This window comes from Kineococcus xinjiangensis, assembly GCF_002934625.1.
GTDB classification, from domain to species: Bacteria; Actinomycetota; Actinomycetes; order Actinomycetales; family Kineococcaceae; genus Kineococcus_A; species Kineococcus_A xinjiangensis.
In genome coordinates this window covers 1-114,527 of the sequence record NZ_PTJD01000005.1, presented here as the reverse complement: position 1 = coordinate 114,527, position 114,527 = coordinate 1, and the positions used below count along the sequence as shown (strand labels likewise).

Genomic DNA, 114,527 nt, shown 5'->3' with positions numbered 1-114,527 from the left:
CAGCACCCACTGGTCGCGGTTGCCGTGGTTGGCGAGGAGGAAGGGGACCGCCACCGTCGTGCCGGTCGCACCAGGGACCGCGCCGGGCTGCCACGTCCAGCTCGCCGAGGTGCCGCGGTCGACGTCGGCGACGAGGGTGCTCGCCCAGCGCCGGTGCTCCTTGCCGCGCAGCTCCCACGTGACGAGGGCGCTGAAACGGCGGCAGGTGCAGTTCGCGGGCTGGGTGACGTAGCGGGAGACCCGGTAGGTGGTGTTCTCGTGGGCGTCGGTGCCACGGTGCGCCATCGCCGGGAGGGTGGCTGCCGCGGTCACGACCGGCTCGGCGACGCGTCCGCCGAGCGTGGCCTGCAGCGCACCGCCGCTGGAGCGGACGAGGGGGTCACCGGCCAGTTCCGCGGTCCGCAGCGCGAGCTGGGAGTACGGCAGGGCACGCGCCCCGGCGGTCTCCTCGCGCAGCAGGTCGGCGGCGTGGGCGTTCTGGTGCGTGAAGTCGGCCGCCCGCAGGGCGTCGATGACGGCGACGGAGCCGCCGGTCACGACGGCGAGGCCGAGCACCATCGCCATGAGGGCCTCGACGAGGGTGAACCCGGCGTCGGCCACGGAGGTGGGAGGGCGGTCGGGGTGGACCGCAGCGGCGGACTTCTCCCACGACGTCGGCGGCGTGAGGAGGGGCATGCTTGTGGTTCGTCCGATGCGGCGGGTGACTGGAGACGCCGCAACGCCTCCCCCACCCGGGGGAGTGTGATGTTCGACACACCACCGGTGTCCGCATCGCGCACGGGCCCCGCCCGCACCCCGAGGTGCGAGAGGGGCCCCGCGCGTCAGTTCCCGGTGAGCACGACCTCGGCGGTGAGGCGGGGTCGGGCGAAGCCGAACGGCGACGGGTGCGGCTTGTAGACGATCCCGCTGCCCTGCACGGAGTTGACGCCCCCGCAACGGTTCTGCGCGACCGCGTAGCCGTTGAGGATGCCGTTGGAGGAGCTGGTGCTGAGGACCACGCTCTCCTGCGCGGCGACGGCGCCGTTGGCGGCCTGCGCGTGGGCGTCCATGGTGAGGTTGCGCCCCGAGACCAGGGTGAGGCCCGGCAGGAAGGCCGCGACCGCCGCCTGCTTGATGACGAGGTTGCCGTCGGTGGCCCGCGGGCACGGCCCGAGGTTGTCGCTGGACTCGGTGATGATCGTCTGCTGGAAGGTGCCGCCGTTGGGGTTGTGGTTCACCTCGACACCGGCCCGGAAGACGTAGAACACGCCGCGGGTGCCGGCGGGGGGCTGGCCCTGCCGCCACTGCCGGGTGCCGGAGTTGTAGGACCAGTTGCCGGGGGTCGGCGAGACGATGGGCGTGCCGGGGGCGCACGGGGCCGCGCCCGGCAGGGGCCGGTGGGCTCTGCCGTCGGGGCAGAGGTCGTACCAGTTCGCGCTGTAGGGGGTCGCGTAGCGCTGGTGCAGGGCCCGCGGGTCGATGACGGGGACGGGCATCTCGGCCTGGCCGCCGACGGCCCCGGGCAGCTGCGTGGTGCCGACCGCGGTCACGGGACCGTCGACGCCGCCGGCGGTGCTGTTGCTGCTGCCGTTCTGGTTGGCGTTGCTGTGCGCTCCGGCACGGCGGGCGCCGGTGGTGTCGGTGGTGACGAAGCTGCCGGAGACGTCCAGGTCGGCGCCGGTGAGCAGGGCGGCCTGCGCCTGGAAGAGGGGCAGGGCGTACTCGGCCATGACGACCGTGCCCGACTCGGGCGTGGCCCCGGTTGGCCAGCCCAGCGAGTACACGGCGCGGCTGTTGGTGGCCTGCACCACCCGGTAGCTGCCGGTGGGCGTGACGTAGGTCTGCGCGGGCGTCTGGGCGAGCAGCGTGGCGCGCGCCCAGGCGTACTGCGCCTGCTCGTCCTGCCAGCCCGCCGTCTCGGAGAAGGCGGGGTGGCTGATGGCGACGCTGGGCAGCGTCGACGACGCGATCGGCGCGGCCGGGTTCAGGGCGATCTGGGCGGCGACGGCCTGCACGCCCGCTCGTGCCGCCCGGTCCCCGGCGTCCCCGGCGAGGTGGCGCCGGGCCTCGGTGAGGTCCTGGACGGCGACCAGGAAGAACACGGGCAGCAGCATCGCCAGGACGCCGAGGATGCCGAGCGTGGCCAGGAGGGCGTAGCCGTCCTCGCCGGCTGGCGCACTGCGCCCCTGCGGGTCCGTGATGGCGCGGGAGGCGGTGGCGTCAGTGCTCATGGGAGTTCTCCAGGGCGACGGACCAGGTCCGGGGGGTGGGGTCGTCGGTACCGTGGGCGAGGGTGACCCCGACCTGGCTGATCCGCAGGGTGGAGGGGACACGCCCGAAAGTGAAGGCGAGGGTGGCCCGCTCGCGGGAGAGGCCCACGCAGTGCGCGGCGGCAGAGCCGGCCGTGCGGCAGAGGCGGCCCTGGCCGTCGACGTTCCAGGTGATGAGCTCGCCGGGCTGGCGCATGTAGTCGGCGTTGTCGTCGAGCCAGAGGGTGACGGCCGTGGCGGTCGTGGCGGTGGCGGGGACGCCGACGACCGCGCGGGCGTCCTCCAGGTCGGCGCCGAGCCGCTCGGTGCCGACCATCCCGGCGTCGAACTGAGCGCTGCTGGCGATGATGCCGTCGCCGGCGCGCATGGTGGAGAAGAGGGCGGTGAACGCCATCCCGGCCATCAGCAGTCCGATGAGCGCGGCGACCTGCACCTCGACGAGGGTGATCCCCCGGTCGTCGGGGCGGCCCAACCCGGCGATGCGGGCGCGGGCCGCGTGGCGGTGGGATCGGCGGGTCACGGGACGACCACCTCTACGACGGTGTGGCGCTGAGCGGAGGGGTTGACGGTGGAGGTGCTCGTCGCGGTGACCGTGTACGTCCCCGGGCCCGGCAGGGGGATGCTCAGGACCGTCTGCAGGCGCTGGCCGCTCTCCTGGGTTCCGCTCGCTCCCCGCCCGGCGGCGGTGGCGAGGCTGCGCTCCCCCACCAGGTCGCCGTCGGCATCGGTGTGCCACTGCGCAACCACGGGAACGGCGGTGCCGCTGCGCTGGACCGCGACGCTGAGGGACCACTGGTCGCGGTTGCCGTGGTTGGCGAGGAGCAGCGGCACCTTGACCGTGCTGCCGGACAGGACCGGCGCCTTCGCGTCCACGAGCTCCCAGCTCCAGCTCGCCGAGGCGCCGCGGTAGACGTCGGCGACGAGGGTGCTGGCCCAGCGCCGGTGCTCCTTGCCGCGCGACTCCCACGTCACGAGGGCACTGAAGCGACGGCAGGTGCAGTTCGCGGGCTGGGTGACGTACCGGGCGACGCGATAGGCGGTGTTCTCGTGGGCGTCGGTACCACGGTGGGCCATCGCGGGGAGGGTGGCGGCCGCGAGGACGACGGGCTCGTCGGTGCCCGCTCCGACCGTGGCCCTGAGCACTCCGGCGGCGGAGCGAACGAGGGGGTCACCGGCCAGTTCCGTGGAGCGCAGGGTGAGCTGGGAGTACGGCAGGGCACGCGCCCCGGCGGTCTCCTCGCGCAGCAGGTCGGCGGCGTGGGCGTTCTGGTGGGTGAAGTTCGAGGTGCGCAGGACGTCGATGACGGCGACGGAGCCGCCGGTGACGACGGCGAGGCCGAGCACCATCGCCATGAGGGCCTCGACGAGGGTGAACCCGGCGTCGGCCACGGAGGTGGGAGGGCGGTCGAGGGCAACCGCTGGGGAGGACTTCTCCCACGACGTCGGTGGCGTGAGGAGGGGCATGCTTGTGGTTCGTCCGATGCGGCTGGTCACTGGAGGCGCCGCCGAGGCGTCAGCCGTTCGGGTTGAGTGTGACGTTGAACACCTGACCATCCGTGCGCCGCCACGACGCGAGGGGCCCCGCCCGCACCGGAGGTGCTGGACGGGGCCCGTCGCGCGGGGCGGAGGTCAGCGGCGGACGGCGGTGACCTTCCCGGTGCCGGCAGAGAACACCAGTGCGCCGCCCTGGAAGTCCTGCCGCACACCACCCGCGACGGGGTACTCGCCGCTGACGGGGTACCCGAGGAGCCCGTTCTCCCAGCCGGTGGAGCCCCAGCTGTCCCGGATCGCACCGAGGACGACGTGGCTGCCGGTGCGGGGGCTCCAGTAGACCGACCCGCCCTGGAACGCCGCGAAGGCGCCCTTGGGCAGCAGCACCTCGCTGGTCACGGGGTAGCCGAGGCGGCCGCTCTCGTGGCCGCTGCGGCCGTACTGCTCCAGGATCGCGCCGCGCAGGGCCTGCGCACCGGTGGCCGGGGACCAGTAGACGAGCCCGCCCTGGAAGTGCTGGACGACGCCGCCGCGCACGGCGACCTCCTCCGACGTCGGGTAGCCGAGGTAGACGTCGGCGCGCTTCGCCGGGTGCAGGACGCTGGCGGTGGTCTGCTCCTGGATCATGGCGCGGACCTTCGAGGAGATGGCCCCCTTGAGCACGCGGGCGCCGGTCGCGGGGCTCCAGATGATGGAGCCGCGCTCGAAGTGGCTGATGACGCCGCCGCCGGCGGGCAGCTCGCCCGGCGCGGACAGCTCGTTGCTCAGCGGCCAGCCGAGCGCACCCTTCTCGGCGCCGAGGGCGTCGTAGCGGGCGAGGATGGCGCCCTTCACGGTGACCGTGACGTCGTTGCGGCGGAACTCCGCACCGGACGCGGTCCGGGTGACCGTGTCGCGGGCGGCAACGGCTGCGACGGCGGCGTCGACGTCGACGAGGCCGGCGCCACGGCCGGATCCCACGTAGGAGTGGCCGGCCAGCGGCCAGCTCGTCCGTGCGGTCTGCCGCAGGACCTGCTCGACGCGGGCGGGGGTGAGGGTGGGGTCGGCGGCGCGCATGAGGGCGACCGCTCCGGAGACCTGGGCCGCGGAGAGGGAGCTGCCGCTGAGGAGGGCGGCGCTCTGCGCGGACGCCGCGATGCCGGCGCGGACCTTGTGGCCGGGCGCGCTGAGGTCGACCTGCGGGCCGGTGGTCTCCTCGCCGAAGCGCAGCCCCTGCGGCGAGCTGATGCGGGTGCTGGTCACCGTCAGGGCCTCCTCGTACCCTCCGGGGTAGTTCACGGCGTTGCCGCAGTTGTTCTCCTCGGGCTCCTGCCCGGTGTCGCAGGCGATGGCGCTGTTGCCGGCGGCCGCCACGACGACGGCGCCCTGGCGGACGGCCCAGCGGAGGGCGTACTGCTCGACGGCGCTCGGCTTTGCGCCACCGACGGAGATGTTGAGGACGTCGGCGCCCGCCTCGACGGCCTCCACGATGCCGGTCGCGATGGCGGACGTGGGGCAGGCCCCGTCGTCCTGGCAGACGCGCACGGACAGCAGCGATGCATCGGGCGCGACACCGGCGGCGGCGACGCCGTTGTTGAGGCGGCCCGCGATGAGGGCGGCGATGTCCGTGCCGTGGGTGCCGGGTGCGGCGCCCTCGGCGAAGTCGAGGGCGTCCACGACGGCACCGCGGAGCTCGGGGTGGGTGGTGTCGACGCCGGTGTCGAGGACGGCGACGAGCTGCCCCCGTCCGGTGGTGCGCTCCCAGGCGGGCAGGGTGTGCGTCAGGATGTGGTGCTCGGCGGCGCGCAGCAGCGGATCCGTGGTCGCGGGCAGCGGCTTGTGGTGGGCGGGCCTGCGCACCTGCGGCTTGGAGAACACCTTCACGCTCGCGTCCGCCTGGAGCAGGTCGAGCAGCTTGGCGTTCTGCTGCGCCTGCGTCACCGCCTCGATGTTCTTCTCGGGCACCGCGGCGACGGGCAGCTCGGCCTGCTGGACGGAGACGACCGGCACTCCGCCCGCCTCGCGCAGCACGTCGTAGACGGCTCGCTCCTCCGGTGGTGCCGGCGGCGGCGTCGGGCTGGGCGTCGGGCTGGGCGTCACCGTGGCGGCCGGGGCGGCCGCCACGGCCGGTCCGGTCGCGGCGAGGTGACCCGCGAGGACACTCGCGCCGATGGCGACGATCGTCGCGGTTCTGGCGTACGTCTTCCTTGTGCTCACTGCCGCTCCGCGGGAGTCGTCGTGCAGCCTCTCGGCGGCACGGCCTGGGTGGGTTGCTCCGCCCGGGAGGGGCGGGTGGTGCCGGTCAGCGGACGGCCGCGTCCCCGAGGTAGATGACGTTGTCGGTGCTGTGCAGCGCGGTGCGGTCCGAGGACGTCGACACGACCTTCAGGTTCTCCACGCCCGTGATGGGGACGTCGAACGTGGCGGCCGCGCCCGCGGCGACCGTGCGGGAGGCCAGCAGCTTCTCGTCGCCGTAGACCTCGACGGTGCTGCGCAGGCCCGAGGTGTTGCCGTCCAGCACGCCGACGGTCGCGGTGAAGCGGCTGTACTCGCCCTTGAGGTTCCAGGTGCGGTACTCGGAGTTGCGCGGGTCGGTGTCGAAGGACGCCGAGCGCGGGTAGAACACGCCGTCGATGGTGGCGTGGTCCGAGAGGAACCGCGCGTTGCCCGTCGGCCAGGGGAGCTGGTCGAGGTAGGTCTTGGGGCCGGCCTCGCAGGAGGTGCGCAGGCGGGCGTCCTCGCCGAGGACGCGCGGGCCGCCGACGGCCCGGAGGGCGAAGGGGTCGAGTGCCTCGATCGTCAGGTTCACCGACTGCGGCACGCAGGTCGGCGGAGTGAGGAGCAGCGGCGCCCGGCGCCGGCCCGCGTAGGCTCCGGCGGTGATGGCGTCGGCCCAGTTGTGCCCGGACACCAGGACCGCGAGGTTGGTGTCCTCCGCGGTGAAGAAGGCGCGGGCGGCGGCGGCAGCGGTCTCGTAGCGGTCGGCTCCGTGGACGCGCTGCACCGTGGCCGGGGCGATCGCCGTGAGCTGCTCCAGGACCGCGGCGGAGACGGCGCTCTCGGCGCCGAGGACGGTGATGCGCTCGGGCGCCAGCGCCTTCAGCGCGAGGGCCGTGGGCGCGGGGATGCCGTCGCGGGTGACCAGCAGCATGGGGGCGCCGAGCTTGGAACCCACCGCCGAGCCGGCCAGGGCGTCGGGGTAGTTGCTGCCGGTGGCGAGGATGACGTGCTTCGCGCCGCCCGGGTAGCGCCCCGTCTCGTTGGCCCACAGCGCGAGGTTCGCGGCGGTCGCGAACCGGTCGCCGCCCTCGATGCGGTGCAGGTTCGCGCGGGTGTTCTGTCGCAGCCACGTCATGATGTCGGGGCCCAGCACGCCCTCGCTGCCGACCAGCACGATGTTGCGGTGGTACGCGAGGCGGTCGCGCACCTCCTGCGTGAGCTGGCCCTTCGGGGAGAGGTAGATGTTGCCCTGGAGCCAGCCCGCGAGCGCACCGGCCGCGAGGCCGTCAGGGAAGTCCTGCCCCGTCACGACGAAGGCCGTCTCCATCACGGGGCCGTCGGGAACCGTGGCCACCGCGTCCTCGAGGACCACGGAGGTGAGGTAGCGGTCCGCACCGAACAGGGAGTGCGCACGGATGGGGCTGGCGTCCGCGGGCACCGCGAGGGCGGTCACGGCCGCCGCGGCGACGACGGCCGCGGCGGCCGCGCGCCGGCCGGGTCGGGTGGTGGGGCGGGACATCGGGTGCCTCCGGGAAGAGCAGGTGGGTGGCGGGCGCCAGGATCAGAGCGGTGGGCGGGCTCCGCCCCGATGGGGGCGGAGCCGTGCGTCAGAAGGTGACGCCGTCGGTCTCGCCGGCTCCGACAGGGCCGTAGTAGGTGACTCCGTCGGCGTCCGTGAACCGGACGGTGTCGAGAGCCGTTCCGACGCTCTCGAGGGTGAGGGGGGTGCCCTCGATCTTCTGGGTGAGCTCGTAGAGCTTCGAGGGCCCCCGGTCCACCTGGACGTAGTAGGCTTTCTCGTTGCGCTTGCCGACGAGCCGCACAGTTCCGCTGGTCTTCCCCATGGCGGTGGCGGGCACCTTCTTCTTCGCCGGCACGATCCAGCCCTGCGCCACCCCGCGGTCGGAGGTGATCCACGCGGATCCGTCCTTCTCCTCCTGGAAGGTGACGGCAGCCGGGTAGAGCCTGTCGCCGGGTGCGATGTAGACGTAGTAGCCCAGGTTCTTGGCGTAGCCGTCGTCGACCTCGTGCGGGGCCACGGTGAAGTTCGACCTGTCACCTCCCTCGCCGTCCTCCTCGTCCCGCGGCCCGAGGTAGGTGTAGGAGGAGACCTCCCAGGCCGGTGCCGTCGACTTGGACGGCACCGGGATGGGCGCCCCGGGGGTCGACGGCTTCGGCGCGGGAGCCTGGGTGCCGGTCGGGGCGGGCTTCGCGGTCTTGGCCGGGTCGGGGTCCACCGGGGCCGGGCTGGTGGGCTGCGGCGCGAGCGTGGGGAGCAGGATCCCCGGCACGGGAGCCAGCGGTCCAGCGCCCGAGGACGTCGGGGACGTCGACGACGTCACCGCCGCCGGGGTGGCGAGGGGCTTGAAGACGTCGCGCTTGCTCACCGACCAGCCGAGACCCTCGGCGGTGGGCGTCCCCGTCGACTGCGCCACCGGCGGGACGATGCGGGTGCCCGCGGTGCCGCCGGTGACGGTCTCGACGGTGGGCGGGGTGCTCAGCCAGAAGAACCCGAGCGCACCGCCGCCGAGGACGGTGATGGCGGCCGCGCCGGCGAGGATGGCGCGCAGGGCGCGGCCGTCACCGGCCTTGACCTCCTCGCCGGGGGCGAGGGTCGTGTCGGGGGCCGGGTGCGCGTCGGGCGCGCCGAACCCGGAGAACTGCTGGTCCATCAGCTCACCGTCTCTGCGTCTGTGGTGGTGTCGGCGACCTCCGGGGTGGCGGGCGCGGTGGCGGGCTTGGCGCCCGTGTCGGTGCGCAGCACGTAGATCCTCCCCGTGATGGTCGCGCTGATCCCGGGAGCGGAGGCACCCGTGGCCGTCGTGTCAGCCTGCTCGTCGAACGACAGCGCCAGGTTTTCCACGAGGAAGAAGCGCTTCATGTCCGCCTGGAGGTTCTTGAGGTAGAGCTCCGTCTCCGCGAAGGACCCGGCGGTCGTGACCGTCAGCGGCAGGCTGTACACGGCGGCCGTGGACCCCGCAGCGGGGGCCGGCGCCGGTGCGGCGCCGGGAGCAGCGGCGGGAGCGGCGCCGGGCGCGGCCGGGGCCGCCTCGGCGACGGGCGCGCCGGGGGTGATGCTCAGCAGCACCACCCCGGTGGACTTGGAGTAGCCCTCGAGCTGGCGCAGGAGGGCCGGCACCTCGGTCTCGGCGGGCAGCGTCTCCCGGATCAGGGCGAGCTTGGCCCGCTGCCCGTCGAGGGTCTCGAACTGGGCCTTGAGGGTCGCCGTCCGGTTGGCGAACGTGTCGTTGGTGCTCTGCAGCACAGCGCGCTGTTCCGCCAGCGCGGCAGCCTCGGCCCGCTTGGGCGAGACGAGCAGGAACCACGTCGCGACGAGGACGAGGACTGCGAGGACGCCCGTTCCGGCGACCCACATCCTGGGCTTGGAGTTGGTCATGAGGTTGGCCCCATCGTCTCTCGGGTCACTGCTTGCGCAGCAGCGCGTCGTCGGTCACGGTGGCGGAGGTGACGAAGGTGACGAGCCCGGTCTCCTTCGCGAAGGCGGAGCTGGACAGCGCCGGCTGGGAGAACCCGGGGATGGCGCCGAGACTGTCCATCCACGCGGCGACGGTCTCCTGCGACGTCGTCTCGCCGGTGATGTCGACCGTGCCCACGCCGGGAACGGCGAGCGGGTTCGCGGCAGCGGCGTCCGGCGGATTCGTGAGGGACGGCGGGGTGACTGTGAACGTCAGCGACTTGAGCGCGACCTTCTCCGGGGCGCTGCCGGCGATGGAGTCGAGGTAGCCGTACCAGGCGATGTCGTAGGCGGTGGCATCCGCATGGAGCCGCTCGACCGCCTCGATCTCGCTGAGGATCTTCGGGACCTCGGCGTACTTGGCCTGCTCGGCCTGCAGGGTGGAGGTGCGCGCCTGCTCCGCCGCCAGGGCCTCCCCGGCGCGGTCGACGTGCCCGAGGGTGATGGCGTAGGCGGCACCGGCGATGCCGAGGACGCCGACCAGCCCGAGGGCCAGCCCGGCGCGGAGGCGGTTGAAGCGGCGCCCCTCCTCGATCTCCGGCGGGAGGAGGTCGACCCTGGCGACGCGGGTGTGCGTCGTCAGCGTCTCGAGGGTCTGCATGCTCATGCGATCACTCCGAGGGCGAGGCCGACCGGCACGGCGGCCAGGGGCTGCACGTGGCGCAGCTGGTCCTCGTCCAGACCGGTGCGGCCGATGTGCAGCGGGGAGATGGGGTCACCTGCGACGACCTCCAGACGGGTCACCTCGGCGAGGCGGTCCGCGACACCGTCGAGGAGGGAGCCACCGCCGGTGAGGACGATGCGCTCTGCGGGGAACATGGGGTTCGACGCGGAGTAGTAGGCGATGGAGCTGCGGATCTCGTCCACGAGCACGTCGATCGAGACGTCGATGGAGTGCCACGCGAGTTCGAGGTCGCGCTGCTCGACGTCCTCGACGGCCTGGCGCTTGATGCCCTCCGCGAGGGCGCCCGGCATGCCGAGGCGCTCGGCGATGGCGTCGGTGACGTCCTGCCCCCCCATGAGGAGGACGCGGACGAAGCGCGGCACGCCGGCGGCGTGGACGACGAGGTTGCTGACGCGGGCGCCGATGTCGATGAGCGCCTCGACGGCGACGTCGGAGTGGGGGCGGCCCACGGAGCGGAGCACCGCGAAGGGCGTGAGGTCGACGGACTTCGGCCGCAGCCTGGCCGCCTGGACGGCCCGCACGTTGGACATCACCATCGCCCGGGACGCCGCGACGAGGAGGCCGCGCAGCGTGCGCTGGCCGCCCTCGTTCAGCTCCTCGGTGGCGTGGAAGTCCAGGACGCTGTCGGCCACGGGCATGGGCAGCAGGCCCTGCACCTGCAGCGGCAGGGCGGCCTTGAACTCAGCTGGCGGCAGCCACGGCAGGTCGACCTGGCGGACGACGACGCGCTGGTTGGACACGCCGAGAGCGACGTCCTTGCCCTTGAACCCGCTGCCCTTCCACAGGGTCTTGAGCGCGTCCACGACCAGGGGGACGTCGATGACCTCGCCGTCCTGGACGGCGCCCTCCGCGAGGGCGACCTGCCCGAACTTCTCCAGCGTGATGCCGTGCTTGCCGTAGGAGAGCTCGGCAGCGCGCACGCCCGACGTCCCGATGTCGAGGCCGATGGCGGTGCGTCCGGGCACGTCGCCTCCTAGTCCTGGGAATGTGGTTCCGGTGGTCCGGCGGACACCTGCTGGTGTCCCTCAGGAAAGGGATCGGGCGGTTCCGGACCCCACTTGAGGTCTGGAACCGCCCGAAGTTGACGTGCGGGTGGGTACGTGCCTACGCCGGCGGCGCGAGGCCGACGACGCCCAGGTACCAGGACGCGACGGGTGCCGCGGCGAACAGTGCGAGCAGCGCACCCGCGAGCATGGACGGGCCGAACGGGACCTTCGTGCGGCGCCGGGCGCGGCCGAGGAGCATGAGGGCGACACCCACGGCGCCGCCGAGGACGAACGCCGCGAACCCGCCGACGACGAGCGCCTCCCAGCTCCACCAGCCCAGGTACAGGCCGAGGACACCGGCGAGCTTGACGTCGCCGCGACCCATCCCCCCGAACAGCCACAGCGGGGCGTAGAGGGCGAGGAGGGCGGCGCAGCCGATGCCGGCGCGCAGCATCGCGCCCCAGTCCCCCGTCGCCGCGCTGGCCGCTGCGAGCAGGACGGCCGCCACGACGTAGGACGGCTTGACGATGGCGTCGGGCAGCCGCTGCACGTCCAGGTCGATCATCGTCAGCGCCACGGCGATCGCGGCGAGGTACAGGTACGCCGGCAGCGCCCAGGACGGGCCGACGAGCCACGCGACGGCACCGAACAGCAGGCCGGTGCCGAACTCGACGAGCGGGTACCGGACGCTGATCGGTGCCGCGCAGTCCCGGCAGCGCCCGCGCAGGAGCAGCCACGACACGACGGGCACGTTGTCCCGACTGCGTACGGCGTGGCCGCAGCCGGGGCAGCGGCTGGCCGGGCGGACCACCGACTCCCCCCTCGGCACGCGGTGGATCACCACGTTGAGGAAGGAGCCGATGAGCAGTCCGACGAGTGCGGCGACGACGGGAGTCGCGGCAGTCACGGCGCCCGCATCAGCCACCGTAGATCTCCTGGGTGCCCTGGAGCGCTGCGGGGACGGCGCCCGGCGGGGCGTTCCACTTCTGCCCCGGGTCGCCGGGGACGCACGCCTCGACGACGGGCGCGGGGTAGGGGGAGTGGCTCGCGACGGCGCCGTTGCCCAGGCACCGCCCCGCGCGGTCCACGATGGTGAAGCTGTCGCTGATCCGACCCGTCTCTCGCTTCACCGTCCACTGCTGCGTCGTCGATCCCGTGACGCAGGACGAGAGCCACACGAAGCCTCCCGAGGACCCGGGCGAAGTGAGGCAAACCCTGCTGCCGCCACCGTCTCGAGCCTGCTTGAACGTCCCCTTGAACCCCTGGTTGATGTGCCATGTGTAGATGGTGCTCGACGCCGAATCCAGCATGAGCGTCTGGTTCCACTGGGGGTCGCCCTCCGCGTCGATCTTCGCGCGGGGGTCCTGCTTGCACGGGTAGAGGATCAGCTCCGGCTGCGCAGACGGACTGTTGATGTTGCGGTTCGGCACGTCGATGCAGCGCCCGAACTCGAGGTAGTTGACCCACTGGAGTTCCTTGTCGGCGACGTCCGCGAGGGTCGGGCCGTTGTCCCCGACTCCTCCGGAGCCGGTGATCGCTTCGGGGGACCACTTCCTCCGCTGCTCCCCGTTGACGCACTGGCCCACGGTGGGTGACACGGACATAGAAGTCAGGGTCACCTGCGCTCCTACGACCCCAGCCGCATCCATGCATCGCGCGTCGCTTGCGTCCTTCACACTCAGGGAGTAGCGGGGGAGCGCGTAGAAGTGCCTGTGGTTGCTGAAGCCCCACTTCTGCTTGAAGGTGCCGTCGCACTTGGCGAGATGGGCGTAGGCACCGACCGGACCGCTCGGGTCGGCCGTGACGCAGAGCTCCGGACGCGAGGGGTCACCCTGCGTGGAGGTCAGCACGATGGAGTAGTCCTTCTGCCAGGCGAACTTCTGCTGCGCGGCACCGACGACGCAGCTCTGCACCGTCAGGATGGTGCTGAGCGCCGGCGCCGCAGATCCCGCGTCGAGGCATCGCACCGGATTGAGGGCGTTCCCGTCCCCGTGGTGGATGGGACCACCACTCGTGTTCCGGTTCTCGAGCTGGAACTCGTAGACCGTCTCGACCTTCCGGTCCCCCGCCGTGGCCGGGCCGGGACCCATGCCGTCGGACTCCAACAGCGCGTAGTGCGGAACCCGCACCGGCCCGCCGACCGGGTCGCACTCGAGCCTGTTCGCGTCGCGCCACGCTTCCGACTGGTGAGCGGGATCCTGGATGAAGTACCGGACGTCCACCTCGTAGCGCGGCGCGCTGGCCGAGCCGCTCACCTGGCCCGTGATCGTCGCGCTGTGGGTGGACGGGTCGCACGGCAGCAGCTCCCGATCCCCCTCGATGACCCCCGGGGCGGTGACGCTCGTCGCGGTGCGGAGCTGGCTCAGCGCGGCGCTGAAGCCGGCCTCCGCGGCACTCGCCGCGCTGACGTTCTTGCGGGCGAAGGCGGTGGGGCGCGCCTGCGCCAGCACGACGCCGAGGATGAGGATGCCCAAGGAGGTCGCGACGAGCATCGCCATCACGACGACGAGCAGGGCGCCGCCTTCGTCGTCTCGCCCGCGGCTCCCCGCGGTTCCGGTCGGAGTTCTCATGCGCGCGGGACCTCCGTGCAGACGGCCGCACTCGGGGCCGGGTCGTTCGTGCGGGTCATGGGCGTCGTGTTGCGGGCGACGAACGTGGAGTGCAGCCTCGTACCCGGCTGGCCCGACTTGCGGGAGACCGACAGGTCCACCGTGAGCCGCTGGTGCTGGTGCTCGGCGCTGGTCACCTCGAGCTTGAAGGGTGCCGTGCCCGCCGGAGGGAGGCCGACCCAGGAGGCGGCGGTGGACCACGGGGGTGCCGTGACCGTGGGTGCGACCTTCCAGGCGCGCCGCTCCAGCGTCCTCTCCGCGGTGTTGAGCCGGAACTGGACGCACTCGCTGGGGGCGCCGGCGACGGTGGCGCGGGTCCTGAAGTCGACGTACCAGTATCCGTCGGCGGCCTGGTTGGGCCAGTTGACGGCGTCCGCGTAGCGGAGTTGGTGGTCGAAGGTCTGGAAGATCTTCCGCGCCTGCGCCGACTCGTCGCTGGTGTTCTGCGCCTTGACCGTGGACTTGGTCATGGAGACGACGCCGGCCATGAAGATCGCCAAAATCACTGTGAAGATGCTCATGGCGACCACCAGCTCGACGACGGTGAAGCCGCCGTCACGCCGCTCGGGGAGCGGCTTCATCACCCTCATTCCTTCGTCACCTCCATGTACACGATCCCCCGCGCACGGCGGCCGGTGTCGTCCTCGACCTCGTACGTGAAGACGTCGATCCCGTTCCAGCCGGGGTTCTTCGTCGTGTAGGTCAAGGTGCCGTCGCTGTTGACCGTGACGAAGCCCTCCGGGGGCTGGTTGACGACGACGAGCTTCACCCGGAGGCCGGCCCAGGTGTCGTTGCGGAGGACGTCGATGGTGATCGAGTTCCTGTTGTGCTTGCGGACCAGGCTGAAGTAGTCGTCGGCCACCTTGAACGGGGGCAGGAAGTACGTGATGACACCAGTGGCCTCAGGTGAGCGGAAGCCGTCGTAGACCAGCCTGTACTTGAAGGTGGCTGTTCCGACGAAGTCGTACGCGGGGGTGAACGTCACGGTCCCGCCCGCCACCGATGCGCTGCCGCTCTGCGCCGACACGATTTCGACGGTCGTGCCGGTTCCCGGCGGAAGCCCGTCGATCGTGTCGTTGGCGAGGACGTCGAAGGACACCGGCTGGTTGCGCGCGACGGTTGCCGACTCGCCGCCGACGACGAAGACGGGCTGGGCCACCGCGACCGTCACCAGTGCGGGCGCGGAGACCCGAGTCTCCAGGTGGAGGCGGTAGGTGAAGACCGCATCACCGGCGAAGCCCGCCTTGGGCGTGAAGAGGACCCGGTTGTCGGCGGTGACCGTCGCGGTGCCGTTGCCGTCCGTCGTCAGGACCTCGACCGAGGCGAGCGCGGCGTGCCGGTCGTTGCTGCGGACCGCGATGTTCGTCGCCGTCTTGTACGCGATGGAGACGCTGTCCGGGTTGGCGACGGGCGTCGGGGGCCCGGTGTTGAAGACCGGGTCCTTCGTGGGGTCGATCAGGGTGGTGAGGACGTGCTCGCAGTTGCCGGCGGCGCACGTCGTCTCGCCCTTCTCCGTCCAGGTGACGACGACCGCGACACGGTAGAGCCAGGGCGCGACGGGCGTCGCTCCGGCAGGCGCGCTGCACCGGTCGGGGGTCGCGGCCTGGCGCTCGCACGTGCCGATGTAGGTCCGCGCCGTGTAGTTGGTGCCGTCCAGCGTGACAGGCGTCTCGAACGGAACGACGGGCGTTGCCCCCGCGAGGGCCGCGGGATCGCTGGCCTTGCCCGTCGCCCTCTGGAAGTCTGTGGGAGCCGCGTTCCAGCTCGCGTCGACCGCGGCCGCCGTCCGCCCGCGGACCAGGGCGCTCACGGAACCCTCGGTGCGGGGCAGGACGCTGCGGACGAGCTCCATCTGCTGGCCGGCGACGGTCACGGCCATCTGGCGGCGGTCGAGGTTGGTGGTGGTGCGCATGCCGCTCAGGAACAGCGTCGCGACCCCGGCGAGCACGGCCCCGAGCAGCGCCAGGGCCACGATGACCTCGACGAGGGAGAACCCGTCGTCGCGCCTCGTCCGACACGTGTCGTGCACGGCTCCCCCTCCATCGTCCGCCCCCTACCGGTGAGGGTGCGCCTGCTCTTCGATGATCGGTCGGTCGACCCGACTGCTTGAGCACTCAGCGTTGTGTCGACACCCGGGAGGGTGACGGGCTCGCCCGAACAGCGGAACGGCCCGCGAGCCGGAGCTCGCGGGCCGTTCGGTGTGGCGTAGATCAGCAGGTGGTGACGGCCATCGGCTGCAGGCCGCCCGCGGCGCTCTTGTAGACCCACTCCTGCGAAGAGGCGGGGGCGCCGGGCTGGCGCTTGGCCAGGACGCAGTAGGAGTTGCCACCCGGGTACAGCGTGTAGGTGAACTCGTTGCCCTGCGACGTCTTCACGACCTCGTTGACAACGGGCGTGGTGGTCCAGCCCACGGTCGTGTCGCTGCCCGTCGTGGAGATGGACGCCGGGTACTGCTGGAGGTCCGTGAAGTTCGTCTCGATGGTCGTGGCGATGGTCTTCAGGTCCGACTTCATGCTGGAGTCGACGGCCTTCTTGCGCTGGTTCAGGAAGACCGGGATCGCGATGGCCGACAGGATGCCGATGATGATCATGACGACGAGGAGCTCGATCAGGGTGAAGCCCTGGTCCTTGTCCTCCATCGACTTGCGGATGCGAGCGAGCATTCGATGCTCCCCTTCAGGTAGTCCCGGAGCCGCTCGCGGGTCGCGCACCGGTGTCGGTGTGGCGGCTCATGTACTCAATGCATCGGCCCCCTCCCGCGGAACCTTGACTCCCTGGAGGCGGATCACCCGGTCGGCGCAGCGCCGGTAGCGCCGACCCGGACGCACGACAGCGCCCCACGGTCCCGTGGGGCGCTGTCGCAGGGCGCTGCTGTGCAGGCTGCACACCGGTCACTCGATGAGCTCGAACACCCCGAAGATCGGCATGTACATGGCGACGATCATCGCGCCGATGATGCCGCCCAGGAAGGCGATCATCAGGGGTTCGATGAGGCTCGTCAGGGCCTCCGTCGTCGCCTCGACCTCCTGGTCGTAGAAGTCGGAGATCTTGTGCAGCATCGAGTCCAGCGCGCCGGTGTCCTCACCGACGGACATCATCTGCACCACCATCGGCGGGAAGATCTTGTGCTCGGCGAGGGGGCCGGCGAGGCTGTTGCCCGACCGCACGCTCTCCATGACCGCGAGGGTCGCCCGCTCCACGACCACGTTGCCTGCCGCGTTGCCGACGATCTCGAGGCTCTGCAGGATCGGCACGCCGGAGCGCAGCATCGTCCCCAGGTTGCGGGTGAAGCGGCTCAGCGCGATCTTCTGCGCCAGCAAGCCGAAGATCGGCATCTTCAGCTTCAGCGGGTCGACGACCTCCCGCACCTTCCGCTTGTCCTTGATCTTGTTCCAGACGATCGGGACGACGATGGCCGTCACGACGATGAACGGCCCGCTATAGCGCAGGGCCGTCGACAGCCACATGAGGATCTGCGTCGGCAGCGGCAGCGTGCCGCCCATGTCGCTGAACATCTTCGCGAAGATCGGCACGATGAACAGCAGCATCGCCGCCACCGAGACGATCGCGATGACGAACACGACGACCGGGTAGGTCATCGCCGACTTCACCTTCGCGCGCAGCTTGACCTCGGCCTCGAAGTTCTCCGCGATCTGCACGAGCACCCGGTCCAGGAAACCGCCGACCTCGCCCGCCTTGATCATGTTGATCATCAGGGGCGGGAAGACGTCCGTGTGCTTCAACAGCGCGGTCGACAGCGACGTGCCCGTCTCGACCTCGGCCCGGACCTCCGCCAGGACCTGCGCCAGCCGCTTGCTCTCCGTCTGCTCCGACAGGATCGACAGCGCCTTCAGCAGCGTCAGGCCCGAGGACACCATCGTCGCGAACTGCCGCGACATCAGCGCCAGGTCCTTCAGCTTCACGCGGTTGCTGCCCGGCAGGTTGATCTCCATCTGGAGACCCGTGCTCGCCTTGACCGCCGTCACCGAGACCGGCGTCACGCCCGTCCCGACGAGGCGCTGCACCGCGGCGTCCTGCGAGGGCGCCTCCAGGGTGCCCTTCACCATCTTGCCGCTGCGGTCGCGCGCGGTGTACGCGAACGTCCCGCCGAGCGACTTCGGGGTAGCCGGCTTAGCGCCCGGCTTCGTCGCGGTTGCCATCAGGTGGTCCCTCTCACATCCGGCCGGTCAGCCGGCGGAACTCGTCAGCGGCGTGGGCCTTCTCCAGGCCCGCCTCGAAGGTGATCTGCCGGGTGCGCACCAGCTCGGCCAGGTGCTGGTCGAGCGTGTGCATCCCGAACTGCGCCCCGGCCTGCATGGCCGAGCCGATCTGGTGCGTCTTGCCCTCGCGGATCAGGTTCCGGATCGCCGGCGTGGCGACCAGCACCTCGGTCGCGACCGCCCGGCCTCGACCGTCAGCGCGCTTCACCAGCGTCTGGCAGACGATGCCCTGCAGGGCGCTCGCCAGCTGCACGCGGATCTGCTGCTGCTGGTTGGCCGGGAAGACGTCGATGATGCGGTCGATCGTCTGCGCGGCGTCCTGCGTGTGCAGGGTGCCGAAGACCAGGTGACCGGTCTCGGCGGCCGTCAGCGCCACGGAGATCGTCTCCAGGTCGCGCATCTCGCCGACGAGGATGATGTCGGGGTCCTGGCGCAGGACGTGCTTCAGCGCGTTGGCGAAGGACTTCGTGTCCTCCCCCACCTCGCGCTGGTTCACCAGGCAGCTCTTGTGCTTGTGGAGGAACTCGATCGGGTCCTCCACCGTCATGATGTGGTCGCGGCGGGTGCGGTTGGCCATGTCGACCACCGCGGCCAGCGTCGTCGACTTGCCCGAACCGGTGGGGCCCGTCACCAGCACGAAGCCGCGCTGCAGCTGCGAGAAGCTGCCCACCACCGGCGGGACGCCGAGGTCCTCCAGCGGCTTGATGTCGAACGGGATGCGCCGCAGCGCCGCGCCGAGGGACTCGCGCTGGCGGTAGATGTTCACGCGGAAGCGGGACTTGCTGGCGAGGGCGTAGGCGAAGTCCAGCTCCAGGTTCGCCTCGAACGTCTCCCGCTGCTTCTGCGTCATGATCGCGTAGAGCATCGTCTGCAGGTCCTCGGGCCGCAGCTCCGGGAAGTTCTCCAGCGGGTGCAGCTCACCGGAGAGGCGGACCATCGGCGCGCTGCCGGTGGTCAGGTGGATGTCGGAGGCACCCAGCTCCAGCGCCGCCTCCAGCACGTCGTCGACGCGCAGCGACACCACGTCCTCGGCCCCGGTGGAGTGGCGCGGCGCCTCGTGCGCGGTCGCGGCGGGCGCGGCGGCAGCGGCGGGCGCGGCCAGCGGTGAGGGCGCCAGCGTCGGCACCGGAGCGGGCGCCAGACCCGGCACCGGCGCGGGCGCGGGCTGTGCGTAGGCGGGCTGGGCGTAGGCGGGCTGCCCGTACGCCTGCGGCTGCGGGGCGTGCGCCTGCTGCGGGACGCCGTTGCGGCGCACGCGCTCCAGCAGCTGCGACACGTCGCGCTCCGGGCGCGGCAGGGGCTGCGGGACGTCGCTCACTTCGGCCTCCTCGACACGGCCCCAGCGGACGATCGCGACCCGGTGGCGGACGCCGGCGTGGTGCCGCAGCGACTCGTCATCAACGCGTTCCCCCTCACGGAGCGGCGCCGCACCTCGGCGCCTACGGGAAGGCATCGGCCCGCTCGCGCACCACCTTGAGGGCGCCTGCACCCCGGAAGGAGCGGTGACCCGTCCGGCTCAGCCGGCCCGCCCCTCGGCCCGCTCGGTCAGCGCCGACGCCCCGGCCCGGCGCATCGCCTCGACGGGCGGCTCCAGGCCCGTCATCAGCCGCACCTGCGCCGCGGCCTGGTGCAGCAGCATCTCGAAGCCGCCCACCACCTCACCCGGCCACGCGCTAGCCAACGGCGTCGGCCACGGCGCGTACACGACGTCCACCAGCAACGGCCAGCGCGCGGGGTCCCCCGCCGTCGACCGTCCCGCCAGCACCTGCTCCGCGACCGCCGCGGAACCCCCGGCCGGCACCGTGGAGATCACGACGTCGGCCGCCGCGGCCACCGCCACCTCGCTCCACGGCAGGACCCGCACCCGGCCGTCCAGCCGTGGAGCGACCGCCCGCAGCTCCCCCGCCCGGTGCTCGCTCCGCACCAGCACCACCGGCTCCGGGCAGCCCAGCCGCAGCAGCGCCACCAGCGCCGAGCGCGCCGTCGCACCGCCCCCGAGGACGACACCGCGCTGCACCCCGCCGGCCGGCAGGCCGGGCGCCGCCTCCTGCACCGCCACCACGAGGCCCTCGACGTCGGTGTTCTCGGCCAGCAGCCGCACCCCCGCCCGCCCCGCCACGCCGCCCGCACGGGGCCGGACCACCACCGTGTTCACCGACCCCACCGCCCGGGCGAAGTCGCTCACCTCGTCGACGAGGGGGACGATCGCCTCCTTCAGCGGCATCGTCAGCGACAGCCCCGCCCAGGAGGCGTCGAGCGCGCCCACCACCTCGGGCAGGCGCTGCTCGTCGACCTCCAGCAGCCCGTAGGACCAGTCCGCCAGCCCCAGCGCCTCGTAGGCGGCGGTGTGCAGGACGGGTGAGAGCGAGTGCCGGATCGGCGATCCGCAGACCGCCGCCCTCACCGGCGCCCCGCCCCGCCCGTCACGACTCCTGCGCCCGCAGCCACCTGCGGAACTCCTCCACGTTGCGCAGGTGCTCGTCGTAGGAGTCCGTGAAGCGGGTCTCGCCCGTGTCCGGGTTGACCGTCACGAAGAACAACCACGGTCCCGGCTCCGGCTGCAGCACCGCACGCAGCGCCGCCTCCCCCGGGTTCGCGATCGGCCCCGCCGGCAGCCCCGTGATCTTGTACGTGTTGTACGGGGAGTCGGAGTCGCGCTGCTCCTGCGTCGTGGTGATCTTCTCCCCGCCGCTGGCGTAGTTGACGGTGGAGTCCAGCTCCAGGCGCATGCCGCGCGCCAGCCGGTTCTCCAGCACCGTCGCCACCCGCGCCATGTCCTCCGGCGAGCGGGCCTCCTTCTCCACCAGGCTCGCCCGGATGACGACCTCGCGGACGCGCTCCGGCGGCACCTGCAGCTGCGCCAGCACCGCCGTGGACTGCTGCACCATCTTCTGCAGCACCTCCAGGCCGGTGGAGTCCGGCTCCACCTCGTACGTCGAGGGGAAGAGGAAGCCCTCCGCCTGCCCGTTCGCCGCCGGCGGCAGGCCCAGCGCCGGGTCCTGCAGCGCCGCCTCCAGCTCCTCGCGCGGGATGGGCGTCTGCTTCGACACCACGTCGAGCACCTGCGCCACGGTCAGGCCCTCCGGCACCGTCAGGCGCGTCGTCTGGCGGGACCCGGGGTCCAGCAGCAGCGCCACGGCCGACGCCGCCGACATCTGGTGGCGCAGCCGGTACGTGCCCGGCTGGATGCCCGACGAGCGCGGCTCCTCCGCCGCCGCCCGCACGAACGCCGCGGCGGACTTCACCACGTCCGCCTCCTGCAGCCGCTCGCCGATGGCCCGGCCGGTGTCGCCCTGCACGATGCGCACGTCCACCGTGCCGGTGCCCGTGCCGTCGTAGTCGTCGCTGGCCGTCAGCCGCGCCACGACCGGTCCCAGCGTGCTCCAGGCCAGCACGGCCCCCAGCACCGCCACCGCCAGCGCAACCGTCAGGACGAGCACGGTCCGCCCGCGCCGAGGCGGGCGGCGCCGCTGCGACGCCTCGACCGCCCCGGGCAGGTCCGTCAGATCCATCACGTGCTCGTTCCCTCCCCTGCGCCGGGCACGCCACCGTCATCGGTGCGGGTGGCATCCGTGCCACCTGGACGTGCTCCCCGGTCAGCGTCGTCGTCGGGCACCGCCGTGTCGAGCACCCGACCGGGTGCGCGACCGGAGGTGCGCTCGGCGTCCAGCGCGCCCTGCAGGAACCACACCGCCGCCACCTGGTCCACGACGGACCGGTGCTTGCGGCCCTTGCGGCCCGACTCGTGCAGGGAGCGGTGGGCACCCACCGTGCTGAGGCGCTCGTCGACCAAGCGCACCGGCACGGGCGCGACCATAGCGGCAAGCTGCTCCGCATAGGTACGCACGAGCGCCGCGGCACGCCCCTCCGAGCCGTTCATCGACAGCGGCAGGCCCACCAGCACCTCGACCGCGGCCCGCTCCGAGACCTCCCGGGCGAGCTCGCGCAGGTCGCTGCGGGACTTCTCGTCCCGCGCCAGCGTGCCCACCGGCGAGGCGACGTAGCCGTCCGGGTCGCAGGCGGCCACCCCGACCCGGACGCTGCCGACGTCGACCGCGACCCGCACGCCCCGCCTCACGCGCGGCGCCCCGGGCACCGCGACCCACGGCCGGCGCGTGCGCTCACCCGCCGCGCCTCAGGCCGCACCGGTCACGCGCTGGCCGACGGCGTGCTCCACCGCCGCGAGCGCCTCGGGCACCTTGGTGGCGTCCTGGCCGCCGCCCTGCGCCACGTCGTCCTTGCCGCCGCCGCCCCCACCGAGGACCTTCGCGGCCGCCCGCACCAGCTCGCCGGCCTTCACGCCCCAGCGGCGGGCCTCCTCGTTCGTGGCGATGACCACCACCGGGCGCTCCTTCGCCACGCCCGTGACCGCCACCACCGCGGGCCGGTCCGCGGGCATCCGCCCGCGCACGTCCAGCACCAGCGTGCGGACGTCGTCGGCCGAGGCGTCCCCGGCGTCGTGACCGACGTAGGCCACGCCGAACACGTCGCGCGCCGACGACGCCAGCGACGACGACGCCGCGAGCACCTGCCCCGCGCGCAGCTTCGCGATCTCCCGCTCCACGTCGCGCAGCCGGGCGACCATCGCCTCCACCCGGCCCACCACGTCCTCCCGCGGCGTCTTCAGCACGTCCGCGAGCTGGCGCACCAGGTCCCGCTCCCGGGCCAGGTACTGGTAGCCCTCCAGGCCGACGATGGCCTCCACGCGGCGCACCGACGCACCCACCGAGGACTCCCCCGACAGCACCAGCGGCCCGATCTGCGAGCTGTGCGCCACGTGGGTGCCACCGCACAGCTCCCGCGACCACGGGCCGCCGACCTCCACGACGCGCACCTGCTCGCCGTACGTCTCGCCGAACAGCGCCAGCGCACCGAACTCCTGCGCCTGCGGCAGCGTCATGTAGCGGGCGCTCACCGGCAGGTCGTTGCGCACCGCCTCGTTGGAGACCCGCTCCACGTCCGCGCGCTGCTCCGGCGTCAGCGCCTGCGTCCACGAGAAGTCCAGGCGCAGGTAGCCGGGCCGGTTGTAGGAGCCCGACTGCAGCGCCGACGGCCCCAGCACGTCGCGCAGCGCGGCGTGCACGACGTGGGTGCCCGAGTGGGCCTGGCAGGCCCCCAGCCGCCACTCCGCGTCCACGGCCGCGTCCACCGCGGTGTCCACCGCCAGCTCCCCGTCGAGGACGCGCACCTGGTGCACCACGAGGCTCTTCACCGGGCGCTGCACGTCCAGCACCTCGGCGCGGCCCCCGTCCCACACCAGGTGACCGGCGTCGGCGTTCTGGCCACCGGACTCCGCGTAGAAGGGGGTGCGGTCCAGGATCGCGTGCACGATCTCGCCCGGGCCGGCCGCCGCCACGCCCTCGCCGCCGCTGACCAGGCCCAGCACCCGCGACTCCGTGCGCAGGTGCGTGTACGCCAGCCAGTCCGTCGGACCGTGCTTCGCCAGCGCGTCGCGGAAGACGGTGACGTCCACCCCGCCGGAGCGCTTCGCGCGGGCGTCGGCCTTCGCGCGGTCCCGCTGCTCCGCCATCAGCCGGCGGAAGCCGTCCTCGTCGACCCCGACCCCGGCCTCCGAGGCCATCTCCAGCGTCAGGTCGATCGGGAAGCCGTAGGTGTCGTGCAGGGCGAAGGCCCGCTCCCCCGACAGCGCCGAGCCGCCCGACGCCTTCAGCTCCCGCACCGTCGAGTCGAAGATCTGCGTGCCCTGCACCAGGGTGCGGCGGAACGCCTCCTCCTCCGCGTAGGCGACGGAGGAGATGCGCGCGAACTCCGCCGCCAGCTCCGGGTAGGACAGCTTCATGACGTCCCGGGAGACCGGCAGCAGCTGCGGCAGGCACGGGTCCTCCACGCCCAGCAGGCGCATCGCCCGCACCGCGCGGCGGATCAGGCGGCGCAGCACGTAGCCCGGGCCCTCGTTCGACGGGGTGATGCCGTCACCGATGAGCATCAGGGCGCTGCGCACGTGGTCGGCCACCACCCGCAGGCGCACGTCGTCGGCGTGCACCGCCCCGTAGCGGCGCCCCGACAGCTGCGCCGCCCGGTCCAGCACCGGCCGGACCTCGTCGATCTCGTACATGTTGTCGACGCCCTGCAGCACGCACGCCAGGCGCTCCAGGCCCATGCCGGTGTCGATGTTCTTCGCCGGCAGGTCACCGAGGACGTCGAAGTCGACCTTGGAGCGGACCTCGCCGAGCATCTCCTGCATGAAGACGAGGTTCCAGATCTCGATGTAGCGGTCCTCGTCGGCGATCGGGCCGCCCTCGCGCCCGTACGCCGGGCCCCGGTCGTAGTAGATCTCCGAGCAGGGCCCACCCGGCCCGGGCTGCCCGGTGTGCCAGTAGTTGTCCTTCTTGTCCCGGCGCTGGATGCGCTCCTCGGGCAGGCCCGCCAGGCGCTTCCACAGCCCGGCGGACTCGTCGTCGTCGAGGTAGACGGTCACCCAGAGCTTCTCCGGGTCGAGGCCGTAGCCGCCGGCCTCCACGGAGGAGGTCAGCAGCTCCCACGCGAAGCCGATCGCCCCCTCCTTGAAGTAGTCGCCGAAGGAGAAGTTGCCGTTCATCTGGAAGAACGTGCCGTGCCGGCTGGTCTTGCCGACCTCCTCGATGTCGAGGGTGCGCAGGCACTTCTGCACGCTGGTGGCGCGCGGGTACGGCGCGGGCTCGCGGGCCGTGAGGTACGGGATGAAGGGGACCATCCCCGCCACGGTGAACATCAGGCTGGGGTCGTTGGAGACCAGCGAGGCGCTGGGCACGACCGTGTGCCCGTTGCGCTCGAAGAACTCCAGCCAGCGCCGACGGATCTCGGCGGTCTGCATCCTCGTCGTCCTCCTCAGGCGGCGTGCTGCCCCGGCGGCGCGGGCACGACCTGCGACCCTACCCCGCCCCCGGGCGCCCGGTCGGCGGGGACGCGGCGCCGGCGACGCGGGGACGTTGCGCAGGCGACACGCCGGCGTCGCGCGGCCGAACGTCCCCGCCCGGGTGACGGCGCGAGGTGCGCGGGGACGTTGCGCAGGCAACACACCGGCGTCGCGCGGCCGAACGTCCCCGCCCGCGGCTGGGGGTCCACAGCGGGCTCCGGGCGTGGCCCCGTCCACATCCGCGGGCGCACGCCCCGCTCCCGGCGACGACCCGCCCGAGGGTGCGCAGGTGGACGACACCTACAACCGGCCGCACCGCACCGCGGCGCTCCTCGACCGCCACCTCACCCGCCACGACCTGCGCTCGCCGCTGTGGCGACGGCCCCACCGCGGGGTGCGCACCTGGGCGGGCGTGCCGCTCGACGCGGCGCAGCGGGTGCGCGAGGCCGCCGCGCTGCTGCCGCCGCACGGGGCGGTCGGGGGCTGGGCCGCGGCACTCCTGCACGGGGCAGCCGGCGTCGACGGGGAGGACGCCCAGGGGTGCCCGCTGCCGGTGCCGCTGTGCGTCGGGCACGGCCACGCGCTGCGCCGCCGCCCCGGGATCCGCCTCTCGGCCAGCCACCTGCCGCCGCACGAGGTGCAGCAGCGGGCCGGGGTGCGGGTCACCACCCCGGCCCGGACCGCCTTCGACGTGCTGCGCTGGGCGGGCTCCGTGCGGGAGGCGACCGCGGCGGCGGACCTGCTGCTGCGCCACGAGCTGCTGCCGCGGGCCGACGTGCTGGGCCTGGCCTCGGAGCGCCGCCGCTGGGAGGGGGCCGCCCAGGTGCGGCGCGCCCTGGAGCTGTCGCGCGAGGGCGTGCTGTCGCCGGGTGAGACGCGGCTGCGGCTGCTGTGGACGCTGGACGCGGGGTTGCCGGAGCCCCTCGTCAACCAGCGGATCGAGGACCGGCGAGGGCGGCTGCTGGGGGTCGCCGACCTGCTGGACCCGGGCAGTGGGCTGGTCGCGGAGTACGACGGCGCGCACCACCGCGAGCTCGGGCAGCACGGGCGCGACAACGTGCGGGAGGAGCTGTTCGAGGCGCACGGTCTGGTGGTGGTGCGGGCGGTGAGCACCGACCTCGGCCCGGACCGCGCCCGCGCCGTGGCGCGGCTGCAGGCGGGGCACCGGCGCGCCCTCGCGCTGCCGCCCGGCGGACGCGGATGGGTCGCGGGTGGGGCGTGGCGACCGTGACACGGTGCGCGCGGGGACGTTGCGCACACGACACGCCGCCGACACGCGGCGAAACGTCCCCACCAAGGCCGGGCCACCCGCGCGCGGGGACGTTGCGCCGACGACACGCCGGTGGCGCCCGGCCGAACGTCCCCGCCACGCTCGCACGACGCGTGCGGCCCGGGTCAGCTCCCCCGCACCAGCCGCCGCAGACGCTCCACGCGCTCGCGCAGGTCCCGCTCGTGGCCGCGGTCGGTGGGCAGGTAGTAGTCGCGCCCCACCAGCTCGTCCGGCGGGTACTGCTGGCTGGCCACCCCGCGCGGGGCGTCGTGGGCGTAGACGTAGCCCCGCCCGTGCCCGAGCCGGGTGGCGCCGGAGTAGTGCGCGTCACGCAGGTGCGCCGGCACCGCCCCGCCCCGTCCCGCCCGCACGTCGGCGATGGCGGCGTCGACGGCCAGGTAGGCGGCGTTCGACTTCGGCGCCGTGGCGAGGTGCACGACCGCCTGCGCGAGCACGATGCGCCCCTCCGGCATCCCGATCGAGGCCACGGCCGTCATGGCCGCCACCGCCGTCTGCAGCGCCGTGGGGTCCGCCATCCCCACGTCCTCCGACGCGGAGATGACCAGCCGGCGTGCGATGAAGCGCGGGTCCTCCCCCGCCTCCACCATCCGCGCCAGGTAGTGCAGAGCGGCGTCCACGTCGGAGCCGCGGATGGACTTGATGAGCGCGCTGGCGACGTCGTAGTGCTGGTCCCCGGCGCGGTCGTAGCGCACCGCGGCCCGGTCCAGGGCCTGCTCGGCGTGGGCGAGGGTGACGCGCAGGGGCTCCCCCTCGGGTGCGGGCTCCGCGAACGCCGCCCCGGCCGCGGCCTCCAGGCAGGTCAGTGCGCGCCGGGCGTCGCCGCCGGCCAGGCGCACCAGGTGCTCCAGGGCCTCCTCGCTCAGCTCCACCTCCCCGTCGAGGCCGCGCGGGTCGGTGACCGCCCGCACGAGCAGGCCGCGCACGTCGTCGTCGGTGAGCGGGCGCAGCGTCAGCAGCAGCGAGCGCGAGAGCAGCGGCGAGACGACGGAGAAGGAGGGGTTCTCGGTGGTGGCCGCCACCAGCACGACCCAGCGGTTCTCCACGCCCGGCAGCAGGGCGTCCTGCTGGGCCTTGGTGAAGCGGTGGATCTCGTCGAGGAACAGCACGGTCTGGCGCCGGTGCAGGTCGCGGGCGTCGCGGGCGTCCTCCATGACGCGGCGGACGTCCTTCACGCCGGCGGTGACGGCCGACAGCTCAGCGAAGCGCCGGCCGCCGGAGCGGGCCAGGACGTGGGCCAGGGTCGTCTTGCCGGTGCCGGGCGGCCCCCACAGCACGACGGAGGCGGGTCCGGCCCGGCCGAGGTCCGTGCCGGCGGCGAGACGGCGCAGCGGGGACCCCTCGGTGAGCAGGTGCTGCTGGCCGACGACCTCGTCGACGGTGCGCGGGCGCATCCGCACCGCCAGGGGAGCCCCGGACAGCACGGCCGGCGGGACCGCGCCGTCGGGTCCGGCGCCCAGGTCGTCGCCCGCGTCCTCGGAGCTGAACAGGTCCGCCACGCCGGTCACGGTAACCGCCTGGTTGGCTGCTGGAGTGCACCGATCCCGTCCTGCCGTCGGGGGCAGGGTCCGCCCCGTCAGCGACCGCGCCGCCCTGCTCGCCGCCAGCGGCCACGACCCGTTCGTGCGCTTCGAGCTGGACCCGGGCGCGGGCGGCGGCGCACCGGTGCGGGGCTGGGCCGGCCGGGGCGCGTGGGCGTTCCTGCGCCCGCGTCCCCCGGGGCTGGGCGGGCACACGCTGACGGCCCTCGGCGCACCGGAGGCGGTGGGGCCGCTGGTGGCGGAGGTCGTGCCGCTGCTGGGCGCAGACGTGGGCTGGGTGACGATGACGCGGGGCGCGGCCCTGCCGCCGCAGGCCGGTGACGGCGACGACTGGGACTGGTTCTGGACGCGGCAGCAGCCGCAGCCGCAGCCGGGCGAGGGCCGCGTGGTGGCGCTGCCCGACGACGCGGCCGTCCGGGCGGAGGTCGCGGCGCTGCTGCAGCGGGCCAGCCCCCGCCACAGCGCGCGGCCGGGGCGGCCCGGGGTGCTGGGCTGGGCGGGGATCCGCGACGGCGCGGGACGGCTGGTCGCGTGCGCGGCGCACACCGAGAACGTGCCCGGGGTGCCGCACCTGGCGTCCGTGGCGACGGACCCGGTGCAGCGCGGCCGGGGCCTGGGGGCGGCGGTGACCGCGGCGCTGACGAGGCGGCTGCTGGCGGCGGGCGCCCCCGCGGTGACGCTGGGCATGTACGCCGACAACGACGTGGCCCGCCGCCTCTACGCCCGCCTCGGCTTCGTCCGCGAGCACGCCCTCAGCAGCCGGCGCCTCTCCCGGCCGCCGCACGGCGAGCGCCGCGACGGCTGACGGCGCGGGGGCGGAACGGCACCCGGGCGGCCCGGCGCTCCGCCCCTCGCGCCCGTCACACTCCCGGCGCAGGGCTGCTCCCCGACTGGGCCGGACGGGCGGAGCCGGTCGGGTGAGCCGTGACGGATTGCGACGATCCGGCCGCCCCAGCGTGGCGAGACTCCTCGGGAACCGTTCCCGAACCGAGGAGTTCCGACTCGTGCGCCGCCCCTCCCGCATCCTGGCCGCCGTCCTGGCGAGCGCCGGGACCCTCGCCCTGCCGGTGCCGGCAGCGCCCGCCGCGACCGGCGACCTCGTCCGCGGCACCGTCGTGCGGGCGGTGGCCGAGGCCCCCGCCGAGGCCGCCTCCGGGGCTCGGGCCGGCGACCACGGCGACCACGCGCACGGCGACGGGCAGGTCGTCGACGGCACGGCCACCTACCTGTCCACCGGCGAGCGGGTGCGGCGCCTCACCGGCCCCGGTGTCGACGCCCTGCCCCCCGGTTCGCAGGTCGCGCTGCACGTCGAGGACTCCGGCTCCGACGTGCTCCGGGTCCGCTCGGTCGCCGCCGCGGAGGCACTGCCCGCGGAGGTGGCGGCGACCCCGGCGCAGGGGCCCCGCAGCGTCCGCATCGTGATGGCCGTCCCCGCCGGGGTGCCGCAGGACGCGCAGCCGAAGACGGAGGCACAGGCCCGGGGCATGGTGGCGGAGGCGAGCGAGTACTGGAGCCAGCAGACCGGCGGCCGGATCACCTTCGCCGTGACCGGCGTCGTGCCCTGGTACCAGTCCGCGCACGACTGCAACGGGTTCGAGCTGCTGCAGGAAGCCGGCCAGCGGGCGGGCGCCCCCGGGCTGCAGGGCAGCGGCCACTACGTCGTCATCGTCGCGCCCGACCGGTCGACGGAGACGTGCAGCGCGGGGTTCTCCATCGTCGGCCGCGACGTGAACTCGGGAGCGGTGTCCTTCATGGGGGTGCTGGAGCCCCGGGGCTTCGCCCACGAGCTCGGGCACGGGATGGGCCTGCTGCACGCCAACACCGCCGACTGCGCGCGCAGCCAGGACGTCGTCCCCACCGGCGCCGGCCGCGGCAGGTACGGCTGCGCGGGCACCGGGGAGGCGGCCCGCTTCGAGGAGTACGGCGACGAACTGGACCTGATGGGCACGACGTGGGAGGCCATCGGCAGCGCCGGCGCGCTCGCCGTGGACCGCCTCGGCCTCAACCCCGGCGCCGTCCGGCCGGTCACCGCCTCCGGCACCTACGACGTCGCGGCGCTGCCGGTGGCCGGGGACGGGCGCACCTACGGCCTGCGCGTCCTCGACCCGGGCTCCCGCGCCACCTACTTCGTGGAGCTGCGCGGGCACGCCGACGCCGGGAGCGTCCCGGCGCTCTGGTGGCCGCTGGGCGTGCGCGTCACCCGCCTGGGCGTGGACGGCGAGTCCGTGCTGCTCGACCCGACGCCGGGCAGCGTGCGCGACCCCCGCGCCGAGTTCGTCGGGCCCCGCACCATCGACTACGACCGCGTCCTGGCACCCGGCGCCACGCTGACCACCGCGGGCGGGCGCGTGCGGATCACCACGATCTCCGCCGACCGCGGCTCCGCCCGCGTCGAGGTGCGCGTCGACGGCGGCGGGGCGCCGGGGGCGCGCCCCGACGGCTCCGTGGACGTGCCCGTGGGCGGCGCCACCTACAACGTGCGTGGGGCGATCCTGGACCGCTACCGCGCCGCCGGCCTGACCGCGGGGCCGCTCGGGGCCCCGCGCAGCAACGAGGTCGCGCTCGCCGGTGGTGCCGTCTCGCACTTCGACGGCGGCTCGATCTACTGGAGCCCCGCCGGCGGTGCGCGCATCGTGACCGGCGCGATCCGGGACACCTGGTGGGCGCAGCGGGCGGAGCGCTCCCCGCTCGGCTTCCCCGTGGGTGAGGAGGTGCCGCTGCGCGGCGGCGTCGTGCAGGCGTTCCGCGGCGGGCTCGTCTACTGGAGCCCCGCGACCGGGGCGCACGAGGTCCGCGGCGCGGTCCTGGACCGCTACGGCTCGACCGGCTGGGAGAACGGCGTGCTCGGCTACCCCGTCACCGGGGAGCGGGCCGTGCGCGGCGGCGCCTTCACGGCCTTCCAGGGCGGCTCGATCTACTGGTCGCCCACGACCGGCGCGCACGTCGTCAGGGGCGCTCTCCGTGGTGCCTGGGGTTCCCTCGGCTGGGAGGGCGGCCGTCTCGGCTTCCCCCGCTCCGGGGAGTACCCGGTGCCGGGTGGCGTCCGGCAGGACTTCCAGGGCGGGACGCTGACGTTCGTGTGGAGCACCGGTCAGGTGCTGCTGACCCGCTGACCCGCAGCCGGGCCGCGGTCACCGCGAGCAGCGCGCACCCGAGGGAGACCGAGCCGACGGTGTCGCTGAGCCAGTGGGCGCCGACGAGGAGCCGGTCGAAGGCGACGACGAGCACGAGGCACGCCCACGCCGACCACAGCAGGGCGCGCGGCGGGCCGGGCCGGAGCAGGCGGGCGCCCACGAGGCAGCCGCAGCCGCCGACCACCACCGCCGCGAGCACGTGCCCGGAGGGGTAGGCGCCGCCGGAGGCGGTGGTGACGGCGCCCTCCAGCGCGGGGCGGGCCCGGCCGACGAGCGACTTGGCGGTCGGCGAGGCGAGGCCGGCCACCAGGACGGTGACGGTGACGACCCGCACGTGGTGCGCGGAACCGCGCAGCACCGCGCGCAGCGCCACCAGCGACGCCACCGCCCACCAGACGGCCGGCTCCGTGACGTGCTCGACGAGCAGGCCGGCCCGGGCCAGCTCGGGGTTCGCCACCGCGAGGCCCACCGCCCAGCCGGTCACCGCCCGCTCGAGCGCCAGCAGCGGCGGCCAGGCCAGTGCCACGAGCGCGGCCAGCACCACCGACGGCAGGGCGAGCAGGCCGGGCAGGACCCACCCCGGGTCCCGCCCTCGCCCCGCCGTCGGTGCCGGCGTCACGACGCCGGGGGTGCCACCACGGGCTTCGCGTCCACCCCCGCCTCCTTGCGCTGCTGCGCGGTGATGGGCGCGGGCGCCGCGGTGAGGGGGTCGAAGCCGTTGCCGGACTTCGGGAACGCGATGACCTCGCGGATGGACTCGCTGCGCGAGAGCAGCGCCACGATGCGGTCCCAGCCGAACGCGATGCCGCCGTGCGGGGGCGCGCCGAAGGAGAAGGCGTCCAGCAGGAAGCCGAACTTCTCCCGCGCCTGCTCCTCGTCGATGCCCATCACCGCGAAGACGCGCTCCTGCACGTCGCGGCGGTGGATACGGATCGAGCCGCCGCCGATCTCGTTGCCGTTGCAGACGATGTCGTAGGCGTAGGCCAGCGCGCTCTCGGGGTCGGTGTCGAAGGTGCCCAGGTGCTCCGGCTTCGGGGACGTGAAGGCGTGGTGCACCGCCGTCCACGCGCCGGTGCCGACCGCGACGTCGTCGGACTCGTCGGCGCGCTCGAACATCGGCGCGTCGACGACCCAGGTGAAGGCCCACGCGTCCTCGTCGACGAGGCCGCAGCGGCGGGCGATCTCACCGCGGGCCGCGCCCAGCAGGGCGCGGGAGGAGGTGCGGGCACCGGCGGCGAAGAAGATGCAGTCGCCGGGCTGCGCGCCGACGTGGGCGGCGATCCCGGCGCGCTCGGCGTCGCTGAGGTTCTTCGCGACCGGACCGCCGAGCTCCCCGTCCGCGCCCACGAGGACGTAGGCCAGGCCGCGGGCGCCCCGCTGCTTGGCCCACTCCTGCCAGGCGTCGAGCTGCTTGCGGGGCTGCGAGGCGCCCCCGGGCATGACGACCGCGCCGACGTACGGCGACTGGAAGACCCGGAAGGTGGTGTCGGAGAAGTACTCCGTGCAGTCGACGAGCTCCACGCCGAAGCGCAGGTCCGGCTTGTCGGAGCCGTAGCGGTCCATCGCCTCGGCGTAGGTGATGCGCGGCAGCGGCCGGGGCAGCTCGTAGCCGATGAGCCCCCACAGCGCGGCCAGCACCTCCTCGGCGAGGGCGATGACGTCGTCCTGCTCGACGAAGCTCATCTCGATGTCGAGCTGGGTGAACTCCGGCTGCCGGTCGGCGCGGAAGTCCTCGTCGCGGTAGCAGCGGGCGATCTGGTAATAGCGCTCCAGGCCGGCGACCATGAGCAGCTGCTTGAACAGCTGCGGGCTCTGCGGCAGCGCGTACCAGGAACCGGGCTGCAGCCGGGCGGGGACGAGGAAGTCCCGCGCACCTTCAGGCGTGGAGCGGGTCAGGGTGGGCGTCTCCACCTCGGTGAAGCGGTGGGCGTGCAGCACGTCGCGGGCGACGCGGTTGGCCTCGCTGCGCAGGCGCATCGCGGCGGCCGGGGCGGGGCGGCGCAGGTCGAGGTAGCGGTAGCGCAGCCGCGCCTCCTCACCGACCTGCACGTGCTCGTCGACCTGGAAGGGCAGCGGCGCGGCCTCGGAGAGCACCTCGAGGTCCTCGGCATTGACCTCGATGGCGCCGGTGGGGATGGCGGGGTTCTCGTTGCCCTCGGGGCGGGCGCCGACGGTGCCGGTGACGCGGATGCAGTACTCGTTGCGCAGCTCGTGGGCGCCGCGGCGCTCGAGGACCTCGTCGCGCACGACCACCTGCACGACCCCGGAGGCGTCGCGCAGGTCGAGGAAGGCGACCCCGCCGTGATCGCGGCGGCGGGCCACCCACCCGGTCAGGGTGACGGTGGTGCCTGCGGCGTCGGCGCGCAGGGTGCCGGCCTCGTGGGTGCGGAGCACGGGTGCTGTCCTTCCGTCGGTCCTCCTGCGCGGTGCGCAGGACTGTCGGGCCCGCGCACGGGCGGGGCCCGGCCGGAGGCGGCGACGCTCCCGGCCGCGTCGATCCTACGGATCGCGGCGGGCAGGCGCCGGGGCCCGGCGGCTGCGGCGGCGGAGCCTGCCTTCGGCGACGCCGTCCCGCGGCCCGGTGGCAGCACTGCGTCAGCGGGTGATGGCGCTGCGCTGCACCGCTGCATCCATCTCGTGGTTCCTGCGGCGGAACCGCCCCTGCACGGGCGCAGGGCGTCCGGGGACTGGCATGCTGCGCCGCGCCAGGGACCCGCCGGCGAGACCGTCCGGTGCGCCCTCCCCCACCCCACTGCCACCGCAGCAGCCAGGAGGATCATGGGCCGCCACTCACACCCGGTCGCCCGCGCGCAACGACGGGCCCTCCCGCCGCTGCCGGTGCCCGCCCCGGCGCGGGACGGCGCCATCCCGGTGCCCCGCGCGCCGGGCACCCTCTACCTCGTCGGCCGGGTCACCACGCACGGCGCGGACGGCGAACCGCTGCGCAGCGACGTCGACGGCCGGCCGGTCTGCATCGTCGAGCAGGGCGACGACGCGGTGGAGTTCGACGCCGCCGAGGCGGACGAGCTGCGGCGCCTGGCGCGCGGCGTGGCGGTGTCCGAGGTCCGCGCGGAGCTGGGCGGGGAGGCCGAGCACTTCCTGGACTGGCTCACCGGCTCCGGGCTCGCGGTGCTGGACCCCGCCGGCGACGTCGCGGCCCTGGAGGGCCTGCACCTCGTCCTCGACCTGCACGACCTCGAGCCCCACGAGGAGGATGCGACGCTGCGCTGGGTGCGCACCGGCGTCGGCGCCGAGATCGCGGTGTCCGTGCCGACGCTGCTGGTCCTCGACCACAACCAGGACGAGCCGCTCGGCGCCGCCGTCCGCACGGTGGTGCGCGAGTACGGCCTGCAGGAGCTGATGGTGCGGCACTTCCTCCACCAGGACTGGCCGTTGCTGCTGGGCGAGGGCGGCGGATGGCTGGTGCGGACTGCTGCGGTGCCGGCCCGCACCTGAGGCCGCGCGCGGGCCTTCGCCGACGGCGCTCGACTGCGGACGAGGAGAGCTCACAGACTGTCACGTTCTGCACCGCTCCGTACTCGATCCGCTGCAGCAGAGCGAATCTGCGGGCGAACCGGTGCGACTTCCTGCGCCTGGCCCGGTCACGCACGTACGCTCGGGCGAAGATCCGCGGCAGGCGTCGCCTTCCAGGATCGACGCCGAGCGGTGAGCGCCGGGCCACGTGACGCCCGGACCGCACGCAGGCCGTGGACTGCGGGGAGACCCGCGGACGCCGATGCAGCCACCCGCTCGAGATGGAGGGGCAGCACATGCCGAGACCAGCCACGGGGCGCCACCGCGCAGCCCCCTCCCTCACGGTGACGTTGAGGACGCTGACGCGTCGGCGCGGCGGCAAGGTCGGGTCGTCGCGTCACCGTTCCCTCGACAACGACGAGCACGCGCGGTGGCTGGCGCAGCTGGCGACGGACATGCCCAGCCCCTTCGAGGAGGGCTTCCTCGAGAGAGCTGAGGTCCTGGCGGGATCGCCCTCGACGGTCGACGCGACACCCCGGGCCGCGGCAGCCCCTCGCGCGACGACGCCGACGATCGAGGAGCCGGGAGCAGCGGAGGCCACACCGGCACCGCCGAGGCTCGTGCGCCCCGCCGGGCGCCAACGACGCCTCGTGACGGAGGTGCCCGTGGTGCTGACCGGGCTCCGCAACGGCAACCTGCCTGCCGTCGAACTGGCCGGCATCGCCCAGGGCCCGCACCGCCTGCACGTGATGGCGGCGCAGGCCTTCGTCCGCATGCGCGCCGCCGCCGCGCGGCAGGGCGCTCTCCTGAGCGTGGACGACTCCTACCGGAGCTACCAGGCGCAGCAGGTCGTGGCCCGCCGACGTGGCTCGAGCTGCGACGGCGGTCCCGCAGCCACCCCCGGGACCAGCGAGCACGGCTGGGGCCTCAGCGTGGACCTGCGTCCCACCGCGCGCGCCCTGCAGTGGATGGTGGAGAACGGCTGGCGCTACGGTTTCGCCGCGACGTGCGTGGACGAGCCGTCGCACTGGACGTACACCCGGGCCTGGGACCTCGATGCCCCCGGCACGCCGTCGCGGGAGCAGCGCGGCTGCTGACTCCAACCGGGCCCAGGCAGTCCCGTCCTGCGACGGCTCACCCCATCACGCGCGCGTACGCGTCTTCCAGCGTCGTGTGCAGCAGCTTGAGCTCCTCCACGCGGTCGCCGTTGACCAAGTAGGAGGATCCACCTCTCTGATTTCGAACCGTGCGGAGAAGGACGTCGAGGTACGGGCGGCACGTCCAGTCCATCTCTCCGGCACGGTGCGACTCCCCGTGGCGCCTTTCGAACCAGCGTGTGAGACCACTCAGCGCCTCCTGCTCTGCGCGCACAACTCCCCCTTCCCAACTGCCTCCCGGGCGCCTCACGACGGCATCGATCCTCCAGATTCCGATGTCGTACCCCGGAGGCCAGTTCGAACGGCTTCCGGTTTGCCCGTCGGCCCACTCGAGCACCGGCGCCCCCGATCACCCCGTGGGCGCCCCGCCCAGCCGCCGCACGAACTCCGCCGTCGCCGAGGCCGGGTCGTCGGCCTCCGTGATGGCCCGCACGACCACGACCCGCCGCGCGCCCGCGTCGAGCACCTCGTCGAGGGTGGCGAGGTCGATGCCGCCGATCGCGAACCACGGCTTCGCCGTGCCGGTGGCCGCCGCCGCGCGCACCAGGTCCAGGCCCACCGCCGCACGGCCGGGCTTGGTCGGGGTCGCCCACACCGGACCGGTGCAGAAGTAGCCGGCCTCCTCCTCCGCCACCGCCGCGGCCGCCTGCTCCGGCGCGTGCGTGGAGCGCCCGATCACCACGTCCGGCCCGACGATGCGGCGCGCCGCCGCCGGCGGCAGGTCGTTCTGGCCGAGGTGCAGGACGTCGGCGCCGGCGGCGACGGCGATGTCGGCACGGTCGTTGACGGCCAGCAGGCGGCCGTGGCGGCGGGCGGCGGCGGCGAAGACCTCCAGCAGCTCCAGCTCCGCGCGAGCCTCCAGCCCCTTCTCCCGCAGCTGCACGATGTCGACGCCCGCGGCGAGGACCGCGTCGAGGAACGGCTCGAGGTCGCCCTGCCTGCTGCGGGAGTCGGTGCAGAGGTACAGCCGGGCGCCGGCGAGGCGCTCGACGACCGTGCGGGCGGACGGCTGGGCGGGGAGCACGGGCTCGGGCACGATCGGGGAGTCTGCCAGCCGCCGGTGGCCGCGGGCGCGCGCGGCGGTGCGGGTTAGAGTTGCCGCACCACGGGAGCCCGTCGAAGCGGGCTGAGAGGGCGAGCGGACTCGCCGACCGTCGAACCTGCTCCGGGTCGTGCCGGCGAAGGGAGTGGCAGTGGAACCGTCGCGCACCGGCCAGCCCACCGATCAGCGCACCGGCTACGACGTCGTCGTCCTCGGCGGCGGCGTCATCGGGTGGAGCTGCGCGTGGCGCGCCGCCCAGCGCGGCCTGAGCGTCGCCGTCTGCGACCCCTCCCCCGGCACCGGCGCCTCGCACGTCGCCGCGGGCATGCTGGCCCCCGTCACGGAGCTGCACCCGGGCGAGGAGGACCTGCTGCGCCTCAACCTGGCGGCCGCCCGGGGCTACGAGGCGTTCGCCGCGGAGGTGGAGGCCGCCTCCGGTCTCGGCGTCGGCTACCGCCGCTGCGGCACGCTGGCCCTCGCGCTCGACGCGGGCGACCGCGCGGTGCTCGCCGAGGCGCAGGACCTGCAGCGCAGCCTGGGCCTGGACTCGCACCGGCTCACCGCGCGGGAGTGCCGCCGGCTGGAGCCGATGCTGTCCACGGAGGTCACCGGCGGCCTGCTCGTCGAGGGCGACCACCAGGTGGACAACCGCCGCCTCCTCGCGGCCCTGCGCGCCGCGGCCGGGCGGGCCGGGGTGGACCTGCTGCCCGAGCGGGCCGCGGTGCGGACGGCGGACGGGCGGGCCGTCGGGGTGGAGCTGGCCGGCGGGCGCCGCGTCGACGCCGGGCAGGTGCTGCTCACCGCCGGGGCCGCCGCCGCGGACGTGGCGGGGGTGCCGGAGGCGGCCCGCCCGCCGGTGCGCCCGGTCAAGGGCCAGATCCTGCGGCTGCGGGTGCCTGCGCCCCTGCGGCCGGTGCTCTCCCGCACCGTGCGCGGCGTGGTGCGCGGCGCCGCCGTGTACCTGGTGCCCCGCGAGGACGGCGAGCTGGTCGTCGGCGCGACGTCGGAGGACCGCGGTTTCGACGAGACCGTCACCGCCGGCGGCGTCTACGAGCTGCTGCGCGACGCGCAGGCCCTGCTGCCGGCCGTCACGGAGCTGGAGCTGGTCGAGACGGCCGCGCGCTGCCGGCCGGGTTCGCCGGACAACGCCCCCCTCGTGGGTGCCACCGTCGTGCCCGGCCTCCTGCTGGCCACCGGTCACCACCGCAACGGCATGCTGCTGGCCGGGGTGACCGGTGAGGCGGTGGCCGCCCTGCTGGGCGGCGACGGGCTGCCCGAGCACTTCGCGCCCTTCACGCCCGGGCGCTTCCGCACCCCCGAACCGGCCGGCGCCCCCCGCTGAGGAACCGGCGAGCAGGATCCACGACGAACGTGCGAGCGGAGAGGACGACATGGCCGAGACCACCGGAACGGCTGCCGCGGTGAGGTTCCACCTGAACGGGGAACCGCGCGACGCGGGCGCGGGCACCACCGTGGCCGACGTCGTCACGGACCTGCTGCGCGTGGCCGCGGACGGCGAGCGGACCCAGGGCATCGCGGTGGCGGTCGACGACGAGGTCGTCCCGCGCGGGCGGTGGAGCGAGCGCAGGATCGGCGACGGCGAGCGCGTCGAAGTTCTCGGCGCGGTGGCGGGGGGCTGACGTGACCGCTCAGCTCGACCCGGCGCGGCCGTCCGCGGCCGCCACCCCCGACCCGCTCGTCATCGCGGGGCGCGGCTTCGGCTCCCGCCTCATCACCGGCGCCGGCGGCGCGGCCAACCTCGACATCCTCGAGCGCGCCCTCGCCGAGTCCGGCACGCAGCTCACGACCGTCGCGATGCGGCGCGTCGACCCGGCCGCCAAGGGCTCCCTGCTGGACGTGCTGCGCCGCCTGGGCATCGAGGTGCTGCCCAACACCGCCGGCTGCCGCACCGCCGGGGAGGCGCTGCTGACCGCCCGGCTGGCCCGCGAGGCCCTCGGCACCGACTGGGTGAAGCTCGAGGTCGTCGCCGACGAGACGACCCTGCTGCCCGACCCGGTGGAGCTGCTGGACGCCGCCGAGCAGCTCGTCGACGACGGCTTCACCGTGCTGCCCTACACCAACGACGACCCGGTGCTGGCGCGGCGGTTGGAGCAGGTGGGCTGCGCCGCGGTGATGCCGCTGGGGGCGCCGATCGGGACGGGCCTGGGCATCCTCAACCCGCACAACATCGAGCTGATCGTGGACCGGGCGGGGGTCCCCGTCATCCTCGACGCGGGCATCGGCACGGCCTCCGACGCGGCGCGGGCGATGGAGCTGGGCTGCGACGCGGTGCTGCTGGCCTCGGCGGTGACGCGGGCGCGCTCCCCCGAGGGCATGGCGCGGGCGATGCGCCTGGCGGTGGAGGCGGGCCGCGCGGCGCGGCTGGCCGGGCGCATCCCGAGGCGGCACCACGCGCAGAGCGCCTCGCCGCTGGAGGGCATGGCCGAGGTCGACCTGTGAGCGGGCAGCGGCCGGGTCCCCTCGTCGAGCCCGGCCCGGACCTCACGGCCGAGGAGGTGCGTCGCTACGCCCGTCACCTGCTGCTGCCGGAGATCGGGCGCGAGGGACAGCGCCGGCTGAAGAACGCCCGGGTGCTGGTGGTCGGCGCCGGCGGGCTCGGCTCGCCCGTGCTGCTGTACCTGGCGGCGGCCGGGGTCGGCACCCTCGGCGTGGTCGACGACGACGTGGTGGACGAGTCGAACCTGCAGCGGCAGGTCGTGCACGCCACCGCCGACGTGGGCCGCGCCAAGGCCGACAGCGCGCGGGAGACCGTCTCCGGCGTCAACCCGCTCGTCGACGTGGTGCTGCACCGGGAGCGCCTCACCCCGGGCAACGCCGCGGGGATCGTCGCCGGCTACGACCTCGTCCTCGACGGCAGCGACAACTTCCCCACCCGCTACCTCGTCAACGACATCTGCACCGCCGCGGGCGTGCCGTGCGTGTGGGGGGCGGTGCTGCGCTTCGGCGGGCAGGTGAGCATCTCCTGGGAGGCGCACGGGCCGCAGTACCGCGACCTCTACCCCGCGCCCCCGGCGCCGGAGGACGCCCCCTCCTGCGAGGAGGCCGGGGTGCTCGGCGCGATCTGCGGCGCCGTGGGCTCCGTGATGGCGGCGGAGGCGGTGAAGCTCATCACCGGAGCCGGCCGGCCGCTGCTGGGGCGCCTGCTGGTCCTGGACGCCCTGGCGATGACCTGGCGGACGCTCACGGTGGCGAAGGACCCGACCCGCGCCCCGGCCCCCGTCCCGTCCCCGGTGGAGGCGACCGGCGGCCCGGCGTGCGCGGTGCCGGTCGCCGAGGCGCTGCCGGAGGTGGGGGCCGTGGAGCTGGCGGGGATGCTGCGCGCGCGGGAGGCGGGCGGGCCGGGGTTCGTCCTCGTCGACGTCCGCCCGCCCCACGAGCGCGACATCGTCGCCATCCCGGGCGCGGTCAACGTCCCCCTGGCCCGCATCGCCTCCGGGGAGGCCCTGGCCGAGCTGCCCGCCGACGCCGACGTGGTGCTGCACTGCAAGAGCGGCGGCCGCTCCGCGCAGGCGCTGACGGCGCTGCGGGCCGCGGGCCGCACCCGCGTGCGGCACCTGCGCGGCGGCGTGCTCGCCTGGATCGACGAGGTCGACCCGGACCTGCCGCGCTACTGAGACCGGCGCGCTGCCGGGAGTCGCCCCGCACGGCGCGGACGCTCCGGGGGACGGCGACGACGGCAATCGCGCATCGGATGCGCACAGCGGGGTAGTGGCGCTGCGAGCGCCGGGGTCCAGCTCGGCGACCGATGAGGAGGAGGAACCTGTGGCGAACGTCCCGCAGCCCGTCAACGACAACACCATCAAGGTCCGCCAGCTCAGCCACTACCAGTTCAGCTGGGTCGCCGGGGAGCCCGGCCAGAACGGCGTCTACACCCTGCAGCTCGTCCTCGACGAGGGTGCGTGGGAGGAGGTCCTGACGCTGACCGCGGACGACGCGGACGCCCTGCAGGACCTGCTCGTCAACACCAAGGACGTGCACTACGACATCGAGCGCCGGACCCTGATGTTCGGCGTGACGCGCACCGGCGACTGACCCGCCGGACGACGGCCGCCGCCGGGAACCCCGTCCCGCGCGGCGGCCGTCGTGCGTCGGCGCCCGGGGCGGGAGCCGGTGTTCAGCGCTCCTCGAGCAGCGCCCGGAGGAAGGGGTTGCCGGCGCGCTCGGCACCGATGGTGGTGGCGGGGCCGTGACCGGGAAGGACGTCCACGGCGTCGTCCAGCGGCAGGACCCGCTCGCGCAGGCTGCGCAGCATCGCCGCGTGGTCGCCGCCGGGCAGGTCCGTGCGGCCGATGGAGCCGGCGAAGAGGACGTCCCCGGACAGGCACAGGTCGGCCTCGCCGTCGCGGGCGAGGGTGAACATGACCGAGCCCTCCGTGTGGCCGGGGGCGTGGACGACGCCCACGTCGAGGCCCGCCACCTGCAGCCGCTCCCCGTCCGCGACGGTCACCACGTCGTCGGGCTCCTGCCAGCGCAGCGACCCGAACTCCGCGGCCAGCGCGCCCGCGAGCTGCGGGGAGAGGGTGCCGAACGGGTCGCGCAGCCGATAGCGGTCGTCGGAGTGGATCGTGGCGGCCACGCCGAACGTGCCGCACACGGGGGTGACGGCGAACACGTGGTCGAGGTGGCCGTGGGTGAGCAGCACCGCCGCCGGGCGCAGCCGGTGCCTGCGCAGGACGTCGAGGAGTTCGCCCTCGACGCCGATGCCGGGGTCGACGACGACGCACTCCTCCCCCTCGCCGGGGGCCAGGACGTAGCAGTTGGTGCCGAAGGCGGCGGCGGGGAACCCGTGGACGAGCACCCGGGCACCCTAGCGACGCCGTCGGCGCCGGGTCCGCGCCGCCGGTGGTGGCGACCCGCCGCGATCAGGAGCGCACCGAACGCAGTGCGCTGGGCCGATCGGGTGTCCGGGCACCTAGACTCCCCCCCGTGAGCCAGCCATCCCAGGAGCCGGCGTCCACCGAGGACGTGCAGGACACCCCCGCGACCATCGACGTCACTGCGGACAGCGAGGTCCCCGCGCCCTCCGGGGCGCCGGAGGGCGGCGAGACCGCGGACGAGCCGCAGGCGAGCGGCGACGACGACGCCGCCGCCGCCGAACAGTCCACCGAGCAGTCCGGCGAGGACACCCCGGCGGAGGCGGCACCCGTGGACGCGGCACCGGTGGACCCCGACGCGGAGGACCCCACGCCCGCGGACGTGCCCGCCGAGGTGGAGGTCGCCGGTGACGGCGGGGACGAGGCGGCCCAGCTCGACCCCGCCCAGGTCGAGGCGGTGCAGGTCGAGGCGGTGCAGGTCGAGGCGGCGCAGGTCGAGCCGGCGATGACGCAGGCGGCGGAGGCACCGCCCGCTCCGAGCCCGACTCCCAGACCCACCCCCACGCCCGCCCCCACCCCCACGCCGACCCCCGGACCCACACCGACCCCGGGGTCGCTGCCCCGGCCCGGTCACGTCCCGGCGCCCGGCCCCGCCCCCGAGGCCGCCCACGCCCCGGTCGTCACCAGCCACGTGCCGAGCGAGGTCTCCGCCTCCTTCGGGCGCGTCGACGAGAACGGCACCGTGTGGGTGCGGCGCAAGGACGGCGAGCACGAGGTCGGCCAGTACCCCGACGCCTCCCCCGAGGAGGCGCTGGCCTACTTCGTCCGCAAGTTCGAGGAGGTCGTCGCCCAGGTCGACCTCTTCGAGCAGCGCCTGCGCAGCACCGAGCTGTCCGGCAAGGACATCGTCGCCGGCGTCGCCGCGCTGCGCGCCGCCGTCGAGGAGACCCGTTCCGTCGGCGACATCGACGCCCTCACCGCCCGTGTGGAGGCGCTCGCCACCATCGCCGAGGAGGCCCGCGCCGCCGCGGACCGGGCCCGCCAGGAGAACCGGGAGCGCTTGCGCGCCGCCCGCCTCGCCATCGTCGAGGAGGCGGAGACGATCGCCGCCCAGGACCCCGAGCGCATGCAGTGGAAGAGCGCCGGCGAGCGGCTGCGGGACCTGTTCACCGACTGGCAGGCCGCCCAGCGCGAGGGGCGCCTCGACAAGCGCAGCGAGGAGGACCTCTGGAAGAGGTTCAGCCACGCCCGCAGCGCGTTCGACAAGGCCCGCCGCCACCACTTCGCCGCTCTCAACGAGCAGCGCGGCGGGATCCGGGCCGAGAAGGAGAAGCTGGTCGCCGAGGCCGAGGAGCTGTCCACGTCCACCGACTGGCGCGGCACCTCCACCGCCTACCGCCAGCTCATGGACCGCTGGAAGGCCGCCGGCCGGCTGGGACGCAAGGACGACGACGCCCTGTGGGCGCGCTTCCGGGCGGCCCAGGACGCCTTCTTCGCCGCGCGCACCGCCGCGAACGAGCAGGTCGACGAGGAGTTCAAGGAGAACCTCAAGGTCAAGGAGGCCCTGCTCACCGAGGCCGAGGCGCTGCTGCCCGTGAAGGACCTCAACGCCGCGAAGAACGCGCTCCGCGACATCCAGGACCGCTGGGAGGCCGCCGGCAAGGTGCCGCGCGCCGACCTCGGCCGCGTGGAGGGACGGATGCGCGCGGTGGAGACCGCCATCCGCGACGCCGACCAGGACCGCTGGAAGCGCAGCAACCCGGAGGCCCGGGCCCGCGCCCAGGGGGTCGTCGCCCAGCTCGAGGCGGGCATCCGCGACCTGCAGGCCGATGTGGAGGCCGCCCGCGCCCGCGGCGACGCCCGCCGGCTCAAGCGCGCCGAGGAGGCGTTGCGGGCACGGCAGGAGTGGCTGGAGCAGGCCCGCGGCACGCTGCGCGACGTCAGCGGCTGACGTGCTGCGCTGACGTCAGGCGCGGGCAGGGCCCGGACCTTCGCGGTCCGGGCCCTGCTGCGTCCACAGGCCCCCAGCGCGGCCGGGGCCTCGTGCGCTGGGGTGGGCCTGTGGTTCCGCACGAGCTGAGCAGCCGCCTGTCCGCCTACGCCGCGCCGGACGTGGCGCTTCCCTGGCTGCCGCCGGCGGCGGAGGCCGCGGAGGCCCACCGCTGGGTGCAGCTCGGCCTCCTGCAGGTCGTCGTCGGGCGCGTCGTGGTGGCCGCGGACGTGGAGGTGGACCTGCCGGTGCGGGCCCGCGCGCTGCGGCTGCTGGTACCTCCCGGGTGCGTGGTGCTGGGGTCGGCCGCGGCGTGGCTGCACGTCGGCGGCCGTGCCGTGCTGCCGCTGCCCCTGGCCCGGCCGGGCGGGCCGGCGCGCATCCCCCGGCGCGGTCGCGGCGGCACCGTCTCCATGAGTGCGGCCGTCCCCCCGCCGGAGGACGTGCTGGACGTGCACGGGGTGCAGGTCACGACCCCGGCCCGGACTGCTGTGGACGTCGCCCGCAGCTGCGAGGCGGGGCCCGCGACCGCCCTGGTGCGCCGGCTGCTGGACCTGGGGCTGGAGGCCGCGGCCGTGGAGGAGCAGTTGCAGGCGATGCGCGGCAGCCGCAACGTGCGCTCGGCACGGGCCGTGCTCGACGCCGCGGGGGCGCTGCGCTGAGCCGGCCCCCGGCACGGGTGGGCACCGCCGCTGGGGCTGCCGCCGTCCACGTGCGCTGCGAGCCGAGGGCCCCGCGCTCAGCGGTGGTCGAGCAGGACCAGATGGCCGCTGGAGGTCGTGACCAGGACACCGCCGGGGACCCCGACCGGAGGGAGTTCGTCGACCATCGGTTCGTCCACGGTGATCGACCAGGCGACGGACCCGCGCTCGTCGCGCGCCACGATCCGCTCGAGGTCCAGCTCGAAACCGAACCGCTCCGGCTGCGACTCGGGGAACGGCTGCAGCTGCGGTGGGCGGCCGCCGACCGGGGAGCGGCTGAAGCGGACGACGGATCCGGTGCTCCGCTCGACGGTGAGGTCGAACTCGTGCGGAGCCCACGCCCCGACGCGATCGGCTCCCCGGGCACCGATCACCACGCTCCCGCTGCCGGCGAGGCCGTGCCCGTCCGGCGGGGCCGCGCTCCACAGCTGCGCGCCGTCGGACACGGCGAAGGCCTGGAAGCTGCCCGCGGCGACGTAGACGACACCGTCGGCCACGGCCACCGCTTCCGGGTAGGCCTCCGGCACGACGACCCATCGCAGCGAGACCGGCAACACCCCGCCGGGGCCCGCCGCCAACCGCACACCCGGCGCGATCTCGATGCGGTCCGGAGCCGGCGACCGCCCAGCGAGCGGGGAGGATCCGCTCGGCGAGGTGCCGGACGTGGCGGAGGACCCACCGCCCGCGGGGGACGCGCCGCCCGGTCCACCACAGCCTGCGGTCACGACCGTGCACAACAGCAGCGCCGCGCCCGTCATGCCCCGGGGCGACGCGACCACCACCCGGACCGGGAGGCCGCGCCCCGCTGCGTCCATCACGCGCCCTGCGGAATCCCCCGCGTCCCGGCTCAGCCGCGGGGCTTGCCGGCCGTGACCCGGTAGGCGTCGAAGACCCCGTCGACCCGTCGCACCGCGTTGAGGACGTGCCCGAGGTGCTTCGGGTCGGCCATCTCGAACTGGAACTTCGAGATGGCCACCCGGTCCCTGCTCGTGCTCACCGTGGCGGACAGGATGTTGACGTGGTTGTCCGAGAGGACCCGGGTGACGTCGGAGAGCAGCCTGGCCCGGTCCAGCGCCTCCACCTGGATCTGCACCAGGAAGCACGTCGCCGACGTCGGCGCCCACTCCACCGGCACCAGCCGCTCCGGCTGCTGCCGCAGCACCTCGACGTTGTCGCAGTCCTCCCGGTGCACCGACACCCCGGCCCCGCGGGTGACGAAGCCGACGACCGGGTCACCCGGCACGGGCGTGCAGCACTTGGCGAGCTTCACCCACACGTCGGTCGCGCCGTTGACGAGGATGCCCGCGTCGCCGGTGCGGGTGCGCCGCGCCTGGCCCGGGGTGGTGGCCTCCGCCAGGTCCTCCTCGGCACCGGCCTCGCCACCGACGGCCGCGACCAGCTTCTCCACGACGCTCGCCGCCGAGACGTGGCCCTCGCCCACCGCCGCGTACAGCGACGAGACGTCCTGGTAGCGCATGTCCCGGGCCATGGTGAGCAGCGACTCGTGCGACATGAGCCGCTGCAGGGGCAGGTGCTGCTTGCGCATCGCCTTGGCGATGGAGTCCTTGCCCAGCTCGATGGCCTCCTCGCGGCGCTCCTTGGAGAACCACTGGCGGATCTTGTTGCGGGCGCGGGGGCTCTTGACGAAGGACAGCCAGTCCCGGCTCGGACCGGCGCCGTCGGCCTTGGACGTGAAGACCTCGACGAGGTCGCCGTTGTCGAGGGTGGACTCCAGCGGCACCAGGCGGCCGTTGACGCGGGCGCCCATCGTGCGGTGGCCGACCTCGGTGTGCACCGCGTAGGCGAAGTCCACCGGCGTCGACCCGGTCGGCAGCGCCACCACGTCGCCCTTGGGCGTGAAGACGAACACCTCGGCGGCGTTGATCTCGAAGCGCAGGGAGTCCAGGAACTCCCCCGGGTCGGACGTCTCCCGCTGCCAGTCGAGCACCTGGCGCAGCCACGACAGGTCGGTGGTGGAGTCGCCCTTGGGGCCCGCCACCTCGCCGGAGACGTTCGGGGCGTCCTTGTACTTCCAGTGCGCCGCGACGCCGTACTCCGCGCGCCGGTGCATCAGGTGGGTGCGGATCTGGATCTCCACGGGCTTGCCCTGCGGCCCGATCACCGTGGTGTGCAGCGACTGGTACATGTTGAACTTGGGCATCGCGATGTAGTCCTTGAACCGCCCCGGCACGGGGTTCCACCTCGCGTGCAGGGCGCCCAGGACCGCGTAGCAGTCGCGGACGGTGTCGACGAGGACGCGGACGCCGACGAGGTCGTAGATCTCCGCGAAGTCCCGGCCGCGGACGATCATCTTCTGGTAGATCGAGTAGTAGTGCTTCGGGCGCCCCGTCACGGTCGCCCGGATGCGGGCGGCGCGCAGGTCGGCGCTGACCTGGTCCCGCACGCCGGCGAGGTACTCCTCCCGGGCGGGGGCGCGCTCGGCCACCAGCCGGACGATCTCGTCGAAGCGCTTGGGGTAGACCGTCGCGAACGACAGGTCCTCCAGCTCCCACTTGATCGTGTTCATGCCCAGGCGGTGCGCGAGCGGGGCGTAGATCTCCAGCGTCTCGCGCGCCTTCTTCTCCGCCGAGGACGCGGAGACGTAGCGCCAGGTGCGGGCGTTGTGCAGGCGGTCGGCGAGCTTGATGACGAGGACGCGGATGTCCTTGGCCATCGCGACGACCATCTTGCGCACCGTCTCGGCCTGCGCGGCGTCGCCGTAGGTGACCTTGTCCAGCTTCGTGACGCCGTCGACGAGCATCGCGATCTCGTCGCCGAACTCCGACCGGAGCTGGTCGATGGTGTAGTCGGTGTCCTCGACGGTGTCGTGGAGGAGGGCCGCAGCCAGGGTGGGCGGGGTCATGCCGAGCTCGGCGAGGATCGTCGCCACGGCCACGGGGTGGGTGATGTACGGGTCGCCGCTCTTGCGCCGCTGCCCCTCGTGGGCCTTCTCCGCCCGCAGGTAGGCGCGCTCCACGACGCTGACGTCGGCCTTGGGGTGGGTGCTGCGCAGCGTGCGCAGCAGCGGCTCCAGCACAGGCGAGACCGTCGTCTGCCGCTGCTGGCCGAAGCGGGCGAGGCGGGAGAGCATCCGGCTCGCCGTCACGGGCCCCGCACCGGCGACCTCCGCGGCGCGCGCGGACTCGCGGCGGGCGGGTGGGGCGGGCACCACGGCGGGGTCGGACTGCGTGGCCTGCCCGAGGGCGGTGGCAGCGGAGGCGTGCGCGGACGCCCCGTCCTCGCTGCGGAACTCATCGGTCATGGACGCCCTCCTCGCACTTTCATCCAGTCTAGGTGGCGAGGAGCGATCACGAGGTCCGGACGCCGCCGGCGTGCCCCGGGTGGGTGCCGGGCCGCGTGCCCCGGACCGATGCCGGGCGGCCGGTGCCGGTCAGTGGGTTCAGGCGACAGCCGAGGTGGTGACGGGGACCACCCCCAGGCGTCCGCGGCCCCCGAGGAACGACAGCTCCAGCAGGACGTGCAGGCCCACGAGCTGCGCGCCGGCCTCGGTGAGCAGCTCGCACGCGGCCTGCGCCGTCCCGCCGGTGGCGAGCACGTCGTCGACCAGCAGCACCCGCTGCCCCGGCCGCACCACCTCCGGCTGCAGCTCCACGGATGCCGTGCCGTACTCCAGCGCGTAGTCGCGGCGCAGGGTCCGCCCCGGCAGCTTGCCCGCCTTGCGGACCGGCAGGAACCCGGCCCCCGCCGCCACCGCCGCCGGGGCCGCCAGGACGAAGCCGCGCGCCTCGATGCCGGCGACGAGGGTGGCCCCCGCCTCGCGGGCACGGCGGGCGACGTCCGTGACGACGGCTGCGAACGCGGCGGCGTCGGCCAGCAGCGGCGAGATGTCCTTGAACACCACCCCCGGCGTCGGCCAGTCGGGCACGTCCCGCACGAGGCGGGTGACCAGCTCGGCGATGTGCCCGTCCGGCCCGTCGGCCCCCGCCGGTCCTGCCAGCGCGCTCACGCCGGGGCGGGGGCGTCGCCGATGGGGGCTCCGGAGCGCTGGGCGGTGAGGCGCTCGGCGTGCTCGCGGATCGCGGGGTCGCGCCGGCGCAGGTCCACCAGCAGCGGCGTGGCGATGAAGATCGACGAGTACGTGCCGACGAGCATGCCGACGAAGAGGGCCAGCGCGATGTCGCGCAGGGTCCCCGCCCCCAGGATCAACGCACCGATGAAGAGGATCGCCGCGACCGGCAGCAGCGCCACCACCGAGGTGTTCACGGACCGCACCACCGTCTGGTTGACCGCCAGGTTGGCGGCCTCCCCGTACGTGTAGCGGTCGGACTTCGTGACGTTCTGCGTGTTCTCCCGGACCTTGTCGAACACGACGACCGTGTCGTAGAGGGAGTAGCCGAGGATCGTCAGGAAGCCGATCACGGAGGCCGGGGTGACCTCGAAGCCGACGAGGGCGTAGATGCCCGCGGTGATCAGGAGGTCGTGGACGAGGGCCACCATCGCCGCCACCGCCATCGCCCAGGTGCGGAAGTACAGCGCCAGCACGACGGCGACGAGCGCGAAGAACACCACCAGCGCGAGGAGCGCCTTGCTGGTGATGTCGGCACCCCAGCTCGGGCCGATGCTGGAGGAGGTCACGTCCTCCGGCTGCACGCTGTAGGCCTCCGCAAGGCTCGCCTTGACGGCGTCGAGCTCCTCGCTCGGCAGCTGCTCCAGCTGCACGCGCACGCTGCTGTCGTTCCCGCTGCCAACCTGGGTGATGAGCGGCACCTGGTCCACGACCTCGCCGACGGCCTCGCGGGCCTTGCCCGTGTCCTGGACGCCGCTGACCCGGAACTCCGAGCCCCCGGTGAACTCCAGCCCCGGGTGCAGCCCCGGGGTGATGAGGGCGATGAGGGAGCCGAGCATGAGGGCCGCGGCGATCAGGTACCAGGTGCGGCGGCGCCCGACGAAGTCGACGGACGTCTCACCGGTGAAGAGCCGGTTGCCGAGGTTCGCCATGCCCATCAGGCGTCGCTCCCTGCGTCGGTGCTGCTTTGAGCGCGCGCGGCGGCCCGGCGCGCGGCGATGGTCGTCTCCTGGGGCGGGCCGGCGCGGAGCGCGTGCCGGGCGACGACCGAGCCGAGGTGGACGGGGTCGAAGCCGGAGAGCTTGTGCCCGCCGCCGAAGAACTTCGTGCGCGCCATGAGCGCCACGATCGGGTGGGTGAAGAGGAAGACGACGACGACGTCGATGAGGGTCGTCACGCCGAGGGTGAAGGCGAAGCCCTGCACGTTGCCGACCGCGAGGACGAAGAGCACCACCGCGGAGAGCAGGTTGACGGCACCGGAGATCAGGATGGTGCGCCGTGCCCGGTGCCAGGCGACCTCGACGGCGGAGGTCAGCCCGCGGCCGCCGCGGATCTCGTCGCGGACGCGCTCGAAGAAGACGATGAACGAGTCGGCCGTGATGCCGATGGCGACGATGAGGCCGACGACGCCGGCGAGGCTCAGGCGGTAGCCCTGCAGCCAGCTCAGCAGCGCGATGACGCCGTAGGTCAGCAGCCCGGCGATGAGGAGGCTGCCGACGGTCACCAGGCCCAGGGCGCGGTACTGGATCAGCGAGTAGACGACGACCAGCGCGAGGCCGATGAGGCCGGCGATGAGGCCGTTGCGCAGCTGGTCCTGCCCGAGGGTCGCCGAGACCTGCTCCTCCGACTCCACCTCGAAGGACAGCGGCAGCGCGCCGAAGCGGAGCTGGCTGGCGAGGGTCTCGGTCTCCTCCTGCGTGAAGTCGCCCTCGATGCTCGCCAGGCCGCCGGGGATGGGGCCGGACAGGCGCGGGGCGGTGATCACGAGGCCGTCGAGGACGATGCCGAACTGGTTCTGCGGCGGGGGCAGCACGGAGAGGCGCTTGGTGATCTCCTCGAACGTCCGGCCGCCCTCGCCGGTGAAGTTCATCCGGACCTCCCAGCCACCGGTGGCCAGGCCCTGCTCGTTCTGCGCCTGGGCGGAGGACGCGCTGGAGATGGCGGTGCCGTCCAGCTCGACCGGGCCGAGGACGTACTTGGCGGTGCCCTCCTGGTTGCAGGTGACGAGCACCCGCTCCCGGTCGTCGAGGAAGCCGGGCTCGGGGTTCGAGCAGTCCAGGTCGGTGAGGATCTGCTGGACCTCGGGGGTCACCCACGCGAGGTCGCTGTTGTCCGTGGGCGGCGGGGTGGGCGTGGCCGTGGGCTGCGCCGGGCCCCCGGTGGGGCTGGGCGCGGGGGCCGGGGCCTCCGGCGCCGGCGCCTCGGTGGTGGGGACCTCGGTGGTGGGGCCCTCGGTGGGTTCGGTGACCGGGGCCTCCGGGGCCGGGGAGGGGGTCGCCGCGAGCAGGGCGCTCGGCACGACCGCGCCGTTGCCGCTCTGGGTCGGCGACGGGGTGGGCTCGGGTGCCGGCTCGGCGGGCACGGGCTCACCCGGCACGGGCTCCCCCGGCGCGGGCTCGGCGGGCGCGGGCTCCCCCGGCGCGGGCTCACCGGGTGCGGGCTCCCCCGGGGCCGGCTGCTCCAGCGACGGCTGCTCCGCCCCCGGCTCCTGCGGCAGCTCGATCGGCGCCTCGGTGGGAACCTCCAGGATCACCGGGCGGAACCGCAGCTGCGCGGACTGCTTGATGAGGTTGAGGGTCTCCCGGCTGGGCGTGCCCGGGATCGCCACGACGATGTTGCGCCCGCCCTGGACCTGGACCTGGGCCTCGCTCACACCGGTGGAGTTCACGCGGCGGCTGATGATGGCGACCGCGCGCTGCAGGTTCTCCTCCGTGACCTCCGCGCCGTTGGTGGCGCGCGGGGTCAGGATCACCTGGGTGCCGCCCTGGAGGTCGAGGGCGAGACCGGGCTTCCAGTCGGCCTCTCCCCAGCGGACCCCCGCGGCGAGCGACCCGAAGAGGATCGCGAGAAGGAGGCCCAGCACGACGAGCATGCGGCCGGGTCGGGAACGTCGGGGAGCTCTGCTGGGGGGCACGCCGTACCTCAGATCAGGGTGCGTCGCGGCCGGTGCGGCCGCTGCACGTCAGGAGTGACTGCTCGTCATCGATGCTGCCACATCTGCGACGGGCACCGGTCGAGCAGCCGGGACGGAACGGGGGTCAGGAGTGGGTGCTGCCGTCGCCGGAGCCGGCGGCCGGACCGCGCTTGCCCAGGTCCAGCCCTGCGGGGGTGGCACCGCCGAGCTGCGCGTCGGAGGTGGTGACGCGGGCGACGGCGCGGCGGTTCCAGCGGGTGCGGACGCCGGGGGCGATCTCGAGGACCATCTCCTCGCCCTCGATCGCGACGATGCGCCCGATGAGCCCGGAGGTCGTCATGACCTCGGCGCCGGGTCCGAGGCTGTTCTGCATCTCCAGCTGCGCCCGCTGCTGCTTGCGCGTGCGGGAGAACATGAAGAACAGCAGACCCATCATGAGCAGCAGGAAGATCAGCTGAGGGTCCACCAGGCACGTCCTTTCCTGCCGGTGACGACGATCACCCACCGGCGCGGCGCCGGCATCGGACCGGCTCGCTGGAGAACGGAGGGCACCGGGGTGCGGTTCCCTCCGCTCAGAGCTAGCGCCGCGCGCAGCGCAGCGGGGACGCAGTCTAGACAGGCCACCCGTTCGGCCCTTGCACCCGGCGACCAGCGTGTCTCCTCGGGCCGGCGGCGGACAGCAGCCGGCGGCCGGTCACCGACCTCAGGCCGGGTCGGCACCCCCGGCGCCGCGCCCCTCGTCGTCCGGCTGCAGGGCGAGCTGCCACGCACTGCCCCGCGGCGGGGTCAGGCCCAGGTGCGCCCACGTCTCCGGCAGCGCGACCCGCCCCCGCGGGGTGCGGCCCAGCAGGCCCTCCCGCACCAGGAAGGGCTCGGCGACCGTCTCCACGGTCTCCGCCTCCTCCCCCACGACGACGGCCAGCGTCGACAGCCCCACGGGGCCCCCGCCGAAGCGCCGGCACAGCGCCTCCAGCACCGCCCGGTCCAGGCGGTCCAGGCCGCGCTCGTCGACCTCGTAGACCTCCAGCGCGGCACGGGCGGCGCGGCGGTCGACGATGCCGCTGCCGCGGACCTGCGCCCAGTCCCGCACCCGCCGCAGGAGCCGGTTGGCGATGCGGGGCGTGCCCCGGGAGCGGCGCCCGATCTCCTCCGCCCCCTCCACCGTCAGCTGCACGCCCAGCAGCAGCGCCGAGCGCCGCAGCACCTGCACCAGCTCCGCCGGGGTGTAGAAGTCGAGGAAGCCGGTGAAGCCGAACCGGTCCCGCAGCGGCGCGGGCAGCAGACCGGCGCGGGTGGTGGCGCCGACGAGCGTGAAGCGCGGCAGCTCCAGGGGGATGGCGGTGGCGCCGGGGCCCTTGCCGACGATCACGTCGACGCGGAAGTCCTCCATCGCCATGTAGAGCAACTCCTCCGCCGGCCGGGCCATGCGGTGGACCTCGTCGATGAAGAGCACCTCACCCTCGTCGAGGGAGGACAGCACCGCGGCGAGGTCCCCGGCGTGCTGGATGGCCGGCCCGCTGGACTGGCGCAGCGGGGCGCCCATCTCCGCGGCCACGATCATCGCCAGCGTGGTCTTGCCGAGCCCGGGCGGGCCGGAGAAGAGGACGTGGTCGGCCGGCGCCCCGCGCTTCCTCGCAGCCGCCAGCACGAGCTGCAGCTGCTCGCGGACCACGGTCTGACCGACGAACTCGGTCAGGTCGTGCGGCCGCAGCGCCGACTCCGCGGCACGCTCCACGGCGTCCGCGCCGACGCCGACCACCCGCGGGCCGGCGCCCGGCGTCTCCCCGCTCACGTCAGGTCCTGCTCAGGTGGCGAAGGGCGGCGCGCAGAGCGGCAGGCACGTCGCCGCCACCGGGCACGGGGCCGTCGGGAGCGGTCACGGCGTCGACGGCGTCGCCGGCCTGCTTCGCGGCCCAACCGAGCCCCACGAGCGCCTCCACGACGTCGTCGCGCCAGGTCTCCTGCGCCCGCGGCGCGGGCACCGTCCCCGCGAGGTCCCCGAGGGGCGGGCCGAGCCGGTCACCGAGCTCGAGCACGATGCGCTGCGCTCCCTTGCGCCCGATGCCGGGAACCTTCACGAGGGCCGCGAGGTCCTCCTTCAGCACCGCGGCGCGCAGCCCGTCGGGGCGGTGCACGGCGAGCATCGCGAGCGCGAGCCGGGGCCCGACGCCCGAGACGCTCTGCAGCGTCTCGAACACCTCCCGCTCGTCGGCGTCCGTGAAGCCGTAGAGGGTGAGGGAGTCCTCGCGGACGACGAGGCTGGTGGCCAGCACGGCCTCCTCCCCCACCCGCAGGGGCGCCAGCGTCGCCGGTGCGGCGTGCATGAGCATGCCGACCCCGCCGACCTCGACCACCGCGGAGTCCAGCCGCACCGCGAGCACCCGCCCGCGCACCGACGCGATCACCCGTGCATCCTCCGCTCCCGACGACCCGCACCCCGGGCCGGCGGCCGCCGTCCCGAACAGGTGTACGACCACCGTAGCGACCGTCGCCGACACCGACGCCCGCGGACGCGCCGGGACGGCCCCGTCCGCGGCGGCTCGGAGAGGACGACGTCAGGAGCGGCGGCCCCGGGCCGCGCGCACCGCCTCGGCGTAGCCGTTGCGCCGGCCGGTGACGAGCGCGGCGTGCGCCGCCGCCTCCAGGCGCGTCGAGGCACCGCCGCGCCACAGGTGGCACAGCGCCAGGGCGAGGGCGTCGGTGGCGTCGGCGGGGCGCGGCGCCTCGGCGAGCCCGAGGATGCGCGTCACCATCGCCGCGACCTGGGCCTTCTCCGCACGGCCGTTGCCGCTGACGGCCGCCTTCACCTCGCTGGGGGTGTGCGTCGCCACGGGCAGCCCCCGCCGCGCGGCCGCCACGAGGACGAGGCCCGCGGCCTGGGCCGTGCCCATCACCGAGCGGACGTTGGCCTGGGCGAAGACGCGCTCGACGGCGACGACGTCGGGAGCGTGCTCGTCCAGCCACTCCTCCAGTCCCTCGCTGACGGCCAGCAGCCGCTGGGCGACCGGGTCGGCGGCGGGGGTGCGGACCACCCCGACGGCCACCATCGTCGCCCGGCTCCCGCCGGTGCCGTCGACGACCGCCAGTCCGCACCGGGTCAGGCCCGGGTCCACCGCCAGAACGCGCACGGCCCCACCCTCGCACGGGGCGAGGACGGGGCCGGGCGGACGGCTGCGCCTCAGGCGTCCTCGAGGGCCGCCATGACCTCGTCGGAGACGTCATAGTTGGCGTAGATGTTCTGCACGTCGTCGCAGTCGTCGAGGGCGTCGATCAGCCGGAACACCTTCGCCGCGCCGTCCGCGTCCAGCGGGACCTGCACGCTGGGCACGAAGCTGGCGTCGGCGGAGTCGTAGTCGATGCCGACGGCCTGCAGGGCCTCGCGGACCGCGACGAGGTCGGTCGCCTCGGAGACGACCTCGAAGGTGTCGCCCTGGTCGGTGACCTCCTCGGCGCCGGCGTCCAGCACCGCCATGAGGATGTCGTCCTCGGTGAGGTCGCTGCCCGCCTTGCCGATCACGACGACGCCCTTGCGGGAGAACATGTAGGCCACGCTGCCGGGGTCGGCGAGGCTGCCGCCGTTGCGCGACATCCGGGTGCGCACCTCCATGGCGGCGCGGTTCTTGTTGTCGGTGAGGCATTCCACGAGCATCGCGACGCCGCTGGGGCCGTAGCCCTCGTACATGATCGTCTGCCAGTCGGCGCCGCCGGCCTCGGCACCGGAGCCGCGCTTGACGGCGTTGTTGATGTTGTCGGCGGGGACGGAGGACTTCTTCGCCTTCTGGATGGCGTCGAAGAGGGTGGGATTGCCGGCCGGGTCGCCTCCGCCGGTGCGCGCGGCGACCTCGATGTTCTTGATGAGGCGGGCGAACATCTTGCCGCGCTTGGCGTCGATGACGGCCTTCTTGTGCTTGGTCGTCGCCCACTTGGAGTGGCCGGACATGGTCTTCCCCTCAGCTCGCGTGCGTCGCCTGGGCCCCTGCGGGGGATCCGTCCCCGCCCCGCGCCGCCACCAGGCGGACGAACGCCCGGTGCACGCGCGTGTCGCCCGTGATCTCCGGGTGGAAGGACGTGGCCATGAGGTTCCCCTGCCGAACGGCGACGATCCTACCCGCGGCGGGCCCGGACCCCACCCGGGCGAGCACGTCGACGCCCTCGCCGGCCTCCTCGACCCACGGTGCGCGGATGAACACCGCCCGCACGGGCCCGTCCTCCACGCCGCTCATCGGCAGGTCCTCCTCCCAGGAGTCGACCTGCCGGCCGAAGGCGTTGCGCCGGACGACGACGTCGAGGCCGCCCAGGGTGCGCTGCCCGGGCGCCGCCTCCACGAGCCGGTCGGCCAGCAGGATCATGCCCGCGCAGGAGCCGTAGGCGGGCAGCCCCGCGGCGATCGCCTCCCGCAGCGGTTCCCGCAGCCCGAACGTGGTCAGGAGGCGGTCCATCGTCGTGGACTCCCCGCCGGGCAGCACGATGCCGTCCACGGCGGCCAGCTCCTCCACCCGCCGCACCAGCACGGCCTCGGCGCCGCCGGCCTCCAGGGCGGCGAGGTGCTCGCGCACGTCGCCCTGCATCGCGAGCACGCCCACCACGGGGCGCGGGCGACGGGATCCGTCGTCGGCGGGGACGGGCTGGACGGTTCCGGTGGTGGACGGCGCGCTCACCCTGCTGAGGGTACGTCCGGCGAGCACGGGCCCGTCCCGCCCCGGCCCGGGGTTAGGGTCCGGACATGACCACCGCCGCCGCTGCCGGTGCCACCTCCCACGGATCCCCGGACCTCGGGGCCCGGGCCGCCGCCCTCGACGCGGGCTCCCTCGCCGGGCGCACCCGCGAGCGCTTCGACCTGCCCGCGGGCGTGACCTACCTGGACGGCAACTCCCTGGGCGCGCTGCCCCGGGCGGTGCCCGCCGCGGTCGCCGACGTGGTGGCGCGGCAGTGGGGCCGCGACCTCATCGCCTCGTGGAACGTCAACGGCTGGTGGGAGGCGCCCCTGCGGGTGGGCGACGCGGTGGGGGCCCTCGTGGGCGCCGCGCCGGGGCAGGTGGCGGTCACCGACTCCACGTCCGTGAACCTCTTCAAGTGCTACGTCGCCGCTGCCCGGCTGCGGCCCGGGCGCCGCGTCGTCGTGACGGACCCCGACTCCTTCCCCACCGACCTGCACGTCCTGCAGGGCGCCGCCCGCCTCGCGGAGCTCGAGGTCGTGCAGGTCCGGGTGCCGCAGGTGCCGCAGGTCCTCGCCGAGCGCGGCGCGGAGGTGGCGCTGGTGGCGGTGTCGGAGCTCGACTACCGCACGGGCGAGCGGTGGGACCTGCCCGCGCTCACGCGCGCCGCCCACGACGCCGGGGCGCTGGTGCTGTGGGACCTGTGCCACTCCGCGGGCGCGCTCGACGTCGCCCTCGACGCGGGCGGCGCGGACCTGGCCGTGGGCTGCGGCTACAAGTACCTCAACGGCGGGCCGGGCGCCCCGGCCTTCTGCTACGTCGCGCAGCGGCACCAGGCGGCGTTCGACTCCCCGCTGACCGGGTGGCAGGGGTCCGCGACGCCGTTCGCGATGGTAGGCGAGCACACGCCGGTCGAGGGGATCGGGCGGGTGCGGGTGGGCACGCCGCCGCTGCTGTCGATGCTGGCCATGGAGGCGGCGCTGACGGCCTTCGACGGCGTCTCCCCCGCGCAGCTGCGGGCGGCGGCGCTGTCGGTGACGGGCTTCTTCCTCGAGTGCGTGGAGTCGCTGCTGCCCGAGGTCGAGATCGCGACCCCGGCGGAGGACTCCCGCCGGGGGGCGCAGGTGTCGCTGCGGCACCCGCAGGCGTACGCGGTCGTGCAGGCCCTCATCGCGCGGGGCGTGGTCGGGGACTTCCGGGAACCGGACATCGTGCGGCTCGGGTTCGCGCCGCTGTACGTGACCCACGCCGACGCCCTGCGCGCGGCGCAGCAGCTGCGGGGGGTGCTGGACGCCGGGGAGCAGCACGAGCCCCGGTTCGCGGTGCGCGGCACGGTCACCTGACCGTCCCGGGACCGGGCGTGCCGCGACCGGGCACCCGTCGGGGTGGACGCGCTCAGTCGACCTGGAGCAGCCGCCCGTCCCAGCCGCGGCCGAGGCGCTCCACGTGCTCCGCCAGCGACGGCGGGTACACGTCGTCCGCGGTGACCGCGAGTTCGCCCGCGGCCCACCACCGGACGTCGTCGAGGGTGGCGCGCTCCAGGGCGGTCCAGCCGGCGCGGGACAGCCGCGGCGGGCTCGGCAGTCGCGCCAGGTAGAACAGCTCCTCCTGCCGGCAGCTGCGGCCGAGCCACTCGAAGACGGGCGCCCGCCGCAGCACGGGCCCGGTGAGCGCGGCGGGGGCCACGGCGATGCCGGTCTCCTCGGCCAGTTCCCGCGCGGCCGCCTCCGCCGGCGACTCCCCCGCGGCGATGCCGCCGCCGGGGGTGAACCACCAGCGCGAGCCGGGGACCGCGGGGTCACCGCCGCGGACCAGCAGCACGCGGCTCGCGCCGTCGAGGACGACGACGCGGGCCGCGCTGCGGGTGCGGGTGCCGTCGGCGGCCGTCGCCCACTCCGGACCGAGCGGGTCCTCCTCCGGAGCGGGCGCCGACGGCGTCACGGGCGGACGGGCGTGCTCACCAGCCGCGCTGGGCGAGGCGGTGCGGCTCGGGGATGGCGTCGACGTTGATGCCGACCATGGCCTCCCCGAGGCCGCGGGAGACCTTCGCCAGCACGTCGGGGTCGTCGTGGAAGGTGGTGGCCTTCACGATCGCCTCGGCGCGCTGGGCGGGGTTGCCGGACTTGAAGATGCCCGAGCCGACGAAGACGCCCTCGGCGCCGAGCTGCATCATCATCGCGGCGTCGGCCGGGGTGGCGATGCCGCCCGCGGTGAAGAGGACGACGGGCAGCGACCCGCGCTCCGCGACCTCCTTGACCAGCTCGTAGGGGGCCTGCAGCTCCTTGGCAGCGACGAACAGCTCGTCCGTGCTCATGGAGCGCAGGCGGTTGATCTCCGCGCGGATGGTGCGCATGTGCGTGGTGGCGTTGGACACGTCGCCGGTGCCCGCCTCGCCCTTGGAGCGGATCATCGCCGCGCCCTCGGTGATGCGCCGCAGCGCCTCGCCGAGGCCGGTGGCGCCGCACACGAACGGCACCGTGAAGCGGGCCTTGTCGATGTGGTGGGTGTAGTCGGCGGGGGTGAGGACCTCGGACTCGTCGATGTAGTCCACGCCGAGGGACTGCAGGATCTGCGCCTCGACGAAGTGCCCGATGCGGGCCTTGGCCATGACGGGGATCGAGACCGCCGCGATGATGCTCTCGATCATGTCGGGGTCGCTCATGCGGGCCACGCCGCCCTGGGCGCGGATGTCGGCGGGGACGCGCTCGAGGGCCATGACGGCCACCGCGCCGGCGTCCTCGGCGATGCGGGCCTGCTCGGCGGTGACCACGTCCATGATCACGCCGCCGCGCAGCTGCTGCGCCATGCCGCGCTTCACCAGGTCGGTGCCGACGACGGGGGCGCCGTGGCCCACCGTCCCCGGAGCGGGCGTCCCGTTGCTGGTCTCGGTGCTCACGTCGAACCTCACGCGTCTCGTCGGCTTCCCCGGTGATGAGCCCGGAGGAGTTCCAGTCTAGGAGCCCGGTCCGGCGTCCGGGTGCCGGTCGGACGGGCTCGTGCCCGGAGGGACCACGGTGGAGCCCGGGGCCGGGTCCGGGGCCGGGTCCGGGGCGGTGTCCCGGCGCCCGAGCGCCGCCGCGTCGTCGAAGTCGGCCGTGCGGGGCAGGCGGGCGTGCCCGGCCAGGTGCGCCCACCGGACGAGGCGCTTGGCGCGCAGCCGCCGGGCCTGCATGACCGCGTCGTTGTGGAAGCGGCGGGCCAGCTCGACCCGGCGCACGGCGCCGCGCGCGCGCCCGACGACGTCGGCCGCGTCCGGGCGCCCGCGGGCGTCGACCATCCCCGGTGCCAGCGCCGCGGTCAGCGCCTGGCTCAGGGCGGTCTCCACCCACCACCGCTCCTCGTCGCAGCGCTCCTGCTCCTCCCGGGTGCCCGGCCCCGGGTCCAGGGGGCCGGGACCGCGGGGGGCGTCGAGGGAGGCGGTGGCGGCGTCGGCGAGGAGCAGCGCCGTGGCCGGGTCGAGGAGGCCCGAGGTCGCCAGCTCCACCGCGGCGGAGGCGCGCCGGGCCAGCTCCGCGTCCAGGGAGGCTCGGCTGGTCTCCACCCGGTGGTGCAGCCGGTCCAGCCTGGCGGCGGTGGCGGTGAGGTACCAGGCGAGGAGGCAGCAGACCAGCAGGAGCAGCAGCGTCCACAGCAGCGGGGTCACGCCCGCCGCCCGGCGGTCACCGTCTCGTAGACGCGGAGGACGTCGGTCGCGACGGCCGCCCAGTCGTAGGTGCGGGCGGCGAGCTGCCCCGCGCGGGCGAGCCCGGCCCGGGCGGCGGGGTCGGCCAGCAGCTCCAGGACCGCCCCCGCGAGCGCGGCCGGGTCGCCGGGGGTGAACAGCCGGCCGTGCTCGCCGTCGCCGAGGACGCGGCGGAAGGCGCCCAGGTCGGAGGCGGCGACGGCGGTGCCGGCGCTCATCGCCTCCACCAGCACGATGCCGAAGCTCTCCGCGCCGGTGTGCGGTGCGACGTAGACGTCCGCGGAGCGCAGCAGCGCGGCCTTGGCGGGCTCGTCGAGCGGGCCGAGCAGCTCCACGGCGGCCGCGTCGGCGGGCGCGAGGGCGCGCACCGGTTCCGCGGCGCCGTGCCCGGCGACGAGGACGCGCACGCCCGGCACCGCCGCCCGCAGCCGCGGAAGGGCGGCGCACAGCACGTGCAGGCCCTTGCGCGGCTCGTCCAGGCGGCCGAGCAGCGCCAGCACCGGGGCCCCGGGGGTTCCCGTCCACTCCGGCCGGGGCGCGGCGGTCGCGAAGCGGCGCGTGTCGACGCCGTTGGGCACGACGACGGCGTCGCCGCCGATGTGCTCCACCACCGTGCGGCGGGCGTCCTCGCTGACCGCGATCCGGGCGGCGATCTTCTCCAGGCTCGGCCGCAGCAGCGGGTACGCCGCCTGCATGGCCCGCGAGCGCAGGTTGGCGGTGTGGAACGTGGCGACGACGGGGCAGGTCGCCGCCCACAGCGCGAGGAGGGACGTGCTCGGCGCGAGCGGCTCGTGGAGGTGGCAGACGTCGAAGCCGCCGTCGTCGAGCCAGCGCGCCACCCGGGCCGCGGCGACGGGCCCGAAGCGCAGGCGGGAGACGGAGCCGTTGTAGGGGACGGGCACGGCGCGCCCGGCGGAGACGACGAACGGGGGCAGCTCCGCCCCGTCCTCCGCGGGGGCGAGCACGCTGACGTGGTGGCCCGCGGCCCCGAGGTGCGCGGCGAGGTCCCGCACGTGCGCCTGCACGCCACCGGGCACGTCGAAGGAGTACGGGCAGACCAGCCCGACCCTCACCGGCGCCGGCCCACGTCGGCGCTGAAGACGGGCTGGAGCATGTGCCAGTCCTGCGGGTGCTCCGCGATGGTGGCCGCGAGGGCGTCTGCGCACGCCTGCGTCATCCGCCGCACGGCCTCCTCGCGCCCGGCCCGGCCGGGGACGGCGGGGGGCGGGACGACCTCGGCACCGAAGGTGATGACGATGCCGTGGCGGGCGCCGGTGCGGCGTCCCGCGGAGCCGGGGGGCAGCTCCTCGTAGTGGACGCCGATGGGCACGAGCGCCGCCCCGGTGACCAGCGCCAGGGCGGCGGGTCCGGCCGCCATCCGCGCCGGTTCGCCGAGCAGCGTGACCTCCACGCCGGTGGCACTGAGGTCGCGGTCCGCCAGCAGGGGCACGAAGGCCCCGGCGCGCAGGCGGCGCACGAGGATCCCGAACGTGGCCGGGTCCCCGTGCGGGAGCACCTCCATGCCGAGGCCGCGCCGGTAGGCGAGGAACTGCTCGTGCACCGCGACGGGCCTGAGGCGCTCCGCGACCGTGACGACCGGCGCGAGGCGCGCCTGCGACCAGGCGCCGGCGTGGTCCCAGTTGCCGAGGTGGCCGAGCACCCCGACGACCCCGCGACCGGAGGCGAGGGCGGCGCGCACCGGTTCCTCCCCCACCGTTCGCACCGTCTCCGCCACCCGCGCCGCGCTCCAGGAGGGCAGGCGGAAGGCGTCGCACCAGTAGCGGGCGTAGGAGCGCATGCCCGCCGCGACGAGAGCGTCGAGCGCGGCACCGTTCGCGGCGGGCGCGGCGCGGGACAGGTTGGCCCGCAATTGCGCCACGCCCGCACCCCCGCGCCGGGTCGCGGCGTCGGCGGCGACCCGGAAGAGCGCCTGCGCGCCGCGCTCCGGCAGCAGGCGGGTGAGGCGCCAGCCGGTGCGGAAGCCGGCCACCACGAGCGCCTCCCGCGCGGCGCGGGCGTCGGGGAGGTGGCGCGTGCCCGCGCGCGGCATCAGGTCCCGGCCGGACGCCCGGCCGCCGCGTGGGCCTGCCTGTGGACCATCGCGATCCGCTGCCCCACCGTGATCGCGCTGGCCGCGGCGAGCAGCGCCAGGACGACGCTCAGGACGGTCGCGGGCAGGTCGAGCAGTCCGGTGAACCCGGCGGTGACGAGCACGACCACGAGCCGCTCGGCGCGCTCGGCGATGCCCACGTCGGCGCGCAGGCCCAGTCCCTCGGCGCGGGCGCGGGCGTAGGAGACCAGGTTGCCCAGGACGAGGCACAGCACGGCCAGGGCCGCCGTCGTCACCGAGTCGCCGCCGCGCGCGTACCAGGCCGCGAGACCGGCGAAGATCGCCGCGTCCCCGACGCGGTCGAGGGTGGAGTCCAGGAACGCGCCCCACGTCCCGCCGCGTCCCGACAGCCGCGCCATGATGCCGTCGACGTTGTCGGAGAAGACGAACGCGGTGATGAAGAGGGTGCCCCACAGCAGCTCACCGCGCGGGTAGAAGAGCAGCGCTCCCGCGACCACCCCCAGGGTCCCGGCGACGGTGACCGCGTCGGGGCTGACGCCCAGCCGCAGCAGGAACCGGGCGACCGGCTCGAGGATGCGGGTGACCGTGGCGCGGGCGAAGCGGTTGAGCATCAGGTCGTCCCGTTCCCGTCGGTGTCCCCCGGCCAGGCCTGCGCGAGCCGGCGCCGGGTGTCCTCCAGCAGCTCCGGCAGCGCCTTCGTGCGCCCCACGACCGGCAGGAAGTTCGCATCCCCCTGCCAGCGCGGCACGACGTGCTGGTGCAGGTGCGCGGCGATGCCCGCCCCCGCCACGGCGCCCTGGTTCATGCCCACGTTGAACCCGGCGGGGGCGGAGGCGGCGGTGAGCGTCCGGAGCGCGGCCAGCGTCAGCTGCGTGAACTCGGCCAGCTCCTCGGCGGTGAGGTCGACGTAGAGGGAGACGTGCCGGTAGGGACAGATCAGCAGGTGGCCGGGGTTGTAGGGGAAGAGGTTCATCACGACGAAGCACGTCTCGCCGCGGTGGACGACCAGCCCCTCGGCGTCGTCGATCGTGCGGGCGCGGCAGAAGGGGCACTGCTGCGCGTCGTCGGGGTCGCTGGGCTTGCTCTCGCCCTTGATGTAGGCCAGGCGGTGCGGCGTCCACAGCCGCTCGAAGCCGTCGGCCTCCCCTGCCAGCGCGCCCGCCGGCTCCACGTGCGGGCCGGCGGGCCCCTGGTGCTCTGGAACGACGGGCATCAGACCTGCGCGTGGGTCTCGACGGCCTCGACGATGCGGCGCACGGCCTCGTCGACCCCGATGCCGTTGTCCTGGCTACCGTCGCGGAAGCGGAACGACACCGCGCCGTTGGCGACGTCCTCCTCCCCGGCGATGAGCAGGAAGGGCACCTTCTGCTTGGTCCAGGTGCGGATCTTCTTGGGCATGCGGTCGTCGGAGGCGTCGACCTCCACGCGGATGCGGTGTTCGCGCAGCTTGGCGGCCACCTGCTGCAGGTGCTCGACGTGGGCGTCGGAGACGGGGATCCCGACGACCTGGACGGGCGCCAGCCACGGCGGGAACACCCCGGCGTAGTGCTCGGTGAGGACGCCGAAGAACCGCTCGATCGAGCCGAACAGCGCCCGGTGGATCATGACCGGCCGCTGCTTGGTGCCGTCGGGGGCGGTGTACTCCAGGTCGAAGCGCTCGGGGAGGTTGAAGTCGAGCTGGATGGTGGACATCTGCCAGGTGCGCCCGATGGCGTCGCGGGCCTGGACGGAGATCTTCGGCCCGTAGAACGCGGCGCCGCCCGGGTCGGGGACCAGCTCCAGCCCGGAGGCGGCGGCGACCTCCTCCAGGGTGCGGGTGGCCTCCTCCCACACCTCGTCCGAGCCGACGTACTTCTCGGGGTCCTTGGTGGACAGCTCGAGGTAGAAGTCCTGCAGGCCGTAGTCGCGCAGCAGGCCGAGCACGAACTCCAGGACCCCGGTGAGCTCGGCGTGCATCTGCTCGCGGGTGCAGTAGATGTGTGCGTCGTCCTGGGTCATGCCGCGCACACGGGTCAGGCCGTGCACCACGCCGCTCTTCTCGTAGCGGTAGACCGTCCCGAACTCGAAGAGCCGCAGCGGCAGCTCCCGGTAGGAGCGCCCGCGGGAGCGGAAGATCAGGTTGTGCATGGGGCAGTTCATCGGCTTGAGGTAGTAGTCCTGCCCGGGCTTGCGGACCTCCCCGTCGGCGCCGAGCTCTGCGTCGAGGTGCATCGCCGGGAACATGCCCTCGCGGTACCAGTCGAGGTGGCCGGAGACCTGGAACAGGTTCCCCTTGGTGATGTGCGGGGAGTACACGAACTCGTAGCCGCCGCGCTCGTGGCGCTCACGGGAGTAGTCCTCCATCGCCTTGCGGATGACGCCGCCGCGGGGGTGGAAGACCGCCAGGCCGGAGCCGATCTCGTCCGGGAACGAGAACAGGTCCAGCTCGCTGCCGAGGCGGCGGTGGTCGCGGCGCTCGGCCTCGGCGAGGCGCTCCTGGTAGGCCTTCAGCTCGTCCTTGCTCGGCCAGGCCGTGCCGTAGAGCCGCTGCAGCTGGGGGTTCTTCTCGCTGCCCCGCCAGTAGGCGGCGGCGCTGCGGGTGAGGGCGAAGCCGTTGCCGAGGAGGCGGGTGGTCGGCACGTGCGGGCCGCGGCAGAGGTCCTTCCACGCCACGGAGCCGTCGCGGCGCAGGTTGTCGTAGATCGTCAGCTCGCCGGCGCCGACCTCGACGGAGGCGCCCTCGGCGGCGTCGGCCGCACCGGAGCCCTTCAGGCCGATGAGCTCCAGCTTGTAGGGCTCACCGGCGAGCTCCTCGCGGGCCTCGTCGTCGCTGACGGCGCGACGGCGGAAGCCCTGCCCCTCCTTCACGATGCGCTGCATCGTCTTCTCGAGGGTCTTGAGGTCCTCGGGGGTGAAGGGGCGCTCGACGTCGAAGTCGTAGTAGAAGCCGTCGCGCACGGGCGGGCCGATGCCGAGCTTGGCCTCGGGGAAGTGCTGCTGGACGGCCTGGGCGAGCACGTGCGCCGCGGAGTGGCGCAGGACGGAGAGCCCGTCGGGATCTCCGACGCGGACGGGCTCGACCTCGTCGCCGTCGGCGAGGACGTGGTCGAGGTCGCGCAGCTCGCCGTTGACGCGGGCGACGACGATGTCGCGGTCCTCGGGGTGCTGCCCCGCGAGGAGGGCGCCCGCCGTCGTGCCGTCCTCGACCTGGTGCTCGGAGCCGGACGCGGTGACGGTGAGGTGCGCGGGCACGGGAGAGCCTCCGGGGCCTGGAACGGGAAGCGGGCGGGCCGCTCGGTGCCCGCGGAGGCGGGCACTTCCGGCGATGCTATCGAGCGCCGCAGCGGTCGGGCCCGGGTGCGGGCCAGGTGCGGGTCCGGAGGAGGCGGGCGGGGCTCAGGCGCCGGGCAGGTCCAGCTCGACCGCCTGCCCGGCGCGCACCCGCCCGGGCCGCAGCACGGCGGCGTAGATCCCGGCGCAGTGGCGCGGGGCGTCCCCGAGGAGGAGCGCCGCGTCGCCCAGGCGCAGGACGGCGCCGCGCAGGCCCTCCGGGGCCGGGGCTCCCGGCACGGAGGCGACGAGGTTGGCGCGGGGGTCGTCGCTGCCGCAGGCGGCGTCCGCGGCGGGGTCGAGGAGGACGTGCACGGCGGCGACCTCCCTGGCCCCACCGGGCTGGGGGGCAACGCGCAGCGGACCGGCCGCGGGGCCGAGGATCCCGGCGAGCGCGGGGCCGGCCTCGGTGACCGGCAGCGGGGGGCTCCCCGGCAGCAGGATCTCGGGGCAGGTGTCGCCGGCGCGGGCGACGAGCGCGCGCAGCAGGGGGTGCTCCTTGGCCCGCAGGGCCCGGCCGGAGGTGTCGACGACCGCCCAGCCGCGGTCGCCGTGCAGGCCGTCGGGGCCGATGTCGGCCTCGTCGACGGGGGCGCCGTCCAGGGACTTCACGGGGAAGGTGCGGATCTGCAGGAGGGTCCCGGAGAGGGGCATGCGCGCTCCTGGTGTCGTGCTGGTGGGCGATACTGGGATCGAACCAGTGACCCCCTCGGTGTGAACGAGGTGCTCTCCCGCTGAGCTAATCGCCCGGTGCGACGCGTCCGACGAGCGTCGGCCGCAACCGGCAGGAGCAACCATACCCGGTCCCCCGGGGTGCTCACGACCGGGTTCCGCTTCCGTCCCCGGAAGGGGCGTCAGTCCAGGCCGGGCAGGAGCACGAGGGAGGCCGAGACGTCCTCGGGGACCCAGGTGGGCACCCCCTGCCAGGCGAGCCAGCCCCATGCGAGCGAGAGCAGGAGGGTCGCCGTGGTGGCCCCGAGCGCGATCCGGATCGACCAGGAGCGCTCGGCGACCCAGCTCGCCCAGGCGTGCACGTGGCGGCGGACCCACAGGTGCGTGCGCCGGGCCCAGTGGAACTCCGAGCCGAGGACCGCCAGGCCGATGAGGACGACGAGCCACCCGGGCCCCGGCAGGGGCACGAGGACGAGCCCGAGGGCGGTGATGCAGGTGCCGATGAGCGCCACCGCCACGCGCCAGAGGTGGTTCATGCGGGCGTCGGCGCGGATCTGCTCGCGCCGGGCGTGCAGCGCAGCGCGCCAGCGGCGCGGTCGGGGCGCGACGCGCGCGACCGCGCGCTGCGGAGCCGAGCGCGGTGCGGGCCGCTCCGCGGCCGGACCGGCGGCGCCCCCCTGCGGCGCGAGCGGCGGCACCTCCGGAGCCGGCACGACGCCGCCCGTCCCGGCGGCCTCCGCGCACCGGCGCGGGGCGGAGGTGCCGCCGGCATGGTCCATGTCCCCAGGGTAGGTCAGCGATCGGCCCCGATCAGGTCGGACGCATGCCAGGATGCGCGGATCAGGTGATGTTTCACCGCCCCTTGCGGGGGGAATCTGGTCGGCACGGTCGCCGCAGCCCGTCGGCGCCCACGGATCATGGGAGGCCGACGTGCCCTCGTTGCCCCACAGGAAGACAGAGGTCGACGTCGACGTGTCGCTGCGGCTGCGGACCGCCGGCGGGGCCGCCGTGCCCGTACCGGCGAGCCTGCACTACGGCGCCGACGACCCCTATGCCATCCACGCGGTCTTCCACGGCGGCGACGCCGACGTGGAATGGGTGTTCGCCCGCGACCTGCTGCGCGAGGGCATGGTCCGCCCCACCGGCTCCGGGGACGTGCAGGTGCAGCCGTGCGCGGACTCGCTCGAGGGCTTCCCCCGCGTGCTGCTGCGGCTGTCCTCGCCGGACGGCAACGCCGAGCTCGAGGCCGACGAGGCGGACGTGCGCCGCTTCCTGCGCCGCGCCGACGCCCTCGTGCCCCCGGGCAGCGAGACCCGCCACCTCGACCTCGACGAGCTGGTGGCGCGACTCGTCTCCTGATCGCGCGGCCCGGGTCAGCGCCGCGGCGCTGACCCGGGCGGGTGATCCCAGGACGGACCCCGGTCCCCGGTGCGGCGCTCGCCGCCCCGGGGACCTTCCGCATCTGGTAGTCCATCAGGCATGACGGAAACCCCCGCCGCGCGCGTCGAGCCCATCCCCGATCCGGCCCTGAACGTCAAGGAGCTGCGCCAGCACGCCCTCGGGCGCCTGCGCGCCGGCGCGTTCGGGCAGGAGATGTGGGACTACCTCGAGGGCGGCAGCGGCGACGAGCGCAGCCTCGCCTGGAACGAGGAGGCGTGGGCCGCGATGCGGCTGGCCCCGCACTGCCTGATGGGCGTCGACGGCATCGACACCACCACCGAGGTGCTCGGGCAGCGGCTGAGCACGCCGATCGGGCTGTCGCCCGCGGCCAGCCACCGGATCTGGCACCCGGACGGGGAGCTGGGCGTGGTCGGCGCCGCGGGCGAGGCTGGTGCGCTGTACGTGCAGAGCACCCTGGGGACGACCTCGATGGAGGACGTGGCCGCCGCGGCGACCGCGCCGGTGTGGTTCCAGCTCTACGTGCGCCGGGACCGGGAGCTGACGGCAAGCCTGGCCCGCCGGGCGGCGGCGTCGGGCTACACGGCCCTGGTGGTCACGGTCGACACCCCCGTCCTGGGTGCGCGCGACACCGACCGCCGTCGCAGCGTGCGACTGCCGAAGGGCATGACCTTCGCCAACCTGCCGGCTCTGACGCCCCGCAAGGAGGACGACCTCCCCGCCCACCGCCGCGTCTACGTCGAGCGCCTGGACCCGACGCTGACCTGGAAGGACATCACCTGGCTGGCGGGGCTGACGGACCTGCCGGTCGTGGTCAAGGGCGTCATGCGCCCCGACGACGCCTCGCGCGCGGTCGACCACGGGGCGGCGGCGGTGTGGGTCTCCAACCACGGTGCGCGCAACCTCGACACGGTGGTCCCGACGGCGGTGGCGCTGCCCGCGGTGGCCGCCGAGGTGGGCGGGCGCGTCCCGGTGCTCGTGGACTCCGGCATCCGGCGCGGCACCGACGTGCTCAAGGCGCTGTGCCTGGGGGCGGACGCAGTCTTCGTGGGGCGGCCCTACCTGTGGGGCCTCGCCGCCGCGGGCCGCGAGGGCGCCCTGGCCGCGATCCACATGCTCGACACGGAGCTGCGGATGGCGATGGGGCTCTGCGGTGCGCGAGAGCTCTCGGCGCTGACCCCGGACCTCATCTGGCGCTGAGCGCACGGGCCGGGGCCCCTCGTGCGGCCGGCGATCGGGCGGCGCGAGGGCCCCGGCAGGGGGGCGGTTGGACCGCACCCCTGCACGTCGGCTAATGTTCTTCTCGCCCCCGGGGGAACGGAACGAAAGATCCGGTCCACCGAGTGCATGCGGACGTAGCGCAGTTGGTAGCGCATCACCTTGCCAAGGTGAGGGTCGCGGGTTCGAGTCCCGTCGTCCGCTCGGAGGCACGAGCTTCTGAGGCAACAGCCTCGATACGGTGGAGTGGCCGAGAGGCGAGGCAACGGCCTGCAAAGCCGTGTACACGGGTTCGAATCCCGTCTCCACCTCGGCCGGCACCCCGTAGCAGGTGCCTCCCCGGGAACCCGGGCGATTGGCGCAGCGGTAGCGCGCTTCCCTGACACGGAAGAGGTCACTGGTTCGATCCCAGTATCGCCCACGCACGTCACAGCAGATCAGAGGCCCGCTCCCCCACCGGGGAGCGGGCCTCTTGCATTGCTTCGTGAGACCCGGCGCCGGCTCCTCGGGGCTCCGTCGCCACCGGGCGCTGCGCCCTGCCCCGAGGACCCGGCTCCCCGCGGCATCCTCCCGGGCCGGCGGGACCGCGGAGGCGAGTTCGGCCCGCTCGCCGTCCACGAGGCCACGCCCGCCCCAGCGGTCCCTGCCCGCTGCGCCGACGCTTGGAGGGAACAGCGGACCGGGCGAGGCGGCAGCGACGGGCTGGTGAGCGCTTCTTCTTGCCCGGCTCTGCTTGCTGCGACTAAGTTGCAAAAACGTAGCCGTCGGTCGAGGGCGACCCCAGGTCCGTGGTGGCCGCCCTTCTCCGCTCACCACGAGGACGCCTGAGAGCCCATGACCTCTGACACCTCAGCAAGAACCGGGGCGCCCCTCGCCCGAGGACGGCATCGGGCGGCGTTCACCGCAGGCGAGTGGCGCTCGATCGCCGGCATGGCCGGGTTCATCCTCCTCCTGCACGTCGTCGGGTGGGGGGTCCTGCTCCTCGCCGTGGCGCCCCGCAACTACGCACTGGGGACCACGGGCGTCCTGGGCGCGGGCGTCGGCCTGACCGCCTACATGCTCGGTGTGCGGCACGCCTTCGACGCCGACCACATCGCCTCGATCGACAACACGACCCGCAAGCTGGTCGGTGAGGGCAAGCCGTCGGTGAGTGCCGGCTTCTGGTTCTCCCTCGGTCATTCCTCGGTCGTCTTCGGCGCGAGCCTGCTCCTGGCGCTCGGGGTCCGCTCGGTCGCCGGGGTCGTCCAGGACGAGGGCTCGCAGGTCGGGCAGCTCCTCGGTTTGATCGGCACGTTCGTCGCCGGCGCCTTCCTCGTGATCATCGGGCTCGTGAACCTCGTCGCGGTCTTCGGCATCGCCCGGGTGTTCCGCCGGATGCGCACCGGGGAGTACGACGAGGTGCAACTGGAGCAGCACCTCAACAACCGCGGCTTCCTGGCACGGCTCCTGGGGCGCGTGACGAAGCGCGTCAGCCGCGCCTGGCACCTCTACCCGGTCGGTCTGCTGATGGGGCTGGGCTTCGACACCGCGAGCCAGGTCGCGCTGCTGGTGCTCGCCGCGGGCTCCGCGGCCTTCGTCCTGCCGTGGTACGCCATCCTCGTCCTGCCCGTGCTCTTCGCGGCGGGCATGAGCCTGTTCGACGCCGCCGACGGCGTCTTCATGTCGCGTGCCTACGGGTGGGCCTTCCTGCACCCGGTGCGGAAGGTCTTCTACAGCCTCACCGTGACCGTCCTGTCCGTCGTCGTCGCCCTGGTCGTCGGGGTCGTGGTCCTCGTCGGGCTCCTCACCGAACGTCTCGGCATCGAGACCGGACCGCTGCCGTGGCTCGCGTCGCTGGACCTCGCGTTCGTCGGGTTCGGTGTCGTCGGGCTGTTCGTCCTCATCTGGGGCGCGGCCCTGGCGGTGTGGCGGTTCGGCCGCATCGAGGAGAAGTGGTCGGGCGTCAGCCGGCGCGACGACGCCGCACCCGCCACGGAGTAGTCCGCCCAGGTCACCGGAGCGCGGCGCCGATTCGGCGCCGGGGACGACGGCCGGCGCCCGGCCGGGGCGGCGGGAGAACTGCGGCTCGACAGCCCGCGACACGCACGTGACACGAGTGATATACACGGAGTCGCGGCGTGCGGTTGACCGGACCGTGGCGCCGCGTCGGTGTCCCGCTGGGAGAAGCCATCAAGGGGGATGGCGCGCATCCGTCCGTCGTCCGGTGCGTGGAACAGGGGTGAGATGTCGCACACGGCCCCCGACCGGGCCCATTCCTGATCGCGGCGTCGCCGGGAAGGCGACGACCCACTCGCTTCACGAGGAGACCCATGGAACGACCATCAGGGACGCCGCGGCGGCACCGCGCCGCCAAGGGAGCCGGCGCCGTGCTCACCGGACTCGCCGCGATGACCGTCGCCACGCTGGGGGCCAACCCCAGTTCCGCGTCGAGCCACCGCGAGGCACCATACATCGCGGGTGACCCGCGAGCCGACAACACCGACGTCTACGCGTTCGTCAGTCCGGACGCACCGGACACGGTGACGCTGATCGCGAACTGGTGGCCGATGGAGGAGCCCGACGGCGGGCCCAACTTCTACCGCTTCGCCGACGGCGTGGCCTACGACATCGAGATCGACAACAACGGTGACGCCCAGCCGGACGTGACCTACCGGTGGGTGTTCACCAGCACCTACCGCAATCCGAACACCTTCCTCTACAACTTCGGCCCCGTGACCACCGTCCGCGACGCCGACCTGAACTTCCTCCAGACCTACGACCTCCAGGTCCGGCAGGGCAACGGCGCCTTCACCACCATCGCGGACGACCAGCCGGTCGCACCGTCGAACGTGGGCAAGGCCTCGATGCCGGACTACGCGGCGGTGAGGGCCGGTGCGGTCGTCGGCGTCGCCGGCGGCCTGACGTCGTTCGCCGGGCAGGCCGACGATCCCTTCTTCCTGGACCTTCGGGTCTTCGACCTCCTCTACGGCGGCGACCTGTCGAAGACCGGCCACGACACCCTGGACGGCTACAACGTCCAGACCATCGCGCTGAAGGTTCCCAAGTCGACGCTGGCGCTCGCCGGCGACCCCACGGCCAACCCGGTCATCGGCGTCGTCAGCACCACCTCCCGTCAGAGTCAGCGCGTCTTCCCCGCCACCGGGAGCCGTCAGGCCCCGACGGACAGCGGCGCCTACGTCCAGGTGTCACGACTCGGCAACCCGCTGGTCAACGAGGTCATCGTGCCCGTCCGCCTCAAGGACGCGTTCAACGCCTCCCGGCCCCCCGGTGATGCGACGTTCCTCTCCCTGGTGCAGAACCCGGAGGTGCCACGGCTCATCGAGACGATCTACGACGTCCCGGCACCGGCGACACCGCGCAACGACCTGGTCGAGGTCTTCCTGACGGGGATCTCGAGGGACGGCAACGGCCCGGCGGCCATCGAGGCGGACCTGAACGCCCACACGCTGAACGCCGGCGTGACCACGGCGGTTCCCTCGGAGCAGCTGCGGCTGAACATGGCGGTCCCGCCGACCGCCGACCCCAAGCGGCTGGGCGTCCTGGCGGGCGACCTCGCAGGCTTCCCCAACGGGCGGCGACTCGTCGACGACGTGGTGGACATCGAGCTGAAGGTCCTCCAGGGGGCCCTGTTCGGAACGAACACCGACGCGTTCACCGATGGCGTGGACGCCAACGACGTGCCGTTCGCGAGCACGTTCCCCTACGTCGCGCTCCCGCACGGCATCGCTGTGAACCGCAGCTGACCGGCTCCACCCCCGTCACCGGGTGGGCCGCACGGCGCACCCTTCCTGCTCGTGAGGGAGACCCATGCAACGACCAAGAACCGCGAGCCGCCGACGGCAGCTCGTGGCCGGGGTGGCGGCAGCCGCCACCGGCTTCGCCACACTTGCGGCGCTGGGGCCGGCACCGGGCTGGGCCTCCAGCCACCGCGAGGCGCCGTACATCGCCGGCGATCCTCGTGCCGACAACACCGACGTCTACGCGTTCGTCAGCCCGGACGCACCCGACAGCGTCACGTTCATCGCCAACTGGTGGCCGATGGAGGAGCCCGACGGCGGGCCCAACTTCTACCGCTTCGCCGACGGCGCCGCCTACGACATCGAGATCGACAACAACGCCGACGCCGTGGTGGACATCATCTACCGCTGGGTCTTCGAGAGCAGTTACCGCAACGGCAACACGTTCCTCTACAACACCGGCGTGGTGAGTTCGTTCGACGACCCGGACCTCAACTTCCGGCAGACGTACGACCTGCTCGTCAGCCGCGACGGCGGTGCGACGTTCACCACGGCCGCAGCCGACCAGCCGGTCGCGCCGTCCAACGTCGGACCGGCGTCGATGCCGAACTACGCGCAGCTCCGCCAGGAAGCCGTCAGGGAGCTTCCCGGCGGCGCGGGCAGATCCTTCGCCGGCCAGGCGGACGACCCGTTCTTCCTGGACCTGCGGATCTTCGACCTGCTGTACGGCGGTGACCTGTCGCTGCGCGGGAACGACACCCTCAACGGCTACAACGTGCAGAGCATCGCGCTGCAGGTGCCCAAGAGCGCCCTCGCCGCGCAGGGCAACCCGACGGCGAACCCGGTCATCGGGATCTTCAGCACCACCTCGCGGCCCGGGCTGCGGACGCTCAACCCGGACGGCACGGTCACGGAGTCCGGAGCCTTCGCCCAGGTCTCCCGGCTGGGCAACCCCCTGGTCAACGAGGTCGTGGTCCCCGTCGGCCTCAAGGACGCCTTCAACAACTCCCGGCCCTCCGGGGACGGCGACTTCCTCGGCCTCGTCCAGGACCCTGAGGTGCCTCGCCTCATCGAGAGCATCTACGACATCCCGGCGCCGGCGACGCCGCGCACCGACCTGGTGCAGGTCTTCCTCACCGGCGTCCCCGAGCTCACGGATCCCGCGATCAACGAGGTGGTCACGAACCCCACCCCCTCGGAGATGCTGCGGCTCAACATGAGCATCGCACCGACCCGCACCCCGGCCCGTCTCGGCGTGCTCGGCGGCGACCTCGCAGGCTTCCCCAACGGTCGCCGCCTCACCGATGACGTGGTCGACATCGGCTTGAAGGCCCTGCAGGGAGCCCTGCTCGGTGCCGACACGGCTGCCTTCACGGACCAGGTGGACGCCAACGACGTGCCCTTCGCGAACTCCTTCCCCTATGTGGCGCTGCCGCACAACAGCGCCGTCAACCTCTCGGAGTTCTCGGGGTTCAACCGGCTGGCCGGGGACGACCGGTTCGCCACGGCGGCGACCATCGCCCGCGAGACCTTCCGCGGCGCGCAGACCGCGGTCCTGGTCAACGGCGCAGACGAAGCCTTCCCCGATGCGCTCACCGCGAACTACGTCGCCGGCGACCGCAACGGCCCCCTCCTGCTGACCACCAGGGACAGCACCCCGGAGGCCACCATGCGGGCACTCACCGATCTGGGGGTCCGCAACGTGGTGCTCGTCGGTGGCACCGCGCGCATCTCACAGGCACAGCAGGACGCCCTCGCCCGGCAGTTCGTGGTGACGCGGATCGCGGGCGGGGACCGCTTCGCCACCGCCCGTGCCGCGGCGCTGGAGCCCGGTGCGGCCAACGTCGGCCAAGCCACGGCGGTCATCGCCAACGGGTTCCGCTGGCCGGACGCCCTCGTCGCCGGACCGCTCGCGTACGCGGGGCAGTTCCCGATCCTGCTCACGGCCGGTGAGTCCCTCTCCCCGGACGCGCGTGCGACCATCAGGGATCTGGGGATCAAGCGCGTCATCATCGCCGGCGGACCGGTCGCCGTCTCTCCCGAGACGGAGGCGACCCTCGTCAAGGACCTGGGGGTCGAGGTGGTCCGGCTCGGTGGCGCCGATCGCGGCGCCACGTCGATCGCGATCGCGCAGTTCGCGGTCGGTGAGCTCGGCTTCAACCCCACGCACGTCAACCTGGCGCGAGGTGACGTGCCGGCCGACACCCTGGCCGGCGGCCCGCACGCGGGTGTGGAGAGGTCGGCCATCGTGATGACCGTCAGCCCCACCGTCCTGGGCAACGCGGTGACCGAGTACCTCGCGCGGTCGTCGATCGCCCTGGAGCGCGGTCATGTGTACGGCGGTCCGAACGCCGTCACCGAGCCGGTCGTGGCGGCGGCGAGGGACGCGGCCAACAGCAACGACTGACTCTCCGTCCGCACGACAGCGCCCCCGCCGGCAGGTTCCGGCGGGGGCGCTGTCGTGCAGGCGGTCCGCCGTCCTCGGCCCGCCGCCGAGGTGAGCGGGCCGCGCCGCGGCGGTTCAAGAGAGGTCGACGCCGCAGGCCTGCAGGACCTCGTCGAGGGCCAGGCGCACGGCCTCGCCCTGATCGGTGGTGGACGTGCCGGCGTCCGCTCCCACCCGGAAGTGGCCCATGGCGGTCCGCAGTTCCCGCGTCGCCTCCGCGACCGCGGGTTCTGCCGCGGAGGTCTGCTCGCGCAGCTGTGCCTGCGCCCGTGCGTAGCCCTCGGCGGCGGCCGTGGCCTCGACGTCACCGGCTGCCATTCCCCGCTGCACGCGCTCGACGTCGAGCAGGGCGGTGCCCATGTCCCGGCAGGGCCCCGCGCGCAGGTCCTCGGCCTCGAACCGGGGTGCCGAGGCATCGGTGCAGGCGGTCGCCGTCCCGGTGAGCGCCGCTGCCATCAGCGCCGCGGCACCCAGCCGCCCCAGACGCCCGTCACGCCGCCGCGCGGTCCCATCCATCCCACAGCCCTCCGGTCCGCCCGGGAGGTCCGCTGACGCGGACGGCGGCTCCCGACCTCACCGGCGACTCTAGTGCGGGTGCAAGGCCGGAACCGGGACCTGTCAGCCCAGCAGGGCTGCGGTGAGGACCCCCCGCAGCACGAGGACCGCCCCGACGGTGACGATGATCCCGGCCGTGACCAGCGGCAGCGCGGCGAGGATCCTCGCGGCGCGCCCGCTCCGGAGCCACCCGAAGCGCTCCCCGCCGACGGAGCGTTCGAGCAGTCGGCGGGCGCGCAGCAGCAGCAGACCCGCCGCGGTCAGGGTCAGGGCCATGCCGAGGCCGTAGGCCACGACGAGCAGGACCCCGAAGGCCGCCCGCCCCGCGGCGTTGGCGGCGAGGAGCACCACGAGCGCAGAAGGGCTCGGCACCAGGCCCCCGGCCACCCCCATGACCGCCAGGGAGCGCATCCCGAGCGGCTTGGTCGGGTCGGGGAGCACATGGGTGTGGGCTCCGAAGCCGTGGTCGTGGGAGACCGTGATCACTCGTTCCGCGGGAGCGGCGACCGCCACCACCGCGGTCTCGTCCCGAGCCGGCGCATCACGCTCGTCCTGGTCGACGAGCCCCGTGGACGTGCCGGTCCCGACCGACTGCAGAGCCGGGGAGACGCGACCGTGGTCGTGCGCGTGATCGTGATCGTGGTCGTGCCCGTGGTCGTCGTCGTGGTCATGCCCGTGGCCGTGGTCGTCGCCGTGGCCATGGCCATGGCCGTGCCCGTGGCCGTGGTCGTCGTCGTGGCCGTGCCCGTGGTCGTGCCCGTGGCCGTGCCCGTGGCCGTGCCCGTGCCCGTGGCCCTGGCCGTGGCCATGGCCGTGCGCGTGGCCGTGGCCGTGGCCCTGGCCGTGGTCGTGTCGGGACGCCGCCAGCACGGCGCGGCGTCGGCGGACGGCACGCACCGCGAGGTAGACCCCCACTGCCGCGAGCAGCAGCCCGCTGACCACCTGCATCCCTGCGAGCAGGTGCTCGGAGGCCAGCGCCCGGTACACGAGGAGCAGCACGCCGAGCAGGAGGACACCGGCGGTGTGGGTGAAGGTCACGATGCCCCCGAGCAGCAGCGCCTGCCGCCGCGTCCCCTCCTGCCCGACGAGGTAGGCGGCCATGACGGTCTTGCCGTGGCCGGGGGCCAGCGCGTGCCCGGCACCGAGCACCACCGCGAGCGCGACGACCCCCAGGGCCAGCAGCAACCTGAGGTCCTCCTGCGCCAGGAGACCAGCGAACGCCTCGGTCAGCCGGTCGGTGCCGGGCAGCACACCAGGGGCCGCCGGGGCGGCGTCGCTCCTGTCGTCCAGGAGGCGGGCCCCGCCGGGGCGCACCTGGAGCTGCGCGGACCGCACGTCGGCGACGTCTCCCGCCTCCGCTTCGTCGGGGTACTCGCGCAGGCCGTCGGTCGGGCTCTGCGTGGGGACGTCGGAGGCGATCGCCGTCGTCCCGTCGAAGACCGCCGTCACCTCGCGCCAGCCGTAGCGGCCCGGGTAGGACTCGTCCCGGTAGGTGATGTCGGTGGGGCCGTCGACCTCGACGGGCGCACTGAGGCGGCACTCCAGCCGGGTGACCTGCAATCCGCCCTGACCGGGGAAGAGCTGCATCGACGACTCACCCGCGGACAACGCGCGAGCGGTGCCGTCCACGACGAGGCTGAGGGTGCGCGCCGTGTCGGAGCATGCCGACGCGGCATACGCCGACGCTTCCGAGGAGACGATCTCACCGTCCCCGTCCCCGTCGACGGACGGCAGGAGCTGCACTGTCCGGATCTCGGCGAGATCGGTGGTGTGGTCGACGACGACCCGGTCCGGCTCGATCCGCAGCTGGCTGGCCACGTTCGTCGAGGCGTTGCCCAGCGGGTGCGCCGCGGCGGAACCGGCCGGCCCCACGACGAGGACCGCCCCGATCAGCAGACCGGCGAGGGCACCTGCCGTACGTCGCTCGGCGGCGAGCCGCCTCACCCGGGTACGCCCAGCCGGGCGAGCTCGGCGCGCGCGGTGGGCGCCTGCAGGAGCGAGAAGTGGGGATTGATCGCGAGCGCCGTCCGCAGGCTCTCGCGTGCCCGGTCGTCGAGGTGGAGCGCCGCCTCGATCATGCCCTTGTGGAAGTGGAACGATGCGCTGCGGGTACCCAGCCGGAGAGCGTTCTCGGCGTGGGGCAGAGCCTCCGCGTGGCGGCCGTTGAGGTGCAGGGCCCACGCGAGGGCGTCCTCGGTGTGGATGGTCTGCCGGACCCGGTGCTCGGCCTGGGCCAGCTCCAGCGCCTTCGCGGGGTCCCCGTGGTCCGCGGCGAACAGGGCGGCCTCGAGATCGGCGCGGCCGCCGTTCGCCTCGATCAGCTGGATCTGCGCCTCCACCACCGCGTACTGCTCCTGCGCGTCCTCGGTGCGGCCCGTCGCGGCGAGCAGGTCGCCGAACTCGCTCGCGTACTGCGGGAGCGGCAGAGCTTCGAGGACACGCCGGTAGTCCGCCTCGGCGCGCTCCACGTCTCCGCGGGCCGCGGCGACCTTGGCGGATCCGGCGACGGGCGGCAGCCAGCCCGGGTCGAGCGCAGCGGCCTCCCCGTACCGGGCCTCCGCCGTGTCGAGGTCACCGGAGTTGAAGGCCAGTTCGCCCAGGTAGAAGGCCGCGAACGCCGCACCGGCGGGCGAGTGGGCCATGTCGCGAGCCTGCTCGAGCGCTGCGCGGGCACCTGCGCCGTCACCGCGCAGTTCACGCAGGTAGGAGACGCGCGTCAGGACCGAACCGTCCGGATTGAGGTCCGCCATCCGCTGCAGCGCCACCTCGGCCTCTTCGTAGCGCCCCAGCTCCACCAGTCCGTCGGTCAGCACACCGTAGGCGGAGGCGTCGTACGCGTTGATCTCGAGGGATCGACGGGCGAGGTCCACGGCGGCGGTGAAGTCGTGCCGCGCCGCGGCGAGCCCCGCCTGGCCGGTCAGCGCCTTGGCGTTGTCCTCGGGTTGCACGCGCAGCGACTCCGCGAACGCCTTCTCCGCCTGCAGGTAGAGACCTGCGTCACCGCTCACCCGGGCCTGCTCGACGTACGCGGAGCCGAGCGCGGCCCAGGCCACCCAGTCGCCGGGGAGCCGCTCGACCCGGCTCTGCAGGGCCTGGAGGGGCCCGGGTCGTGCGGTGCTCACCCGCGCCACCTCGCCGCCGCCCCCCGGAGCGCGGGCCGGCTCGTCATCGCCGAGGGCGACGCTGCCCACCGTGAACAGCGCCAGGCCCAGCCCGAGCGTGCCACCGGCAAGAGCCAGACGCCGTACCAGTGTGTTCATCCCTGCGGACCTCCGACGTGTCTCCCCGCACCGGCATCGCTGACGGTGCGTGCCCTAACCTTCGCACACGGTCCACACGGGGGTAAGGGCTCGCACGTTCCGCCCCGCGCGAGGCGCGTCCGGCGCCGAGGAGCTCCGCTGAGGCGGCGCTGCGTGCCCGCCCCCGGCGCCTTCGGGTTCCGCCCTGCGCTCAGGGTCGCCACAACCGCTGCTGCGTGGCGGAGCCGCGGGCCTCCTCGCGGGCGCGGGCGCGCTCCTCGTCGGGCCAGAGCCGGTCCAGGGTGGAGTTGAACGCCGCACCGACGAGCACCGCGATGGCGAGGACGTAGAGCCAGAACAGGACGACGATCGGCGAGGCCAGCGGCCCGTACACCGACGAGCCGCCGATCGAGGCCGCGATCACCCCGCGCAGCAGCGTGGAGGTGGCCACCCACAGCAGCAGCGCGACCACCGCCCCGGGCAGGTCGCGCCGCCAGCGGCTCCGCACCGGCGTGGCGATGTGGTAGAGCGTGCCGAGACCGGCCACGGTGAGGACGACGACGACCGGCCAGTACAGGGCGATGAGGAAGTCCACCTGCGACGGCAGCCACCCGCCGAGCAGGCGGGGGCCGATCAGCACGAGCGGCAGCACCACCACGCCGAGCAGCAGGCACAGCACGTACAGGCCCAGCGACAGCAGCCGGTTGCGCACGATGCCGCGCACCCCGCCCAGCCCGTACATGATCGAGATGGTGTCCACGTAGACGTTGAGGGCGCGCGAGCCGGACCAGACGGAGAACGCGAAGGCCACGAGGGTGACGTCGGCCCGGCCGGTGGTGGTCACCGCGTCGAAGGTGGGGAGGACGACGGAGGCGACGACGTCGGAGGTCAGGACCGGCTCGGTCAGGGCCACGATCTCCGAGCGCACCGCTGCGACGTCGTCGAGGCCGATCCAGCGCCCCAGGTAGCCCAGGCAGGCGACGAGGCCCAGCACCAGCGGCGGCAGGGACAGCAGCGCGAAGAAGCCCCCCTCGGCGGCGAGCCCGGTCACCCGGTACTGCATGCACACGGAGACGGTGCCCACGAGGAGGTCGCGGGCACCGCGGGCGAGGCCGCGCAGCCGGCCGGCGGCGGCGCGCACGAACCGGCCCGGGAGAGCGCTCAGCCGCCCGGGGGCGCCCGCCCACCGGGCACGGGCCTCCCCCGCAACCCGGCGCACGACATGCGGCTGCACGGCCGACACGTTATCGGCGCGGAGCCCGGCGCCGGGGCGGGCACCTCCAGTCGTGCGCCGGGCCCGCACCCGACAGAATGACCGGGATCGACGGACGCCCGGGAGCGGGACCGGAGGCCCCGCCCGGGCGCCGGTGCTGCCCCGGGTCCGCAACGAGCACGGAGGAGCACGACCGATGCAGATCTGGCCAGGACGGCCCTACCCGCTGGGCGCGACCTACGACGGCGCTGGCACCAACTTCGCGCTGTTCTCCGAGGTCGCGCACCGGGTCGAGCTCTGCCTCGTCGGCGAGGACGGCACCGAGACCCGGATCGACATGCCCGAGGTCGACGGCTTCGTGTGGCACGCCTACCTGCCCTCGGTGCTGCCCGGGCAGCGCTACGGCTTCCGCGTGCACGGGCCCTTCGACCCGGCCAACGGCCACCGCTGCCAGCCCGAGAAGCTGCTGCTGGACCCCTACGCCAAGGCGATCGACGGCCAGGTCGACGGGGACGAGTCGCTCTTCTCGTACCACTTCCTGGACAACGGCAAGATCAACAACGCGGACAGCGCGGGTCACACCATGCTCTCCGTGGTGGTCAACCCGTTCTTCGACTGGGGCAACGACCGCCGCCCGGGGCACGAGTACCACGAGAGCGTGATCTACGAGGCCCACGTCAAGGGCCTGACGATGACCCATCCCGGCATCCCGGACGAGATCCGGGGCACCTACGCGGGCCTCGCCCACCCGGCGATGATCGAGCACCTGAAGGAGCTCGGCATCACCGCCGTGGAGCTGATGCCGGTGCACCAGTTCGTGCAGGACACCCACCTGGTGGAGAAGGAGCTGTCCAACTACTGGGGCTACAACACCATCGGCTTCTTCGCCCCCCACAACTCCTACTCCTCCACCGGCCAGCGCGGCCAGCAGGTGCAGGAGTTCAAGTCCATGGTGCGGGCGCTGCACGAGGCCGACATCGAGGTCATCCTCGACGTCGTCTACAACCACACCGCCGAGGGCAACCACATGGGCCCGACCCTGTGCTTCCGCGGCATCGACAACGCCAACTACTACCGGCTCGTCGACGGCGACCAGGCGCACTACTTCGACACCACCGGCACGGGCAACAGCCTGCTCATGCGCTCCCCGCACGTGCTCCAGCTGATCATGGACTCACTGCGGTACTGGGTGACGGACATGCACGTCGACGGCTTCCGCTTCGACCTCGCCGCCACCCTGGCCCGCCAGTTCCACGAGGTCGACCGCCTCTCCGCGTTCTTCGACATCGTCCAGCAGGACCCGGTCATCTCCCAGGTGAAGCTCATCGCCGAGCCGTGGGACGTCGGCGACGGCGGCTACCAGGTCGGAGGGTTCCCGCCCCTGTGGACGGAGTGGAACGGGAAGTACCGCGACACCGTCCGCGACTTCTGGCGCGGCGAGCCGCAGACGCTGGGCGAGTTCGCGAGCCGGCTGTCCGGCTCCAGCGACCTCTACGAGCACACCGGCCGCAAGCCCATCGCGAGCATCAACTTCGTCACCGCCCACGACGGCTTCACGCTGCGCGACCTCGTCTCGTACAACGACAAGCACAACGACGCCAACGGCGAGGGCAACGCCGACGGGGAGAGCCACAACCGCTCCTGGAACTGCGGCGTCGAGGGCCCCACCGACGACCCGGACATCATCGCGCTGCGCGCGCGGCAGCAGCGGAACCTGCTCACCACGCTGCTGCTGAGCCAAGGCGTGCCGATGATCCTGCACGGCGACGAGATGGGCCGCACCCAGGCCGGCAACAACAACGTCTACTGCCAGGACAACGAGACCGCCTGGGTGGACTGGAGCCTCGACGGGACGCAGCAGGAGCTGCTGGAGTACGCCAAGCGGGTGGTGGCGCTGCGCCGCACCGAGCCCGTGTTCCAGCGCCGCCGGTTCTTCTCGGGGGACTCCCGCCACGGCGACTCCGAGATCGGCGACATCCAGTGGTTCACGCCCGCGGGCGAGGAGATGCGCGACACCAACTGGTCCGACCCCTCGCGCGGATGCGTCATGGTCTTCCTCAACGGGGAGGCCATCCCCGAGCCCGACCGAAGGGGCCAGCGCATCGTCGGGGACTCGTTCCTCATCCTGTTCAACCCCTGGCACGAGGACGTCACGTTCACGCTGCCGGACGCCGCCTACGGTGACGACTGGCACCTGCGCCTCGACACCGCCGACGACCAGGTGGGAGTGGTCAACATCTTCACCGACGAGACGGCCTTCGGGCCGGGGACGAAGCTCCCCGTGGCGTCGCGTTCCATCACCGTCCTCGCCCGCCCGCCGGCGGAGTCGGCATGACGGCGGAGCCGGGCGCGCAGCGCCGCGAGCGGGTCGTGCCGACCGGCACCTACCGCTTCCAGATCCAGGGTGCCTTCACCTTCGACGACGCCGCCGCGCAGGTGGCCTACGTCGACTCCCTCGGGGTCTCGCACGCCTACCTCTCCCCCGTGCTGGCGGCCACGAAGGGCTCCACCCACGGCTACGACGTCGTCGACCACTCCCGGCTGAACCCGGAGGCGGGCGGCCGGGAGGGCTTCGACCGGCTCACGGACGCGCTCGCGGAGCGCGGCCTGGCCGCGGTCGCCGACGTGGTCCCCAACCACATGGCCGTCCCGACGCCCGCGTCGGCGAACCGGCAGCTGTGGTCGGTGATGCGGGAGGGTCCGGCGTCGCCGTTCGCGAAGTGGTTCGACGTGGACTGGTCGGTTCCCGACCGCGCCCTGCTGGTGCCGGTGCTGGGGCAGCGGATCGGGCAGGTGCTGGCCGCCGGCGAGATCTCGCTGGACAGCAGCGGCGCCGAGCCGGTGCTGCGCTACTACGAGCACGTCTTCCCCGTCCGGCCCGGCACGGAGCACCTGCCGCTGCCGAAGCTGGTGGACCGGCAGTGGTACCGCCTGGCGCACTGGCGGGTCGCCGACGAGGAGCTGAACTACCGGCGCTTCTTCGACGTGGACACCCTCGCCGCGATCCGGGTGGAGGACGAGGAGGTCTTCGCCGCCTCCCACGAGCTCCTGCTGGACCTGCTGCACAACGGCCGCCTCGACGGCCTGCGCATCGACCACCCCGACGGGCTGGCGGACCCGGCCGGCTACCTGCGCCGGCTGCGCGCGGCGACCGACCGCGGCGACGGCGGCGCCTGGGTGGTCGTGGAGAAGATCCTCGAGGGCGACGAGGCGCTCGTCTCGGACTGGGCCTGCGACGGCACCACCGGCTACGACGCGCTGCACGTGGTCGGCGGGCTGTTCCTCGACCCCGCCGGCGCGGCTCCCCTGCTCGCGCACTACACCACCCTCACCGGCGACACCGCCGACTTCCACGAGGTCGTCGACCGCGCCAAGCGCGAGGTCGTGGAGCACGGGCTGTACGCCGAGGTGCACCGCCTCGTCGACCTGCTCGTCGAGATCTGCCACGCCGACGTCGACCTGCGCGACCACACCCGCCGCGGCCTGCACGAGTCCGTCGTGGAGCTGCTGGTGGCGATGGACCGCTACCGCGCCTACGTCGTGCCGGGCGAGCCCGCGCCGGAGGAGTCGGTGCGGGTCGTCACGGCGGCGACGGAGCGGGCGCGCCACCACCTGCCCGCCGAGCGCCACGACACCCTGCAGGTGGTGGCGGACCTCGCGCTGGGCCGCGGTGCCACCGACTCCGTCGGCGACGGCGTCGGCTCGGCGGCCAAGCAGGCCGAGTTCGTCATCCGGTTCCAGCAGACGTGCGGGCCCGTGATGGCCAAGGGCGTGGAGGACACCGCCTTCTACCGCTGGTTCCGGCTCTCCTCGCTCAACGAGGTCGGCGGGGACCCGGCGCGCTTCGGCGTGGCCCCGGAGGAGTTCCACGCCTACTCCTCCCGCATGGCCCGGGACTGGCCCGCGACCATGACGACGCTGTCCACCCACGACACCAAGCGCAGCGAGGACGTCCGGGCGCAGCTGTCCGGGCTGTCGGAGCGGCACGAGGAGTGGCACCAGGCGCTGACGTCCTGGCGGGAGGCCGCCGGCGCCCACCGCGAGGCGGAGCTCGACGCGCGCACCGAGGTCCTGATCTGGCAGAGCATCGTGGGCACGTGGGGCACGCAGGGGCCGATCAGCAGCGACCGCCTCGTCGCCTACCTGGAGAAGGCCACCCGGGAGGCGAAGGACCACACCACGTGGACCTCCCCGGACGAGGCCTACGAGACGGCGGTGCGCCGCTTCGTCGAGGGCGTCCTGGGCGACGAGACGCTGATGGCGGGCGTCGGGGAGTTCGTGGCGGCGCTGGCCACCTCGACCCGCACGGCGGTGCTGGGGCAGAAGCTGCTGCAGCTCGTCATGCCCGGCGTTCCGGACGTCTACCAGGGCAGCGAACTGGTGGACCTCTCCCTCGTCGACCCCGACAACCGCCGGCCGGTGGACTACGCGGAGCGCCGGCGGCGCCTGGAGGCGCTCGACGGCGGCGGGAAGCCCTCCGACCTCGACGACGAGAAGCTGCTGGTGACCTCGCGCGTGCTGCGGCTGCGCCGGGAGCACCGGGAGTGGTTCCTCGGCCCGGACGCGACGTACGCGCCGGTGCCGACGACGACGGGTCACGCGGTCGCGCTGGCGCGGGGCGACGCCGCGGGCGCGCGGGTCATCGCCGTCGCCACCCGGCTGCCGGTCGCGCTGGAGCGCAACGGCGGCTGGGGGGAGCACACCCTGACCCTGCCGGAGGGGCGGTGGCGGTGCGCGCTCAGCGGCGTGACGGCCACCGACAGCAGCGTGCGCCTCGCCGACCTGCTGCAGCGCCTGCCGGTGGCGCTGCTGGTGCGCGAGGACTGACGCCTCCGGCCACGGAACGGCGCGCGAGACGGCGGCCCACCCCTGAGGGGGTGGGCCGCCGTCGGCGTCAGCACCGGGTGGGCCGGCTCAGTTCACGGGCGCACGTCCTGGCGGGGGACGCCGGAGCGGGAGCGCGCCTTGTGGGCGCCGTCGCAGTAGGGCGCGATGCCGGTCTTCCCGCAGCGGCACAGCGCCACGGTCGCCCGCCGCCGTTCGACGGGACGTCCCTCGGTGTCCACGATCCGTGCGGGGCCGCGCACCAGCAGCGGGCCGTCGGGACAGACGACGACCGTCACCTCGTCGGTGTCGCGGGGACCGTGCGCGAGGTCACGGTCCAGGTCGTCACGTCCGGTTGCCTCGGCGCAGAACTCGTCCATGCTCTGACCATGCCGTACCCGCCGCGCCCGCGCAGAAGGAGAGCTCCGTCCCGATGACCGCAACCCTGCCCGTGCCCAGCACGACCGGTGACCTCGCCCCTTCCGCCCCGCTCCGCGCCGCCGCGGCCACGGACGGGCGGCTGCCCCTGCCGGGGGCGCGCGGACCGCTCAGCGCCGCCCTCCTCGAGGTCCTCACGTCCGCCCGCGACGGCTCGGCGCCGCTCGTGCGGGAACTGCCGGAACTGGCACGCGCCGCGGCGGCCGGTGACGTCGTCCGCGACGAGGACGTCCAGCTCAGCCTCGCGCTGCTCTACGAACTGCACTACCGGGGCCTGCGCGGCGTGGACGACTCCTGGGAGTGGGACACCGGCCTCCTCGGGGTGCGGGCGACGCTGGAGACCGCGTTCGAGGCCGCGATCCGGGAACTGGTCGAGGTGCCGGACGTGGCGCCGGAGGACGTGGCCGAGACCCTGTTCACGATGGCCGCGGAGGACGACGGTCCGCCGCTGTCGCGCTACCTGTGCCGCAACGCCACGCTGGAGCAGTTCCGCGAGTTCCTGGTGCACCGCTCCGCGTACCACCTGAAGGAGGCGGACCCGCACACGTGGGCCATCCCTCGGCTGGGCGGGGTGCCGAAGGCCGCGCTGGTGGAGGTGCAGGCCGACGAGTACGGCGGTGGGCGCCCGGAGCGCATGCACGCGGCCCTCTTCGCCCGCACGATGCGCGCGGCCGGCCTCGACGACTCCTACGGCGCCCACCTCGACCGGATTCCCGCGACGACGCTCGCGGGGACCAACGCGATGTCGATGTTCGGCCTCAACCGCCGCCTCGTCGGCGCGATCGTCGGGCACCTCGCTGTCTTCGAGATGACCTCCTCCATCCCCAACCGGCTGTACGGCAACGGGATGCGCCGGCTCGGCTTCGACCGCGACGCGACGTGGTTCTTCGACGAGCACGTCGAGGCCGACGCCGTGCACGAGCAGATCGCCGGCCGCGACCTCGCCGGCGGCCTGGCCGTGCAGCAGCCGGAGCGGGCGGGCGACGTGCTGTTCGGGGCGGCGGCCTGCCTGGCCCTCGACGCGGTCGCGGGGCGCCACCTGCTGGACAGCTGGGAGGCCGGGCGCAGCTCCCTGCGCGGCGTCGCCGCCCGCACGGGGAACGTCGCCTGAGGTGGCCCGGCGGCTGCCCCTGGAGATCGTCGTCCCGCTGCGCTGGGAGCCCGGCGCCGACCTCAGGGAGATGACGCACTACCTGCGCGAGCTGGCGCGGACGGCGGACGTCACGGTGGTCGACGGTTCCCCCGCGGAGGCCTTCGGCCTGCACGCCGCGGCGTGGGCGGGCACGGTCCGCCACCTGCGCCCGCTGCCGTGGCCGGGGCGCAACGGCAAGGTCGCGGGCGTGGTGACCGGAGTGCGCGCGGCCCGGCACGAGCACGTCGTGGTCGCCGACGACGACGTCCGTTGGGACGAGGCGGGGCTGCGGCGGATGGCCGCGCTGCTGGAGCGCGCCGACGTGGTGCGCCCGCAGAACGTGTTCTCCCCGCAGCCCTGGCACGCCCGCTGGGACACCGGCCGCACCCTCCTCAACCGCGCCCTGGGGGCGGACTACCCGGGGACGTTCGGCCTGCGCCGCAGCACCTTCTGCCGGATGGGCGGCTACGACGGCGACGTGCTCTTCGAGAACCTGCAGATGCTGCGCACGGTGCGCGCCGCGGGGGGCGTGGAACTGCGCGCCCCGGACCTGTTCGTGCTGAGGCGCCCGCCCACCGCCCGGCACTTCCTCGGCCAGCGCGTGCGGCAGGCCTACGACGACTTCGCCCAGCCCGCCCGGCTCGTCTGGGAGGCGAGCTGGCTGCCGGGCCTGCTCCTGGCGGGGCGCCGCCCCCGCCGCGGCGCGAGGGCCGCACTGGCCGCGGCGGCGACGGCCGTGGTGGTCGCCGAGGCCGGCCGCCGCCGTCACGGCGGGCGCGCGGCGTTCGGCCCGGGTGCCGCGCTGTGGGCGCCCGCGTGGGCCGCCGAGCGGACGGTGTGCGTGTGGCTGGCGATCCTCGCCCGGGCGCGCGGCGGGGTGCGCTACAGCGGCTCCCGGGTGCGCGACGCGGCGGTCCCGCCGGTGCTGCGGCCACCGCTGCAGCCCCTGCCGGAAAGGGCCCCGGAACCGCCGTCGCAACGCGCCGGCGACCGTGTCGCGGCCCGCTCCGGCGAGGGTCACGGGCCGGGTCGCGAGCGGGTGGCATCTCCGACAGGGTGACGCCATGGCTTTCTCGCTCATGGGGTCTCCCGCGCCCGCCTTCTCCGTGTGGGCGCCCGACGCGCAGCGCGTCGACCTGGACGTCGACCACGGCCAGGGGTTCCGCACCGTGCCGATGCAGCGCAGCGACGACCCGCGCCCCGGCTGGTGGACGGTGGACGCGGAGACGGCCGGCGGCGTGCCCGCCGAGGGGGTCCGCTACGCCTTCCGCGTCGACGGCGGCGACCCCACGCCGGACCCGCGCACGCCCTGGCAGCCGGACGGGGTGCACGCCCCCAGCGCCGTGCTGGACACCGGCGCGTTCGAGTGGACCGACGACACCTGGGCGGGCCGCGACGCGCGCGGAGCGGTGTTCTACGAGATGCACGTCGGGACGTTCACCCCCGAGGGGACGTTCGACGCCGCGCTCGAGCGGCTGGACCACCTCGTGGACCTCGGGGTCGACGTCGTCGAGGTGATGCCCGTCTCGGCCTTCGACGGCCGCTGGGGATGGGGCTACGACGGTGTGGCGCCGTACGCCGTGCACGAGCCCTACGGCGGCCCGCACGCCTTCGCGCGCTTCGTCGACGCCTGCCACGCCCGCGGTCTCGCGGTGGCGCTGGACTGCGTCTACAACCACCTCGGTCCCAGCGGGAACTACCTCAGCCGCTTCGGGCCGTACTTCACCGACAAGCACGACACCCCGTGGGGGTCGGCCGTCAACCTCGACGACACCGGCTCGGAGGAGGTGCGCCGCTGGATCGTCGACAACGCGCTGCGCTGGTTCCGCGAGTTCCACGTCGACGCCCTGCGCCTGGACGCCGTGCACGCCCTCGTCGACGACTCCGAGGTGCACGTCCTCACTCAGCTCGCCGACGAGACCGCGGCCCTGGCCCAGGAACTGGGGCGTCCGCTGTCCCTGGTGGCGGAGAGCGACCTCAACGACCCGGTCATGGTGACGCCCACCGCCTCGGGCGGCTTCGGCATGACGGCGCAGTGGGACGACGACGTCCACCACGCCATCCACGCCCTGCTCACCGGGGAACGTCAGGGCTACTACGCCGACTTCGGTTCGCTGGAGGTGATGGCGACCGCGCTGCAGGAGGCGTTCTGGCACGCGGAGCGACACTCCAGCTTCCGCGGCGAGGTGTGGGGCAGGCGGGTCGACCGCAAGGCCACGTCGGGGCACCGCTTCCTCGGCTACCTGCAGACCCACGACCAGGTCGGCAACCGGGCCGTCGGCGACCGCGTCGGGACGGGGCTCACGCTGGGGCGCAAGGCAGCCGGGGCCGCCCTCTACCTGACGGGCCCCTTCACCCCCATGATCTTCATGGGCGAGGAGTGGGCGGCGAGCACGCCGTGGCAGTTCTTCACCGACTTCCCCGACCCGGAGCTCGGTGCGGCCGTCAGCAAGGGGCGCCGCTCGGAGTTCGGCGAGCACGGCTGGAGCGCCGAGGACGTGCCCGACCCGCAGGACCCCGCCACCCGCGAGCGCTCCGTGCTGGACTGGAGCGAGCCGGGGCGCGAGGCGCACGAGCGGATCCTGCGCTGGTACCGCGACCTCATCGCGCTGCGCCGCGCCGAGGCGGACCTGCGCGACGCCGGCCTCAGCACGGTGGCGGTCGACACGGGCGCGGGGTCCGGCGAGGGCGACGACGGCTGGCTGGTGGTCCACCGCGGCCGCTTCCGCGTCGTCGTGAACCTGGGCCCGGCGCGGGAGGTCCCGCTGGACGCACCGGCGGGTCGCGTCGTGCTCGCGCTCGTCGCGGACGGCGACGAGGAGGTCACGTCGGCCTGCGAGGTCACGGGTGCGGGCGTGCGGATGGCGGGCGAGGGCTGCGCCGTGGTCGAACTGCGGTGACGCCTCCGGAGGACGTCCGGCCGGAGCCGGCGCAGCAGCTCGCCGCGGAGGAGCTCCCGGCCGCCGAGCGCATCCGGCGGGCGGCGGTGCTGCTGGCCGGGCTGGCCCAGTCCGGCCTCGCCTTCACGGCCGGGGACCCCGCCAAGGACTACGACACGTCGCGGTACTCGCTGATGCGGGAGTTGGCCGCGGAGATCCTCAGCGCGCAGTCCGGGTCCGACCGCGACGAGCTGCTGGTCCAGCTCGGCCGCGACAGCGGCTACGCCACCCCGAAGGTCGACGTGCGCGCGGCGGTCCTCGACGAGCAGGAGCGGTTCCTGCTCATGCGGGAGCGCAGCGACGGGCGCTGGTCCCTGCCCGGCGGCTGGGCGGACCCCGGCGACCGCCCCGGGCAGGCGGCGGAGCGGGAGGTCCTGGAGGAGACCGGCTACCCGGTGGAGGCCGTGAAGCTGGTCGCCGTCTGGGACCGCGACGCCCGCGGCCACGTGCCGCCGCTGCCCGTGGCGGTGCACAAGCTCTTCTTCCTGTGCCGGCAGGTCGGCGAACCGGTGGCCCCGCAGGCGCTGGAGACCCTGGAGGTCGGCTGGTTCGGGCTGCACGAGCTGCCGCCGCTGTCGCTGGGCCGGGTGCTGCCCTCGGAGCTGGAGACGGTGCTGGCCCACCACCGCGACCCGGGCCTGCCCACGGAGTGGGACTAGCACATCACCATGATCGATTGACTATGCTGTCGCGGTGCTCACCCGGCTGGAAGTGCGGGGGTTCAAGAACCTCCTTGACGTGGACGTCGACTTCGGTCCTTTCACGTGCATCGCCGGCGAGAACGGAATCGGCAAGTCGAACGTCTTCGACGTGATCGAGTTCTTGTCGTTCTTGGCCTCTGAGACCCTCGCGGAGGCCGCCCAGCGGGTCAGGGCGGCCTCCGGCACTCGCTCCGGAGACCCCCGTGACCTGTTCTGGGACGGATACCGGAATCACCACCGGGTGATCCATCTCGCCGCCGAGATGTTGGTGCCTCGGCATGTCGAGGACGATCTCGGCGCAGAGGCGGAAGCCAGCACGACGTTCCTCCGGTATGAACTGTCGCTGGGGTACGAACCACCGGCCGGCGAGGGTAGCGTCGGCCGGATCGCCCTGCTGCGCGAGCACCTGAGCCACATCACCAAGGGCCAGGCCGCCCTGCACCTCAAGTTCCCGCACGTGGCGAAGTCGTTCAGGTCCGCCGTGGTGACCGGTGAGCGACGCGGAGGCCCGTTCATCTCCACGGAGGAGCGGGAGTCCGGAACGGTGATCAACGTCCACGGAGATGGCGGAAGCTTCGGACGGCCGCAGCCGAGGGGCGCTGCGCGGGCCGGCCGAACGGTGCTCAGCAGCGTGACCACGAACGACTACCCGACGATCCTCGCCGCTCGCCGCGAGATGCAGAGCTGGCGCCGCCTCGCTCTGGAACCGTCAGCGCTCCGCGCCCCCGACGGGTTCGACGCCCCGAGGTCGATGGCTCCAGACGGTCGCCACTTGGCAGCCACTCTCCACCGCATCGCTCACCAGGTCGGGTCTGACGGCAGCCAACGGCCGGAGGCGGTCTTCGCCCGGGTGGCCGGTCGGCTCTCCGACCTCGCGGGCGTGAGCGTGGACGGGGTGACGGTGGACTTGGACCCGGTGCGGGAGGTCTTCACGCTCTTCCTCAACGAGAACAAGTCCATGCGCCTGCCTGCACGCGCGTTGTCGGAGGGGACGCTGCGCTTCCTGGCTCTCTGCGTACTGCTCGAAGATGCCCAGGCGACCGGGCTCATCTGCATGGAAGAACCGGAGAACGGCATCCATCCCGTGAACCTCCCGGCCATGTTGGAACTGGTGCGTGACCTGGCCGTCGATCCCCGGCTGGCCCCTGACGAGGACAACCCCTTCCGGCAGGTCATCGTCAACACCCACTCGCCTGGAGTCGTGCAGCTGTGCGAGCCCGCTGACCTGTTGCGGGCGGAGACCGTGCTCGTGCCGCTCGATGACGGTGGCGCTGCTCGCGCCCTGGCCCTGCGACCGTACAAGGGGTCATGGCGCCTGCGGGGGGAGAGCGAGGCCGACAGCGCCGTGAAGAGCTTCACGGAGGCCGATGTGATTCCCTACCTCGTCGCGCCTCCCGGAGCGCAGCTCACGCTGCCCGTCGACGTATGAGCGATCGGACGCGCCCACGGACGGCGTTCTTCGCCGCCGAGGGCTCCAGCGATGCGCCGCTGGCCGAGATCGTGACGCGGCTCTTCCTCGACCGGGGCGTGCGGCTGCGGATCAGCGCGCCGGACTTCACCCTGCTCGGGGAACGAGTGGGCAGGGACGTGGCTTCGCGTGTCCGGGCTGGATGTCGGCTGATGCAGGGCAGGCCGGACGTGATCATCCTCCATCGGGACACCGACACCGCGGACGTGGCCGCGCGGCAGGAAGAGATGCGGCAGGCCCTCGATGCGTGCCAGCTGGAGAGCCACCTCGTGCCCGTGATCCCGATGCGCATGACAGAGGCGTGGCTGCTCCTCGACGAGGAGGCGATCCGCCGAGCGGCCGGGAACCCGGCTGGACGGGAACCACTGCACCTCCCGAGCGCCGCCGAGGTCGAGAGGCGCGCGGATCCCAAGGCGCTGCTGCGCGAGGTGCTCCTCGCCGCATCCGGAGAGCGAGGGCGGCGCCGGGAACGCGTGGCCAAGCGCTTCGAGCAGCAGCGGCGCTTGCTGCTCGAGAACCTCGACTGCGAGGGACCGGTGACGCGCTTGTCGGCATGGCAGCAGATGCTCGAGGGGATCGACCGCGTAGCCTCCGACCTGAGAGATTCGTGAACCAGTCCCCGGTTCCTCGAAACCGCACGATGCCCGGCGAGCGACCGCTGGTGCGCCGCTTGCAGATCGGCGTCGTCGGTCCCGGTGACGACGCCACACCGCATCAGCGGGAACTCGCCCACCGCGCCGGAAACCTGCTCGCCCGGAGCGGCGCCGTGGTGGTCTGCGGCGGGCTCGGCGGAGTGATGGACGCCGCGGCGGCGGGGGCGGCGACAGCCGGTGGGACGAGCATCGGGATCCTCCCCGACGCCGACGCCGACCGGGCGTCGCGGCACCTGACGCACGTCGTCTGCACCGGCATCGGTGAGGCGCGCAACTTCGTGCTGGTGAACTCCTGCGACGCGATCGTGGCCGTGGGCCTCAACCCGGGCACCGTCGTCGAGGTCGTGCACGCGCTGCACAAGGCGGGCGGGCCGGTGGCCGGGGTGGACCTGGACCCGGCGGTGGCGTCGGGGACGGTGCTCGCCGGACTGGTCGACTGCGGCGACCGCGTGGAGGAGGCCGTCACGGACGCGCTGCGCCGGGCCGACGAGCGGGTGAGACCGGAGCCATCGTCGTCCTGAGCCACCAGGGGCTCCCCGTTCCTGCGAACTCTTCGCAGGAAGGCGGCGGCGCAGGTCGCTCGTCCCAGCCCGCCCGGAAGCCCCGTCGTCCCGCACCGGCCCGTCTCCCGACAGCGCCCCCGCAGCGGGCGCGCCCACCCAGGCCCTCGGCGCCTCCCGCCGCTGGACCCGCGGGGACACCCGCCGCCTCGGCAGCCTGCTCGGCGTCGTGGCGGCCCTGCACATTGTCGGGCGCGGCGGTGTGGCGCTGGCGCAAGCCGGCTGCGTCCCACTGACGACGCCCGCTGACCGGGCGGGCCCAGCGGGCGGGCAGCGCCCTCAGCGCCGCAGCGACGCCCCCTCGCGCGCCAGCGCGGAGAGCCGCGAGACCGCCCGCAGGTACTTCTTCCGGTAGCCGCCGCGCAGCAGCGCCTCCGTGAAGAGCCGGTCGAAGGGCTCACCGGAGGGCACCACCGGGATGTCGCGGTCGTAGAGGCGGTCGGCCAGCACGACCAGCCGCAGCCCCACCACGTCGTCCGCGACCGTCGTGACGTCCTGCACGCACACGGCGGTCACACCCTCGACCATCGCCCCGTAGCGGCTGGGGTGCACCCGGGAGAGGTGCTCCAGCAGCCCCGTGAAGGAGTCCAGCGTCGCACCCGGCTGCGCGGCGGCGACCTCGGCTACCGCACCGGAGGGCAGCGGCTGCGGCGCCGCGGGCAGCCCCCGGTGGCGGTAGTCCTCCCCGTCGACGCGCAGCACCTCGAACTGCGAGGCCAGCGCCTGGATCTCCCGCTGGAAGTCCTGCGCGGCGAAGCGGCCCTCCCCCAGCGCGTCGGGCAGCGTGTTCGACGTCGCCGCCAGCCGCACGCCCCGGTCCACCAGCTCGCGCATCAGCCGCGACATCAGGACCGTGTCGCCCGGGTCGTCCAGCTCGAACTCGTCGATGCAGACCAGCGCGTTGCCGCCGAGGGCGTCCACGGCCGGGCGGAAGCCCAGCGCGCCCACCAGGTTCGTGTACTCCACGAACGTGCCGTAGGCGGCCGGGCGCCCGCCCTCGGTGCTGACCTGGTGGAACAGCGACGACAGCAGGTGCGTCTTGCCCACGCCGAAGCCGCCGTCGAGGTAGCGCCCCGGCGACTGCGGGGCGCTGCGGCCGCGGCGGAACATGCCCAGCAGGCCGCCACCACCACCGCCGCCGCCGCCCGCCGTGATCTCCTGCCCGAAGGCGCCGAGCCGCTCCACGGCCTGCGCCTGCGTCGGCTGCGCCGGGTCGGGCACGTAGGTGCTGAAGCGCACGTCCCCGAAGCGGGGCGGGGGCACCAGCTCGGCGACCAGCTGCTCGGGGCGGACCCGGGGGTCGCGGTCGACGAGGCGCGCGGGGGCGGCGAGATCGGCGGCAGCGGTCACAGCGCGAGCGTAGTGAGGTGCCGCAGGAGCCACCCGACGGGCGCCGCAGCAGCCGTCACCCGACGGGTGCTGCCGCAGGAGCCACCCGCCGGGTGCTGCCGCAGGAGCCACCCGCCGGGTGCTGCCGCAGGAGCCACCCGCCGGGCGCCGCAGCAGCCGTCACCCGATGGGTGCTGCCGCGCCCGTCACCCGATGGGTGCTGCCGCGCCCGTCACCCGATGGGTGCTGCCGCGCCCGTCACCCGATGGGTGCTGCCGCGCCCGTCACCCGATGGGTGCTGCCGCGCCCGTCACCCGATGGGTGCTGCCGCGCCCGTCACCCGATGGGTGCTGCCGCGCCCGTCACCCGATGGGTGCTGCCGCGCCCGTGCGTGGTCGGCGCCCGGCCGGTGGTCTGGGACACTTCGGGCGGCGGGGAACGCCGGGACGGGCCCCGGTGTTGCCGCTCGACAGCAGGACGATCCGACCGCTGGACGACGAGCGCCGGCGCCCGCCCGGGCGCAGCACCAGCACGAGCACCTCAGGAGGACATCCGTGGCCCTGCCCCACGACCCCGACCCGAAGCTCGCCGAGTACGCGCACCCCGAGCGCCTCGTGACGACCGGGTGGCTGGCCGAGCGCCTGGGCACCCCCGGCCTCGTCGTCGTCGAGAGCGACGAGGACGTCCTGCTCTACGACACCGGCCACATCCCCGGCTCGGTCAAGGTCGACTGGCACACCGAGCTCAACGACACCGTCACCCGCGACTACCTCGACGGCGCCGGCTTCGCCCGGCTCATGTCCGCCAAGGGCATCGGCCGCGACACCACCGTCGTCATCTACGGCGACAAGAACAACTGGTGGGCCGCCTACGCGCTGTGGGTGTTCACCCTCTTCGGCCACCCGGACGTGCGCCTCCTCGACGGCGGCCGCACCAAGTGGATCGAGGAGGGCCGGGAGCTGACCCGCGACGTGCCGCAGCCCGGGCCCACCGACTACCCGGTCGTCGAGCGCGACGACTCCGCGATCCGCGCCTTCAAGGACGACGTGCTCACCCACCTCGGCGGCGCCATGGTGGACGTGCGCTCCCCGCAGGAGTACACCGGCGAGCGCACCCACATGCCCGACTACCCCCAGGAGGGCACCCTGCGCGGCGGGCACATCCCCGGGGCGCAGAGCGTGCCGTGGGCGCGGGCGGCCGCCGAGGACGGCACCTTCAAGCCGCGCGCGGAGCTGGAGGCCATCTACCAGCAGGAGAAGGGCCTCTCCCCCGACGACGACGTGATCGCCTACTGCCGCATCGGCGAGCGGTCCAGCCACACGTGGTTCGTCCTCACCCACCTGCTCGGCTTCTCCAAGGTCCGCAACTACGACGGCTCCTGGACCGAGTGGGGCAACACCGTGCGCGTGCCGATCGCGGTCGGCGAGGAGCCCGGCACCGTGCCGGCGAAGGGCGGGAAGTGATGGTCAACCTGACGGGGCCCGACACCGAGGGCCTGTCCCCCAAGCTCGCGGAGATCGTGGAGGAGTTCCACGCCGTCTCCGAGCGCGACCGGCTGAAGCTGCTCCTGGAGTACTCCGACGGGCTGCCGCCGCTGCCGGCGCACCTCGAGGGACACCCGGAGCTGATGGAGCAGGTGGAGGAGTGCCAGTCCCCCGTCTTCGTCAGCGTCGAGCTGGACGGCGAGGACCGCGCGCACCTGCACTTCTCCGCCCCGCAGGAGGCGCCCACCACCCGCGGCTTCGCGGGTGTGCTGCGCGAGGGCCTGCACGGCATGTCCGGCAAGGAGGTCCTCGACGTGCCCGAGGACTTCTGCGCCCGCCTCGGCCTCATGCAGGCCATCAGCCCGCTGCGCCTGCGCGGGATGACGGGGATGCTCGGGCGCGTCAAGCGCCAGGTGCGGGCAGCGCACGCGGCAGCGCAGGTGCAGTGACCCTTCCCCTCACGCGCACGCCGGACGGCCCCGGCGCCGGTGGTCCCGGCGCCGGGGCGACCCCCGCGCGCGCCGGCGCGGTGCCCGGCGCCGCGGTGACGGTGACGCGCGTGGCGTCGACCCGGCTGCCGACGACGCGGGGGGAGTTCACGGCCGTGGCCTACCGGGACTCCGCCGGGGCCGAGCACCTGGCGCTGGTCGCCGGGGACGTCGCCGAGGGCTCCGGGGTCCTGGTGCGGCTGCACTCGGAGTGCCTGACGGGCGACGTGCTGGGCTCCCTGCGCTGCGACTGCGGCCCGCAGCTCGACGCCGCCCTCGCCGCCGTCACGGCCGAGGGCCGCGGTGTCGTGGTCTACCTGCGCGGGCACGAGGGGCGCGGCATCGGCCTGGCCGACAAGATCGCCGCTTACGCCCTGCAGGAGGCCGGCCGCGACACCGTGGAGGCCAACCTCGACCTCGGCCTGCCCGTGGACGCCCGGGACTTCTCCGGCGCCGCGGCGGTGCTGCGCGACCTCGGGGTGCGCGACGTGCGCCTGCTGACGCACAACCCCGCCAAGGTGGCGGCGCTGGCCGCGCACGGCGTCGACGTGGTGGAGCGGGTGGACCTGCCGGTGGCCGCCACCGGCGACAACGTCGACTACCTGCGCACCAAGCGCGACCGCATGGGCCACCGCCTGCCCGGCGTCCCCTGAGCACCCGGCGGGAGGGGTCCCACCCCGCACGCAGCACGGCCCCGGAACCGAGGTTCCGGAGCCGTGCTGCGTGCTCAGGCCGTCGCGGCCGCGCCGGACGTCACGGCGTGGGCGTCGGCTCCGGCGTGGGCGTCGGGGTCGGGGTCGGCTCGGGGGCCGGCGCCGGCGCCGACTCGGCGGCGGAGGCCGCCACCCGGGCCACCGTGTAGGTGGCGTCGACCTTCACGCCCTTGACCTGGACGCGGTCGCCGACCAGCACGGCCGACAGCTCCACGACGGCGTCGTCCCGGGTGATCTTGGCGTCCTTCGCCACGGTCACGGTGAGCGGCTTGTCGCGCAGGGCCTTGTTCCTGCCGCCCTTCACGGTGAACGTGAGCGTCCCCGCCGCCGCGTCGACGGCGGTGACGGTGCCGCCCGCCCGCAGCGAGACGACGGCCTTGCGGGCCTTCTTCGCCGGCTTCTTCTTCGTCTCGCCGGCCGCGGCGACGGCCGCGGTGCGGCCCTTGTCCGGCCCGGCCGCGATCGCCGCACCCCCCGCGGGCAGCGTGAGCCCGAGGACGAGAGCTGCGACGACGGTGGCCCTGGTGCTGCTGCGCATGCGGTGGTTCCCTTCGGTGGCCGGGCTGCCTCGCCTGGCGGTGAGGCCCCGTGGCTTTGCGTCCCCGCCTCACGACGGGTTTGCCCTTCTCTGGCAGGCGGATGCCCCGGCTCACCATCGGCGGAACCGCGTCGCCGGTCGAGGGTCCGGCCCCCCGATCCACCCGAAAGGCCGTGTGCCGGCCCCCCGCTCAGCCCCCGCCGGTCGCGCCCGGTGGCAGCACGCCGTGACGACGCAGGAATCCCCCCACCGCCGACTCCCACGCCGCGGGGTCGAGGTTCCACTCCTTGGTGTGCAGCACCCCGCTGCTGGGCACGTGCGTGACCAGGTCGGGGCGCGCCTGCGCCAGCCGCCGGGAGGGACCGGACGGCACCACCTCGTCGTCGTCGCTGTGCAGGAGCAGCAGGGGCAGGTGCAGCTCCGCCGCCCGCGCCACCCAGTCCAACCGGGCCAGGTCGAGCGGGGCGTCCACGCCCACCAGCCGGCGTCCCTGCGGGTGGGCCATCAGCCGCGCCCCGTAGCGGCCCAGGCCGGCGGGCAGGTGGTGGCGCCGCGCCTGGTGCTCGATGACGTCGTGCCAGTCGAGGACGGGGCCGTCCAGCACCAGCGCGGCGACGCGCCCCGCCAGCGGTGAGCGGGCGACCAGCTGCAGCACGATCGCCCCGCCCATCGACCACCCGCCCAGCACGATGCGCTCCGCGCCGCGGGCCAGCGCGAACGCCACCGCCGCCTCGACGTCGCGCCACTCGGTGTCGCCGAGGCCGTAGCGGCCCGCCGGGGAGGGCGGGGCACCGGCGTCGTTGCGGTAGCCGGGCACCAGCACGTCCAGCCCCGCGCGGTGCAGCATCGGCACCGGGCGCAGCGCCTCCTCCCGGGTGGCGCCGCGCCCGTGCACCAGCACCGCGCAGGTGCGCGCCGGGAGCGGGTCCGCCCCCTCGGCGGCGGCAACCCACCACGCGGGCAGCGCGCCGACCTCGGAGTCGACGACGACGTCCTCGTGCCCGATGCCGAGCGCCGAGGTGGGCGTCCCGCAGTAGTAGTACTGGTTCCACCGCGCCGGGCCCGGCGTGACGCAGCCGCGGTCCACGCCCAGCAGCGCGCGGGTCACCCGGCCGCGCGCGGGGTCGGAGGCGACGACCTCGCCGAGGCGGACGTGCCCGGCCCCGCCCCGGGTCCACAGCCCGTAGCGCCCCGGGGCGCAGGTCTGCACGTCCGCGCGCAGCACCACCCGCTCCCCCGAGACGTCCAGCACGTGCACGTCGTCGGGCCGACGGCGCGCCGGGGTCACGACCCTGCGCGTCAGCAGCAGCGCCAGACCCGTCGTGGCCACCGCCGCGGTCGCCACCGCACCGGCCCCCACGGCCCCGGCCGTCACCGCGCGCCGGGTCGCGCTCACGGCCTGCCCTCCTCCGCCGCGCGCAGCGCCCAGCCGACGAGGACGGCCTGCAGCGGCAGGCGCGCGAGGGTGCCCCACCGCCAGGCGCGGGACGCTCCCCGGCGGTGCGCGTCCAGCGCCATCTTCCCGTTCGCGGGGAGCACGGCGACGAAGAAGAGGGCAGCGGCCTCCCCGCTCCGCCGGCGCGAGCGGGGATGCAGCAGGCCCGCGCCCAGCAGCAGCTCACCCACCCCGGAGGTCAGCGTCCAGAACCGCGCTCCGCCGGGCAGCGCGGAGGGCACGATCCGGTCGAACGGCGCCGGCCTCAGCAGGTGGGTGGTCCCCGCCGCCAGCAGCAGCGCGGCGAGGGTGGTGGAGGCGGTGCGCCGCCGGCCGTCGCTGGTCATGACCCGATCCTGCCCGATCGCCGGATCGTGCCGCGGCGGCTCCCTCGGTAGCGTGCCGGACGAGCGCCGCCGTGATCACGACAGCCGAGGGGAACACGTGACCGACACCATCGTCGTCCTGACCGAGGAGGCCCTGGGCCCCGACGACGCCGCACGCATCGCGTCCCTGCACGAGGGCGAGGAGGTCGCCTACCTGGTCCTCGTGCCCGCCGACACCGAACGCAGCGTGCTGGCGGACCTGCTGGACCACCTCGCGCTCGGGCAGCTGCGGGAGGCGCTGGGGGCGGTGCGCGGCGGCCCGGCCCCGGAGCAGGCCCGCGCGAACGCCGAAGGCGCCCTCGCCCGCTCCCTGGCCGCCCTGCGCCAGGCCGGTCTGACCGCCGACGGCGGCACCACCGGCGACGACCCCCTGCCCGCGGTGCGCGCGGCGGTCGCCGGTGAGGGGCGGCCCGCCCGCGAGGTCGTCGTCGTCACCCGCGTCCACGCCGTGGAGGACACCTTCCACACCGACTGGGCGTCGCGGGCCCGGGACGAGCTGGGGGTCCCGGTCCTGCACGTGTACGCGGGCACCCCCCGGCTGGGGTGAGGGGTGCGCTGGTGGAACAGGGTCCGGGGGCGGGGAGTTGAGCAGGACGTGAGCACCCACGAGACCAGCGGCCGCAGCTACCCCGTCCGGAAGAGCGACGCGGAGTGGCGCGCTGAGCTCAGTCCGGAGGAGTACCAGGTGCTCCGGCTGGCGGGCACCGAGCGCCCGTACACCGGCGAGTACGAGGACACCACCACCGAGGGCGTCTACGCCTGCCGGGCCTGCGGGGCGGAGCTGTTCACCAGCGAGACGAAGTTCGCCTCGCACTGCGGCTGGCCGTCGTTCTTCGACCCGAAGGACTCCTCCGCGGTCGAGCTCATCCAGGACCGGACCCTCGGCATGGTCCGCACCGAGGTGCGCTGCGCCACCTGCGGATCGCACCTGGGCCACGTGTTCGAGGGCGAGGGCTACCCGACGCCGACGGACCAGCGCTACTGCATCAACTCCGTCTCGTTGCGCCTGCGGCCGAAGGCCTGACTGCCCGCTGCCGCTCCTCCACTCCCGGTGGACTGCGGGTGTGCGAAGGCGGGCGGCCCTGTCGGCGGGCGCCTCAGGCCCCCTGCACGCCGGCGATGAAGGCGTCGATCTCGTCCATCCAGCGCTGCTCGCCGCACTCGGAGCACGGCGGGACGCCGCGCACCACGCGGCAGCGGATGATCGAGAAGACCCGCCCCGTTCCGCAGGCGGCGCACCAGTGCTCGTGCCGGTAGCGGGGGTCCTGGCACCCGCCTCCTGGCTGACCGTCCACGCCCACTCCCTCCGCTCGTCCTGAGGGCAGCGTCCGGCACGGTGGGCCGGCGGCGGGACATCACCGCGGGGATCCACTCCTGCGGCGCACAGCGCGACCCGTTCGCGTCGCGGCGACCGCACGCAGCGTGGCCGGACGCACCGCCGGAGCGGTCGTCGGCACCCGCTCGCCCGGCGTGCGTCGGCCAGCGGTGCGGGGCAGGGTGGAGGCATGAGCGCAGAGATCCCCGCCAACGGCATCGACCCGGAGCTGGACGCCCTCGACGACCCCGACCTGCGCCAGCACGACAGCGAGATCACCGACGAGGACCAGCCCGGCAACCCGGCCGACCCCCGCGGCCTCGCCACCGACACGCTCGACGGCGACGACGAGAGCGAGACCTTCGAGCCGGACCACCACCTGTCGAACGCGACCGGGCTCCTCATGGACGACACCGCCGTGGACCCGATCGAGCAGCGCCTCGCACAGGAGGAGCCGGACGTCGGGGACATCGGGGCGGCGAGCACCGGCCCGGACCACGTCGCGGAGGCCGACACCTTCGACGCCAACGTCGTCGACAAGCAGGTCGGGCACGGCTGAGCACCACCGCTCCCCCGACACGCGGAAGGGGCCCCTCGGCACCGCGCTCGGTGTCGAGGGGCCCCTGCCGCGTCGAGGGGGTCGGCGTCAGGGCAGCTCGGCGACCAGTTCCGCCAGCGGCACGCGGGGGCCGGTGAAGAACGGCACCTCCTCGCGCACGTGGCGGCGGGCCTCGGTGTTGCGCAGGTCCCGCATGAGGTCGACGATCCGGTGCAGCTCGTCCGCCTCGAACGCGAGCATCCACTCGTAGTCGCCCAGCGCGAAGGCGGACACCGTGTTCGCGCGCACGTCCGGGTAGGGGCGCGCGGCGAGGCCGTGGTCGCGCAGCATCTTCTTCCGCTCGTCCTCGGGCAGCAGGTACCACTCGTAGGAGCGCACGAACGGGTACACGCACAGGTAGCCGCGCGGCTCCTCCTGCGCCATGAAGGCGGGCACGTGGCCGCGGTTGAACTCCGCCGGCCGGTGCAGGCCGACGACCGACCAGACGGGCTCCAGGTGCCGGCCGAGGTGGGTGCGCCGCAGCCGCCGGTACGCCTCCTGCACGAGCTCCACGCTCTCGGCGTGCCACCACACCATGAGGTCGGCGTCGGCGCGCATGCCCGCCACGTCGTAGAAGCCGCGCACGACCAGGCCCTTGCCGGCCAGTTCGTCGAGCAGCGCCTGGACCTCGGCGGTCAGCCCGTCGCGGTCCTCCCCGAGGGACTCGCGGACCGCGAACACCGACCACATCGTGTACCGGATGCTCTCGTTGATCTCCTGCGCGGTGAGGGGCGTCTGCGTCATGGCTCCATCCTCCCCCCGGCCGCCGCGGCCCCGGGGGCCACCCCCGCCGCGGCCAGCTGCGCCAGCAGCTCCTGCGCGGCGCGCTCCGCGGCGGCGACGCAGGCGGGCACGCCCACCCCGTCGAGCACGGACCCGCACACCGCCAGCCCGGGCACGTCCGCCACCGCCGCCCGCAACCGCCGCACCCGCGCGGCGTGGCCGACGGCGTACTGCGGCAGGCCGGCTCGCCAGCGCACCAGCGCCGCGTCGACCGGCCGCAGCTCGCGGCCCAGCAGCCGGGAGGCGTCCGCGGTGGCGGTGCGCAGCAGGTCGTCGTCGTCGCGGTCGAGGACGGCGTCCTCCCCGGCCCGGCCCAGGGAGACGCGCAGCACCCGCACGTCGCTGCGCTGGGCCCGCACCCAGTCCCACTTGGACGCCGAGAGGGTCAGCGCCTTGGCCTGCAGGCCCTCCCGGGCGCCCTCGGCGGGCGGGACGAGCACCCCCGAGCCGTCCAGGCCCGCGAGCTGGGCGGTGGGCACCGCGAGGGCGGCGAGCGCCGTGCTCGCGGTCTCCACGGGTGCGAGTTCCGCCGCGGCGGCGGGTGCCGCGGGGGCGAGCAGCCGGGCGGCGACGGGGGCGGGCACGGCGAGGACGACGGCGTCGGCGCGCTCGGTGCCGGCGCCGGTCTCCACGGCCCAGCCGGCGCCGGTGCGGGCGAGCGCGCGCACGTCCACCCCGCAGCGCACGGCGCCGCCGGCGGCGGTCAGCGCGTCGCGCACCGCGTCGGGCAGCCGCGCCACTCCCCCGGAGATGCCCGCGAACACCGGGGCGGCGACGGTCCCCGGCGCGGAGGTCCGCTCCTGCACCGCGTGCAGGAGGGAGCCGCCGCGCGCGGCGTGCGCCCACAGCTGCGGCGCGGCGGCCTGCAGGGACAGCGCCGCGGCGCGCCCGGCGTAGACACCGCCGAGGAGGGGCTCGACGAGGCGGGCGACCACGGCCGGTCCCATGCGCGAGGCCACGTACGCGCCGACTGCCACGTCGTCGGCGAGGGGTGGGGCGGGGAGACCGGGCTCGGCGGCCACCCGGGCCACGTCGGCCTCGGTGAGCAGGCCCTGCAGCCGCTCGGGGTGGCCGGGGACGCCGAGCAGCGTGCCCGGGGGCAGCGGGTGCAGCCGCCCGTCCACGCGCAGCGCCGCCCGGGTGGTGGCCGGCTCGACGAGGTCCGCTCCGAGGCCGACGGCGCGGGCGAGGGCGACCGCCTCGGGGCGACGGGCCAGCAGGGACTCGGCGCCGGTGTCGAGGACCACCCCGCCGACCTCGGCGCGCTGCAGGACCCCGCCGGTGCGGGGTGCGGCCTCCAGCACGAGGACGTCGGCGGCGGCGGCCAGTCGCAGGGCCGCCGTCAGGCCGCTGATGCCGCCGCCGACGACGACGACGCGCGGCCGCGACGACGGTGGCACCGGGATGGGGGTGGTCACGGCTCAGCCCACCGGCTGGGCGGTCTCCCGCCGCGCAGGCACCCAGGCGTGGACCTCGTCGACGACGCGCTGGAGGACGTCGGGATCGGCGGTGGGCGGGACGCCGTGGCCGAGGTTGAACACGTGCCCCGGTGTGCGGTCGCCGGCGGCGAGGACGCCCCGCACCGCCTCGGTGAGCACGTCGGCGGGCGCGAAGAGCAGCGCGGGGTCGAGGTTGCCCTGCACCGCCACGGGACGCCCCGCCCCGGCGCGGGCGCGGCGGGCGCCCTCGTCGAGGGGGATGCGGAAGTCGACGCCGAGCACGTCCACGCAGGCGGAGCCGTCGGGTGCGGCCATGTCGGCCAGCAGCTCCCCCGTCGCGGTGCCGAAGTGGGTGCGCGGCACGCCGAGGTCGGCGACGGCCGCGAGCGCGGCGGCGGAGTGCGGGGCGACGAGGCGGCGGTAGTCGGCGGCGGACAGCGCCCCCACCCAGGAGTCGAACAGCTGCACGGCCGAGGCCCCGGCCTGCACCTGCGCGCGCAGGAACGCGCCGGAGATCTGCGCGAGGCGGGCGAGGAGGTCGTTCCAGAGCTGCGGGTCGCCGTGGGCCAGCGCCTTGGTGCGCAGCAGGTCGCGCGACGGGCCGCCCTCGACGAGGTAGCTGGCCAGGGTGAAGGGCGCCCCGGCGAAGCCGATGAGGGGGGTGGGGCCCAGCTCGGCGACGAGCAGGCGCACGGCCTCGCCGATGTGCCCGAGCTGCTCGGGGTGCAGCTCGGGCAGGCGGTCGAGGTCGGCGCGGGTGCGGATGGGTTCGGCGATGACCGGGCCGGTGCCGGCGACGATGTCGAGGTCGAGGCCGACGGCCTCCAGGGGCACGACGATGTCGGAGAAGAAGATCGCCGCGTCCACGCCGTAGCGGCGCACGGGCTGCAGGGTGATCTCCGTGACCAGCTCGGGGCGGCGGCAGCTCTCCAGCATGCCCACGTCGCGGCGCACGGCCCGGTACTCCGGCAGGGAACGGCCGGCCTGCCGCATGAACCAGACGGGGACGCGGTCGGACGGGAGGCCCCGGCACACCCGCAGGTAGGGCGATTCCGGGCCGGTCGGGTGCGGGGCGGGCTGCTGGGAGGGGGGCGTGGCGGGCACCCGCCGATGCTCCCACGGGCCGGGAACGGCGGCGGGCGGCGGCGGTGCGGATGCGCGGCGACTCGCGGATCCGGCGCGCCGCGCCCGCAAGCCGGGAGGTGCTGCTTATGGTCGTCGCCGTGAGCGCGCCCCGTGTCCCCGCCCCCCGGCTGTCGTCCTTCGACCGTGCCGTCGCGGAGATGCACGACGTCCGTCTGCGGGCCGAGATCAGCGTCAGCGAGGTCCCGGCGCCCGCCCGCATCGCGCCCCGTGCGGCGGCCCTGGCGGGCGACGTCGTGGTGCACGACGAGGAGGTGGCCACCGGCCGCTTCATCCTGCTGCACGACCCCGCGGCGCCGGCGGAGTGGGGTGGGACCTTCCGCGTGGTCACGTACGTTCGCGCCGACCTGGAGCCGGAGTTCGGCGAGGACCCGCTGCTGGGCCAGGTGGGTTGGGCGTGGCTGGAGGAGGGCCTGTCGCAGGCGGGCGCGCGGGCGGTCGGCACGGGCGGGACGGTGACGCGGGTCCTGTCGGAGGGCTACGGGGAGCTGGCCGAGCGCCCCGCCTCGGTCGACGTGGAGGTCCGGGCGTCGTGGACGCCGGTCCTCGCCGACGACGGCGACGTGGCCGTCGGTGCCCACCTGCAGGCGTGGGCGGCCCTGCTGTGCGCGGTGGCGGGCCTGCCGCCGCTGCCGGAGGGCGTCTCGGCGTTGGCGCAGCGGATGCGCTGAGCGCCACCTCGCGGCGTGCCGGGTGGGCGCCGCGAGGCGAACACCGCCATCCAGGTCAAGTCCCCCTGCCGGGCGACCGATGCACCTCCTGAAGGGAACCGCGCGGTGCGGCTCCCCGTGTCCGCAGGAGGACTCGATGACTGCCCTCGTGGAACGGCCCGGCATGGCGGTGCCCTCTCGCCTCGGCCGGTTCGCGGCTCTCGTGGCGGTCGCTGACCCCGCGACCCGGGAGTCCGTGACCCGCACCCTGCGCCTCCTCGGCGCGGCCAACGTGGAGCACGCGACCAGCGTCGCCCAGGCCCGTGCGCTCGCCCGCACCGGCCCGCGCGCCCTGTTCGTGGCCGACGCCGGCCTGCCCGACGGCTCCGGCGCCCAGCTCGTCTCCGAGCTGCGCGCTGCGGGCTGGAACCGCTGCGTGGTCCTGTCGACCAACGCCGACCCGTTCGCGGTGCGCGGCGCGGTCGCGGCCGGTGTGCGCTGCTACCTGGTGACCACGCGCCCCGAGGGCGCCGGCCCCGACGCCCGCCAGGGCGACAACGGCGTCGACAGCCTCTCGGAGCGCGAGATCGAGGTGCTGCAGCACGTCGCCGACGGCCGCTCCAACAAGGACACCGGCGCCCTGCTGGGCCTGTCCGCGCTGACGGTCAAGAGCCACCTGGCGCGCATCGCCCGCAAGCTCGGCACCGGTGACCGCGCGGAGATGGTCGCCATCTGCCTGCGCTCCGGCGTCATCCAGTGACCGCCGCGTCCTGACGGGTTCCCCCGTCGGGACGCGCCGTTCGGCAGCCGCCCCCACCGGGCGCACCTCTGGTGCGTACGGTGGGGGCGTGTCAGTTCGAGGACGCGACGAGATCCCCGCCGCGGGTGCGGCGGACGGCGACGGGGCGCAGGCGGTGGACGCGCCGCCCCTGCCGCTGCTCGACGCGCCCGCGGGCGGGCTCCCCGACGTGGTCGTCGACGAGGCCGGCCTCGCGGAGGTGGTCGCGGCGATGCGCGCGGGCACCGGGCCGGTGGCGGTGGACGCGGAGCGAGCCTCGGGCTACCGCTACGGCCAGCGCGCCTTCCTGGTGCAGCTGCGCCGTGCCGGCGCCGGCACGGCGCTCATCGATCCCACCCCCCTGCCCGACCTGTCGTCGCTGGGGGCGGCGCTGGAGGGCGTGGAGTGGGTGCTGCACGCGGCCAGCCAGGACCTGCCGTGCCTCGCCGCGCTGGGGATGCGCCCGGACGAGCTGTTCGACACCGAGCTCGGTTCCCGTCTGGCGGGCCTGCCGCGGGTGGGGCTGGCGGCGGTCGTGGAGGAGCTGCTGGGCATCCGCCTGGCGAAGGAGCACTCGGCGGTGGACTGGTCGACGCGGCCGCTGCCGGCGCCGTGGCTGACGTACGCGGCGCTCGACGTGGAGGTGCTGCTGGAGCTGCGCGACGCCCTCGCGGCGCGGCTGGCCGCGCAGGGGAAGCTGGAGTGGGCGCGGCAGGAGTTCGCGGCGGTCGCGGCGGCGCCCCCGCCGGTGCCGGCGGCCGACCCGTGGCGGCGCGTCTCGGGGCTGCACGCGGTGCGCTCGCGGCGGCAGCTGGCGGTGGTGCGGGAGCTGTGGCTGGCGCGGGACGCGGCGGCCCAGGAGCAGGACACCTCTCCGGGGCGGCTGCTGCCGGACTCGGCGATCGTGGCGGCCGCCCGGGCGACGCCCCGCTCGGCGCGGGACCTGCTGGCCCTGCCGGGGTTCAAGGGGCGGGCCGCGCGCAGCGGGGTGGAGCGCTGGGCCGAGGCGGTGGCGCGGGCGCTGGAGCTGCCGGAGGCGGAGCTGCCGGTGCATCCGCCGCGGGGCGACGGGCCTCCCCCGCCGCGGGCGTGGGCGGCGCGGGAGCCGCTGGCGGCGGCGCGGCTGGCTGCGGGGCGGACGGTGGTGCAGGGGCTGGCGGAGCGCCACGGCCTGCCGCAGGAGAACGTGCTGCAGCCGGATGCGCTGCGCCGGCTGGCGTGGTCGCCGCCGGAGCCGGCCGGGGCGGAGCAGATCGCGGCCGCGCTGGCGGAGCGCGGGGCGCGGCCGTGGCAGCGGGAGCTGGTCGCCGCACCGCTGGCGGAGGCGTTCGCCGCGGCGCGGGCCGAGGACGTGGCAGGGGACGTGGCAGCGGACGTGGTGGCGGGCGACGCCGGGTCCTGACCACCCGCCTCGTCTCACAATTTGATACCGCCGTTTCACATCATGGACGTGATCGCTAGGGTCGGCCTCCCACCACGGAGAGCGGAGCCACCATGAGCAGCACCGGCGAGTACGTCCACGGCCACGCGCCCTCGGTCCTGCGCACCTACGACACGCGCACCGCCGAGAACTCCGCCGCCCACCTGCTCCCCCACCTGCGCCCCGGCACGACGCTGCTGGACGTGGGCTGCGGGGCGGGCTCCATCACCGCCGACCTCGCCGCCCTGGTCGCACCCGGCGCCGTCGTCGGCGTCGACACCTCCGCAGAGGCGCTGGACGCCGCGCGGGCGCACTGCGCGCGCAGGGGCGTCGAGGGGGTCACCTTCACCGCGGCGGACGCGACCGCGCTGCCCTTCCCCGACGACAGCTTCGACGTCGTCCACGCCCACCAGGTCCTGCAGCACCTGCCCGACCCGGTGGCCGCCCTGCGGGAGATGCGCCGCGTCTGCCGCCCGGGCGGGTACGTCGCCGCCCGCGACGCGGACTACGCCGCGATGACCTGGTACCCCGCCGAACCCGCCCTGCAGGAGTGGCGCGCCCTGTACGACGCGGTCGCCCGCACCCGGGGAGCCGAGCCGGACGCCGGTCGCCGCCTGCTCTCCTGGGCCCGCGAGGCCGACTTCCGCGACGTCACCGCCGGGGCGTCGACGTGGTGCTACGCCGACCCCGCCGGGCGGGAGCTGTGGGGCGGGTCCTGGGCGCAGCGGATCCTGGAGTCGGGGACCGGCCGCAGCGCCGTCGAGAGCGGCCTGGCCACGCAGGCGGACCTGGAGCGCATCTCGGCCGGGTGGCGGGCGTGGGCCGCGGCGGAGGACGGCTGGTTCACGATCCTGCACGGCGAGGTGCTCTGCCGTCCCTGACGGTGAACGGGTGCGCCCGCGCGGGTGAGGACGGGCGCGGCGGCTCCCCACGGGCACACCGCTCGGCCGTCCTCCGAACGGCGCAACGGTGACCGTCCGTGGCATGCCGCCCCGAGCGGGGGCGAACTACGGTCGGCACATGCCCACCTCCCCGGAACCCGCCACGTTGCGCGCGACCCTGCGCCGCGCCGTGCTCGCCGTGGTGGTCGTGGACGACCTGGACCTGCTGCCCGGCGACGACGGCGTGCAGGTGCCCGTCGCCGGCGGTGACCCGCTGGTGCCGTGGACGGAGGTCGCCGCGGCCGCGGGCGCCCCCGCCGGACCCGCCTCGGCGCGACTGCGGGTGCGCGACTGGGTGCTCGCCCACCGCACCCTGCAGGAGGAGGTCGCGGCAGGCACGGACCCGTGGGCCCTGCTGCTGCCGCTGGCGCTGCCGGTGACCTCCGCCGCGCACCTGGGCCCGGCCTGGGCGAGCCGCCCCGTGCTGGGCGGCGCGATGGACCTGGGCCTGGGGGTGCGGCTGCCGTTCCCGCCGCCGGGCGCGCAGCGGGTGGTGCCCCTGCCGCGGCCGGTGGCGGCGCGCGTGGGCCTGGGCCCCGACGCCGACGGCGGCCAGCCGAGCGGGGCGCTGAGCTACCTGGAGCGGATGGGCGAGTACGCCGCCCAGCGCCTGCGCCGCGACAAGGGCGTCCGGGGCGGGGGCGTCCTTCGTCCCGTGGGCGGCTGCGACGTGCCGACGCTGCTGGCGGCGGAGTCGCTGCGCTCGTTCGTCGTCGGCGACGACGAGTGCGGCATGCGCGCGGTGGCGGTGCCGCGGCGCGAGCGCGGCTGGTTCGACCTGGCCCGCGTCGACCCGGCGTTCGTGGGGGCGGCGTGGTCGGCCACCGAGGTGGAGGACCGCGCCTTCCCCCGCGCCGTGCTCGTCACCCGCCACGAGGTGGCGATGCCCGAGCCGACGCTGGACCTGACCCGGCAGTCGCTGGAGGTCTGAAGCCCCCGCAGGCGCCGCCCGGGGGCGGCGCCGGTCGGGCGTCAGGCCGTGCCGGCGGGCGCGTCGACCTCCTGCAGGCGGGCGACGGCCTCCACGATGCGCAGGGAGACCGCCTGCGGCGCCAGCCCGGCCTCCTCCAGCACCTCGTCGCGGGTGCCGTGGTCGAGGAAGCGCTGCGGCAGGGCGAACGTCAGCACGTCGGCGGTGACGCCCTCGCGGCGCAGCAGGTCTGCCAGCGCGCCGCCGACGCCCCCGGCCTCCCCGCCGTCCTCCACGACCGCCACGTGGCGGTGGAGGCGGGCGAGGTCGACGAGCGCGGCGTCCAGCGGCACCACCCAGCGCGGGTCGACGACGGTGACGCCGACGCCCTGCGCGCGCAGCCGGGCGGCCACGTCGAGGCAGGTCGGCACCATCGAGCCCACGGCGACGAGCAGGACGTCGTCGCCCTCCGCCCACGAGGGCCCCTCGAGGACGTCGACGCCGCCGGTGCGGGCGATGGCGGGCAGGTCGGCGGGCACCTTGCCCTTGCTGAAGCGGACGACCGTGGGGGCGTCGGTGACGTCGAGCGCCTCACGCAGCTCCTCGCGCAGGGTGGTGGCGTCGCGGGGGGCGGCCAGGCGCAGGCCGGGCACGATGCGCAGCAGCGCCATGTCCCACATGCCGTGGTGGCTGGCCCCGTCGGGTCCGGTCACCCCGGCGCGGTCGAGGACGAAGGTGACGCCCGCCCGGTGCAGCGCGACGTCCATGAGGACCTGGTCGAAGGCGCGGTTGATGAACGTGGCGTAGACGGCGACCACCGGGTGCAGGCCGCCGGCGGCCATGCCGGCCGCGGCGGTCACGGCGTGCTGCTCCGCGATGCCGACGTCGAAGACCCGGTCGGGGTGGGCGCGGGCGAAGGCGTCGAGGCCGACGGGGGCGAGCATCGCGGCGGTGATGCCCACGACGTCGTCGCGCTCGGCGCCGATCGCGACCATCTCCTCCGCGAACACGCTCGTCCACGAGGAGCCGGAGGACGCCTGCGCCTCCCCCGTCTCGGGGTCGATGACGCCGACGGCGTGGAAGTGGTCCAGGTCGTCGTCGAGGGCGGGACGGTAGCCGCGGCCCTTCTGGGTGATGGCGTGCACGATGACGGGGCCGCCGTAGGCGCGGGCCCGGCGCAGCGCGTGCTCCATCGCAGTGACGTCGTGGCCGTCGACGGGGCCGACGTACTTCAGCCCGAGGTCCTCGAAGAGGCCCTGGGGCGCGACGATGTCCTTGATCCCCTTCTTCATCCCGTGGAGGGTGTCGTAGGCGAGGCGCCCGGGACCGCCCGCGCGGCGCAGGGTGCCGCGGCCCCACTCCAGGAACTTCTCGTAGCCGCTGGTGGTGCGCAGCGTCGCCAGGTGCGAGGCCAGGCCGCCGATGGTGGGCGCGTAGGAGCGCTCGTTGTCGTTGACGACGATGATCACCGGCCGGTCGCCGGCGGCGATGTTGTTCAGCGCCTCCCAGGCCATGCCGCCGGTCAGGGCGCCGTCACCGACGACGGCGACGACGTGGCGGTCGATCTCGCCGCGCAGCTGGTGGGCGCGCGCCAGGCCGTCCGCCCAGGACAGCGACGTGGAGGCGTGGGAGTTCTCCACGACGTCGTGGGGGCTCTCGGCGCGGCTGGGGTACCCGGAGAGGCCGCCGCGGGCGCGCAGCCTCGTGAAGTCCTGGCGCCCCGTGAGCAGCTTGTGCACGTAGGACTGGTGACCGGTGTCGAAGACGATGCGGTCGCGCGGGGAGTCGAACACCCGGTGCAGGGCGATCGTCAGCTCGACGACGCCGAGGTTGGGGCCGAGGTGGCCGCCGGTGCGGCTGACGGACGCGACCAGGAAGTCGCGGATCTCCCCGGCGAGCTGCTCGAGCTCGTGCTGGTCGAGCTTGCGCAGGTCCTGGGGTCGGGTGATCGATGCGAGCAGCCCCATCCGGGGTGTCCTCCTGGGGTGCGGCCGTGCGCCTCGCCGGGGCGGGCGCGGACGGGGCCTCGGCGGCCTCGCCGTGTCGAGTGTAAGAGCAGGTCGCGGACCCGGCCGCCCGGCGCGGGCGCCCCCGCAGGATCCTCACAGTCGCCCCCCGTTCACCGTCACCCCGGGTGCGGGTCACAGTCGCGGCACGTAGCGGCGGCCGTGCAGCGCCTCCTGCAGCAGCGCCACGGCCCGCCGCACCCGGCGCAGGCGCAGGTCCTCCCGCTCCAGCAGCTCGAAGACGCGCGGGGCCATCTCCACGGGCAGCACGTCGCTCAGGTCCACCCGGGCGGTGGCGACGGCCCGCCGCACCGCCTCCGCCTGCGCGTCGACGTGGTGGGCCACGAGCCACACGAGCAGCACGGGGTGCCGGCGCGCCGCCGGGTACGCCCGGTACTCCGGAGGCGCCTGGTCGAGCAGCCACGCCACCGCGCTCGCCTCGAAGTCCGGGGCCGCCGGCGGGAGGACCCCCGGCGGCCACCCCGGCGGGGCGCCCGGGACCCGCGGCGCGGCGCCACGACCGGAGCGCCGCTGATCGAACATGCGTTCGACCCTAGTGGGTTGTGGTGCTTCAAGATATGTGGCATGACCAGAGCCCTAGTTAGCTTGTGGTCCGGTGTGCCGTGAGCCGGTCGCGGCCCCGCCTGGTCAGCTCCGACGTCCAGCTCTCCGTGGTCTTGGCAGTACTGGCCGGGGAGCTGTCCATGACCGAGGCGGCCCGCCGCCACGGGGTCAGTGCCATCACCGTCGATGCATGGCCGGACCGCTTCATCGCCGCGGGTCGGGAAGGGCTGGTGGCGAAGAAGCCCGGCCCGCCAGGGCCCGGCACGATGATCGAGAGGCGGTTGCGGGGCGGAGAACGAGCAGCTCAAGCTCGCCCTGGCTGAGACGACCATCGCGCTGCGGATCCTGCAGACCGCCACCCACTACCCAGAGACCTCCGGGACAGGAGCAACCTCACCGGGGTCGCGGGGCCCTTCGGAGTCCTCGAGGCCCTGAGGGGCGAGGCAGGCTTGCCGGTCTCGAGGTTCGCCAAGCTGGCTGGGATCCCGGAGCGGACCTACCGCCGCCGGCTCACCCGCTACCGCCGGCTCGGTCCCGAGCATCCTGACCGCGGTCCTTGGCCGTCTCCGAAGGTGGACGCCGTGGAGGCGCTGGCGGCGAAGGACGCCGCGGACTGGCCGGCGTGGGGCCATCGCAAAAACGCCGCCCTCATGCGTGCTGACGGCCAGCAGGTGTCCACCTCCACCGTCCGCAGGGCGCTGCTGCGACGCGGTCTGCTGCTGTCGTCGGGCTTCCGGGCTGACCGCAAGGCGTGGTCGATGGTGCGCCGCCGCGTCTTCCACGACCCGCCCATGGTGAGGAACCGGCTGTGGCAGATGGACTTTCCCCCGCAAGCGGGAGGTACCCCCACCTCGTTCGAGACCCCCACCGGCGGCATCTGGCGGCTCTGCGCGGTCGTGGACTACGCCACGAAGTTCTGCCTCGCTGTCACCGTGACGACGACGAGTCGCGGCGGCGACGCCGTCGCCTGCGTCCGGGCGGCCGTCGACGCAGCGCAACGGCAGCTGAACTTGGAGGACCTGCGGGCCGACCGCGGCAGTGTCGAGGTCCTCGACGAGGCCACCGGGGAGCTCCTCGACCAACCCGCACCCATCGCGCTGGTCACGGACAACGGGCCGTGCTTCCGCGGAGACACCTTCGCGCAGCTGTTCACCGGCCCAGACCCGCTGCTGCGGCACGTCCGCACCAGAGTCAGGAGCCCGCAGACCAACGGGGTCGTGGAGCGCTTCTTCGGCACGCTCAAGTACGAGCACCTCTACCGCGCGATCATCGACGACGGCGATGCCCTCGCGGTAGAGGTCAACCTGTTCCGACATACCTACAACACCCGCCGACCCCACCAAGTCCTCGGCGACCGCACCCCGCGCGACGCCTACCGGATCCCTTGAATGCGAAGGCGAAGTTCATCGACTCAGCGTTGACGCTCCTGCACCAGTGTCAGGACCAGAAGGGCGGCGCCGGTACGAGACAGCGCCGCCCTCGCCGTTCCGATCAGCCGCCGGCCCTGGTGTCGACGGCCGGGTCCGCGAAGCGCGGGTCGTCCGGCGTCACGGGCTGCAGAGTGCGCATCAGCGGCACCAGGTCGCGGTAGCCGGTGCTGTCGCGGCTTGCTGTGCCGAAGACGGTGGCGGTGAGGTCGGGGGTGATCTGCCAAGCCACTCCGCCGGGGACGCCGCCGTTGCTGACGCCCGTTCCGAGGGTGCCGTTGATGTCGAAGATGCCCTGGTCTTCGAGTGGGCCGGTGCTCAGAGCGGCCGACCAAGGGGTGAGGCCTGGACCGACCTGGATGTGCATCCCCGGGGCGTCGAAGTCCTGTGAGCCCTCCACGTTCGCCCCGGGAACCTCGTAGCGGACGGTGTAGGTGGCCACTGCTCCCTTCGGCTCGGGAGGCAGGGCGATGTTCTCCATGTCGGGCAGCTGCTGGGCCAGTCCCTCAATGCCGTCGTTGAGGACGACGTGCTCAGCGACCTGAGCAACGGTGCGCGGATCCATGCCGGCCGCGGTGATCACCCAGTGCTCCGAGCCGGTGCTCCAGGACTGCACGACGCCCCAGTCCGTGACCCGCACGCGCGCCGGCTGCCCGGCGACCTCGGTTATGCGCACGCCCTGCTCGCCGTCGCGCAGGTCCATGGGCAAGCCCGCGGCGTTGGGTCCCCAGACGGTCAGGGCCTTCTCGGCGCGGCCGCGATCCGGGGCCAAACGCAGGAAGCTGGCCGCCGGCCAGGCGCCCCGGTTGCAGGCGGTGACCTCCACGATCGCGCCGGCGAGCACCGTCTCCGGTGGTGCTTCGGGCAGGAGGTGGAGCAGCTCCGGGACCTTCTCGAAGGCGGGGTAGCTGAACGCCGACTGTTCGTCGCAGTTGGTCGGCGCCTCGGTCGGCACGGGGAGGCTGTACGCGACCAGCCCCATCGCGGGGCCCCGCTGCCCGAGCTCGGTCCCGTGGGTGATGACGACGGCGACAGCCACAGCGGCGGCCAGGCCGGCCGATGCGCCGATGAGCGACAGGCGGCGGGGGGTGCGCTGCTTGGAGGTCGCTTGCAGGGTGGTAGCTGCCTCCCGCTGGAGGTAGCGGGTCATCGCGTCCTTGCGTCGAGGGTCCATGGGCGGCGTGGTGAGCATCACGGGGTCTCCTGCGCAGTCGTGGGCGCGGCCTGAGCTGAGGTGAGGGCGACGGTGGGCCTGCCGAGGTGGAGGGCCGTGACCGGGGACGCGGATGCCTCACCGGGTGGGTCTTCCTCGAGGAGTTGGCGCAGGCGAGCACGGGCGCGGGACAAGCGAGACCGGACCGTGCCGATCGGGACACCGAGAGCGACGGATGCGGCGGCGTAGTCCAGGCCCTGGCCGACGCAGAGGGCCAGGACGTCCTGGTCGGCGGGCTTGAGGCGGGCGAAGGCCCGCTGGGCACTGTCCAAGGCCGTCGCGCCGTCGAGCCGTTCGGCGACCTCGTCGGCGTGGTCGGGCGTGGTCAGCTCAACGGGTAGCCGCGCTAGGGCCGCCCGGTGGCGCCTCGCGGTGCGCCAGCGGTGACGCATGGTGTAGGCGGCGACGGAGAGGAACCACGGCAGCAGCGAGTCGCCGTGCAGCTCGACGTCCTGGCGCCGGCGCCATGCCTCGAGGAAGACGATCGAGAGCAGGTCATCGGCCGCGTCCAGGGAGCCGGTACGCCGGTGACAGTAGGAGCGCACCGCATGCTCGTGGCGCTGGAAGAGGACACCGAAGCACTCCACCTCCCCGGCCGCGGCTCGTGACCACAGCTCGTCATCTGGTGCTTCATCCACAGGGGTCACACCTCCCTATGGCCGCAGCATGCGACGAGTTCCATCCCAATCTGCGGGAGGCGTCAGGCCACCGGCAGCCACGATGGTGCCAGCACCGGACCCTTCCGCGCCGACAGCGCTTCCACCAAGTAGGTGACGTACCAGGACGACCGGCGGGCCTCTTCGGGCAACGACTCCTGCCGTGACGCCAGGCGTCTCGTCACACCGTTCACGCCTTGCTGCGCATGTCGCGCCCAGCGCTCCAAAGCGAGTAGCCAAGATCGACTGGACACGCCGTGACGGTAGGTGGCGCAAAGTAGTTGGGAGCGTCGGGGTGGCTGCGGGCACTTCATGATGTGACCCTCATGAACGAGCTGAGCGACGGAGAGCTGTGGCAGCGCGCTGCCGACGGCGACCCCGAGGGCTTCGGCGTCATCTTCGACCGGCATGCCCAGGCGGTCCGCTCGTACTGGGGTCTGCTGCATGATCCGGTGTCAGATCAGGTCACGCGGCCTGATTGGCCGGTGCGGTCATGATGGTCTCGTACTCGATAGGGGTCAATCGGCC

The 114,527-nt window shown here is 74.4% G+C and carries 104 protein-coding genes, 4 tRNA genes, 2 pseudogenes and 2 riboswitches (1 of these 112 running past the window's edge); of the genes and pseudogenes, 44 read left to right on the top strand and 66 right to left on the bottom strand.

Features of this window, described 5'->3' with window-relative positions:
• The 21 genes from CLV92_RS08560 to alaS all read right to left on the bottom strand — a co-directional run.
• Nucleotides 1-675: the 5' portion of a hypothetical protein gene (locus tag CLV92_RS08560; protein WP_104432396.1), read on the bottom strand. The gene continues 273 nt to the left of window position 1, outside the view; 675 of the gene's 948 nt are visible here — the first part of the coding sequence; it begins with the start codon at nt 673-675; the stop codon falls past the left edge of the window.
• 146 nt (nt 676-821) lie between these two features.
• Nucleotides 822-2,210 carry a hypothetical protein gene (locus tag CLV92_RS08555; RefSeq protein WP_104432395.1) on the bottom strand — a complete coding sequence of 463 codons (1,389 nt, stop codon included), beginning with the start codon at nt 2,208-2,210 and terminating at the stop codon, nt 822-824.
• Complete coding sequence (locus CLV92_RS08550; RefSeq protein WP_104432394.1) at nt 2,200-2,769, bottom strand: hypothetical protein; 570 nt, start codon at nt 2,767-2,769, stop codon at nt 2,200-2,202. The genes CLV92_RS08555 and CLV92_RS08550 overlap by 11 nt, the downstream gene beginning before the upstream one ends.
• A complete protein-coding gene (locus CLV92_RS08545; protein WP_146099465.1) occupies nt 2,766-3,713 on the bottom strand; it encodes a PilW family protein in 948 nt (315 codons plus the stop codon). The genes CLV92_RS08550 and CLV92_RS08545 overlap by 4 nt, the downstream gene beginning before the upstream one ends.
• A 165-nt stretch (nt 3,714-3,878) precedes the next feature.
• Nucleotides 3,879-5,936: a S8 family serine peptidase gene (locus CLV92_RS08540; protein WP_104432392.1), complete on the bottom strand. Its 2,058-nt coding sequence runs from the start codon at nt 5,934-5,936 to the stop codon at nt 3,879-3,881.
• Between the two features lie 85 nt (nt 5,937-6,021).
• Nucleotides 6,022-7,458: a cell wall-binding repeat-containing protein gene (locus tag CLV92_RS08535; RefSeq protein WP_104432391.1), complete on the bottom strand. Its 1,437-nt coding sequence runs from the start codon at nt 7,456-7,458 to the stop codon at nt 6,022-6,024.
• Between the two features lie 88 nt (nt 7,459-7,546).
• Nucleotides 7,547-8,611 (bottom strand): hypothetical protein, encoded by a 1,065-nt coding sequence (locus CLV92_RS08530; RefSeq protein ID WP_104432390.1) that lies wholly within the window; start codon nt 8,609-8,611, stop codon nt 7,547-7,549.
• Complete coding sequence (locus tag CLV92_RS20955) at nt 8,611-9,336, bottom strand: type 4a pilus biogenesis protein PilO (RefSeq protein ID WP_146099464.1); 726 nt, start codon at nt 9,334-9,336, stop codon at nt 8,611-8,613. Before CLV92_RS20955 ends, CLV92_RS08530 begins: the two co-directional genes overlap by 1 nt.
• Nucleotides 9,337-9,361: 25 nt before the next feature.
• Nucleotides 9,362-10,021 carry a PilN domain-containing protein gene (locus tag CLV92_RS08520; protein ID WP_104432388.1) on the bottom strand — a complete coding sequence of 220 codons (660 nt, stop codon included), beginning with the start codon at nt 10,019-10,021 and terminating at the stop codon, nt 9,362-9,364.
• Nucleotides 10,018-11,064, bottom strand: coding sequence for a type IV pilus assembly protein PilM (gene pilM / locus CLV92_RS08515; protein ID WP_104432387.1), 1,047 nt, complete (start codon nt 11,062-11,064; stop codon nt 10,018-10,020). Before pilM ends, CLV92_RS08520 begins: the two co-directional genes overlap by 4 nt.
• A gap of 139 nt (nt 11,065-11,203) precedes the next feature.
• On the bottom strand, nt 11,204-12,010 hold the full coding sequence (locus CLV92_RS08510) for a prepilin peptidase (RefSeq protein ID WP_245886585.1): 807 nt from the start codon (nt 12,008-12,010) through the stop codon (nt 11,204-11,206).
• Nucleotides 12,003-13,655: a ricin-type beta-trefoil lectin domain protein gene (locus CLV92_RS08505; RefSeq protein WP_104432386.1), complete on the bottom strand. Its 1,653-nt coding sequence runs from the start codon at nt 13,653-13,655 to the stop codon at nt 12,003-12,005. Before CLV92_RS08505 ends, CLV92_RS08510 begins: the two co-directional genes overlap by 8 nt.
• Nucleotides 13,652-14,275: a PulJ/GspJ family protein gene (locus tag CLV92_RS08500; protein ID WP_158257173.1), complete on the bottom strand. Its 624-nt coding sequence runs from the start codon at nt 14,273-14,275 to the stop codon at nt 13,652-13,654. Before CLV92_RS08500 ends, CLV92_RS08505 begins: the two co-directional genes overlap by 4 nt.
• 5 nt (nt 14,276-14,280) lie before the next feature.
• Complete coding sequence (locus CLV92_RS08495; RefSeq protein ID WP_104432384.1) at nt 14,281-15,723, bottom strand: Ig-like domain-containing protein; 1,443 nt, start codon at nt 15,721-15,723, stop codon at nt 14,281-14,283.
• Nucleotides 15,724-15,904: 181 nt separating this feature from the next.
• Complete coding sequence (locus tag CLV92_RS23055; RefSeq protein ID WP_342762277.1) at nt 15,905-16,357, bottom strand: type IV pilin protein; 453 nt, start codon at nt 16,355-16,357, stop codon at nt 15,905-15,907.
• 228 nt (nt 16,358-16,585) lie between these two features.
• Nucleotides 16,586-17,854 carry a type II secretion system F family protein gene (locus tag CLV92_RS08485; protein WP_104432383.1) on the bottom strand — a complete coding sequence of 423 codons (1,269 nt, stop codon included), beginning with the start codon at nt 17,852-17,854 and terminating at the stop codon, nt 16,586-16,588.
• Between the two features lie 13 nt (nt 17,855-17,867).
• The gene (locus CLV92_RS08480; RefSeq protein WP_245886584.1) at nt 17,868-19,232 is read right to left on the bottom strand and encodes a type IV pilus twitching motility protein PilT; all 1,365 of its coding nucleotides are present in this window, start codon (nt 19,230-19,232) and stop codon (nt 17,868-17,870) included.
• A gap of 198 nt (nt 19,233-19,430) precedes the next feature.
• Entirely contained in the window at nt 19,431-20,318 is an 888-nt protein-coding gene (locus CLV92_RS08475; protein ID WP_104432382.1) for a shikimate dehydrogenase, read from the bottom strand.
• Between the two features lie 19 nt (nt 20,319-20,337).
• Nucleotides 20,338-21,426 carry an endolytic transglycosylase MltG gene (mltG, locus tag CLV92_RS08470; RefSeq protein ID WP_104432381.1) on the bottom strand — a complete coding sequence of 363 codons (1,089 nt, stop codon included), beginning with the start codon at nt 21,424-21,426 and terminating at the stop codon, nt 20,338-20,340.
• The gene (gene ruvX, locus CLV92_RS08465; RefSeq protein WP_245886582.1) at nt 21,426-21,980 is read right to left on the bottom strand and encodes a Holliday junction resolvase RuvX; all 555 of its coding nucleotides are present in this window, start codon (nt 21,978-21,980) and stop codon (nt 21,426-21,428) included. Before ruvX ends, mltG begins: the two co-directional genes overlap by 1 nt.
• A gap of 69 nt (nt 21,981-22,049) precedes the next feature.
• The gene (gene alaS, locus CLV92_RS08460; RefSeq protein WP_104432379.1) at nt 22,050-24,728 is read right to left on the bottom strand and encodes an alanine--tRNA ligase; all 2,679 of its coding nucleotides are present in this window, start codon (nt 24,726-24,728) and stop codon (nt 22,050-22,052) included.
• Between the two features lie 331 nt (nt 24,729-25,059).
• Between alaS and CLV92_RS08455 the strand changes: the two genes are divergently transcribed.
• On the top strand, nt 25,060-26,001 hold the full coding sequence (locus CLV92_RS08455; RefSeq protein WP_104432378.1) for a hypothetical protein: 942 nt from the start codon (nt 25,060-25,062) through the stop codon (nt 25,999-26,001).
• A 164-nt stretch (nt 26,002-26,165) separates the two neighbouring features.
• Here CLV92_RS08455 and CLV92_RS08450 read toward each other — a convergent pair whose 3' ends face one another.
• Nucleotides 26,166-27,557: a replication-associated recombination protein A gene (locus tag CLV92_RS08450; RefSeq protein WP_245886580.1), complete on the bottom strand. Its 1,392-nt coding sequence runs from the start codon at nt 27,555-27,557 to the stop codon at nt 26,166-26,168.
• Nucleotides 27,558-27,591: 34 nt separating this feature from the next.
• On the opposite strand from CLV92_RS08450, the gene CLV92_RS08445 reads away from it, so the two are divergent.
• Entirely contained in the window at nt 27,592-28,404 is an 813-nt protein-coding gene (locus CLV92_RS08445) for a GNAT family N-acetyltransferase (protein WP_104432377.1), read from the top strand.
• A 616-nt stretch (nt 28,405-29,020) separates the two neighbouring features.
• Nucleotides 29,021-30,535, top strand: a pseudogene (locus tag CLV92_RS22355) (LGFP repeat-containing protein); the annotation flags it as partial.
• A 10-nt stretch (nt 30,536-30,545) separates the two neighbouring features.
• On the opposite strand, the gene CLV92_RS22350 reads toward CLV92_RS22355, so the two are convergent.
• Together CLV92_RS22350 and aspS are read right to left on the bottom strand one after the other, a co-directional pair.
• On the bottom strand, nt 30,546-31,352 hold the full coding sequence (locus CLV92_RS22350; protein ID WP_104432375.1) for a phosphatase PAP2 family protein: 807 nt from the start codon (nt 31,350-31,352) through the stop codon (nt 30,546-30,548).
• Nucleotides 31,349-33,127 carry an aspartate--tRNA ligase gene (gene aspS, locus CLV92_RS08430; RefSeq protein WP_104432374.1) on the bottom strand — a complete coding sequence of 593 codons (1,779 nt, stop codon included), beginning with the start codon at nt 33,125-33,127 and terminating at the stop codon, nt 31,349-31,351. Before aspS ends, CLV92_RS22350 begins: the two co-directional genes overlap by 4 nt.
• A gap of 384 nt (nt 33,128-33,511) precedes the next feature.
• Between aspS and CLV92_RS21380 the strand changes: the two genes are divergently transcribed.
• Nucleotides 33,512-34,189 carry a hypothetical protein gene (locus CLV92_RS21380; RefSeq protein WP_158257172.1) on the top strand — a complete coding sequence of 226 codons (678 nt, stop codon included), beginning with the start codon at nt 33,512-33,514 and terminating at the stop codon, nt 34,187-34,189.
• A 314-nt stretch (nt 34,190-34,503) separates the two neighbouring features.
• Nucleotides 34,504-35,304 carry a M15 family metallopeptidase gene (locus CLV92_RS08420; protein ID WP_158257171.1) on the top strand — a complete coding sequence of 267 codons (801 nt, stop codon included), beginning with the start codon at nt 34,504-34,506 and terminating at the stop codon, nt 35,302-35,304.
• Between the two features lie 37 nt (nt 35,305-35,341).
• On the opposite strand, the gene CLV92_RS21375 is transcribed toward CLV92_RS08420, so the two are convergent.
• Complete coding sequence (locus CLV92_RS21375) at nt 35,342-35,578, bottom strand: hypothetical protein (protein ID WP_104432372.1); 237 nt, start codon at nt 35,576-35,578, stop codon at nt 35,342-35,344.
• Between the two features lie 135 nt (nt 35,579-35,713).
• Nucleotides 35,714-36,400 carry a thiamine phosphate synthase gene (gene thiE / locus CLV92_RS08410; RefSeq protein ID WP_245886578.1) on the bottom strand — a complete coding sequence of 229 codons (687 nt, stop codon included), beginning with the start codon at nt 36,398-36,400 and terminating at the stop codon, nt 35,714-35,716.
• Between the two features lie 59 nt (nt 36,401-36,459).
• Nucleotides 36,460-36,568: riboswitch (TPP riboswitch) on the top strand.
• On the opposite strand from thiE, the gene thiO reads away from it, so the two are divergent.
• The 5 genes from thiO to CLV92_RS08385 all read left to right on the top strand — a co-directional run bounded on the left by thiO (nt 36,552) and on the right by CLV92_RS08385 (nt 40,459).
• Nucleotides 36,552-37,748 carry a glycine oxidase ThiO gene (gene thiO, locus CLV92_RS08405; protein ID WP_425433567.1) on the top strand — a complete coding sequence of 399 codons (1,197 nt, stop codon included), beginning with the start codon at nt 36,552-36,554 and terminating at the stop codon, nt 37,746-37,748. Its footprint overlaps the riboswitch before it by 17 nt.
• A 49-nt stretch (nt 37,749-37,797) precedes the next feature.
• Nucleotides 37,798-38,046, top strand: coding sequence for a sulfur carrier protein ThiS (gene thiS, locus CLV92_RS08400; RefSeq protein WP_104432369.1), 249 nt, complete (start codon nt 37,798-37,800; stop codon nt 38,044-38,046).
• Between the two features lies 1 nt (nt 38,047).
• Nucleotides 38,048-38,866: a thiazole synthase gene (locus CLV92_RS08395; protein WP_104432368.1), complete on the top strand. Its 819-nt coding sequence runs from the start codon at nt 38,048-38,050 to the stop codon at nt 38,864-38,866.
• On the top strand, nt 38,863-40,041 hold the full coding sequence (gene moeB / locus CLV92_RS08390; RefSeq protein WP_104432367.1) for a molybdopterin-synthase adenylyltransferase MoeB: 1,179 nt from the start codon (nt 38,863-38,865) through the stop codon (nt 40,039-40,041). Before CLV92_RS08395 ends, moeB begins: the two co-directional genes overlap by 4 nt.
• A gap of 148 nt (nt 40,042-40,189) precedes the next feature.
• Complete coding sequence (locus tag CLV92_RS08385) at nt 40,190-40,459, top strand: hypothetical protein (RefSeq protein ID WP_104432366.1); 270 nt, start codon at nt 40,190-40,192, stop codon at nt 40,457-40,459.
• Nucleotides 40,460-40,541: 82 nt separating this feature from the next.
• Here the strand turns inward: CLV92_RS08385 and CLV92_RS08380 are convergent, their stop codons facing one another.
• Nucleotides 40,542-41,225 carry an MBL fold metallo-hydrolase gene (locus tag CLV92_RS08380; RefSeq protein WP_104432365.1) on the bottom strand — a complete coding sequence of 228 codons (684 nt, stop codon included), beginning with the start codon at nt 41,223-41,225 and terminating at the stop codon, nt 40,542-40,544.
• 128 nt (nt 41,226-41,353) lie between these two features.
• Here CLV92_RS08380 and CLV92_RS08370 point away from each other — a divergent pair, with 128 nt between their 5' ends.
• Nucleotides 41,354-43,192: a DUF349 domain-containing protein gene (locus CLV92_RS08370; protein WP_245886576.1), complete on the top strand. Its 1,839-nt coding sequence runs from the start codon at nt 41,354-41,356 to the stop codon at nt 43,190-43,192.
• A 110-nt stretch (nt 43,193-43,302) separates the two neighbouring features.
• Nucleotides 43,303-43,893 (top strand): hypothetical protein, encoded by a 591-nt coding sequence (locus tag CLV92_RS08365; protein WP_104432364.1) that lies wholly within the window; start codon nt 43,303-43,305, stop codon nt 43,891-43,893.
• A 77-nt stretch (nt 43,894-43,970) separates the two neighbouring features.
• Here the strand turns inward: CLV92_RS08365 and CLV92_RS20950 are convergent, their stop codons facing one another.
• From CLV92_RS20950 to pdxT, 11 genes are all read right to left on the bottom strand, one after another.
• A complete protein-coding gene (locus CLV92_RS20950) occupies nt 43,971-44,459 on the bottom strand; it encodes a hypothetical protein (RefSeq protein ID WP_146099462.1) in 489 nt (162 codons plus the stop codon).
• Between the two features lie 320 nt (nt 44,460-44,779).
• Complete coding sequence (locus CLV92_RS08355) at nt 44,780-47,023, bottom strand: RelA/SpoT family protein (RefSeq protein WP_211291005.1); 2,244 nt, start codon at nt 47,021-47,023, stop codon at nt 44,780-44,782.
• Between the two features lie 309 nt (nt 47,024-47,332).
• Nucleotides 47,333-47,890 carry an adenine phosphoribosyltransferase gene (locus CLV92_RS08350; RefSeq protein ID WP_104432552.1) on the bottom strand — a complete coding sequence of 186 codons (558 nt, stop codon included), beginning with the start codon at nt 47,888-47,890 and terminating at the stop codon, nt 47,333-47,335.
• Between the two features lie 5 nt (nt 47,891-47,895).
• Nucleotides 47,896-48,897 carry a protein translocase subunit SecF gene (gene secF / locus CLV92_RS08345; RefSeq protein ID WP_104432361.1) on the bottom strand — a complete coding sequence of 334 codons (1,002 nt, stop codon included), beginning with the start codon at nt 48,895-48,897 and terminating at the stop codon, nt 47,896-47,898.
• Entirely contained in the window at nt 48,897-50,831 is a 1,935-nt protein-coding gene (secD, locus tag CLV92_RS08340) for a protein translocase subunit SecD (protein WP_104432360.1), read from the bottom strand. The genes secF and secD overlap by 1 nt, the downstream gene beginning before the upstream one ends.
• 166 nt (nt 50,832-50,997) lie before the next feature.
• Nucleotides 50,998-51,339 carry a preprotein translocase subunit YajC gene (gene yajC / locus CLV92_RS08335; protein WP_104432359.1) on the bottom strand — a complete coding sequence of 114 codons (342 nt, stop codon included), beginning with the start codon at nt 51,337-51,339 and terminating at the stop codon, nt 50,998-51,000.
• Nucleotides 51,340-51,576: 237 nt separating this feature from the next.
• Nucleotides 51,577-52,665, bottom strand: coding sequence for a Holliday junction branch migration DNA helicase RuvB (ruvB, locus tag CLV92_RS08330; RefSeq protein WP_104432358.1), 1,089 nt, complete (start codon nt 52,663-52,665; stop codon nt 51,577-51,579).
• 1 nt (nt 52,666) lies between these two features.
• Entirely contained in the window at nt 52,667-53,278 is a 612-nt protein-coding gene (gene ruvA / locus CLV92_RS08325; protein WP_104432357.1) for a Holliday junction branch migration protein RuvA, read from the bottom strand.
• Nucleotides 53,279-53,428: 150 nt separating this feature from the next.
• On the bottom strand, nt 53,429-54,001 hold the full coding sequence (gene ruvC / locus CLV92_RS08320) for a crossover junction endodeoxyribonuclease RuvC (protein WP_104432356.1): 573 nt from the start codon (nt 53,999-54,001) through the stop codon (nt 53,429-53,431).
• A gap of 50 nt (nt 54,002-54,051) precedes the next feature.
• A complete protein-coding gene (locus CLV92_RS08315) occupies nt 54,052-54,813 on the bottom strand; it encodes a YebC/PmpR family DNA-binding transcriptional regulator (protein WP_104432355.1) in 762 nt (253 codons plus the stop codon).
• Nucleotides 54,814-54,823: 10 nt separating this feature from the next.
• Nucleotides 54,824-55,459 carry a pyridoxal 5'-phosphate synthase glutaminase subunit PdxT gene (pdxT, locus tag CLV92_RS08310; protein ID WP_342762316.1) on the bottom strand — a complete coding sequence of 212 codons (636 nt, stop codon included), beginning with the start codon at nt 55,457-55,459 and terminating at the stop codon, nt 54,824-54,826.
• Nucleotides 55,460-55,596: 137 nt separating this feature from the next.
• Here pdxT and kynU point away from each other — a divergent pair, with 137 nt between their 5' ends.
• Nucleotides 55,597-56,871 (top strand): kynureninase, encoded by a 1,275-nt coding sequence (gene kynU, locus CLV92_RS08305; RefSeq protein ID WP_104432354.1) that lies wholly within the window; start codon nt 55,597-55,599, stop codon nt 56,869-56,871.
• 52 nt (nt 56,872-56,923) lie between these two features.
• Here kynU and CLV92_RS08300 read toward each other — a convergent pair whose 3' ends face one another.
• The 11 genes from CLV92_RS08300 to CLV92_RS08250 all read right to left on the bottom strand — a co-directional run bounded on the left by CLV92_RS08300 (nt 56,924) and on the right by CLV92_RS08250 (nt 66,041).
• Nucleotides 56,924-57,469, bottom strand: coding sequence for an NUDIX hydrolase (locus CLV92_RS08300; protein ID WP_104432353.1), 546 nt, complete (start codon nt 57,467-57,469; stop codon nt 56,924-56,926).
• 16 nt (nt 57,470-57,485) lie between these two features.
• Nucleotides 57,486-58,424, bottom strand: a complete 939-nt coding sequence (gene pdxS / locus CLV92_RS08295) for a pyridoxal 5'-phosphate synthase lyase subunit PdxS (RefSeq protein ID WP_425433566.1) — start codon at nt 58,422-58,424, stop codon at nt 57,486-57,488.
• 57 nt (nt 58,425-58,481) lie between these two features.
• A complete protein-coding gene (locus CLV92_RS08290; protein WP_211290979.1) occupies nt 58,482-59,171 on the bottom strand; it encodes a hypothetical protein in 690 nt (229 codons plus the stop codon).
• Nucleotides 59,168-60,283, bottom strand: a complete 1,116-nt coding sequence (locus CLV92_RS08285; RefSeq protein WP_104432352.1) for a glycosyltransferase family 4 protein — start codon at nt 60,281-60,283, stop codon at nt 59,168-59,170. Before CLV92_RS08285 ends, CLV92_RS08290 begins: the two co-directional genes overlap by 4 nt.
• Complete coding sequence (locus CLV92_RS08280) at nt 60,280-61,260, bottom strand: phosphatidylinositol mannoside acyltransferase (protein WP_104432351.1); 981 nt, start codon at nt 61,258-61,260, stop codon at nt 60,280-60,282. The genes CLV92_RS08285 and CLV92_RS08280 overlap by 4 nt, the downstream gene beginning before the upstream one ends.
• Nucleotides 61,260-61,892: a phosphatidylinositol phosphate synthase gene (gene pgsA, locus CLV92_RS08275; RefSeq protein WP_104432350.1), complete on the bottom strand. Its 633-nt coding sequence runs from the start codon at nt 61,890-61,892 to the stop codon at nt 61,260-61,262. The genes CLV92_RS08280 and pgsA overlap by 1 nt, the downstream gene beginning before the upstream one ends.
• Nucleotides 61,892-62,494 (bottom strand): HIT family protein, encoded by a 603-nt coding sequence (locus CLV92_RS08270; RefSeq protein WP_104432349.1) that lies wholly within the window; start codon nt 62,492-62,494, stop codon nt 61,892-61,894. The genes pgsA and CLV92_RS08270 overlap by 1 nt, the downstream gene beginning before the upstream one ends.
• Nucleotides 62,494-64,512: a threonine--tRNA ligase gene (gene thrS / locus CLV92_RS08265; protein WP_104432348.1), complete on the bottom strand. Its 2,019-nt coding sequence runs from the start codon at nt 64,510-64,512 to the stop codon at nt 62,494-62,496. The genes CLV92_RS08270 and thrS overlap by 1 nt, the downstream gene beginning before the upstream one ends.
• Before the next feature lie 144 nt (nt 64,513-64,656).
• Entirely contained in the window at nt 64,657-65,244 is a 588-nt protein-coding gene (locus CLV92_RS08260) for an MOSC N-terminal beta barrel domain-containing protein (protein ID WP_104432347.1), read from the bottom strand.
• A gap of 20 nt (nt 65,245-65,264) precedes the next feature.
• Nucleotides 65,265-65,339, bottom strand: a tRNA-Val gene (locus CLV92_RS08255).
• 105 nt (nt 65,340-65,444) lie between these two features.
• Entirely contained in the window at nt 65,445-66,041 is a 597-nt protein-coding gene (locus CLV92_RS08250) for a TIGR02611 family protein (protein ID WP_104432346.1), read from the bottom strand.
• 160 nt (nt 66,042-66,201) lie between these two features.
• On the opposite strand from CLV92_RS08250, the gene CLV92_RS08245 reads away from it, so the two are divergent.
• The 8 genes from CLV92_RS08245 to CLV92_RS08210 all read left to right on the top strand — a co-directional run bounded on the left by CLV92_RS08245 (nt 66,202) and on the right by CLV92_RS08210 (nt 74,022).
• Nucleotides 66,202-66,621, top strand: coding sequence for an SsgA family sporulation/cell division regulator (locus CLV92_RS08245; RefSeq protein WP_245886572.1), 420 nt, complete (start codon nt 66,202-66,204; stop codon nt 66,619-66,621).
• Between the two features lie 120 nt (nt 66,622-66,741).
• Nucleotides 66,742-67,860, top strand: a complete 1,119-nt coding sequence (locus CLV92_RS08240; RefSeq protein ID WP_104432344.1) for an alpha-hydroxy acid oxidase — start codon at nt 66,742-66,744, stop codon at nt 67,858-67,860.
• Between the two features lie 149 nt (nt 67,861-68,009).
• Nucleotides 68,010-68,082 (top strand) — tRNA-Gly (locus tag CLV92_RS08235).
• A gap of 36 nt (nt 68,083-68,118) precedes the next feature.
• Nucleotides 68,119-68,189: transfer RNA gene (locus CLV92_RS08230), tRNA-Cys, on the top strand.
• A 38-nt stretch (nt 68,190-68,227) separates the two neighbouring features.
• Nucleotides 68,228-68,299: transfer RNA gene (locus CLV92_RS08225), tRNA-Val, on the top strand.
• Between the two features lie 413 nt (nt 68,300-68,712).
• Entirely contained in the window at nt 68,713-69,858 is a 1,146-nt protein-coding gene (gene nicT, locus CLV92_RS08220; RefSeq protein ID WP_104432343.1) for a Nickel transporter NicT, read from the top strand.
• A 329-nt stretch (nt 69,859-70,187) separates the two neighbouring features.
• Nucleotides 70,188-71,621: a DUF4331 domain-containing protein gene (locus CLV92_RS08215; protein ID WP_104432342.1), complete on the top strand. Its 1,434-nt coding sequence runs from the start codon at nt 70,188-70,190 to the stop codon at nt 71,619-71,621.
• A gap of 64 nt (nt 71,622-71,685) precedes the next feature.
• Nucleotides 71,686-74,022, top strand: coding sequence for a DUF4331 family protein (locus CLV92_RS08210; protein ID WP_104432341.1), 2,337 nt, complete (start codon nt 71,686-71,688; stop codon nt 74,020-74,022).
• A 114-nt stretch (nt 74,023-74,136) separates the two neighbouring features.
• On the opposite strand, the gene CLV92_RS08205 is transcribed toward CLV92_RS08210, so the two are convergent.
• From CLV92_RS08205 to CLV92_RS08190, 4 genes are all read right to left on the bottom strand, one after another.
• Nucleotides 74,137-74,577 (bottom strand): hypothetical protein, encoded by a 441-nt coding sequence (locus CLV92_RS08205; RefSeq protein WP_104432340.1) that lies wholly within the window; start codon nt 74,575-74,577, stop codon nt 74,137-74,139.
• 102 nt (nt 74,578-74,679) lie between these two features.
• Nucleotides 74,680-76,560, bottom strand: a complete 1,881-nt coding sequence (locus CLV92_RS21930) for a HoxN/HupN/NixA family nickel/cobalt transporter (RefSeq protein ID WP_104432339.1) — start codon at nt 76,558-76,560, stop codon at nt 74,680-74,682.
• Nucleotides 76,557-77,876, bottom strand: coding sequence for a tetratricopeptide repeat protein (locus CLV92_RS08195; protein WP_104432338.1), 1,320 nt, complete (start codon nt 77,874-77,876; stop codon nt 76,557-76,559). Before CLV92_RS08195 ends, CLV92_RS21930 begins: the two co-directional genes overlap by 4 nt.
• A gap of 190 nt (nt 77,877-78,066) precedes the next feature.
• Nucleotides 78,067-79,089 carry a YihY/virulence factor BrkB family protein gene (locus tag CLV92_RS08190; protein ID WP_245886569.1) on the bottom strand — a complete coding sequence of 341 codons (1,023 nt, stop codon included), beginning with the start codon at nt 79,087-79,089 and terminating at the stop codon, nt 78,067-78,069.
• A 175-nt stretch (nt 79,090-79,264) separates the two neighbouring features.
• Here CLV92_RS08190 and glgX point away from each other — a divergent pair, with 175 nt between their 5' ends.
• On the top strand, nt 79,265-81,403 hold the full coding sequence (gene glgX, locus CLV92_RS08185; RefSeq protein WP_170112735.1) for a glycogen debranching protein GlgX: 2,139 nt from the start codon (nt 79,265-79,267) through the stop codon (nt 81,401-81,403).
• Complete coding sequence (gene treY, locus CLV92_RS08180; protein WP_104432336.1) at nt 81,400-83,895, top strand: malto-oligosyltrehalose synthase; 2,496 nt, start codon at nt 81,400-81,402, stop codon at nt 83,893-83,895. The genes glgX and treY overlap by 4 nt, the downstream gene beginning before the upstream one ends.
• Before the next feature lie 92 nt (nt 83,896-83,987).
• Here the strand turns inward: treY and CLV92_RS08175 are convergent, their stop codons facing one another.
• Nucleotides 83,988-84,272, bottom strand: coding sequence for a CDGSH iron-sulfur domain-containing protein (locus CLV92_RS08175; RefSeq protein WP_104432335.1), 285 nt, complete (start codon nt 84,270-84,272; stop codon nt 83,988-83,990).
• Between the two features lie 53 nt (nt 84,273-84,325).
• Between CLV92_RS08175 and CLV92_RS08170 the strand changes: the two genes are divergently transcribed.
• The 7 genes from CLV92_RS08170 to CLV92_RS08140 are packed head-to-tail and all read left to right on the top strand — an operon-like array spanning nt 84,326 to nt 91,744.
• Nucleotides 84,326-85,441 (top strand): iron-containing redox enzyme family protein, encoded by a 1,116-nt coding sequence (locus CLV92_RS08170; protein WP_104432334.1) that lies wholly within the window; start codon nt 84,326-84,328, stop codon nt 85,439-85,441.
• 1 nt (nt 85,442) lies between these two features.
• Nucleotides 85,443-86,522, top strand: coding sequence for a glycosyltransferase family 2 protein (locus CLV92_RS08165; RefSeq protein WP_211290978.1), 1,080 nt, complete (start codon nt 85,443-85,445; stop codon nt 86,520-86,522).
• Nucleotides 86,523-86,526: 4 nt separating this feature from the next.
• Complete coding sequence (gene treZ, locus CLV92_RS08160) at nt 86,527-88,362, top strand: malto-oligosyltrehalose trehalohydrolase (protein ID WP_245886567.1); 1,836 nt, start codon at nt 86,527-86,529, stop codon at nt 88,360-88,362.
• Entirely contained in the window at nt 88,359-89,060 is a 702-nt protein-coding gene (locus tag CLV92_RS08155; protein ID WP_104432333.1) for an NUDIX hydrolase N-terminal domain-containing protein, read from the top strand. The genes treZ and CLV92_RS08155 overlap by 4 nt, the downstream gene beginning before the upstream one ends.
• A 34-nt stretch (nt 89,061-89,094) precedes the next feature.
• On the top strand, nt 89,095-90,531 hold the full coding sequence (locus CLV92_RS08150; protein ID WP_104432332.1) for an AAA family ATPase: 1,437 nt from the start codon (nt 89,095-89,097) through the stop codon (nt 90,529-90,531).
• Nucleotides 90,528-91,181, top strand: a complete 654-nt coding sequence (locus CLV92_RS08145; RefSeq protein ID WP_104432331.1) for a DUF4276 family protein — start codon at nt 90,528-90,530, stop codon at nt 91,179-91,181. Before CLV92_RS08150 ends, CLV92_RS08145 begins: the two co-directional genes overlap by 4 nt.
• Before the next feature lie 29 nt (nt 91,182-91,210).
• Nucleotides 91,211-91,744, top strand: coding sequence for a TIGR00725 family protein (locus CLV92_RS08140; RefSeq protein WP_104432330.1), 534 nt, complete (start codon nt 91,211-91,213; stop codon nt 91,742-91,744).
• Nucleotides 91,745-92,062: 318 nt separating this feature from the next.
• Here the strand turns inward: CLV92_RS08140 and zapE are convergent, their stop codons facing one another.
• The gene (gene zapE, locus CLV92_RS08135) at nt 92,063-93,133 is read right to left on the bottom strand and encodes a cell division protein ZapE (protein ID WP_104432329.1); all 1,071 of its coding nucleotides are present in this window, start codon (nt 93,131-93,133) and stop codon (nt 92,063-92,065) included.
• Nucleotides 93,134-93,666: 533 nt separating this feature from the next.
• On the opposite strand from zapE, the gene CLV92_RS08130 reads away from it, so the two are divergent.
• The 3 genes and pseudogenes from CLV92_RS08130 to ribA all read left to right on the top strand — a co-directional run.
• Nucleotides 93,667-94,575, top strand: coding sequence for a sulfurtransferase (locus CLV92_RS08130; RefSeq protein ID WP_104432328.1), 909 nt, complete (start codon nt 93,667-93,669; stop codon nt 94,573-94,575).
• A complete protein-coding gene (locus tag CLV92_RS08125) occupies nt 94,575-95,045 on the top strand; it encodes a SufE family protein (protein WP_104432546.1) in 471 nt (156 codons plus the stop codon). Before CLV92_RS08130 ends, CLV92_RS08125 begins: the two co-directional genes overlap by 1 nt.
• Before the next feature lie 86 nt (nt 95,046-95,131).
• Nucleotides 95,132-95,737, top strand: a pseudogene (ribA, locus tag CLV92_RS08120) (GTP cyclohydrolase II); the annotation flags it as partial.
• A gap of 100 nt (nt 95,738-95,837) precedes the next feature.
• On the opposite strand, the gene CLV92_RS20940 reads toward ribA, so the two are convergent.
• From CLV92_RS20940 to CLV92_RS08105, 3 genes are all read right to left on the bottom strand, one after another.
• Nucleotides 95,838-96,335: a DUF4330 family protein gene (locus CLV92_RS20940; RefSeq protein ID WP_146099460.1), complete on the bottom strand. Its 498-nt coding sequence runs from the start codon at nt 96,333-96,335 to the stop codon at nt 95,838-95,840.
• Between the two features lie 12 nt (nt 96,336-96,347).
• Nucleotides 96,348-96,430, bottom strand: a riboswitch (cyclic di-GMP riboswitch).
• Nucleotides 96,431-96,525: 95 nt separating this feature from the next.
• Nucleotides 96,526-97,731: an alpha/beta hydrolase gene (locus tag CLV92_RS08110; protein ID WP_104432327.1), complete on the bottom strand. Its 1,206-nt coding sequence runs from the start codon at nt 97,729-97,731 to the stop codon at nt 96,526-96,528.
• Nucleotides 97,728-98,117: a DoxX family protein gene (locus tag CLV92_RS08105; RefSeq protein WP_104432326.1), complete on the bottom strand. Its 390-nt coding sequence runs from the start codon at nt 98,115-98,117 to the stop codon at nt 97,728-97,730. The genes CLV92_RS08110 and CLV92_RS08105 overlap by 4 nt, the downstream gene beginning before the upstream one ends.
• Before the next feature lie 97 nt (nt 98,118-98,214).
• On the opposite strand from CLV92_RS08105, the gene CLV92_RS08100 reads away from it, so the two are divergent.
• Complete coding sequence (locus CLV92_RS08100; RefSeq protein ID WP_104432325.1) at nt 98,215-98,703, top strand: hypothetical protein; 489 nt, start codon at nt 98,215-98,217, stop codon at nt 98,701-98,703.
• Between the two features lie 48 nt (nt 98,704-98,751).
• A complete protein-coding gene (gene msrB, locus CLV92_RS08095; protein ID WP_104432324.1) occupies nt 98,752-99,180 on the top strand; it encodes a peptide-methionine (R)-S-oxide reductase MsrB in 429 nt (142 codons plus the stop codon).
• Between the two features lie 73 nt (nt 99,181-99,253).
• Here the strand turns inward: msrB and CLV92_RS08090 are convergent, their stop codons facing one another.
• Nucleotides 99,254-99,451, bottom strand: a complete 198-nt coding sequence (locus tag CLV92_RS08090; RefSeq protein ID WP_146099459.1) for a hypothetical protein — start codon at nt 99,449-99,451, stop codon at nt 99,254-99,256.
• 210 nt (nt 99,452-99,661) lie between these two features.
• On the opposite strand from CLV92_RS08090, the gene CLV92_RS08085 reads away from it, so the two are divergent.
• Entirely contained in the window at nt 99,662-100,030 is a 369-nt protein-coding gene (locus tag CLV92_RS08085) for a hypothetical protein (protein WP_104432322.1), read from the top strand.
• Nucleotides 100,031-100,117: 87 nt separating this feature from the next.
• On the opposite strand, the gene hemQ is transcribed toward CLV92_RS08085, so the two are convergent.
• From hemQ to hemE, 3 genes are read right to left on the bottom strand one after another with little or no spacing between them, the layout of a single operon-like run.
• Nucleotides 100,118-100,813, bottom strand: a complete 696-nt coding sequence (gene hemQ / locus CLV92_RS08080) for a hydrogen peroxide-dependent heme synthase (protein WP_104432321.1) — start codon at nt 100,811-100,813, stop codon at nt 100,118-100,120.
• Nucleotides 100,810-102,270 (bottom strand): protoporphyrinogen oxidase, encoded by a 1,461-nt coding sequence (gene hemG, locus CLV92_RS08075; RefSeq protein WP_104432320.1) that lies wholly within the window; start codon nt 102,268-102,270, stop codon nt 100,810-100,812. The genes hemQ and hemG overlap by 4 nt, the downstream gene beginning before the upstream one ends.
• A 3-nt stretch (nt 102,271-102,273) precedes the next feature.
• Nucleotides 102,274-103,395, bottom strand: a complete 1,122-nt coding sequence (hemE, locus tag CLV92_RS08070) for a uroporphyrinogen decarboxylase (RefSeq protein WP_104432319.1) — start codon at nt 103,393-103,395, stop codon at nt 102,274-102,276.
• Between the two features lie 119 nt (nt 103,396-103,514).
• Between hemE and CLV92_RS08065 the strand changes: the two genes are divergently transcribed.
• The 5 genes from CLV92_RS08065 to CLV92_RS08045 all read left to right on the top strand — a co-directional run bounded on the left by CLV92_RS08065 (nt 103,515) and on the right by CLV92_RS08045 (nt 108,154).
• Nucleotides 103,515-104,105, top strand: coding sequence for a DUF3000 domain-containing protein (locus tag CLV92_RS08065; RefSeq protein ID WP_245886566.1), 591 nt, complete (start codon nt 103,515-103,517; stop codon nt 104,103-104,105).
• Nucleotides 104,106-104,241: 136 nt separating this feature from the next.
• Nucleotides 104,242-104,844: a response regulator transcription factor gene (locus CLV92_RS08060; protein WP_104432317.1), complete on the top strand. Its 603-nt coding sequence runs from the start codon at nt 104,242-104,244 to the stop codon at nt 104,842-104,844.
• 88 nt (nt 104,845-104,932) lie between these two features.
• The gene (locus CLV92_RS08055) at nt 104,933-106,264 is read left to right on the top strand and encodes an HRDC domain-containing protein (RefSeq protein ID WP_245886564.1); all 1,332 of its coding nucleotides are present in this window, start codon (nt 104,933-104,935) and stop codon (nt 106,262-106,264) included.
• 92 nt (nt 106,265-106,356) lie between these two features.
• Nucleotides 106,357-107,163 (top strand): methyltransferase domain-containing protein, encoded by an 807-nt coding sequence (locus tag CLV92_RS08050; RefSeq protein ID WP_104432316.1) that lies wholly within the window; start codon nt 106,357-106,359, stop codon nt 107,161-107,163.
• A 139-nt stretch (nt 107,164-107,302) separates the two neighbouring features.
• Nucleotides 107,303-108,154 carry a hypothetical protein gene (locus CLV92_RS08045; protein WP_104432315.1) on the top strand — a complete coding sequence of 284 codons (852 nt, stop codon included), beginning with the start codon at nt 107,303-107,305 and terminating at the stop codon, nt 108,152-108,154.
• A 41-nt stretch (nt 108,155-108,195) separates the two neighbouring features.
• Here the strand turns inward: CLV92_RS08045 and dxs are convergent, their stop codons facing one another.
• Both dxs and CLV92_RS08035 read right to left on the bottom strand, forming a co-directional pair.
• Nucleotides 108,196-110,100, bottom strand: a complete 1,905-nt coding sequence (gene dxs / locus CLV92_RS08040) for a 1-deoxy-D-xylulose-5-phosphate synthase (protein ID WP_104432314.1) — start codon at nt 110,098-110,100, stop codon at nt 108,196-108,198.
• A gap of 174 nt (nt 110,101-110,274) precedes the next feature.
• Nucleotides 110,275-110,682, bottom strand: a complete 408-nt coding sequence (locus tag CLV92_RS08035) for a hypothetical protein (RefSeq protein ID WP_245886562.1) — start codon at nt 110,680-110,682, stop codon at nt 110,275-110,277.
• A 65-nt stretch (nt 110,683-110,747) separates the two neighbouring features.
• Between CLV92_RS08035 and CLV92_RS23215 the strand changes: the two genes are divergently transcribed.
• Together CLV92_RS23215 and CLV92_RS08025 are read left to right on the top strand one after the other, a co-directional pair.
• The gene (locus CLV92_RS23215; RefSeq protein WP_425433565.1) at nt 110,748-111,026 is read left to right on the top strand and encodes a helix-turn-helix domain-containing protein; all 279 of its coding nucleotides are present in this window, start codon (nt 110,748-110,750) and stop codon (nt 111,024-111,026) included.
• A gap of 249 nt (nt 111,027-111,275) precedes the next feature.
• Nucleotides 111,276-112,091 carry an integrase core domain-containing protein gene (locus CLV92_RS08025; protein WP_146099457.1) on the top strand — a complete coding sequence of 272 codons (816 nt, stop codon included), beginning with the start codon at nt 111,276-111,278 and terminating at the stop codon, nt 112,089-112,091.
• Between the two features lie 103 nt (nt 112,092-112,194).
• Here the strand turns inward: CLV92_RS08025 and CLV92_RS08020 are convergent, their stop codons facing one another.
• Nucleotides 112,195-113,322: a hypothetical protein gene (locus CLV92_RS08020; protein WP_146099456.1), complete on the bottom strand. Its 1,128-nt coding sequence runs from the start codon at nt 113,320-113,322 to the stop codon at nt 112,195-112,197.
• Nucleotides 113,322-113,981, bottom strand: coding sequence for an RNA polymerase sigma factor (locus CLV92_RS08015; protein WP_104432310.1), 660 nt, complete (start codon nt 113,979-113,981; stop codon nt 113,322-113,324). Before CLV92_RS08015 ends, CLV92_RS08020 begins: the two co-directional genes overlap by 1 nt.
• A gap of 344 nt (nt 113,982-114,325) precedes the next feature.
• Between CLV92_RS08015 and CLV92_RS21370 the strand changes: the two genes are divergently transcribed.
• The gene (locus CLV92_RS21370) at nt 114,326-114,496 is read left to right on the top strand and encodes an RNA polymerase sigma factor (RefSeq protein WP_158257170.1); all 171 of its coding nucleotides are present in this window, start codon (nt 114,326-114,328) and stop codon (nt 114,494-114,496) included.
• The last annotated feature ends 31 nt before the right edge of the window (nt 114,497-114,527 follow it).

Excerpts from the sequence above, each read along its gene's own strand:
- secF (WP_104432361.1), bottom strand. The coding sequence starts at position 48,897 with ATGGGCATGGCGAACCTCGGCAACCGGCTCTTCACCGGTGAGACGTCC.
- CLV92_RS21380 (WP_158257172.1), top strand. The coding sequence starts at position 33,512 with ATGGGCCGCCACTCACACCCGGTCGCCCGCGCGCAACGACGGGCCCTC.
- secD (WP_104432360.1), bottom strand. The coding sequence starts at position 50,831 with ATGCTCGTCGTGCTGGGCCTCCTTCTCGCGATCCTCTTCGGGTCGCTC.
- CLV92_RS20940 (WP_146099460.1), bottom strand. The coding sequence starts at position 96,335 with ATGCGCAGCAGCACCAGGGCCACCGTCGTCGCAGCTCTCGTCCTCGGG.
- CLV92_RS08420 (WP_158257171.1), top strand. The coding sequence starts at position 34,504 with ATGCCGAGACCAGCCACGGGGCGCCACCGCGCAGCCCCCTCCCTCACG.
- treZ (WP_245886567.1), top strand. The coding sequence starts at position 86,527 with ATGGCTTTCTCGCTCATGGGGTCTCCCGCGCCCGCCTTCTCCGTGTGG.
- CLV92_RS21370 (WP_158257170.1), top strand. The coding sequence starts at position 114,326 with ATGAACGAGCTGAGCGACGGAGAGCTGTGGCAGCGCGCTGCCGACGGC.
- CLV92_RS08060 (WP_104432317.1), top strand. The coding sequence starts at position 104,242 with ATGACTGCCCTCGTGGAACGGCCCGGCATGGCGGTGCCCTCTCGCCTC.
- CLV92_RS08205 (WP_104432340.1), bottom strand. The coding sequence starts at position 74,577 with ATGGATGGGACCGCGCGGCGGCGTGACGGGCGTCTGGGGCGGCTGGGT.
- CLV92_RS08240 (WP_104432344.1), top strand. The coding sequence starts at position 66,742 with ATGACGGAAACCCCCGCCGCGCGCGTCGAGCCCATCCCCGATCCGGCC.
- CLV92_RS08355 (WP_211291005.1), bottom strand. The coding sequence starts at position 47,023 with ATGCTCTCCCGCCTCGCCCGCTTCGGCCAGCAGCGGCAGACGACGGTC.
- CLV92_RS08045 (WP_104432315.1), top strand. The coding sequence starts at position 107,303 with ATGCCCACCTCCCCGGAACCCGCCACGTTGCGCGCGACCCTGCGCCGC.
- CLV92_RS08500 (WP_158257173.1), bottom strand. The coding sequence starts at position 14,275 with ATGAAGCCGCTCCCCGAGCGGCGTGACGGCGGCTTCACCGTCGTCGAG.
- CLV92_RS08260 (WP_104432347.1), bottom strand. The coding sequence starts at position 65,244 with ATGCCCCTCTCCGGGACCCTCCTGCAGATCCGCACCTTCCCCGTGAAG.
- CLV92_RS08270 (WP_104432349.1), bottom strand. The coding sequence starts at position 62,494 with ATGCCCGTCGTTCCAGAGCACCAGGGGCCCGCCGGCCCGCACGTGGAG.
- CLV92_RS08520 (WP_104432388.1), bottom strand. The coding sequence starts at position 10,021 with ATGAGCATGCAGACCCTCGAGACGCTGACGACGCACACCCGCGTCGCC.
- mltG (WP_104432381.1), bottom strand. The coding sequence starts at position 21,426 with ATGGATCTGACGGACCTGCCCGGGGCGGTCGAGGCGTCGCAGCGGCGC.
- CLV92_RS08555 (WP_104432395.1), bottom strand. The coding sequence starts at position 2,210 with ATGAGCACTGACGCCACCGCCTCCCGCGCCATCACGGACCCGCAGGGG.
- CLV92_RS08020 (WP_146099456.1), bottom strand. The coding sequence starts at position 113,322 with ATGCTCACCACGCCGCCCATGGACCCTCGACGCAAGGACGCGATGACC.
- CLV92_RS08530 (WP_104432390.1), bottom strand. The coding sequence starts at position 8,611 with ATGGACCAGCAGTTCTCCGGGTTCGGCGCGCCCGACGCGCACCCGGCC.
- CLV92_RS08485 (WP_104432383.1), bottom strand. The coding sequence starts at position 17,854 with ATGGCAACCGCGACGAAGCCGGGCGCTAAGCCGGCTACCCCGAAGTCG.
- CLV92_RS08215 (WP_104432342.1), top strand. The coding sequence starts at position 70,188 with ATGGAACGACCATCAGGGACGCCGCGGCGGCACCGCGCCGCCAAGGGA.
- CLV92_RS08315 (WP_104432355.1), bottom strand. The coding sequence starts at position 54,813 with ATGTCCGGCCACTCCAAGTGGGCGACGACCAAGCACAAGAAGGCCGTC.
- CLV92_RS08535 (WP_104432391.1), bottom strand. The coding sequence starts at position 7,458 with ATGTCCCGCCCCACCACCCGACCCGGCCGGCGCGCGGCCGCCGCGGCC.
- glgX (WP_170112735.1), top strand. The coding sequence starts at position 79,265 with ATGCAGATCTGGCCAGGACGGCCCTACCCGCTGGGCGCGACCTACGAC.
- thiS (WP_104432369.1), top strand. The coding sequence starts at position 37,798 with ATGGCCGAGACCACCGGAACGGCTGCCGCGGTGAGGTTCCACCTGAAC.
- nicT (WP_104432343.1), top strand. The coding sequence starts at position 68,713 with ATGACCTCTGACACCTCAGCAAGAACCGGGGCGCCCCTCGCCCGAGGA.
- hemQ (WP_104432321.1), bottom strand. The coding sequence starts at position 100,813 with ATGACGCAGACGCCCCTCACCGCGCAGGAGATCAACGAGAGCATCCGG.
- pgsA (WP_104432350.1), bottom strand. The coding sequence starts at position 61,892 with ATGCTCAACCGCTTCGCCCGCGCCACGGTCACCCGCATCCTCGAGCCG.
- CLV92_RS08210 (WP_104432341.1), top strand. The coding sequence starts at position 71,686 with ATGCAACGACCAAGAACCGCGAGCCGCCGACGGCAGCTCGTGGCCGGG.
- CLV92_RS08505 (WP_104432386.1), bottom strand. The coding sequence starts at position 13,655 with ATGAGAACTCCGACCGGAACCGCGGGGAGCCGCGGGCGAGACGACGAA.
- CLV92_RS08170 (WP_104432334.1), top strand. The coding sequence starts at position 84,326 with ATGACCGCAACCCTGCCCGTGCCCAGCACGACCGGTGACCTCGCCCCT.
- CLV92_RS20955 (WP_146099464.1), bottom strand. The coding sequence starts at position 9,336 with ATGACCAACTCCAAGCCCAGGATGTGGGTCGCCGGAACGGGCGTCCTC.
- CLV92_RS08140 (WP_104432330.1), top strand. The coding sequence starts at position 91,211 with ATGCCCGGCGAGCGACCGCTGGTGCGCCGCTTGCAGATCGGCGTCGTC.
- CLV92_RS23055 (WP_342762277.1), bottom strand. The coding sequence starts at position 16,357 with ATGCTCGCTCGCATCCGCAAGTCGATGGAGGACAAGGACCAGGGCTTC.
- CLV92_RS08545 (WP_146099465.1), bottom strand. The coding sequence starts at position 3,713 with ATGCCCCTCCTCACGCCACCGACGTCGTGGGAGAAGTCCTCCCCAGCG.
- CLV92_RS08125 (WP_104432546.1), top strand. The coding sequence starts at position 94,575 with ATGGTCAACCTGACGGGGCCCGACACCGAGGGCCTGTCCCCCAAGCTC.
- CLV92_RS08050 (WP_104432316.1), top strand. The coding sequence starts at position 106,357 with ATGAGCAGCACCGGCGAGTACGTCCACGGCCACGCGCCCTCGGTCCTG.
- CLV92_RS08250 (WP_104432346.1), bottom strand. The coding sequence starts at position 66,041 with ATGGACCATGCCGGCGGCACCTCCGCCCCGCGCCGGTGCGCGGAGGCC.
- CLV92_RS08105 (WP_104432326.1), bottom strand. The coding sequence starts at position 98,117 with ATGACCAGCGACGGCCGGCGGCGCACCGCCTCCACCACCCTCGCCGCG.
- CLV92_RS08145 (WP_104432331.1), top strand. The coding sequence starts at position 90,528 with ATGAGCGATCGGACGCGCCCACGGACGGCGTTCTTCGCCGCCGAGGGC.
- treY (WP_104432336.1), top strand. The coding sequence starts at position 81,400 with ATGACGGCGGAGCCGGGCGCGCAGCGCCGCGAGCGGGTCGTGCCGACC.
- CLV92_RS08085 (WP_104432322.1), top strand. The coding sequence starts at position 99,662 with ATGAGCGCAGAGATCCCCGCCAACGGCATCGACCCGGAGCTGGACGCC.
- CLV92_RS08175 (WP_104432335.1), bottom strand. The coding sequence starts at position 84,272 with ATGGACGAGTTCTGCGCCGAGGCAACCGGACGTGACGACCTGGACCGT.
- dxs (WP_104432314.1), bottom strand. The coding sequence starts at position 110,100 with ATGGGGCTGCTCGCATCGATCACCCGACCCCAGGACCTGCGCAAGCTC.
- CLV92_RS08195 (WP_104432338.1), bottom strand. The coding sequence starts at position 77,876 with ATGAACACACTGGTACGGCGTCTGGCTCTTGCCGGTGGCACGCTCGGG.
- kynU (WP_104432354.1), top strand. The coding sequence starts at position 55,597 with ATGACCACCGCCGCCGCTGCCGGTGCCACCTCCCACGGATCCCCGGAC.
- alaS (WP_104432379.1), bottom strand. The coding sequence starts at position 24,728 with ATGCAGACCGCCGAGATCCGTCGGCGCTGGCTGGAGTTCTTCGAGCGC.
- CLV92_RS08280 (WP_104432351.1), bottom strand. The coding sequence starts at position 61,260 with ATGCCGCGCGCGGGCACGCGCCACCTCCCCGACGCCCGCGCCGCGCGG.
- CLV92_RS08035 (WP_245886562.1), bottom strand. The coding sequence starts at position 110,682 with ATGTTCGATCAGCGGCGCTCCGGTCGTGGCGCCGCGCCGCGGGTCCCG.